The sequence below is a fragment of the Diaminobutyricimonas aerilata genome, from assembly GCF_002797715.1.
In the GTDB taxonomy this organism is placed as follows: Bacteria; Actinomycetota; Actinomycetes; order Actinomycetales; family Microbacteriaceae; genus Diaminobutyricimonas; species Diaminobutyricimonas aerilata.
Genome location: NZ_PGFF01000001.1, coordinates 2034996 through 2146555 on the forward strand (window position 1 = coordinate 2034996; position 111560 = coordinate 2146555).

General features: G+C 70.8%; 116 protein-coding genes and 1 tRNA gene (2 of these 117 cut by a window edge). 40 read left to right on the forward strand and 77 right to left on the reverse strand.

Translation table 11 applies throughout. From position 1 onward, the window contains the following. The 3 genes from CLV46_RS09800 to CLV46_RS09810 form a co-directional block, all read right to left on the reverse strand. On the reverse strand, positions 1-1180 hold the 5' portion of the coding sequence (locus CLV46_RS09800) for a class II 3-deoxy-7-phosphoheptulonate synthase (protein ID WP_100364595.1). Its footprint begins 191 nt before the window's first position; the window shows 1180 of its 1371 coding nt (coding positions 1-1180); its start codon is at positions 1178-1180; the stop codon falls past the left edge of the window. 118 nt (positions 1181-1298) lie between these two features. Further along, positions 1299-1988: a lysophospholipid acyltransferase family protein gene (locus CLV46_RS09805; RefSeq protein WP_100364596.1), complete on the reverse strand. Its 690-nt coding sequence runs from the start codon at positions 1986-1988 to the stop codon at positions 1299-1301. Positions 1989-2017: 29 nt separating this feature from the next. Then, a complete protein-coding gene (locus CLV46_RS09810; protein ID WP_100364597.1) occupies positions 2018-2965 on the reverse strand; it encodes an ROK family glucokinase in 948 nt (315 codons plus the stop codon). Positions 2966-3051: 86 nt separating this feature from the next. Here CLV46_RS09810 and CLV46_RS09815 point away from each other — a divergent pair, with 86 nt between their 5' ends. Next, a complete protein-coding gene (locus CLV46_RS09815) occupies positions 3052-4878 on the forward strand; it encodes an AMP-dependent synthetase/ligase (RefSeq protein WP_100364598.1) in 1827 nt (608 codons plus the stop codon). 188 nt (positions 4879-5066) lie between these two features. Here CLV46_RS09815 and CLV46_RS09820 read toward each other — a convergent pair whose 3' ends face one another. The 3 genes from CLV46_RS09820 to CLV46_RS09830 all read right to left on the reverse strand — a co-directional run bounded on the left by CLV46_RS09820 (position 5067) and on the right by CLV46_RS09830 (position 10351). After that, complete coding sequence (locus CLV46_RS09820) at positions 5067-5564, reverse strand: peptide deformylase (protein ID WP_100364599.1); 498 nt, start codon at positions 5562-5564, stop codon at positions 5067-5069. Continuing rightward, on the reverse strand, positions 5565-6887 hold the full coding sequence (locus tag CLV46_RS09825) for a MinD/ParA family ATP-binding protein (RefSeq protein ID WP_170028560.1): 1323 nt from the start codon (positions 6885-6887) through the stop codon (positions 5565-5567). Positions 6888-6952: 65 nt separating this feature from the next. Beyond that, the gene (locus CLV46_RS09830; protein ID WP_100364600.1) at positions 6953-10351 is read right to left on the reverse strand and encodes a pyruvate carboxylase; all 3399 of its coding nucleotides are present in this window, start codon (positions 10349-10351) and stop codon (positions 6953-6955) included. A 111-nt stretch (positions 10352-10462) separates the two neighbouring features. Between CLV46_RS09830 and CLV46_RS09835 the strand changes: the two genes are divergently transcribed. The 3 genes from CLV46_RS09835 (at position 10463) to CLV46_RS09845 (ending at position 13152) form a co-directional block, all read left to right on the forward strand. Then, positions 10463-11284 (forward strand): ParA family protein, encoded by an 822-nt coding sequence (locus tag CLV46_RS09835; protein WP_100364601.1) that lies wholly within the window; start codon positions 10463-10465, stop codon positions 11282-11284. 132 nt (positions 11285-11416) lie between these two features. After that, on the forward strand, positions 11417-12538 hold the full coding sequence (locus CLV46_RS09840) for a fatty acid desaturase family protein (protein ID WP_425430424.1): 1122 nt from the start codon (positions 11417-11419) through the stop codon (positions 12536-12538). A 410-nt stretch (positions 12539-12948) separates the two neighbouring features. Next, entirely contained in the window at positions 12949-13152 is a 204-nt protein-coding gene (locus tag CLV46_RS09845) for a cold-shock protein (protein ID WP_100365998.1), read from the forward strand. 62 nt (positions 13153-13214) lie between these two features. Here the strand turns inward: CLV46_RS09845 and CLV46_RS09850 are convergent, their stop codons facing one another. The 4 genes from CLV46_RS09850 to CLV46_RS09865 form a co-directional block, all read right to left on the reverse strand. Further along, a complete protein-coding gene (locus CLV46_RS09850; RefSeq protein ID WP_100364603.1) occupies positions 13215-13763 on the reverse strand; it encodes a MerR family transcriptional regulator in 549 nt (182 codons plus the stop codon). Between the two features lie 136 nt (positions 13764-13899). Continuing rightward, complete coding sequence (ftsR, locus tag CLV46_RS09855) at positions 13900-14601, reverse strand: transcriptional regulator FtsR (protein ID WP_100364604.1); 702 nt, start codon at positions 14599-14601, stop codon at positions 13900-13902. After that, complete coding sequence (locus tag CLV46_RS09860) at positions 14601-15080, reverse strand: FHA domain-containing protein (RefSeq protein ID WP_100364605.1); 480 nt, start codon at positions 15078-15080, stop codon at positions 14601-14603. Before CLV46_RS09860 ends, ftsR begins: the two co-directional genes overlap by 1 nt. 11 nt (positions 15081-15091) lie before the next feature. Further along, entirely contained in the window at positions 15092-15709 is a 618-nt protein-coding gene (locus CLV46_RS09865) for a CDP-alcohol phosphatidyltransferase family protein (protein ID WP_245866710.1), read from the reverse strand. Positions 15710-15821: 112 nt separating this feature from the next. Here CLV46_RS09865 and CLV46_RS09870 point away from each other — a divergent pair, with 112 nt between their 5' ends. Further along, positions 15822-16277, forward strand: a complete 456-nt coding sequence (locus CLV46_RS09870) for a hypothetical protein (RefSeq protein WP_100364606.1) — start codon at positions 15822-15824, stop codon at positions 16275-16277. A 74-nt stretch (positions 16278-16351) separates the two neighbouring features. Then, entirely contained in the window at positions 16352-17398 is a 1047-nt protein-coding gene (locus CLV46_RS09875; RefSeq protein WP_100364607.1) for a M4 family metallopeptidase, read from the forward strand. Between the two features lie 4 nt (positions 17399-17402). Here the strand turns inward: CLV46_RS09875 and CLV46_RS09880 are convergent, their stop codons facing one another. Next, complete coding sequence (locus CLV46_RS09880; RefSeq protein WP_100364608.1) at positions 17403-17912, reverse strand: NUDIX domain-containing protein; 510 nt, start codon at positions 17910-17912, stop codon at positions 17403-17405. Between the two features lie 69 nt (positions 17913-17981). On the opposite strand from CLV46_RS09880, the gene CLV46_RS09885 reads away from it, so the two are divergent. The 3 genes from CLV46_RS09885 to CLV46_RS09895 all read left to right on the forward strand — a co-directional run bounded on the left by CLV46_RS09885 (position 17982) and on the right by CLV46_RS09895 (position 20342). Continuing rightward, the gene (locus CLV46_RS09885; RefSeq protein ID WP_100364609.1) at positions 17982-18281 is read left to right on the forward strand and encodes a protealysin inhibitor emfourin; all 300 of its coding nucleotides are present in this window, start codon (positions 17982-17984) and stop codon (positions 18279-18281) included. Positions 18282-18290: 9 nt separating this feature from the next. After that, a complete protein-coding gene (locus tag CLV46_RS09890) occupies positions 18291-18656 on the forward strand; it encodes an RNA-binding S4 domain-containing protein (RefSeq protein ID WP_100364610.1) in 366 nt (121 codons plus the stop codon). 192 nt (positions 18657-18848) lie between these two features. After that, positions 18849-20342, forward strand: a complete 1494-nt coding sequence (locus CLV46_RS09895) for an MDR family MFS transporter (protein ID WP_425430408.1) — start codon at positions 18849-18851, stop codon at positions 20340-20342. Between the two features lie 63 nt (positions 20343-20405). Here the strand turns inward: CLV46_RS09895 and CLV46_RS09900 are convergent, their stop codons facing one another. Beyond that, a complete protein-coding gene (locus tag CLV46_RS09900; protein ID WP_100364612.1) occupies positions 20406-21248 on the reverse strand; it encodes an alpha/beta fold hydrolase in 843 nt (280 codons plus the stop codon). A 95-nt stretch (positions 21249-21343) separates the two neighbouring features. Between CLV46_RS09900 and CLV46_RS09905 the strand changes: the two genes are divergently transcribed. After that, entirely contained in the window at positions 21344-21919 is a 576-nt protein-coding gene (locus CLV46_RS09905) for a TetR/AcrR family transcriptional regulator (protein ID WP_100364613.1), read from the forward strand. 11 nt (positions 21920-21930) lie between these two features. Here CLV46_RS09905 and CLV46_RS09910 read toward each other — a convergent pair whose 3' ends face one another. Further along, on the reverse strand, positions 21931-22215 hold the full coding sequence (locus tag CLV46_RS09910) for a DUF2277 domain-containing protein (RefSeq protein WP_100364614.1): 285 nt from the start codon (positions 22213-22215) through the stop codon (positions 21931-21933). Between the two features lie 62 nt (positions 22216-22277). Then, complete coding sequence (locus CLV46_RS09915; RefSeq protein WP_245866714.1) at positions 22278-23855, reverse strand: bifunctional phosphatase PAP2/diacylglycerol kinase family protein; 1578 nt, start codon at positions 23853-23855, stop codon at positions 22278-22280. 387 nt (positions 23856-24242) lie between these two features. On the opposite strand from CLV46_RS09915, the gene CLV46_RS09920 reads away from it, so the two are divergent. After that, on the forward strand, positions 24243-24758 hold the full coding sequence (locus CLV46_RS09920; RefSeq protein ID WP_157802289.1) for an alpha/beta hydrolase: 516 nt from the start codon (positions 24243-24245) through the stop codon (positions 24756-24758). 57 nt (positions 24759-24815) lie between these two features. Here CLV46_RS09920 and CLV46_RS09925 read toward each other — a convergent pair whose 3' ends face one another. Continuing rightward, complete coding sequence (locus CLV46_RS09925) at positions 24816-25589, reverse strand: hypothetical protein (RefSeq protein WP_100366001.1); 774 nt, start codon at positions 25587-25589, stop codon at positions 24816-24818. A 286-nt stretch (positions 25590-25875) separates the two neighbouring features. On the opposite strand from CLV46_RS09925, the gene CLV46_RS09930 reads away from it, so the two are divergent. Continuing rightward, on the forward strand, positions 25876-27882 hold the full coding sequence (locus CLV46_RS09930; protein ID WP_100364616.1) for a DUF262 domain-containing protein: 2007 nt from the start codon (positions 25876-25878) through the stop codon (positions 27880-27882). 10 nt (positions 27883-27892) lie between these two features. Here CLV46_RS09930 and CLV46_RS09935 read toward each other — a convergent pair whose 3' ends face one another. Beyond that, the gene (locus CLV46_RS09935) at positions 27893-28882 is read right to left on the reverse strand and encodes a LacI family DNA-binding transcriptional regulator (RefSeq protein WP_100366002.1); all 990 of its coding nucleotides are present in this window, start codon (positions 28880-28882) and stop codon (positions 27893-27895) included. A 195-nt stretch (positions 28883-29077) separates the two neighbouring features. On the opposite strand from CLV46_RS09935, the gene CLV46_RS09940 reads away from it, so the two are divergent. The 5 genes from CLV46_RS09940 (at position 29078) to CLV46_RS09960 (ending at position 34720) form a co-directional block, all read left to right on the forward strand. Continuing rightward, positions 29078-30319, forward strand: coding sequence for an ABC transporter substrate-binding protein (locus CLV46_RS09940; protein ID WP_157802290.1), 1242 nt, complete (start codon positions 29078-29080; stop codon positions 30317-30319). 62 nt (positions 30320-30381) lie between these two features. Further along, positions 30382-31329 carry a carbohydrate ABC transporter permease gene (locus CLV46_RS09945; protein ID WP_100364618.1) on the forward strand — a complete coding sequence of 316 codons (948 nt, stop codon included), beginning with the start codon at positions 30382-30384 and terminating at the stop codon, positions 31327-31329. Further along, entirely contained in the window at positions 31326-32150 is an 825-nt protein-coding gene (locus tag CLV46_RS09950; protein WP_100364619.1) for a carbohydrate ABC transporter permease, read from the forward strand. Before CLV46_RS09945 ends, CLV46_RS09950 begins: the two co-directional genes overlap by 4 nt. Before the next feature lie 32 nt (positions 32151-32182). Beyond that, positions 32183-33703: an alpha-N-arabinofuranosidase gene (locus tag CLV46_RS09955; RefSeq protein WP_100364620.1), complete on the forward strand. Its 1521-nt coding sequence runs from the start codon at positions 32183-32185 to the stop codon at positions 33701-33703. 84 nt (positions 33704-33787) lie between these two features. Beyond that, positions 33788-34720 (forward strand): aldo/keto reductase, encoded by a 933-nt coding sequence (locus CLV46_RS09960; protein WP_100364621.1) that lies wholly within the window; start codon positions 33788-33790, stop codon positions 34718-34720. A 16-nt stretch (positions 34721-34736) separates the two neighbouring features. Here the strand turns inward: CLV46_RS09960 and CLV46_RS09965 are convergent, their stop codons facing one another. Further along, a complete protein-coding gene (locus CLV46_RS09965) occupies positions 34737-35603 on the reverse strand; it encodes a helix-turn-helix transcriptional regulator (RefSeq protein WP_100364622.1) in 867 nt (288 codons plus the stop codon). Between the two features lie 216 nt (positions 35604-35819). Here CLV46_RS09965 and CLV46_RS09970 point away from each other — a divergent pair, with 216 nt between their 5' ends. Next, positions 35820-36677, forward strand: coding sequence for an SDR family NAD(P)-dependent oxidoreductase (locus CLV46_RS09970; protein ID WP_100364623.1), 858 nt, complete (start codon positions 35820-35822; stop codon positions 36675-36677). Positions 36678-36792: 115 nt separating this feature from the next. Here CLV46_RS09970 and CLV46_RS09975 read toward each other — a convergent pair. Continuing rightward, a tRNA-Pro gene (locus CLV46_RS09975) sits at positions 36793-36866 on the reverse strand. 623 nt (positions 36867-37489) lie between these two features. Between CLV46_RS09975 and CLV46_RS09980 the strand changes: the two genes are divergently transcribed. The 7 genes from CLV46_RS09980 to CLV46_RS10010 all read left to right on the forward strand — a co-directional run bounded on the left by CLV46_RS09980 (position 37490) and on the right by CLV46_RS10010 (position 46668). After that, positions 37490-39025: a sugar transferase gene (locus CLV46_RS09980; RefSeq protein WP_100364624.1), complete on the forward strand. Its 1536-nt coding sequence runs from the start codon at positions 37490-37492 to the stop codon at positions 39023-39025. Beyond that, entirely contained in the window at positions 39025-39486 is a 462-nt protein-coding gene (locus CLV46_RS09985; RefSeq protein ID WP_100364625.1) for an FAD synthase family protein, read from the forward strand. Before CLV46_RS09980 ends, CLV46_RS09985 begins: the two co-directional genes overlap by 1 nt. Continuing rightward, the gene (locus CLV46_RS17060) at positions 39479-40111 is read left to right on the forward strand and encodes a hypothetical protein (protein ID WP_100364626.1); all 633 of its coding nucleotides are present in this window, start codon (positions 39479-39481) and stop codon (positions 40109-40111) included. Before CLV46_RS09985 ends, CLV46_RS17060 begins: the two co-directional genes overlap by 8 nt. Positions 40112-40125: 14 nt before the next feature. Next, positions 40126-43011, forward strand: a complete 2886-nt coding sequence (locus CLV46_RS09995; RefSeq protein ID WP_100364627.1) for a fibrinogen-like YCDxxxxGGGW domain-containing protein — start codon at positions 40126-40128, stop codon at positions 43009-43011. A gap of 134 nt (positions 43012-43145) precedes the next feature. Continuing rightward, positions 43146-43787: a CDP-alcohol phosphatidyltransferase family protein gene (locus tag CLV46_RS10000; protein ID WP_245866717.1), complete on the forward strand. Its 642-nt coding sequence runs from the start codon at positions 43146-43148 to the stop codon at positions 43785-43787. Beyond that, positions 43784-45109: an O-antigen ligase family protein gene (locus CLV46_RS10005; RefSeq protein WP_100364629.1), complete on the forward strand. Its 1326-nt coding sequence runs from the start codon at positions 43784-43786 to the stop codon at positions 45107-45109. Before CLV46_RS10000 ends, CLV46_RS10005 begins: the two co-directional genes overlap by 4 nt. Then, positions 45106-46668, forward strand: a complete 1563-nt coding sequence (locus tag CLV46_RS10010; protein ID WP_100364630.1) for a lipopolysaccharide biosynthesis protein — start codon at positions 45106-45108, stop codon at positions 46666-46668. Before CLV46_RS10005 ends, CLV46_RS10010 begins: the two co-directional genes overlap by 4 nt. Here CLV46_RS10010 and CLV46_RS10015 read toward each other — a convergent pair. The 4 genes from CLV46_RS10015 to CLV46_RS10030 form a co-directional block, all read right to left on the reverse strand. Next, positions 46603-47175 carry a glycosyltransferase gene (locus CLV46_RS10015; protein WP_157802291.1) on the reverse strand — a complete coding sequence of 191 codons (573 nt, stop codon included), beginning with the start codon at positions 47173-47175 and terminating at the stop codon, positions 46603-46605. The two genes, CLV46_RS10010 and CLV46_RS10015, sit on opposite strands and share 66 nt — an antisense overlap. Further along, the gene (locus tag CLV46_RS10020) at positions 47172-47621 is read right to left on the reverse strand and encodes a glycosyltransferase family protein (protein WP_100364632.1); all 450 of its coding nucleotides are present in this window, start codon (positions 47619-47621) and stop codon (positions 47172-47174) included. Before CLV46_RS10020 ends, CLV46_RS10015 begins: the two co-directional genes overlap by 4 nt. A gap of 1 nt (position 47622) precedes the next feature. Then, positions 47623-48534, reverse strand: coding sequence for a glycosyltransferase family 2 protein (locus CLV46_RS10025; protein WP_157802292.1), 912 nt, complete (start codon positions 48532-48534; stop codon positions 47623-47625). 81 nt (positions 48535-48615) lie between these two features. Continuing rightward, positions 48616-49953 carry a phenylacetate--CoA ligase family protein gene (locus CLV46_RS10030; protein ID WP_157802293.1) on the reverse strand — a complete coding sequence of 446 codons (1338 nt, stop codon included), beginning with the start codon at positions 49951-49953 and terminating at the stop codon, positions 48616-48618. 108 nt (positions 49954-50061) lie between these two features. On the opposite strand from CLV46_RS10030, the gene CLV46_RS10035 reads away from it, so the two are divergent. Together CLV46_RS10035 and CLV46_RS10040 are read left to right on the forward strand one after the other, a co-directional pair. After that, positions 50062-51171 carry a Gfo/Idh/MocA family protein gene (locus CLV46_RS10035; protein ID WP_100364635.1) on the forward strand — a complete coding sequence of 370 codons (1110 nt, stop codon included), beginning with the start codon at positions 50062-50064 and terminating at the stop codon, positions 51169-51171. 8 nt (positions 51172-51179) lie between these two features. After that, positions 51180-52055: a hypothetical protein gene (locus CLV46_RS10040; protein WP_100364636.1), complete on the forward strand. Its 876-nt coding sequence runs from the start codon at positions 51180-51182 to the stop codon at positions 52053-52055. Positions 52056-52065: 10 nt separating this feature from the next. Here CLV46_RS10040 and CLV46_RS10045 read toward each other — a convergent pair whose 3' ends face one another. The 12 genes from CLV46_RS10045 to CLV46_RS10100 form a co-directional block, all read right to left on the reverse strand. Continuing rightward, complete coding sequence (locus CLV46_RS10045) at positions 52066-53088, reverse strand: Wzz/FepE/Etk N-terminal domain-containing protein (RefSeq protein WP_100364637.1); 1023 nt, start codon at positions 53086-53088, stop codon at positions 52066-52068. A gap of 91 nt (positions 53089-53179) precedes the next feature. Next, positions 53180-53572 (reverse strand): ChaB family protein, encoded by a 393-nt coding sequence (locus CLV46_RS10050; protein ID WP_100364638.1) that lies wholly within the window; start codon positions 53570-53572, stop codon positions 53180-53182. A gap of 18 nt (positions 53573-53590) precedes the next feature. Further along, positions 53591-53938: a PGPGW domain-containing protein gene (locus CLV46_RS10055; protein WP_100364639.1), complete on the reverse strand. Its 348-nt coding sequence runs from the start codon at positions 53936-53938 to the stop codon at positions 53591-53593. A 34-nt stretch (positions 53939-53972) separates the two neighbouring features. Beyond that, positions 53973-55478 carry a ribosome biogenesis GTPase Der gene (gene der, locus CLV46_RS10060; RefSeq protein WP_100364640.1) on the reverse strand — a complete coding sequence of 502 codons (1506 nt, stop codon included), beginning with the start codon at positions 55476-55478 and terminating at the stop codon, positions 53973-53975. Beyond that, the gene (gene cmk / locus CLV46_RS10065; protein WP_245866720.1) at positions 55475-56137 is read right to left on the reverse strand and encodes a (d)CMP kinase; all 663 of its coding nucleotides are present in this window, start codon (positions 56135-56137) and stop codon (positions 55475-55477) included. Before cmk ends, der begins: the two co-directional genes overlap by 4 nt. Further along, a complete protein-coding gene (locus CLV46_RS10070; RefSeq protein ID WP_100364641.1) occupies positions 56134-57225 on the reverse strand; it encodes a prephenate dehydrogenase in 1092 nt (363 codons plus the stop codon). Before CLV46_RS10070 ends, cmk begins: the two co-directional genes overlap by 4 nt. Beyond that, positions 57222-58025 (reverse strand): pseudouridine synthase, encoded by an 804-nt coding sequence (locus CLV46_RS10075; protein WP_245866722.1) that lies wholly within the window; start codon positions 58023-58025, stop codon positions 57222-57224. The genes CLV46_RS10070 and CLV46_RS10075 overlap by 4 nt, the downstream gene beginning before the upstream one ends. Continuing rightward, the gene (scpB, locus tag CLV46_RS10080) at positions 58015-58599 is read right to left on the reverse strand and encodes an SMC-Scp complex subunit ScpB (RefSeq protein WP_100364642.1); all 585 of its coding nucleotides are present in this window, start codon (positions 58597-58599) and stop codon (positions 58015-58017) included. The genes CLV46_RS10075 and scpB overlap by 11 nt, the downstream gene beginning before the upstream one ends. Continuing rightward, positions 58589-59404: a segregation and condensation protein A gene (locus CLV46_RS10085; RefSeq protein ID WP_100364643.1), complete on the reverse strand. Its 816-nt coding sequence runs from the start codon at positions 59402-59404 to the stop codon at positions 58589-58591. The genes scpB and CLV46_RS10085 overlap by 11 nt, the downstream gene beginning before the upstream one ends. Further along, positions 59388-60275, reverse strand: a complete 888-nt coding sequence (locus CLV46_RS10090; protein WP_100364644.1) for a ParA family protein — start codon at positions 60273-60275, stop codon at positions 59388-59390. The genes CLV46_RS10085 and CLV46_RS10090 overlap by 17 nt, the downstream gene beginning before the upstream one ends. A gap of 91 nt (positions 60276-60366) precedes the next feature. Then, the gene (locus CLV46_RS10095) at positions 60367-61023 is read right to left on the reverse strand and encodes a response regulator transcription factor (RefSeq protein ID WP_100364645.1); all 657 of its coding nucleotides are present in this window, start codon (positions 61021-61023) and stop codon (positions 60367-60369) included. Then, complete coding sequence (locus CLV46_RS10100; RefSeq protein WP_157802294.1) at positions 61020-62249, reverse strand: sensor histidine kinase; 1230 nt, start codon at positions 62247-62249, stop codon at positions 61020-61022. Before CLV46_RS10100 ends, CLV46_RS10095 begins: the two co-directional genes overlap by 4 nt. A 123-nt stretch (positions 62250-62372) precedes the next feature. Between CLV46_RS10100 and CLV46_RS10105 the strand changes: the two genes are divergently transcribed. Then, on the forward strand, positions 62373-63143 hold the full coding sequence (locus CLV46_RS10105; protein ID WP_100364647.1) for an ABC transporter ATP-binding protein: 771 nt from the start codon (positions 62373-62375) through the stop codon (positions 63141-63143). Then, on the forward strand, positions 63128-64813 hold the full coding sequence (locus CLV46_RS10110) for a hypothetical protein (RefSeq protein WP_100364648.1): 1686 nt from the start codon (positions 63128-63130) through the stop codon (positions 64811-64813). Before CLV46_RS10105 ends, CLV46_RS10110 begins: the two co-directional genes overlap by 16 nt. On the opposite strand, the gene CLV46_RS10115 is transcribed toward CLV46_RS10110, so the two are convergent. Beyond that, positions 64814-65269 (reverse strand): VOC family protein, encoded by a 456-nt coding sequence (locus CLV46_RS10115; RefSeq protein ID WP_100364649.1) that lies wholly within the window; start codon positions 65267-65269, stop codon positions 64814-64816. Positions 65270-65369: 100 nt separating this feature from the next. On the opposite strand from CLV46_RS10115, the gene CLV46_RS10120 reads away from it, so the two are divergent. After that, positions 65370-66311, forward strand: a complete 942-nt coding sequence (locus CLV46_RS10120) for a helix-turn-helix transcriptional regulator (protein WP_100364650.1) — start codon at positions 65370-65372, stop codon at positions 66309-66311. A gap of 7 nt (positions 66312-66318) precedes the next feature. On the opposite strand, the gene xerD is transcribed toward CLV46_RS10120, so the two are convergent. The 4 genes from xerD to tyrS form a co-directional block, all read right to left on the reverse strand. After that, positions 66319-67236, reverse strand: coding sequence for a site-specific tyrosine recombinase XerD (gene xerD, locus CLV46_RS10125; RefSeq protein WP_100364651.1), 918 nt, complete (start codon positions 67234-67236; stop codon positions 66319-66321). Further along, the gene (locus tag CLV46_RS10130; RefSeq protein WP_100364652.1) at positions 67220-67786 is read right to left on the reverse strand and encodes an NUDIX domain-containing protein; all 567 of its coding nucleotides are present in this window, start codon (positions 67784-67786) and stop codon (positions 67220-67222) included. The genes xerD and CLV46_RS10130 overlap by 17 nt, the downstream gene beginning before the upstream one ends. Then, positions 67779-69482 (reverse strand): CTP synthase, encoded by a 1704-nt coding sequence (locus CLV46_RS10135; protein ID WP_100364653.1) that lies wholly within the window; start codon positions 69480-69482, stop codon positions 67779-67781. Before CLV46_RS10135 ends, CLV46_RS10130 begins: the two co-directional genes overlap by 8 nt. Before the next feature lie 68 nt (positions 69483-69550). After that, the gene (tyrS, locus tag CLV46_RS10140; RefSeq protein WP_100364654.1) at positions 69551-70843 is read right to left on the reverse strand and encodes a tyrosine--tRNA ligase; all 1293 of its coding nucleotides are present in this window, start codon (positions 70841-70843) and stop codon (positions 69551-69553) included. A 113-nt stretch (positions 70844-70956) separates the two neighbouring features. Between tyrS and CLV46_RS10145 the strand changes: the two genes are divergently transcribed. Both CLV46_RS10145 and CLV46_RS10150 read left to right on the forward strand, forming a co-directional pair. Then, the gene (locus tag CLV46_RS10145) at positions 70957-71565 is read left to right on the forward strand and encodes a DNA-binding protein (RefSeq protein WP_100364655.1); all 609 of its coding nucleotides are present in this window, start codon (positions 70957-70959) and stop codon (positions 71563-71565) included. Next, entirely contained in the window at positions 71562-72140 is a 579-nt protein-coding gene (locus CLV46_RS10150; RefSeq protein ID WP_100364656.1) for a hypothetical protein, read from the forward strand. The genes CLV46_RS10145 and CLV46_RS10150 overlap by 4 nt, the downstream gene beginning before the upstream one ends. Here the strand turns inward: CLV46_RS10150 and CLV46_RS10155 are convergent. From CLV46_RS10155 to argH, 4 genes are read right to left on the reverse strand one after another with little or no spacing between them, the layout of a single operon-like run. Further along, complete coding sequence (locus CLV46_RS10155; RefSeq protein ID WP_100364657.1) at positions 72124-73008, reverse strand: DUF817 domain-containing protein; 885 nt, start codon at positions 73006-73008, stop codon at positions 72124-72126. The genes CLV46_RS10150 and CLV46_RS10155 overlap by 17 nt on opposite strands. After that, complete coding sequence (locus tag CLV46_RS10160) at positions 73005-73607, reverse strand: DNA-3-methyladenine glycosylase (protein ID WP_100364658.1); 603 nt, start codon at positions 73605-73607, stop codon at positions 73005-73007. Before CLV46_RS10160 ends, CLV46_RS10155 begins: the two co-directional genes overlap by 4 nt. 1 nt (position 73608) lies before the next feature. After that, positions 73609-73752 carry a hypothetical protein gene (locus CLV46_RS16695; protein WP_157802295.1) on the reverse strand — a complete coding sequence of 48 codons (144 nt, stop codon included), beginning with the start codon at positions 73750-73752 and terminating at the stop codon, positions 73609-73611. Further along, the gene (gene argH, locus CLV46_RS10165) at positions 73749-75170 is read right to left on the reverse strand and encodes an argininosuccinate lyase (RefSeq protein ID WP_100364659.1); all 1422 of its coding nucleotides are present in this window, start codon (positions 75168-75170) and stop codon (positions 73749-73751) included. The genes CLV46_RS16695 and argH overlap by 4 nt, the downstream gene beginning before the upstream one ends. A gap of 79 nt (positions 75171-75249) precedes the next feature. Between argH and CLV46_RS10170 the strand changes: the two genes are divergently transcribed. After that, a complete protein-coding gene (locus CLV46_RS10170; RefSeq protein WP_100364660.1) occupies positions 75250-75744 on the forward strand; it encodes a DUF6264 family protein in 495 nt (164 codons plus the stop codon). A 35-nt stretch (positions 75745-75779) separates the two neighbouring features. On the opposite strand, the gene argF is transcribed toward CLV46_RS10170, so the two are convergent. From argF to infC, 15 genes are all read right to left on the reverse strand, one after another. Further along, a complete protein-coding gene (argF, locus tag CLV46_RS10175; RefSeq protein ID WP_100364661.1) occupies positions 75780-76706 on the reverse strand; it encodes an ornithine carbamoyltransferase in 927 nt (308 codons plus the stop codon). After that, positions 76703-77902 carry an acetylornithine transaminase gene (locus CLV46_RS10180; RefSeq protein WP_281253568.1) on the reverse strand — a complete coding sequence of 400 codons (1200 nt, stop codon included), beginning with the start codon at positions 77900-77902 and terminating at the stop codon, positions 76703-76705. The genes argF and CLV46_RS10180 overlap by 4 nt, the downstream gene beginning before the upstream one ends. After that, on the reverse strand, positions 77899-78789 hold the full coding sequence (gene argB, locus CLV46_RS10185; protein ID WP_100364662.1) for an acetylglutamate kinase: 891 nt from the start codon (positions 78787-78789) through the stop codon (positions 77899-77901). The genes CLV46_RS10180 and argB overlap by 4 nt, the downstream gene beginning before the upstream one ends. Further along, entirely contained in the window at positions 78786-79937 is a 1152-nt protein-coding gene (gene argJ / locus CLV46_RS10190) for a bifunctional glutamate N-acetyltransferase/amino-acid acetyltransferase ArgJ (protein WP_100364663.1), read from the reverse strand. The genes argB and argJ overlap by 4 nt, the downstream gene beginning before the upstream one ends. Further along, positions 79934-80980 carry an N-acetyl-gamma-glutamyl-phosphate reductase gene (argC, locus tag CLV46_RS10195; protein ID WP_100364664.1) on the reverse strand — a complete coding sequence of 349 codons (1047 nt, stop codon included), beginning with the start codon at positions 80978-80980 and terminating at the stop codon, positions 79934-79936. Before argC ends, argJ begins: the two co-directional genes overlap by 4 nt. Positions 80981-81365: 385 nt before the next feature. Next, a complete protein-coding gene (pheT, locus tag CLV46_RS10200; protein WP_100364665.1) occupies positions 81366-83843 on the reverse strand; it encodes a phenylalanine--tRNA ligase subunit beta in 2478 nt (825 codons plus the stop codon). Beyond that, entirely contained in the window at positions 83843-84883 is a 1041-nt protein-coding gene (gene pheS, locus CLV46_RS10205; RefSeq protein WP_100364666.1) for a phenylalanine--tRNA ligase subunit alpha, read from the reverse strand. Before pheS ends, pheT begins: the two co-directional genes overlap by 1 nt. 21 nt (positions 84884-84904) lie before the next feature. Next, complete coding sequence (locus CLV46_RS10210) at positions 84905-85903, reverse strand: ABC transporter permease subunit (RefSeq protein WP_100364667.1); 999 nt, start codon at positions 85901-85903, stop codon at positions 84905-84907. Beyond that, positions 85900-86547 carry an amino acid ABC transporter permease gene (locus CLV46_RS10215; protein ID WP_100364668.1) on the reverse strand — a complete coding sequence of 216 codons (648 nt, stop codon included), beginning with the start codon at positions 86545-86547 and terminating at the stop codon, positions 85900-85902. Before CLV46_RS10215 ends, CLV46_RS10210 begins: the two co-directional genes overlap by 4 nt. A gap of 78 nt (positions 86548-86625) precedes the next feature. After that, positions 86626-87501 (reverse strand): glutamate ABC transporter substrate-binding protein, encoded by an 876-nt coding sequence (locus tag CLV46_RS10220; RefSeq protein ID WP_100364669.1) that lies wholly within the window; start codon positions 87499-87501, stop codon positions 86626-86628. A gap of 39 nt (positions 87502-87540) precedes the next feature. Next, positions 87541-88269, reverse strand: coding sequence for an amino acid ABC transporter ATP-binding protein (locus CLV46_RS10225; protein ID WP_211282255.1), 729 nt, complete (start codon positions 88267-88269; stop codon positions 87541-87543). A gap of 106 nt (positions 88270-88375) precedes the next feature. Further along, positions 88376-89176, reverse strand: a complete 801-nt coding sequence (locus CLV46_RS10230; protein ID WP_100364671.1) for a TrmH family RNA methyltransferase — start codon at positions 89174-89176, stop codon at positions 88376-88378. Between the two features lie 105 nt (positions 89177-89281). After that, the gene (gene rplT / locus CLV46_RS10235; RefSeq protein WP_100364672.1) at positions 89282-89671 is read right to left on the reverse strand and encodes a 50S ribosomal protein L20; all 390 of its coding nucleotides are present in this window, start codon (positions 89669-89671) and stop codon (positions 89282-89284) included. A 27-nt stretch (positions 89672-89698) separates the two neighbouring features. Further along, positions 89699-89893 (reverse strand): 50S ribosomal protein L35, encoded by a 195-nt coding sequence (rpmI, locus tag CLV46_RS10240; RefSeq protein ID WP_100364673.1) that lies wholly within the window; start codon positions 89891-89893, stop codon positions 89699-89701. Further along, on the reverse strand, positions 89886-90473 hold the full coding sequence (gene infC, locus CLV46_RS10245; protein ID WP_100364674.1) for a translation initiation factor IF-3: 588 nt from the start codon (positions 90471-90473) through the stop codon (positions 89886-89888). The genes rpmI and infC overlap by 8 nt, the downstream gene beginning before the upstream one ends. 294 nt (positions 90474-90767) lie before the next feature. Between infC and CLV46_RS10250 the strand changes: the two genes are divergently transcribed. Then, a complete protein-coding gene (locus CLV46_RS10250) occupies positions 90768-91103 on the forward strand; it encodes a DUF1844 domain-containing protein (protein ID WP_100364675.1) in 336 nt (111 codons plus the stop codon). 141 nt (positions 91104-91244) lie between these two features. On the opposite strand, the gene CLV46_RS10255 is transcribed toward CLV46_RS10250, so the two are convergent. The 8 genes from CLV46_RS10255 to CLV46_RS10290 form a co-directional block, all read right to left on the reverse strand. Further along, positions 91245-91451, reverse strand: a complete 207-nt coding sequence (locus tag CLV46_RS10255; RefSeq protein WP_100364676.1) for a hypothetical protein — start codon at positions 91449-91451, stop codon at positions 91245-91247. A gap of 102 nt (positions 91452-91553) precedes the next feature. Beyond that, positions 91554-92507 (reverse strand): CE1 family esterase, encoded by a 954-nt coding sequence (locus CLV46_RS10260; protein WP_100364677.1) that lies wholly within the window; start codon positions 92505-92507, stop codon positions 91554-91556. Beyond that, the gene (locus CLV46_RS10265; protein WP_100364678.1) at positions 92507-93259 is read right to left on the reverse strand and encodes an SseB family protein; all 753 of its coding nucleotides are present in this window, start codon (positions 93257-93259) and stop codon (positions 92507-92509) included. Before CLV46_RS10265 ends, CLV46_RS10260 begins: the two co-directional genes overlap by 1 nt. After that, the gene (gene priA / locus CLV46_RS10270) at positions 93260-94006 is read right to left on the reverse strand and encodes a bifunctional 1-(5-phosphoribosyl)-5-((5-phosphoribosylamino)methylideneamino)imidazole-4-carboxamide isomerase/phosphoribosylanthranilate isomerase PriA (protein WP_100364679.1); all 747 of its coding nucleotides are present in this window, start codon (positions 94004-94006) and stop codon (positions 93260-93262) included. A 70-nt stretch (positions 94007-94076) separates the two neighbouring features. Beyond that, positions 94077-94709, reverse strand: coding sequence for an imidazole glycerol phosphate synthase subunit HisH (hisH, locus tag CLV46_RS10275; RefSeq protein WP_100364680.1), 633 nt, complete (start codon positions 94707-94709; stop codon positions 94077-94079). 2 nt (positions 94710-94711) lie between these two features. After that, a complete protein-coding gene (gene hisB, locus CLV46_RS10280; protein WP_100364681.1) occupies positions 94712-95317 on the reverse strand; it encodes an imidazoleglycerol-phosphate dehydratase HisB in 606 nt (201 codons plus the stop codon). Then, entirely contained in the window at positions 95314-96399 is a 1086-nt protein-coding gene (locus CLV46_RS10285) for a histidinol-phosphate transaminase (protein ID WP_100364682.1), read from the reverse strand. Before CLV46_RS10285 ends, hisB begins: the two co-directional genes overlap by 4 nt. Before the next feature lie 35 nt (positions 96400-96434). Further along, a complete protein-coding gene (locus CLV46_RS10290) occupies positions 96435-96794 on the reverse strand; it encodes a LysM peptidoglycan-binding domain-containing protein (protein WP_100364683.1) in 360 nt (119 codons plus the stop codon). A 231-nt stretch (positions 96795-97025) separates the two neighbouring features. On the opposite strand from CLV46_RS10290, the gene lexA reads away from it, so the two are divergent. From lexA to CLV46_RS10315, 5 genes are all read left to right on the forward strand, one after another. Continuing rightward, complete coding sequence (gene lexA / locus CLV46_RS10295; RefSeq protein ID WP_100364684.1) at positions 97026-97700, forward strand: transcriptional repressor LexA; 675 nt, start codon at positions 97026-97028, stop codon at positions 97698-97700. Between the two features lie 150 nt (positions 97701-97850). After that, entirely contained in the window at positions 97851-98762 is a 912-nt protein-coding gene (locus CLV46_RS10300; RefSeq protein ID WP_100364685.1) for an ABC transporter ATP-binding protein, read from the forward strand. Further along, positions 98759-99553 carry an ABC transporter permease gene (locus CLV46_RS10305; protein ID WP_100364686.1) on the forward strand — a complete coding sequence of 265 codons (795 nt, stop codon included), beginning with the start codon at positions 98759-98761 and terminating at the stop codon, positions 99551-99553. Before CLV46_RS10300 ends, CLV46_RS10305 begins: the two co-directional genes overlap by 4 nt. Positions 99554-99624: 71 nt before the next feature. Then, positions 99625-100785: a sensor histidine kinase gene (locus CLV46_RS10310; protein WP_100364687.1), complete on the forward strand. Its 1161-nt coding sequence runs from the start codon at positions 99625-99627 to the stop codon at positions 100783-100785. Beyond that, positions 100782-101438 (forward strand): response regulator, encoded by a 657-nt coding sequence (locus CLV46_RS10315; protein WP_100364688.1) that lies wholly within the window; start codon positions 100782-100784, stop codon positions 101436-101438. The genes CLV46_RS10310 and CLV46_RS10315 overlap by 4 nt, the downstream gene beginning before the upstream one ends. A gap of 67 nt (positions 101439-101505) precedes the next feature. Here the strand turns inward: CLV46_RS10315 and hflX are convergent, their stop codons facing one another. Continuing rightward, positions 101506-103035, reverse strand: coding sequence for a GTPase HflX (gene hflX / locus CLV46_RS10320; protein ID WP_100364689.1), 1530 nt, complete (start codon positions 103033-103035; stop codon positions 101506-101508). A 40-nt stretch (positions 103036-103075) separates the two neighbouring features. Between hflX and CLV46_RS10325 the strand changes: the two genes are divergently transcribed. Further along, entirely contained in the window at positions 103076-103687 is a 612-nt protein-coding gene (locus tag CLV46_RS10325) for a class I SAM-dependent methyltransferase (RefSeq protein WP_100364690.1), read from the forward strand. A 1-nt stretch (position 103688) separates the two neighbouring features. Here the strand turns inward: CLV46_RS10325 and dapF are convergent, their stop codons facing one another. The 10 genes from dapF to CLV46_RS10375 form a co-directional block, all read right to left on the reverse strand. Continuing rightward, entirely contained in the window at positions 103689-104564 is an 876-nt protein-coding gene (gene dapF, locus CLV46_RS10330) for a diaminopimelate epimerase (protein ID WP_100364691.1), read from the reverse strand. A 45-nt stretch (positions 104565-104609) separates the two neighbouring features. Then, positions 104610-105530 carry a tRNA (adenosine(37)-N6)-dimethylallyltransferase MiaA gene (gene miaA, locus CLV46_RS10335; protein ID WP_100364692.1) on the reverse strand — a complete coding sequence of 307 codons (921 nt, stop codon included), beginning with the start codon at positions 105528-105530 and terminating at the stop codon, positions 104610-104612. A gap of 59 nt (positions 105531-105589) precedes the next feature. Next, on the reverse strand, positions 105590-107173 hold the full coding sequence (gene miaB / locus CLV46_RS10340) for a tRNA (N6-isopentenyl adenosine(37)-C2)-methylthiotransferase MiaB (RefSeq protein ID WP_100366006.1): 1584 nt from the start codon (positions 107171-107173) through the stop codon (positions 105590-105592). A 75-nt stretch (positions 107174-107248) separates the two neighbouring features. Then, complete coding sequence (locus CLV46_RS10345; RefSeq protein ID WP_100364693.1) at positions 107249-107998, reverse strand: regulatory protein RecX; 750 nt, start codon at positions 107996-107998, stop codon at positions 107249-107251. After that, a complete protein-coding gene (gene recA, locus CLV46_RS10350) occupies positions 107998-109065 on the reverse strand; it encodes a recombinase RecA (RefSeq protein WP_100364694.1) in 1068 nt (355 codons plus the stop codon). The genes CLV46_RS10345 and recA overlap by 1 nt, the downstream gene beginning before the upstream one ends. A gap of 252 nt (positions 109066-109317) precedes the next feature. Then, on the reverse strand, positions 109318-109539 hold the full coding sequence (locus CLV46_RS10355; RefSeq protein ID WP_100364695.1) for a DUF3046 domain-containing protein: 222 nt from the start codon (positions 109537-109539) through the stop codon (positions 109318-109320). A gap of 117 nt (positions 109540-109656) precedes the next feature. Continuing rightward, entirely contained in the window at positions 109657-109971 is a 315-nt protein-coding gene (locus CLV46_RS10360) for a helix-turn-helix domain-containing protein (protein ID WP_100364696.1), read from the reverse strand. A gap of 241 nt (positions 109972-110212) precedes the next feature. After that, positions 110213-110713, reverse strand: coding sequence for a CinA family protein (locus tag CLV46_RS10365; RefSeq protein WP_211282177.1), 501 nt, complete (start codon positions 110711-110713; stop codon positions 110213-110215). Continuing rightward, a complete protein-coding gene (pgsA, locus tag CLV46_RS10370) occupies positions 110710-111333 on the reverse strand; it encodes a CDP-diacylglycerol--glycerol-3-phosphate 3-phosphatidyltransferase (RefSeq protein WP_100364697.1) in 624 nt (207 codons plus the stop codon). Before pgsA ends, CLV46_RS10365 begins: the two co-directional genes overlap by 4 nt. A 2-nt stretch (positions 111334-111335) precedes the next feature. Then, positions 111336-111560 carry the final stretch of an FtsK/SpoIIIE family DNA translocase gene (locus CLV46_RS10375; RefSeq protein WP_100364698.1) on the reverse strand. It continues 2496 nt past the right edge of the window, so the window shows 225 of its 2721 coding nt (coding positions 2497-2721); its start codon lies off the right edge, out of view; its stop codon occupies positions 111336-111338.

Genomic DNA, 111560 nt, shown 5'->3' on the forward strand with positions numbered 1-111560 from the left:
CGGCGCGGTGCGCCTCGAAGAAGCCCTTGACCTCGTCGACGATGTCGTCGAACCGCCGCGTCTTGTACCCGGTGGGCGTCGTGACGCCGTTGCCGTGCATCGGGTCGGTGACCCACAGCGGGTTGGCGTCCATGCCCTTGATCGCCTCGAGCAGGGGCGGGAGCGCATCGCGGATGCGGCCGGCGCCCATGCGCGTGATGAAGGTCAGGCGACCGGGTTCGCGCTCGGGGTCGAGCTTGTCGATGAGCTGCTTCATCGTCTCGGGCGTCGTCGACGGGCCGAGCTTCACACCGATCGGGTTGCGCACCCGCGAGAAGAAGTCGACGTGGGCGCCGTCGAGCTCGCGCGTGCGCTCACCGATCCAGATGAAGTGCGCCGACGTGTCGTACGGCGTGCCGGTGCGCGAGTCGATGCGCGTCATCGGCCGCTCGTAGTCCATCAGCAGACCCTCGTGGCTCGAGTAGAACTCGACGCGCTTGAGTTCGTCGAAGTCGGCTCCCGCCGCCTCCATGAACCGGATCGCCTTGTCGATCTCACGCGCGAGACCCTCGTAGCGCTGGTTCGCCGGGTTGGCGGCGAAGCCGCGGTTCCAGCTGTGCACCTGACGCAGATCGGCGAAACCACCCTGCGTGAACGCGCGGATGAGGTTCAGGGTCGCCGCGGACGTGTGGTATCCCTGCACCAGCCGACGGGGATCCGGCTGACGGGACTCCGGCGTGAAGTCGTAGCCGTTGACGATGTCGCCCCGGTAGGCGGGCAGGGTCACCTCGCCGCGGGTCTCCGTGTCGCTCGAGCGCGGCTTCGCGAACTGGCCCGCCATGCGGCCGACCTTCACGATCGGCATCGACGCGCCGTAGGTGAGCACGACCGCCATCTGCAGGATCGTCTTCACCCGGTTGCGGATCTGATCGGCGGTCGCCCCGGCGAAGGTCTCGGCGCAGTCGCCGCCTTGCAGCAGGAACGCCTGACCGCTCGCGGCGCGCGCGAGCCGGTCGCGCAGGATGTCGACCTCGCCCGCGAACACGAGCGGCGGCATCGTGGCGATCTCCGCGGACGCGGCGCCCACGGCATCCGGATCCGGCCACTCCGGCTGCTGCTTCACCGGCAGGGTCCGCCAATAGTCGAGCCCGGCGATCACGGAGGGATCGGCGAGAACGACGGGCTCTGACGGGTCTACCACGGGCGGTTCCTTGCTGGACGGTGACGGATGACGGGCATGCCCGTCGACGGCTGCCGGCGAGCAGGGACCCAAGGAGCGAGCCTAGCGAACGCCGGGAGCGTCGACGGCGACGCGGGGGTCAGCGGCTGGAGCTGCCGACCTTGTCCTTGACCGAAGAGGCGTAGACGTCCAGATATTCCTGGCCGCTCAGACGGTTGAGCTCGTACATGATCTCGTCCGTGATGGAACGGAGGATGAACCGGTCACCCTCGAGGCCTTCGAAACGCGAGAAGTCGAGCGGCTCGCCGAACACGATGCCGATGCGGCGGACCTTCGGGATGCGCCGGCCGATCGGCATGACCTTCTCGGTGTCGATCATCGCCACGGGGATCACGGGGACGTGCGCCTCGAGGATCATGCGCGCGACGCCGGTGCGGCCGCGGTACATGCGACCGTCGGGGCTACGGGTGCCCTCGGGGTAGATGCCGAGCTGCTCACCCTGGGCGAGCACACGCAGCGCCGTGTTGAGCGACGCCTCCGAGGCCTTGCCCCCGGAGCGGTCGATCGGGATCTGGCCCGTGCCCTGGAAGAAGAGGCGGGTGAGCCATCCCTTGATGCCGCGGCCGGTGAAGTAGTCGCTCTTGGCCAGGAACGAGATCCGCCGGTCGAGCACGAGCGGCAGGAACACCGAGTCGATGAACGACAGGTGGTTGCTCGCGAAGATGACGGCGCCCGTCTTCGGCACGTTCTCCCGACCGACCACCCACGGGCGGAACGCCGTGAGCAGGATCGGGCCCGCGACGAGGTTCTTCATGAACCAGTAGAACATCCGAGCCTCCCGGTGGCCGACGGGAAATCCTAGCGCGCGGTGGCGTGCACCCGGGCCAGGTCGGCCGCGCCGACGACACCCGCGTCGTTGACGAGCTGAGCGATCACGAAGTCCGGCTCGGGGTGATAGCCCCGTGCCGGGAGGTGGGTGAGATACGCCTCGCGGATGGGGGCGAGCAGCAGCTCCCCCGCTTCGGCGACCCCGCCGCCGAAGACGAAGATCTGCGGGTCGAGCACGGCCGAGAGCGAGGCGCACGCCTGGCCCAGCCAGAAGCCGAGCTGCCGCAACGCGCTGAGGGCACCCGGGTCGTGCTCGGCGATGAGTCGGCCGACGGTGTGTCCCGTGAGCTTGCCGTCGCGAGTACGGGCGGCCGCGAGGGCGAGGCCGATCCCGCCCACATCCGCGATCTCGTTCGCCATGCGCAGCAGGGCGCGACCCGACCCGTACTGCTCGATGCAGCCGTGCGCGCCGCAGCCGCACGGCAGCCCGTCGGGCACGACCCGCAGGTGCCCGAGTTCCGCTCCGGCGCCGAAGCCTCCGCGGAAGAGTCGGCCCTGGCTGACGATCGCGCCGCCGACGCCGGTGCCGATGGTGAGCACCGTCATGTCGCTCACGTCGCGGCCGGCGCCGAATCGGAACTCGGCCCATCCGGCGGCGTTCGCATCGTTGTCGATCGTGATGGCGAGATCGAGCCGCTCGGTGAGGTGCCGGCGCAGCGGTTCGTTGCGCCAGCTGATGTTCGGCGTGTAGTAGACGAGCGACTGCTGCGCGTCGATGAATCCGGGTGCGGCGACTCCGGCCGCCACGACGTCGTGACCCGCACGCAGCCGCTCGATCATCGCGACGACCTCATCGACGATGCCCTGCGGATCGCTCGCATCGGTCGGCACGCGCTCCTCGGCGAGGATCACGCCGTTCTCATCGACGACGCCTCCCGCGATCTTCGTTCCGCCGATGTCGATCCCGATCGCCTGCACGAGCGACGAGTCTACTGTTCGAAGGGATCCGTGATGGTCCGTCGGTACACTGAGGCCACCATCCACTCGGTACCGAAGGAGTTGCCGTGAACGAGACGTTTACCCCGCTCGTGGTCGAACCCGATCCCGACGCCAATATCACCGACCTCCTCGTGGATCGGGCCACCGCGTCGCCGCAACTCGCCCTGTTCTCGTTGCCGACCGCCAGCGGGGGCTGGGAGGACGTCACCGCGCTCGAATTCCACACCCGGGTGGTGGCGCTCGCCAAGGGCTTCGTCGCCGCCGGTGTGCATCCGGGCGAGAAGATCGCGTTCATGTGCAAGACGCGGTTCGAATGGACCCTCGTCGACTTCGCGCTCGCGTTCGCCGGGGCCGTGCTCGTGCCGATCTACGAGACGTCGTCACCGAGCCAGGTGCAGTACATCCTCGAGGACTCCGGCGCGACCGGCCTCATCGTCGAGACGCCGGACCACTTCGCCCGCTTCGACGAGATCGCGGGCGACGTACCCCAGGTCGCGCGCGTGTGGCAGGTCGACCTCGGCGACCTCGACAAGCTCACCGCTTCGGGCGCGGGCGTCTCCGACGACGAGGTCGAGCGGCGTCGGACGCTCGCGAAGGCGTCCGACCTCGCGACGCTCATCTACACGTCGGGATCCACCGGCAAGCCCAAGGGCGTCGTGCTCACGCACGCGAACTTCGTGGAACTCTCCCGCAACGCCGCGGTCGTCATGGCCGACGTCGTCGCGCCCGGAGCGTCGACCCTGCTGTTCATCACCACCGCGCACGTGTTCGCGCGGTTCATCTCGATCCTGTGCGTGCACGCCGGGGTGCGCGTCGGGCACCAGGCCGACACGAAGCAGCTGCTGCCGTCGCTCGGGTCGTTCAAGCCGACGTTCCTGCTCGCGGTGCCTCGGGTGTTCGAGAAGGTCTACAACTCGGCCGAGCAGAAGGCGGAGGCCGGGGGCAAGGGCAAGATCTTCCGCCGGGCCGCCGACGTGGCGATCGAACACTCGAAGGCGCTCGATGCCGGTCACGTGCCGCTCGGTCTGAAGCTGCAGTTCGCGCTCTTCGACCGGCTCGTCTACTCCAAGCTCAAGTCCGCGATGGGCGGGAACGTGCAGTACGCGGTCTCCGGCTCCGCCCCGCTCGGTCTGCACCTCGCGCACTTCTTCCGCAGCCTCGGCATCCGCATCCTCGAGGGCTACGGACTCACCGAGACCACCGCGCCGGCGACCGTGAACCTCGTGAACAAGTTCAAGATCGGCACGACCGGACCGGCGCTGCCGGGCGTCGGCCTGAAGATCGCCGAGGACGGCGAGATCCTCGTCAAGGGCATCAACGTGTTCGGCGGCTACTGGAACAACGCCGAGGCCACCGCCGAGGCCATGGTCGGCGAGTGGTTCCACACCGGTGACGTCGGCGCGATCGACGCCGACGGCTACCTCACCATCACCGGACGGAAGAAGGAGATCATCGTCACGGCCGGCGGCAAGAACGTCGCCCCCGCCGCGCTCGAGGACCCCATCCGCGCGAACCCGCTCGTCGGCCAGGTGGTCGTCGTCGGCGACAAGAAGCCGTTCATCTCGGCGCTCATCACCCTCGATCCGGAGATGCTGCCGGTGTGGCTCAACAACAACGGCGAGGCCGCGGACCTGAGCCTCGCCGCGGCGGCCGTGCACCCGAAGGTGCTCGCCGAGGTGCAACGCGCGGTCGACGAGGCGAACGCGCGCGTGTCGCGGGCGGAGTCGATCCGCAAGTTCCGCGTGCTGCCGATCGAACTCACCGAGGCGAGCGGCCACCTCACCCCGAAGATGAGCATCAAGCGCGCCGTCATCCTGAAGGACTTCGCCGCCGAGATCGAGGGGATGTACTCCCCCGCCCCGGACACGCAGGGCGTCTCGATCTCCTCCTAGTTGCGGATCGGATGCACGGAGGCCCTCGCCGTTCGGCGGGGGCCTCCGTCGCGTGGTGCTCATGCGGGCCGGGCGCATGCGGGTCGGGGCTCAGGCCCGGACGACGTGCAGCGGCAGCGGCAGCGGTAGCGGCTGCGGCAGCGGAACCGGCCGTCGACGACCGCGGCGGAGGAGACCAACGCCTCGGCCTAGTTGCGGAACCAGTCCGCCTGACGCACCTGGCGCATCGCGTCGCGCTTCACCTCGGGCTCGAGCCCTTCGAGGTACAGCCTGCCGTCGAGGTGGTCCGTCTCGTGTTGAAGGGCCTGCGCGAGCTGGCCGGTGCCGCTGATCTCGACCGGGTTCCCGTCGAGGTCGACACCGCGCACCCGGGCGAAGGGGTACCGCGACCGCGGGAAGTAGAACCCGGGCACCGAGAGGCAGCCCTCGTCCATGAGCTCCGGCTCGCCGGAGACCTCGACGAGCTCGGGGTTGATGACGTACCCGATCCGTCCGTCGACGTTGTAGCTGAAGGCACGCAGCCCGACGCCGATCTGGTTCGCGGCGAGACCTGCCCGTCCGGGCAGCTGCACGTTCTCGAGCAGATCGGCCACGAGACCCGCGGCGCGCGGATCGCCGGGGCGGATCGGGTCGCACGCCGAGCGCAGCACGGGGTCGCCGAAATAGCGGATGGGACGTTCTGCCACTTACGAGCTCCGTCTCGTCGGGAGGCCGTCGACCACGAGCGCCGCGAGCTCGCGCGCGGCGTCCCGGGTGAACGGCTTCAGTTCCTTGTACTTCACGACCGACCCGGCAGCCAGCTGCGGGTCGTAGGGGATGCGCACGATCTCGCGCACGCGCGAGCGGAAGTGCGCCTCGATCTCGTCGAGCTTCACGAGCTGGGTGCCCTGAGTCGCCGTGTTGAGCGCCACGATCGCGTTGCGCACGAGCTCGCCATAGCCGTTGGCCTCGAGCCAGGTGAGGGTCTCGGATGCCAGACGCGCCTCGTCGACGCTGCCTCCCGAGACGATGACGACCGAGTCCGCCCGCTGCAGGGTGGCGCGCATCACGGAGTGCACGATGCCCGTGCCGCAATCGGTGAGCACGATCGAGTAGTAGCGCGCGCACAGGTCGGCGACGACGTTGTAGTCGTTCTCGTCGAACGCCTCGGACAGCATCGGATCGGTGTCGGAGGCGAGGATGTCTAGCCGCGTGTCGTCGCGGGAGACGAGCGAACTGAAGTCCGTGAACCCCTGGATCGAGGGCGCCCGCGTGACGACGTCGCGCACGGTCGCCCGGGTCTGCTTCGGCACCCGCTCCGAGAGGGTGCCGCGGTCGGGATTGGCGTCGATCGCGACGATGCGATCCTCGCGGACGTCGGCGAGGGCCATGCCGAGCAGCGTCGTGATCGTCGTCTTGCCGACCCCGCCCTTGCGGGTCAGGATGGGCACGAACCGCGCGCCGCCCTCGAACGCCTTGTCGATGCGTGCGTCGAGCGCCTTGCGCGCCCGCACCTTCGCCGAGTCGCCGATGTTCACGCGGTGCAGCGTGGCGCCGTACACGAGGCGCGGCCAGCGCCCCTCGGGCACGTTGCGGCCGGACTTGCGGTCGTCGAGCAGCCGGTCGGCGGTGAGCATCGCGGCGGACTCCGGTGCGCCCGGCGCGTCGCCGCGCAACCGGTCGCGTCGCGCGTGGTCGTCGGCGCGAGGCGGGACGATCTCGACCGAACGGGTCGACGGGGACGCCGATTCGACCCGGCCGGGATCGACCGCGACCTCCGGGATGGCGAGCGCCGCCTCGTCGTCGGGTGCCTCGTGAACGGGAGCGGGGAGGTCGATCGCGATCGTCAGGCTGTGCGGGAGTTCGCCGGCGAGACGGTCGCCCGAGGGCTCCGCGAGGTCGAATGCGCCGTGCGGAACGGAGTCCGTACGCTGCCCCTCGGCGTCGGTGCCATCGCGGTCGATGCCATCGCGGTCGGTGTCATCGCGGTAGGTGCCATCGCGGTCGGTGTCATCGCGCTTGTCCGCCACTGTGGGTCCTTCCGCTGAGGGAGACTCGCCAGTCTAGCGCCGAGCCTCCCGCACGCCTCGGGCGGTCAGCCCACCACGACGAGCAGATCGCCCGCGTCGACCTGCTGGGTCTTCGGGATCGCGACCCGCTTGACGACACCGGCCACGGGCGAGGTGATCGCCGCCTCCATCTTCATCGCCTCGATCGACGCGACGGCCTGCCCCGCCTGAACGGTGTCGCCCTCGGCGACCTGCAGCGTCACGACGCCCGAGAACGGGGCCGCCACCTGACCGGGGATCGACGTGTCCGCCTTCTCCGCCGACTTCGACTCCACCGCGATGCTGCGATCACGCACGAAGACCGGTCGCAGCTGCCCGTTGAGCGTCGACATCACCGTGCGCATGCCGCGCTCGTCCGCCGTGCCGATCGCCTCGAGCCCGACGAAGAGCCGCACGCCCTTGCTGATCTCGACGACGTGCTCGCCGCCCTGGCGCAAGCCGTAGAGGTAGTCGACCGTGTCGACGACGGACAGGTCGCCGTACTGCTCGCGCACCTGCTCGAACTGCTTCGTGGGGCCGGCGAACAGCAGGCGGTTGAGCACCGCGCGCCGTTCCGCGCCGGGCGTCTGCAGCGCCTCGCGGTCCTCCGCGGCCACATCCGCGATCCCGATCTTGACCGTGCGCCCCTCGAGCACCTTGCTGCGGAACGGTTCGGGCCAGCCCCCGGGCAGGTCGCCGAGCTCACCGGCCATGAAGCCGATCACCGAGTCCGGGATGTCGTACTTGTCGGGGTTGCGCTCGAAGTCGTCGGGGTCGGCGTTGGCGGCGGCGAGCTGCAGGGCGAGGTCGCCGACGACCTTCGACGAGGGGGTCACCTTCGGCGGACGGCCGAGGATGCGGTTGGCCGCGGCGTACCAGTCCTCGACCTTCTCGAACTGGTCGCCCAGCCCGAGCGCGATCGCCTGCTGGCGCAAGTTGGAGAGCTGCCCGCCGGGGATCTCGTGCTTGTAGACGCGACCGGTGGGACCCGGCAGTCCGGACTCGAACGGCTTGTACGCGATGCGCACCGCCTCCCAGTAGGGCTCGAGGTCGCTCACGGCCTGCAGCGGGATGCCCGTGTCACGCTCGGTGTGGGCGAGCGCGGCGACGAGCGCCGAGGCGCTCGGCTGGCTCGTCGTGCCGGCCATCGGGGCGCTCGCGACGTCGACCGCGTCCGCACCGGCGCGGCTCGCGGCGAGCAGCGTCGCGAGCTGACCGCCGGCGGTGTCGTGGGTGTGCACGTGCACCGGCAGGTCGAAGCGTTCCCGCAGTGCGGTGACGAGCTTCTCGGCGGCGCTCGCACGCAGCAGTCCGGCCATGTCCTTGATGGCGAGGATGTGCGCTCCCGCGTCGACGATCTGCTCCGCGAGGCGCAGGTAGTAGTCGAGGGTGTAGAGGTCCTCTGCCGGATCGAGCAGGTCGCCGGTGTAGCAGACCGCCACCTCGGCGACCGTGCTGCCGGTCGCGAGCACCGCCTCGATCGCCGGACGCATCTGATTCACGTCGTTGAGGGCGTCGAAGATGCGGAAGATGTCGACACCGGTCGCGGCGGCCTCCTGCACGAAGGCGTCGGTGACCTCCGTCGGATAGGGCGTGTAGCCGACCGTGTTCCGACCCCGCAGCAGCATCTGGATGGCGACGTTCGGCAGCGCCTCCCGCATCGCCGCGAGGCGCTCCCACGGGTCCTCCCCGAGGAACCGCAGGGCCACGTCGTACGTCGCACCGCCCCACGCCTCGACCGACAGCAGCTGCGGGGTGAGGCGGGCCACGTGCGGCATGACCGCGACGAGATCCTTCGTGCGCACGCGGGTGGCGAGCAGCGACTGGTGCGCGTCGCGGAAGGTCGTGTCGGTGACGGCGAGGGCCGTCTGCTGCCGCAGCGCCGCTGCGAACCCGACGGGACCGAGCTCGAGCAGTCGCTGGCGGGAGCCGTCCGGCGCGGGCGCCTGCAGATCGACCGCGGGGAGCTTGATCGCCGGGTCGATCGCCGCGCCGGCCTCGCCGTTGGGCTTGTTCACGGTGACGTCGGCGAGCCAGTTGAGGATCTTGGTGCCGCGGTCCTTCGACTGGTGGCCCAGCACGAGCTCCGGGCGCTCCTCGATGAACGACGTGCTCAGGTCGCCCGCGACGAACGACGGGTCCTCGAGCACCGCCTGCAGGAACGGGATGTTGGTGGAGACGCCTCGGATGCGGAACTCGGCGAGACCGCGCCGGGCGCGGGCGACGGCGGCCGGGAAGTCGCGGCCGCGGCAGGTCATCTTCGCGAGCATCGAGTCGAAGTGCGGGCTGATCTGCGCACCGGGGTTGATCGTGCCGCCGTCCAGGCGCACGCCGGCACCACCGGGCGAGCGGTAGGTCGTGATCTTGCCGGTGTCGGGACGGAACCCGGATGCCGGGTCCTCGGTGGTGATGCGGCACTGGAGCGCGGCGCCGCGCAGCTGCAGACGATCCTGCGTGAGCCCGAGCTCGGCGAGCGACTGACCGTACGCGATGCGCATCTGCGACTGCACGAGGTCGACGTCGGTCACCTCTTCGGTGACGGTGTGCTCGACCTGGATGCGCGGGTTCATCTCGATGAACACGTGCTGGCCGGCACGCTCCCCCACCGTGTCGAGCAGGAACTCGACGGTTCCGGCGTTGACGTACCCGATCGACCGGGCGAACGCCACGGCGTCGCGGTAGAGCGCCTGGCGGATGTCGTCGTCGAGGTTCGGGGCCGGTGCGATCTCGATGACCTTCTGGTTGCGGCGCTGCACCGAGCAATCACGCTCGAAGAGGTGCACCGTCTCGCCGTCCGCGTCCGCGAGGATCTGCACCTCGATGTGCCGGGGGCGCAGCACGGCCTGTTCGAGGAACATCGTCGGGTCGCCGAAGGCGCTGTCGGCCTCGCGCATCGCCTCTTCGAGCGCGGGGCGCAGTTCCTCCCGCGTGTTCACCCGGCGCATTCCGCGTCCGCCGCCACCGGCGACGGCCTTCGCGAACACGGGGAACCCGACTTCCTCGGCGCCGCGCAGCAACTCCTCGATGTCACGGCTCGCCGGGGTCGACTTGAGCACGGGCACACCCGCCGCGATGGCGTGCTCCTTCGCGGTGACCTTGTTGCCGGCCATCTCGAGCACGTGACGGGGCGGTCCGATGAAGGTGATGCCGGCGTCTGCCGCGGCTTGCGCGAGGTCGGGGTTCTCGGAGAGGAACCCGTATCCCGGGTAGATGGCGTCGGCGCCACTCTCCTTGGCGACCCGGATGATCTCGGCGACATCGAGGTACGCCCGCACCGGGTGCCCCACCTCGCCGATCTGGTAGGCCTCGTCGGCCTTCAGACGATGCATGGAGTTGCGGTCCTCGTAGGGGAACACCGCGACGGTGCGCGCCCCGAGTTCGTATGCCGCACGGAACGCGCGGATGGCGATCTCGCCTCGGTTCGCTACGAGGATCTTCTTGAACATGCGTTCCTTCCGGGTCGACTGAACCGCAGGCGGAAGACGCCGGGGCGCGGCCGTGCGCACCGGGTCGTGTGATTGCGTCCTTTCAGATTAGTGAAGGTAAGGTCTTGAATCATGCACGTACTGAGCGTCAGCTCCCTCAAGGGGGGCGTGGGCAAGACCACGGTGACGCTCGGTCTCACCTCGGCGGCCTTCGCGAAGGGGCTGCGCACGCTCGTCGTCGATCTCGATCCGCAGTCGGACGTGTCGACCGGTATGGACATCACCGTCGCCGGTCACCTCAACGTCGCCGACGTGCTGGCCTCCCCCAAGGAGAAGATCGTGCGCGCGGCCATCGCCCCGTCCGGTTGGACCAAGGGCCGCCCGGGGAAGATCGACGTCATGGTGGGATCCCCGTCCGCGATCAACTTCGACGGGCCGCATCCGAGCATCCGGGAGATCTGGAAACTCGAGGAGGCGCTGGCCAACGTCGAGTCGGACTACGACCTCGTGCTCATCGACTGCGCCCCGTCCCTCAACGCGCTCACGCGCACCGCGTGGGCGGCGAGCGATCGGGTGACCGTCGTGACCGAGCCCGGGTTGTTCTCCGTCGCGGCGGCGGATCGCGCGCTGCGCGCGATCGAGGAGATCCGTCGCGGTCTCTCGCCCCGTCTCCAGCCGCTCGGCATCATCGTCAACCGCGCCCGGGTGCAGTCGCTCGAGCACCAGTTCCGCATCAAGGAACTGCGCGACATGTTCGGCCCGCTCGTGCTCTCCCCGCAGCTGCCGGAGCGCACCTCCCTGCAGCAGGCCCAGGGCGCGGCGAAGCCGCTGCACGTGTGGCCCGGGGAGAGTGCGCAGGAGATGGCCCGCAACTTCGATCAACTGCTCGAACGGGTCATGCGCACGGCGAAGATCCCCGACCCGGCATCCGCCGCACCGCAGATCGTTCGCTGACCATCGCCCGGGAACACGCCGGGCAAGTGTCGGCGCGGCGGGGATTCCGGCCGTGGACCGGTAGCGTGAAGTAAGTCGTCGGCGGTTTGCCTTTGGCCTTTTGATTTGCAGCCAAGGTTGCCTTACGGACGGATATTCCTCATCTCTTCCGCCTATTCCCTTCCCGCCGGACGCCTCGGTGCGGTCCGATCGCCGAAGCCCCGCACCCCCGGTGCGGTTCCCGTCACCCAGTCCTACACCGCGGTCTCCCGCGTCGTGAAGGAGTCGGGCCTGCTGAACCGCACGCGGTGGTTCTACGGTGTGCTCGGACTGGGGCTCGTCCTCGCCCTCGGCGGCGCCATCACCGGCTTCATCCTGCTCGGCGACAGCTGGTTCCAGCTGCTCATCGCCGGCGCGCTCGGACTGATCTTCACCCAGTTCGCCTTCCTCGCCCACGAGGCCTCCCACCGCCAGATCCTGCAGTCGGGCCCGGCCAACGACCGCATCGGCCGCTTCATCGCCGCCTTCGTCGTCGGCATCAGCTACGCGTGGTGGATGACGAAGCACACGCGACACCATGCCAACCCGAACCGGGTCGGTAAGGACCCGGACATCGAGATCGACACGATCTCGTTCATCGAGCAGGACGCGGCGAAGCAGAAGGGCCTGTCGGCTCTCATCACCCGCAAGCAGGGCTACCTGTTCTTCCCGCTCCTCACCTTCGAGGGCGCCAATCTGCACGTGCGATCGATCGCCACGCTCTTCTCCAAGGAGCCTGTCAAGGGTCGTTGGATCGAGCTGGGACTGCTCGCGACGCGCTTCGCGCTCTACTTCACCGTCATCTTCATGATGCTCCCGCTGGGTATGGCGTTCGCCTTCGTCGGTGTGCAGCTGGCCGTCTTCGGCGTGTACATGGGTGCCTCGTTCGCCCCCAACCACAAGGGCATGCCGATCGTCGGTCGCGACGAGAAGCTGGACTTCTTCACCAAGCAGGTGCGCACCTCGCGCAACATCTCCGGCGGCTGGTGGGCGTCCGCGCTCATGGGCGGTCTGAACTACCAGGTCGAGCACCACCTGTTCCCCAACATGCCCCGACCGCACCTCGCCAAGGCGCGCGAGATCGTGCGGGAGCACTGCCGCACGCTCGATGTGCCCTACACTGAGACGACGCTGGTCCGTTCGTACGCGATCGTCATCGCCTATCTCAACCGAGTCGGACTCTCTGCACGGGATCCCTTCGATTGCCCGATGGTCAATCAGTTCCGCCGCGTCTAGCAGAACCAGGCACACCGCCGCACCATCTTCGACACCGACCATGACGGTCGCGTGGCCCGCACGAATCGACCCGCCTCATCCGTTTCTCCGTCACAACCGACATCTCGACCGCCCCGCTCACGTGGATCAACGCCGACGACGACCTCTGGGTCGCGACGCGTTCCGGTGAGTATGCGGGAATCGTGACCCGCGAGGACGCCGTCTACACGGCGACCGACCGGTTCAACGGCCCGCTCGGCTCGTATCCCGATCTCGACTCCGCCCGCCGCGCGGTGGACGACGCCGACGGCGTCGCCCCCGCTCCGGGCGCCGTGCCCCCGCAGGGGCGGCACTCCCCCACACGTCCGCGTCGTCGACGCGGTCCCGCACGTCGCATCCGCGGCTCGCATCACCGAAAGAAAGACAGCAACATGGCTACCGGCACCGTCAAGTGGTTCAACTCCGAAAAGGGCTTCGGCTTCATCGCGCCGAGCGACGGCTCCCCCGACGTGTTCGCGCACTACAGCGCGATCGCGGCCGACGGGTACCGCAACCTCGAGGAGAACCAGCGCGTCGAGTTCGACACCGCCCAGGGCCCCCGCGGCCTGCAGGCGTCGAACATCCGACCCGCCTGATCCGTACCCCGGAACACCGAACCGCCCGCGTCCTCTGGACGCGGGCGGTTCGTCGTACGGGGTCAGGAGGCGCGGGTGGCCCGACGGGCGGCGAGTTCATCCATGGGGTCGGCCCCGGGCGTGGAGTCGAGCTCCACGAGGCTCGTCTCGACCTCGCGCAGCACCTTGCCGACGGCGATGCCGAACACGCCCTGCCCGCGGCTGACGAGGTCGATGACCTCGTCGTTCGAGGTGCAGAGGTAGACGCTCGCGCCGTCGCTCATGAGGGTCGTCTGGGCGAGGTCGCTGATGCCGGCCTCGCGGAGCTGGTTGACGGCAATGCGGATCTGCTGCAGCGAGATGCCGGTGTCGAGCAGGCGCTTGACGAGCTTGAGCACGAGGATGTCGCGGAAGCCGTAGAGCCGCTGCGAGCCCGAGCCGGCCGCACCGCGGATGGTGGGCTCGACGAGCTGCGTGCGGGCCCAGTAATCCAGCTGGCGGTAGCTGATGCCGGCGGCGCGTGCGGCGACCGCCCCGCGGTACCCGGAGGCGTCGTCGAGCTCGGGCATGCCGTCGGTGAAGAGCAGCCCCAGGTCGTAGCGGGATTCGCCGTTCTGGCTGAGTTCGCTCATCCGCTCGTCCTAACCTTCATGTTCAACTTGACCTTGAGGTCCGCTGTGACCACGCTACCGACGAGCAGGACCCCGACCAAACACATCCGGTTCGAACCGCTCGGCGTGTCGGCCCTGACGGGTCCGGCGCTGCCTGTCACGAGTTCAAACGGGAGAGGGCCGATCGGATCAGGCTACTCCGTACCACCTCGAGCTGTCCCGCTATTTCTCGGGCGAGTTCCGCCGCGCGGGCCCGGCTCGACGCGTCCTTGCGACGCGACACCGGCATGAGGGCGTTCTCGATGAGTCCCAGTTCGCGCTCCGCCGCCGCCCGGAATCCCCGCAGGTGGCGCGGCTCGATGCCCGTGCGCTGCAGCTCGGCCAGGGCGCGCAGCACCGACACGGCGTCGTCGCCGTAGTGGTCCGACGGCGTGATGAGCGAAGCGGACACCGCGTCCGCCAGCAGGTTCGCCGTCGCCCCGGCCTCGCGGATGAGCTCGTCGCGCGACAACCGCCGCTCGCTCGACAGCATCGACGGTGACGGCGCGGGAGCGCCCCCGGGCAGGGTGGGCTCACGACCCGCGTCGAGATCGTCGAGATAGCCGCGGATGACCTTGAGCGGCAGGTAGTGGTCGCGCTGGATCGAGAGGATGAACCGCAGACGCTCGACGTCGGCGTTCGAGAACTTGCGGTACCCCGACGCCGTGCGCGCCGGCGAGATCAGCTGCCGCTCCTCGAGGAAGCGCAGCTTCGACGGGGTGAGATCGGGGAACTCCGGGTTCAGGCGCGCGAGCACCTGTCCGATGCTCAACAGGGAGGCGCCCCCGGATGCAGTGGAGGACGCGGCGGGGCGCGCCACTACTGAGCCGCCGGAGCCGCGAGGTCGGCCCGGGAGGCGTAGAAGGTGAGGCGGAACTTGCCGACCTGCACCTCGGCGCCGTCGTGCAGTTGCGCGCTCTCGATGCGGACACCGTCGTAGTACGTGCCGTTGAGCGAACCGAGATCGCGCACCTGGAACGTGCCCTCAGATCGCGTGAACTCCGCGTGACGGCGCGACACGGTCACGTCGTCGAGGAAGATGTCGGCGTCGGGGTGACGGCCGGCGATCGAGGAATCGGTGTCGAGCAGGAAGCGGGCGCCGGCGTTCGGTCCACGTCGCACGACGAGCAGCGCTGAGCCCGAGGGCAGCGCGGTGATCGCGTCGTGCTCCTCGGTCGAGGCGCCGGCCTGCATGGCGGCGAGCTGCGCGCTGAAGTCGTCCTGGTAGTGGACCGTCGTGTCGGCGGCCGACCGGCGCTGCGCGGGGACGTCATTGTCGTCGTGGCGGGGATCGACCATCGAGAACCTCCTTAGCCGTTCAGCGTATCTGATGCCGGGACCGCCTGCGGCCGCGGTGAGCGGATGACGCGGGCCGTCTCCATCGTGTAGACGATGCCCGCCCACCAGTACAGGAACGCCCCCCACAGGGCGAAGGCCCACCCGATGGGCACCGCGATCGCGGCCGTCTCGGGCACCGCCTGGCCGAGCATGAGCACGGGGAAGGCGTAGAACAGGGCGAACGTCGCGAACTTGCCGAGGTGGTGCACCGGCAGCGGACCGAACCCGTGGTTCGCGAGCACGATGCCCAGCACGACGAGCAGCAGGTCGCGCGAGATCAGCAGGATCATCAGCCACCAGGGCACGACATCGCGCACGGCGAGGCCGATGACGGCCGCGAAGATGAACAAGCGGTCGGCGGCGGGATCGAGCAGCTGCCCGAGCCGGGTGATCTGCCCGAAGCGACGGGCGATGACGCCGTCGAAGAAGTCGGTGACGGTCGAGATCACGAGCACGATGAGGGCCCACATGTCCTCGCCGCGCACAATCAGCACGAGGAACACGGGCACGAGCAGCAGCCGCACGAAACTGAGCGCGTTCGGCACCGTGAGCACCCTGTCGCTCACGATCCGCTCCGGCACCGATCCCACATCCCGAGTCTAGGGCGGGCCCCCGTCCGCGGGGGCGCTCCTCCCCAGTCGTTCGGTGACGACACGCGAGGCATCGGGGGGTCGGGAACGGACACCGGGCTAGCCTGAACGCATGTCGTGCATCCGGTTCAACACGCCAGCCCAGCGGGCGCAGATGCAGCGCATGGCCCCGCGCATGCTGACCGCCGAGGAGGCGGCCGCGCTGCACCCCGCCCCGCCGGTCACGGAGAGCAAGATCCGCCGGCTGCGGCTGCTCGCCGGGCACGAGAACCCGAAGATCCGCGAGTCGGTCGCGAGCAGCTACAACGCGCCGGCCGATCTCTTCGAGGCGCTCGCCCGCGACGGCGACGAGGGCGTGCGGGCGTGCGTCGCCCGGAACGAGCAGACCCCGTGCGACGTGCTGCGCGGCCTCGCCGGCGACGAGTCGGAGCGGGTGCGCGGATGGGTCGCGGTCAACTACTTCGTGCCCGACGACGTCATGCGCCGCCTCGCCGACGATCCGAGCGAGACGGTGCGCAGCCTCGTGCGGTGGAAGGCGTCGCTCGCGACCGAGCCCGCCGCCGGGTGACCGCCAGCTGAACAGGCGCTCAACGGCCACGGACGCGGCGCGCCGCGTCGGCGGCCCTCCGTAGGCTCGGACCCATGCCGCACTCGATCGTCCCGCCCTACCTGCTGCTGCGCCTCGCCGACACCGACCGGGCGGGCTTCGAGCGTGCCGCCCGGGCGGCACGCAACACGCTCATGGCCCGCGGGTTCCGCGACTCCGCGCGGCTCTCGCTCTCCGTCGACGCCGACGACAACCTCGTCGTCGAGTTGGAGCGGCGGACGCCGGTGCGCACCATCGGCGACGCGGAGGGCACCGAGGAGCTGCCCGGCCGGATCGTGCGGCGGGAGGGCGACGACCCCACCGGCGACGTCGCGGTCGACGAGGCTTACGACGGCCTGGGCGCGACCCACGCGCTCTTCCGCGACGCGTTCGGACGGGACTCGATCGACGATGCGGGTCTGCCGCTCGAGGCGACGGTGCACTTCGGGGAGCTCTACGACAACGCGTTCTGGGACGGGGAGCGCATGGTCTTCGGCGATGGCGACGGGGAGGTGTTCGGGCGGTTCACCGCCTCACTCTCGGTCATCGGGCACGAACTCGCGCACGGCGTCACGCAGTACGCGGCGGCGCTCGAGTACCGGGGCCAGTCGGGGGCCCTCAACGAGTCGGTCTCCGACGTGTTCGGCGCGCTCGTCGAGCAGTATGCGCGCCGGCAGGGCGCCGAGGAGGCGAGTTGGCTCATCGGCGAGGGCCTGTTCACCGACGCCGTCTCCGGTCGCGCCCTGCGCTCGATGGCCGAGCCGGGCTCGGCGTACGACGACGACGTGCTCGGCAAGGACCCGCAACCGGGCCACATGCGCGACTACATCGAGACGGCAGAGGACAACGGCGGTGTGCACCTCAACTCGGGCATCCCGAATCGCGCCTTCCACCTCGTCGCGACGACCCTCGGGGGCAACGCGTGGGAGCGTGCGGGCGTCATCTGGTACGACACCCTCGTCGGTGGTCTGGCCGCGGACACCGACTTCGCGCGGTTCGCCCGGGCGACGCTCGACGCGGCCGACTCGCGCTTCGGTGAGGGCTCCCCCGAGTCGGCGGCGGTCCGGAACGCGTGGGCAGCCGTCGGCGTGCCGATCGGCTGAGCGCTCAGACGAGTGACTCGATGCGGGGGCGCAGCATCGGCCACGACGCCGCGAATCCGGGATGCAGCGGCAGCGCGTCGACCTCGGCGAACGGCACCCATCTCAGGTCGTCGCTCTCTGCGTCGGCGATCACCGGCACGAAGGGCTCCTCCACGACTCCGAGCACGGTCGTGTACGACCAGTAGCCGTAGTCGAGAACCGACTCCCCCACGACGCGCACGAGACCGGCGGGCACTCCGGCCTCCTCGCCCGCCTCGCGGAGCGCGGCGGCCGCGGCGTCCTCGTGCTCCTTGCGCGCGCCGCCCGGGAGACCCCACGTTCCGCCGAAGTGACTCCAGCCGACACGCAGCTGCAAGAGCACTCCAGCGGCGCGGTGGGCCACGAGCAGACCGGCGGCGCCGAAGCCGCCCCAGAACCGGCCCCGCGGCCCGTCGACCCACTCGTCGCCGCTGCCGAGCGGGCGACGCTGCGGATCGGGGACCCGGCGCGGGGAGGGAGCGGGTGCGGCATCCATGCGGCCAGCCTGTCACGCCGGGCCTCCACGTTGCTATCGTGGCGCGCACGGGGGCCGACGAGGAGGACCATGCGCAGCAACGGGCGGCCCGTCGCCGTGATCTCGGTCGTGCGCACGGGCGGTTTCGCGGGACTGCGTCGCGAGTGGGCCGTCGAGATCGACGACGGCGAGTGGCCCGACTGGCAGCCCCTCGTGGACGCGTGCCCGTGGGACGCGGTGCCCGACGATCCCGCTCCCGACCGCTTCGTGTACCTCATCTCGGCGCCGCCGCACAGCGCCCGCGTGCCCGAACGCGGGCTCAACGGGCCGTGGCGCGAGCTCACCGATCGCGTGCGGGACGCCCACGCGCGACGCAGCGGGGCGGATTAGGGTCGTCGGATGGCATCCGATTCCGCGCGTGTGGACGCCTGGTTGTGGGCTGTGCGCGTGTTCACGACCCGCTCCGCGGCGACCGCCGCATGCCGTGCCGGGCACGTGCGCGTCAACGGCGAGCGGGCGAAGGCGGCGCAGCGCGTCGCCCCTGGAGACGCGGTCGTCGTGCGTGGCGCGCGGGCACGCGACCTCGTGGTCAAGGTGCCCCTCGAGAAGCGGGTCGGCGCGGCGGTCGCGGCGGAGGCGATGCTCGACCTCACCCCGCCTCCCCCGCCGAAGGAGGAGGCGGCGGCGCCGATCGCGCGCGACCGCGGATCGGGCCGCCCGACCAAGCGCGACCGGCGGGACCTGGAGCGGTTGCGCGGGCGGTGATCCGCCGCTGCGGGCGAATGAATCCCGCGATCCGGGAATGATCGGGTCCGGATGTCGGTTGTCCGCGCAAGGATGAATTCCGTTCGCGCTGCCCTCTCGGCGTGGACAGCGTCCACATCGGTCGCGTATCGTGACCTCGCTCCCCTCCACATCCGGCCCGTTCCCGCCACCGCTCTGAGCCCCAGGAGAACCTTGACCGACCGCACCCTGACCGAACCTGCGACGGGAAGCGTCGCCGTGCCTCCCGGCACCGACGCGCCCGACCACTCCGCCCGCAACCGCCTCGTCATCTCGATCCTGCTCGTCTCGGCGTTCGTCGTGATCCTCAACGAGACGATCATGGGTGTCGCACTGCCCGAGCTCATGGTCGACCTCCAGATCACGCCGTCCGTCGGCCAGTGGCTCACGACCGCGTTCATGCTCACCATGGCGGTCGTGATCCCGATCACAGGGTTCCTGCTGCAGCGCTTCGACACCCGTCCGATCTTCTTCGCGGCGATGGGGCTCTTCAGCCTCGGGACGCTGCTCTCGGCGGTCGCGCCCGGCTTCGGAGTGCTCGTCATCGGTCGTATCGTGCAGGCGAGCGGCACCGCGATCATGATGCCGCTGCTCATGACGACCGTCATGACGCTCGTTCCGCCGGCCGCACGCGGCAAGACGATGGGCAACATCTCGATCGTCATGTCGGTCGCGCCCGCCATCGGACCGACGATCTCCGGCGTCATCCTCAGCTTCCTGGACTGGCGGTGGATGTTCATCATCGTGCTTCCGATCGCCATCGCGGCCCTGCTGCTCGGCGCCGCGCGCATCCAGAACGTGACGGAGCCGAAGAAGGTGCCGATCGACGTGACCTCGGTCGTCCTGTCGGCCTTCGCGTTCTCGGGACTCATCTACGGCCTCAGCAGCATCGCCGAGGCCTCTCAAGGGCATGAGATCGTGCCGGTCTGGGTGCCGCTCGTATTCGGCGCGCTCGCGCTGGCAGGGTTCATCTGGCGCCAGTTCGTGCTGCAGCGCGGCGATCGCGCGCTGCTCGACCTCCGCGTCTTCGGCACCGGCAACTTCACCGTGACGATCCTCATGATGGCGGTCGCCATGGCGGCCATGTTCGGCACCCTCATCGTGCTGCCGATCTACCTGCAGACGGTGCTCGGTCTCGAGCCGCTCGCGACCGGCCTCCTGCTGCTGCCCGGCAGCCTGCTGATGGGTCTCATGGGACCGATCGTCGGCCGCATCTACGACAAGCGCGGCCCCGCCGTGCTCCTCGTGCCGGGAACCGCGATCGTCAGCGCCGTGCTGTGGGTCATGACCCTCCTCGGCAGCGCGACCCCGGTGCCGGTCGTGCTGCTCGTGCACATCGGCCTCTCGTTCGGGCTCGCGCTCATGTTCACCCCGTTGTTCACGGCGGGCCTCGGATCGTTGCAGCCGCGGTTCTACTCGCACGGCTCGGCGGTCATCGGCACCGCACAGCAGCTCGCCGGTGCGGCGGGGACCGCGCTGTTCATCACCGTGCTGTCCACGGTGACCGCGGGCACCATCGCGTCGGGCGGCACCGATGCGCAAGCGGTCGAGGCGGGCGTACGCGCCGCGTTCCTCTCGGGCGCGGTGGTCTCGCTCCTCGCGATCGTCGCCGCGTTCTTCGTCCGCCGGCCGGCCGACTCCCCCGCCGGAGCGCCTGCGGCCCACTGAGTCCCGCACAACGCAGAAAGGCGCGGATGCCCGCTCGGGCATCCGCGCCTTTCGCGCACGGAGCTACTTGCCGACGAAGCCGAGCAGGGCCTCGTTGACCTGGGCGGCGTGCGTCCAGAGCAACCCGTGGGGCGCGCCCTCGATCTCGACGTAGTCCGCCGCGGGCACCGCGTCATGGAAACGGCGACCGGTCGCATCGATCGGCAGGATGTTGTCCTCGGTTCCGTGCAGGATGAGCGTCGGCTTACCGGCCTCGCGCACGGCGACGACGTCGTCACGGAAGTCCGTCAGCCACGCAGCCACCACCGCGTACGCGGCGACGGGCGCGCTGCCCACCGCGGTGTTCCAGCTCGCCGTGACGACCTCCTGGCTGATCCGCTCGCCCAGGTTCTCGTCGAGGTTGTAGAAGTTCTTGTAGAACTCGGTGTACCAGGCGTAACGGTCGGCGTACGCGGCGTCGTAGATGCCGTCGAAGACCGACTGCGGCACCCCGGCCTCGTTGTCGTCGGTCTGCAGCAGGAACGGCTCGAGCGAGGCGAGGAACGCGAGCTTGGCGACCCGCTCGTGTCCGTAGGTCTTGACGTAGCGGGCGAGTTCGCCCGTCCCCATCGAGAAGCCCACGAGGATGACGTCGGAGAGGTCGAGGGTCTCGAGCACCGTGTTGAGGTCGCCGGCGAAGGTGTCGTAGTCGTAGCCGACGCCGACCTTGCTCGACTTGCCGAAGCCGCGACGGTCGTACGTGATGACCCGGTATCCGGCGGCGAGCAGTTCGCGGGACTGCAGCTCCCAGCTGTTGCCGTCGAGCGGATAGCCATGGATGAGCACGACCGGCTGACCGGCACCGTGGTCTTCGTAGTAGATCTCGATGTCGGTGCTGTTCTCCTGGCCGACGGTGATGTAACCCATGATTCACTCCTTGAGTCGAGGACGAGAACGTGCGTTCTCTTCCGTTGAGCACTACACTAGAGAACGTTGGTTCTCGGCGCAAGGGGCAGATCGTGATGGATGAGCAGACGGCACGTGAACACGTGGTTGCCGCGGCGGATCGCTTGTTCTACACCCGCGGCATCCAGGCCGTGGGGATGGATGCGGTGCGCAGCGCGGCCGGGGTCTCGCTCAAACGGATGTACGCCCTCTTCCCTTCCAAGGACGACCTCGTGATCGCGGTGCTGCACCGTCGCACCGCACAGTGGAACGCCGGCATCGCGGCGACGGCCGCCGGCGCGTCGACCCCGCGGGAGAAGCTCCTGGCGATCTTCGACTTCCTCAGCGACTGGTTCCGCGAGGACGACTTCCGCGGTTGCGCGTTCATCAACTCCTACGGGGAGCTCGGCGCGACCTCGACCGCTGTGGCGGAGACCGCGCGAGCCCAGAAGGCCGCGTTCCAGCGTTACGTCGCCGAGCTCGTCCGCGACGCGGGTGCGCCCGAGCACCTGGCGCCCCAACTCGCATTGCTCGCCGAAGGCGCGCAGACCACCGCGGCCATCTCGGGCGACGCCGCCGCGGCCGGGCACGCGCGCGCCGCAGCCGAAACGCTCATCACCGTCGCGCTGGGCCGCGAGACGGTCGGCGTCTGACCCCTCGAGGCTCAGGCCGAGGCGACGGCGCGCGCCATCCGCTTCTCGAACCGCTCGCGACCCTTCTCGGCCTCGACCTCGCGGTTCTTCGGCGGTGCCGTGCTCACGAGGTCGTCGAGCAGGTGCTGGGTGACGTGGGCGATCTCGGCGACGGCGCGCTCGAACGCCTCGGCATTGGCCTTCGACGGCTTCGTCGACCCGCTGATCTTGCGCACGTACTGCAGGGCGGCGGCCTGCACCTCATCGCTCGTGGCGACGGGTTCGAAGTTGTGGAGGACGTGGATGTTGCGGCACATGCGACGAGGGTAGGCCTCGACTCACCGCGGCACCAGAGGCTCGACGCCCGACTGCGCCGGTCTCAGTACCGCGGGCTGTACACCTCGAGTCCGAGCGGCACGAGGCGGATACGCGACACGTATCCGCGGCGCCGCCCACGGGGCGTCTCCGCCGCCTCGAGCTCCACCTCCCCGTCGTGGGCGAGTCCCGGGGGCTGGCCCTCGCGAGGTCGCACCTCGATGACCAGCTCGTCCGTCTCGAACGCGTCGACCGCCGACGGGCCGGGGGCGACGCCGATGCCGCGCAGCACGGTTGCGGCGCGACGGGCGAACACGAGCGACGCGACCGCACGGATGCGGGCACCGGCGTGGAGGATGCGCACGTCGAGCACACCGTCGTCGAGCCGGGCGCGCTGCAACGGCGTCACCGGCGCGGGGTGGTTGCGATTGACCCCGACGAAGACCGACCAGGCCCGAGCCCGCCGACCGCCGATCACGATCTCGACCGGCTCCGCCGTGCGCAGGGCCGCCACCGCGGCGATGAGCGACGCGATCCACTTGCCCCAGGTGCCCTGATACCGCTCGCGGAGGGCGACGAAGTCGGGGTAGATGCCGACCGAGGCCGCGTTCAGGACGGTCACGTCCGCCTCGTCGTCGATCCGGAGTTCGGCCACGTCGACGCGCAGGCCGTGCCCGGCCTGGAGCGCGTCGATGCCCGCGTCGATCGTCTCGACACCGGCCGACCGCACGAAGTGGTTGAAGGTGCCGCCGGGCAGCGCCAGCAGCGGCACCCCCATCTCGCGGGCGACGTGCGCTCCGACGTCGATCGATCCGTCGCCGCCGCACACCCCGAGCACCGTCGGCCGGGGTTCCGCAGCGAACAGATCGCGCGCGACCTGCTCGAGGGACTGCCCCTCTCCCACCGTGACGATCCGCGCTCGGGGAAGGCGCCGTTCGAGCACCGGCACGGGGTCAGGACGCCGGACGCTCGTCCCCGAGGAGGGGTTGACGACGATGGCGACTTCCGCACCGTCGGGCGATGCGGGGAGGGTGACGGGCAGTCCGCCCTCCGGCTTCGCGGGCCGTCGCGGGGCGGGGACGAGTGCTTTCCCGGCTGCGGCGACGCCGACCCCGAGCGCTGACCCGCCGACGACATCCGAGAACCAGTGGGCGCCGACGTGGAGGCGCGAATAGATGACGCCGAGCGCGAGCGGTGCGACGACCGCGCCGGCCTTCGGCCACTCCACGGCGACACCGGTCGCGAAGGCGGCGGCGCTCGCCGAGTGCCCGGACGGGAACGACGCCGACGTGGGCTGCTGACGCAGCCGCCGCCCGAGCGGCACGTCTTTGAGGATCGGGCGATCGCCGCCGAAGAGCCGCTTGCCGATCAGGTTCGCGATGATGCTCGCCAGGGTCAGCGACGCGACGCCCCGCACCGCGGCGCGGGGACGACCGAGCACGACGAGCGCGCCCGCGAGCGCGAACCACAACCGACCGTGGTTCGCCGCTTCCGAGAGCCGCCGATAGCCGGTGTCGACGGCGCCGGGAGTGCGGCGTCGGTTGATGCGGCGGGCCACGGCCCCGTCGACGCGGCGGACCCACCTCGGCAGCACGCGCAGCCGTCGGAGGGCGATGATCGGGTTCAGCGGTGGTCGGGGCACGAGGCCGACGCTATACCGCGCGCAGCGCCGGTGCAGCCGGTTCGCGGGTGGCTGTCACCGACGACGACCTCCGTGAACGGGGCGCGGCGCCGGGAGGGGCTCCCGTCGCGCTCCCAGCCTCGGCCGCGACCCTCGAAGGGAGAGGACGGCTGCGCGCTCGGCAGTCGTCGGCCGAGGGAGCACACGGACGGGAGGAACGTCTTGGACGGTTCGACCTGGGGGGACGCGCCGTCCGACGGGGCGCGGGGGCGGGTGGTCCTGCCCGATTCCAGCCCTCGCGGCGAGCCTCCCGGGCCGGGCGTCCTCGAGCTGCCCGCCTCGCACGGGCGTCGTCACCTCGTGTTCGTCCCTGCGCGGGCGACGCCCGGAACGGCTCTCCCTCTCGTCGTGCTGTTGCACGGATCGGGATCGGACCCGCAGTCGGTGCTCCGGCTCCTGCACGACGAGGCGGAGCGGCGCGGGATGCTCGTGCTGGCACCGAAGTCCATGGCCTACACCTGGGATGCGATCCTGGGCGGCGTCGGTCCGGACATCCGATCGATCCAGGAGGCTCTGGACTGGATGGCCGAGCGGTTCCGGCTCGATCGTGCGCGGATCATGCTCAGCGGCTTCTCCGATGGCGCGTCCTACGCCCTGACCGTCGGCCTCGTCAACGGTGACGTGTTCTCGCGGATCGGCGCCTTCTCCCCCGGGTTCCTGCTGCCCGGACCGCGAACGGGTCGCCCGTCGATCTTCGTGTCGCACGGCCTCGCCGATCCGGTGCTGCCGATCGACCGCTGCAGCCGGGTGCTCGTACCCGGGCTGATCGCCGACGGGTACGAGGTCGACTTCCGCGAGTTCGCCGACGGTCATACCGTGCCGCGGGAGATGGTCGCCGCGGCGCTCGATCCGCTCGCCGGCTGAGGCGGACGCACGAAGGCCCCGGTCGTCGACCGGGGCCTTCTCGGCTGCAGTGGAGGGTCAGGCCTCGCTCATGGCCGTCTGGTCGGCCTGGCCGCGGGCCGCGAGGGCGGCGGCGCGGGCGGCGATGCGGCGGGACTGCTCGGCCTGGCCGGCGTCGAGCACGTCCTGCGGCACCTCGACGTTCGGCACCTGGCTGGTGCCGTGGTACTTCTCGATGTAGGCGTCGAGCTCGGGGCCCGAGGTCCACGAGGTGATGAGGCAGTAGCGGGGCTCGCTGCCGTAGTGCGCGGCGGCGTGCCACAGACGCTGGGTGTCCACGATGAGCTGCGCACCGGCCGGGAGGGCGATGCGGTACTCGACGCTCGGGTCGGTGCGGTTCTCGCGCAGGACGAAGTAGCTGTCCTTGTCGTCGGTGAGGTTGAAGAACCCGCGCACGACCCAGCCGGTGCCGTCGGGGTTGAGGCGGTTGTTGTCGTCCTGGTGCAGGTTGTACAGCGCGTCCGCGTAGGTGTTCGGCTGCAGCTCGATCACGCGGCAGCGGCCGATGTTCGCACCCGGCTCCTGGGCGCGACGGGTCAGGTTCGGCGCCTTCTCGACCTGCGACGGGATGAACACGCCGTCCTTGTCGGTGCGCGGCGGCTTGTGGTTCCAGAACCCGTTGCACTCGATCTCGCCGAAAGCGCTCGCGAGCGGGGCGAAACGGGTGTCGCCGGAGGACTTCCAGTCGACGTATTCGATGTCGAGCCACTCCTTGGGGTCCGCCTCCTGGTCGTACTGATCCAGGACGACGAAGCCGGTCTCACGGAGAGCGTCGGACTTGATGTAACCCATGATGTGAATCATGCCTTTCGTGGGGAGGGCCAGCGCGTTTTTACAGGCCCAGGTTAGGTAAGCCTATCCCGGGCCCTCCGCGGCTTCCCGGTGAAGCGCGCGAAGATCGTCCGGGAGGACGACCCCGAGGGTGAGCCGACGCCGGCTGCATAGACTGGATGCGCGGCAGCGGGCCGCCCGGGCAGGCGATGACGACGGCGGTGGGGGTTCCACTGCGCGCCCGGTGGACCGCGGGCGATCGGCTCGCGCGGTACCGAGAAACGACGTTCCGAGGACTGGACGAGTCATGAGCACTGCCACGAACATCGACGCGACCGCGGTCAACACGATCGCCTGGCTCTCGGCCCCCGACACCAACATCGTGGTGCCCGTCTACCAGCGCCAGTACCGCTGGGACATCGGCGGATGCGAACAGCTGCTCGCCGACATCCGTGCGGTGGGCGACACGGATGACCGGCACATGCACTTCATCGGTTCGATCCTGTCGTCGGTGAGCAGCGACGGGGCGGACACCGAGCTCGTGCTCATCGACGGACAGCAGCGCACCACGACGCTCATGCTGCTCATCGCCGCACTGCACCACACCGTCCGGGCCGACGACCCGGAGCTCGCCGCCCAGCTCGAGCGGGTGCTCGTACGCGCCTCCGACCCGACCCGCACGAAGCTGCGACCGCACCGCGCGTGGGCCGACGTGTTCGAGAGCGTCGTGCTCGACCGCCGCCCCGCCGACGGCACCCTGCGCGACTCCCGGTTCGACGACAACTACGCCTTCTTCCGCAGTCAGATCAGCGCCGAGGAGGCTCCCCGCATCTGGCGCGGTCTGCAGAAGCTCGAGCACGTGGCGATCACGCTCGGCGCGGGGGCGAACGCCCAGCAGATCTTCGAGAGTCTCAACTCGACGGGCGAGCCCCTGCGCGATCACGAACTCATCCACAACTACGTGCTCATGGGTCTCTCGCACGCCGAGCAGAGCGAGATCGAGGACGACTTCTGGCTGCCCATCGAGCGGAACACCGGCGAGTCGATCGCCGCCTTCTGGCGGCACTACCTGGTCATGACGACGGGCCGGGAGGTCGAGGTCGCCGGCGAGCGCGGCGTCTACGCCGCCTTCCGCCAGCGGTTCCCCCGGCTCGACCTCGACACGTTGCGCGCGCATGCGGCGGAATGGCGGGAGTATTCGGAGATCTACCGCACCCTGCTCGACCCGTCACGCGAATCCGACGCCGACGTCGCCCGCCAGCTCGGCTACCTCACGACCTTCGGCCGGGCGATGTACCCGCTCGTGATGCGGGCCTATCACGACCACGCCCACGGCGAGCTGGAGAAGGACGTGCTCATCCGCACCCTCGAGTACGTGCAGTCGCTGCTGTTGCGTCGCACCGTCGTGGGGCTCGGCAACGAACGCCTCGTCGCCCGGTTGTGCCGGGCGCGCGAACAGGGTCAGGGCGCGCTCGAGGCGGCGATCGGCCGCATCGCCCCGTCGGACGAGCGCGTGCGGGTCGCCCTCAAGTACAGCGACCTGCCGCACGCGGCCTACGTGCTCGGGCGGCTCTCCGGGGTGGACGACACCGCCGAACTCGACATCGAGCACGTCTTTCCGCCCGCACCCGGCGACAACTGGAGCGGCGACGGCGAGCGGGAATGGGCGGACTACACGGAGGACGAGCAGAACTCCCACCGGGCGCTCGCTCAGACCCTCGGCAACCTCGCGCTGCTCGAGCAGCCGCTCGCCGAGCGGGTGCTCGACAAGTCGTTCCCCGACAAGCGGGCGGCGTACGACCGCAGCTCGATTCCGACGACCCGCGACCTCGCGCAGGAGCAGGCATGGGGCACGGCCGCCATCTCGGAGCGTTCCGCCCGGTTGAGCGCGGACTTCCTGCGCATCTGGACGCGCCCCGCCGTGACCGGGATCGACGACGACGGACTCACCCCCATCCTCGATGCCACCCGGCGCCGGGGCTGGCCGCGCGGCTGGCAGCGCGAGTTCGAGTACGTCGAGTACCGCGGCGAGCACTGGGAGGTCTACGACGTCAAGTACCTCTTCAACCGCATCTTCAAGCGCCTCTGGGCGGACGGCCGCGAGCACGTCGTCGCCTTCAGCGCCCGTCGCGGAGGTCCGATCTTCGATGCGCAAGCGTGGAACGGCCACTGGGACACGCTCGACGAGTCGACCTACATCTACATGGGCTGGGACTCGAACTACATGCTCTCCGCGGTGCAGGGGCTGCTCGAGGAAGCCGGCCTCGCCTCCGAGGTGTTCGTGAAGTACTCGTACACCGCCGCGCACATGTGATTCGCGCCCCTCACCTCGTCGAGCCGCGGATCACGAGTGGTGCGGGGCTCACGAGGTGCTGGGGCGGGAACTCCTCCCCCGCGATCCGCCGTTCGAGCAGATCCATCGCGTGTTCGACGACCCAGTCGTGGGTGGGATCGATGGTGGTCAGCGCGGGGGCGAGCTGCTCGCCGAGTGCGAGGTTGTCGAAACCGACGACCTGCACGTCCTGCGGCACGCGCAGACCCGCGTCGCGGACTCCTGCCATGACGCCGAACGCCACCTGGTCGGTGATCGCGAAGATGCCGTCGACCGAGGGGTCGACCTCCAGTCGCGCGCGCACGGCCTCCCGCGCGACCGCCGCCTCGTAGGCGGCGAGCTCGATCACGCCGTCCGGTCGTGGCTCGAGTCCGGCCTCCAGTTGGGCTCGACGCCAACCGGCGGTGCGCGCCGTCGTCATCGAGGGGAACCCTTCGTCGCCTCCGGCCGCGATCAGCAGGTTGCGCGCCCCCCGTTCCAGCAGATGGGCCGTCGCCCGATGAGCGCCCCCCTCATTGTCGAGCTGGATGTGGTCGTAGCGCGGAGGCATGTCCTGCTCGCCGAGCAGGACAACGGGCACGGCGCTGCGCAGGCGGTCGACATCGTCGTAGTGGAGCCCGACGACGCTCAACAGCACGGCGTCGTAGGTGGCGAGCCGGGCATGGGAGAGGGCGGCGAGTTCGCCCTCTGCGCTCGCGTTCGATTGCTCGACGGCCAGGTGACGACCGACCGCGGTGAGGGCGACGGCCAGCTTGGCGGCCAGCTCGCCGAAGTAGGGGTGGTCGAAGCGGGGCACGATGAGACCGATGGCCCCCGTGCGCCCCGAGCGGAGCCGTTTCGCCGTCAGGTTCACTTCGTAGCCGAGGCGCTCGACGGCCTCGAGCACGCGCACCCGCGTCTCGGGACCGACCTTCGGGCGGCCGTTGAGCACGTTCGACACGGTCATCACCGAGACGCCGGCCGCGGCCGCCACGTCGCTCATCGTGGTCACCCGGCCTCCTTCCGCTCACACTCAGCCTGGCAGAGCGGGTGCGTGACCCGATCGTGACCACGCCGCCCGAACGAGCTCTTGACGACCCCCGCACGGCGCGTGCTACCGTTCCTCGCAATCCAGGTATAACGATATACCTGGCCGGTGGATCGGCATCCACCCCTCATGCGAACAAGGGAGTTCACCGTGATCTCACGCGCCACCCGCTGGGCAGCGGCCGTCGCCGCCGCCTCGCTCTCCGTCGGACTCGCCGCCTGCAGCAGCGGCGGGGACGCGGAGGGCACGACGACCATCTCGTTCCTCTCCTGGACGGGGCAGGAGCAGATGGAACCCGTGCTCGAGGCCTTCCAGGAGGCTCACCCCGAGGTGAAGGTGGAGGCCTCGTACGCCCCTCCCGTCGCCGAATACATCCAGACCCTGCAGACCCGCGTGCTCTCCGGCACCGCACCGGACGTGTTCCTCATCGCCGCGGAGAACAAGACCAACCTCATCGATGCCGGTGCCGTGCTCGATCTCTCGGACGAGCCGTTCACCGAGGGAGTCCAGCCGTTCAACCTCGACACCTACGGGCGCGACGGCGCACAGTACGGGCTCTCCCTGTCGAGCTGGGCAGCGGGCTACGCGTACAACGTCGACATGCTCGCCGAGGTCGGCTACGACGCGCTCCCCGAGACCTGGGACGAGTTCCTCGAGTTGCTCCAGAAGCTGAAGGACGCGGGGCACACCCCGTTCCTCGAGAGCGTCGATCAGATGCCGACCACTGTCTCGGCCATGCTCGGCGCGAAGTCGAGCGAGATGGATCCGAGCCTCGACGAGCGGATCTTCTCCGGCGAGAGCACCTTCGAAGAGGAGTGGAGCGACATCCTCGAGCAGTACAACCGCCTCTACACCGAGGGTCTCGTGAGCAGCGACGTGGTCGCCCTCGACGGCGACCAGGTCCGTGACGAGTTCGCAAACGAGCGGGTCGCGATCATCAACGCCGGCCCCTGGATCATCAACGCGGTGCAGGAGGCGAACCCCGACATGAACTGGTCGTTCGGCCAGGTGCCCGGACTCGAGGACGGCAAGCCGTATCAGGCCGGCGCCGCGAGCCCCGGCTACGCCATCAACGCGAAGTCGGACGAGGGAAAGCAGGAGGCGGCGAAGACCTTCCTCACCTGGCTGGCCTCGGCGGAGGGCGTCGAGCAGTTCCAGAAGGCCACGAACGACGTCACGGTCACCGACGACTACACGCCCGAGATCAACCCGGTGTTCGAGCCGATGGTCGGCCCGATCCGCGAGGGCGAGCTCTACCTGCCCATGATCGCCTGGCAGCGCGACGAAGACGTGCTCAACGTCGAAGCGGTCGCGCAGATGCAGCGCATGATCCAGGGCGAGATCGAGCCGAGCGAGGTCGCAGCCGCCCTCGACACGAAACTGTCCGACTGATCCGAAGCGCCGATGCGGATGCGGCGGTCACGACGACCGCCGCATCCGATCGAGGAGAGCACATGACCTCATCACTCGCCGGGCGCCGTGTCGCGACCGCGCCCGCCACCCGCCGCCGATCGGTGGAAGGCGGATGGAAGCAGATCACGATCAACCGGGCGTTCCTGCTTCCGGCCGTCGTCGTCTTCGTCTTCCTCTTCGTCATCCCGCTCGCCCAGGGCTTCTACTGGAGCCTGACCGACTTCACCGGTTACAGCGACGAGGCGGAGTTCGTCGGGCTCGCCAACTACGCGGAGATCCTGCGGGATCCCTCGATGCTCTCGGGCCTCAGCTTCACGGTGGTCTTCGCCGTCGGGTCGACTCTCGTGACGACCCTGCTGGCGATCCCGCTCGCCGTGCAGCTCAACAAGGCGTTCGCCGGACGCAACTTCGTGCGCTCGCTCTGGTTCTTCCCCGCCGTGCCGAGCATGGCGATCCTGGGGCTCGTGTGGGGGTACATCCTCTCGCCCCTGCCCTCGGGGGTGCTCAACACGCTCTTGAACGACTGGTTCGGCATCGAGGCCATCTCCTGGCTCAGCGACAACACCCTCGCTCAGGGCTCGGTGATCATGGTCAGCGTATGGGCGCAGGTCGGCTGGCATGCGGTGCTGTATGTCGCCTATCTCCAGTCGATCCCGTCGGAGTACTACGAAGTGGCCAAGATCGACGGCGCGAGCGCCCGGCAGCAGTTCTTCGGGATCACGCTGCCGCTGCTCACCCCCGCGATCGTCATCAGCACATTCCTGCTTCTCACGGCCGGGCTCAAGGTCTACGAACTGCCGTTCACCCTCACCGGCGGCGGCCCCGGCTTCACGACCTACACGATCACGCAGTCGATCGTCACCGCCGGCGTGGGCCAGGGTCGGTACGGCCTCGCCTCCGCGCTCGCCGTGCTGTTCACCGTCGCCGTGGCCGTCATCGGCTTCACCCAGCTCAAGGTCGCCAGCGCGATCGGGAAGCGGTTCTCATGACCACACCGGTCTGGCGCCGAGTCGCCCTGAGCGTCGTGATGCTCGCCCTCGCCCTCGTCATCGGGGTGCCGCTGTACTACGTGCTGGTGAACAGCTTCAAGACGCAAGCCGAGATGGTGACCTCGCCGCTCGCCCTGCCGCACCAGTGGACGTTCGACAACTGGGGTGACGCACTCGGCGACACCGCGATCTACCAGGCCTTCGGCAACACCCTCTACGTCACCGTGCTCGGCGTGCTGCTGCAACTGTTCGTGGGGGCGATGGCGGCCTACGCGATGCTCATCACGCACAGCCGACTGGCCCGCTTCGCTGCCGCCGCGCTGCTGCTCGGCTTCATGATCCCCGGACAGTCGACCCTCATCCCGCTCTACCGCACGCTCGTCGGGCTCAGCCTCGTCGACGACCTCAACGGCCTCGTGCTCATGTACCTCGGAGGCTCGATCTTCTGCTTCTTCCTGATCCAGGGCTACATGCGCACGATCCCGTACGAGGTGATCGAGGCGGCCCGTGTCGACGGTGCGGGCACATTCCAGGTCTTCTGGCGGATCGTGCTGCCGCTCATCCGCCCGATCCTCGTGACGGTGGGCGTCTTCCAGACGATGTGGGTGTGGAACGACTTCCTGCTGCCCACCGTGTTCCTCTCCTCGCCGCAGAAGCAGACCATCGTGCTGCAGGTCTACAACGCGGTCTCGGAGTTCACGACCGACTGGCCCGCCTTCATGACCATCACCGTCATCGCGCTCATCCCCATGGTCGTCTTCTTCGTCTTCACGCAGCGCCACATCGTGAGCGGGCTCCTGGCCGGGAGCGTGAAGGGATGACCGCCGCCGACACCCCGAACAGAACGGAACCCATGTCCCCGCTCACCGCCGTCATCGACCTCGATCTGCCCGGGCCACGCATCTCCCGGCACGTCTACGGACACTTCGCCGAACATCTCGGGCGTTGCATCTACGGCGGCTTCTTCGTGGGCGACAGCGACGACATCCCGAACGAGGGCGGCATCCGCCTGGATGTCGTCGACGCGTTGCGAGCACTGCAGATCCCGAATCTGCGGTGGCCCGGCGGATGCTTCGCCGACGACTACCACTGGCGCGACGGCGTCGGCCCGCGGGAGTCGCGGCCGCGCATGGTCAACTCGCACTGGGGCGACGTCGTCGAGGACAACAGCTTCGGCACGCACGAGTTCCTGCAGTTGTGCGAACTCCTCGGTGCGGCTCCCTACATCAACGGCAACGTCGGCTCGGGCACGGTGCGCGAGACGAGCGAGTGGGTCGAGTACCTCACGCGCGGCGACGACTCCCCCATGGCCGCACTGAGGCGCGAGCACGGGCGCGACGAACCGTGGAGCGTGCCGTTCTTCGGCATCGGCAACGAGCCGTGGGGCTGCGGAGGCAACATGACCGCGGCGCAGTACACGCACCTCGCCCGTCAGTACGCGACCTACATCCGCGACCACGGCGAGACGGCGGTCACGAGGATCGCCGCGGGCGCGAACGTCGACGACTACCTCTGGACCGAGACCCTCATGCAGGCCCTCAGCGGACTCGGCGGCACCGACCGGCGCGATCTGTTCCAGGCGCTCTCGCTGCACTACTACACGTACAACGGGTCGTGGAGCGACAAGGGCGACGCGACCGAGTTCGGCACCGACGACCACTACGTGACGATGAAGCGGGCCCTGCGGATGCGGGAGCTGCTCTCCGGTCATGCGGCCGTGATGGACGCCTACGATCCCGAGCGCACGGTCGGGCTCGTGGTGGACGAGTGGGGCACGTGGTGGAACGTCGAGCAGGGCACCAACCCGGGATTCCTGTACCAGCAGAACGCGATGCGCGACGCACTCGTCGCGAGCGTGCACTTCGACATCTTCCACGGATTCGCGGAGCGGATCACGATGGCGAACATCGCCCAGACGGTGAACGTGCTGCAGGCGGTGATCCTGACCGACCCGGACTCCGGGGCGCTCGTGCTCACGCCGACCTATCACGTGTTCGCGATGAACGTGGGCCATCACGATGCGGACCGGCTCCCGTTGACCTTCAAGGGAACGGTGCCCACACTCTCCGTCGAGGGCACCGACGTGCCCCTCGTCTCGGCATCCGCGTCGACGAAGGGCGACACCGCCCTCGTGTCGCTCTCGAACCTCGACGCGGACGAGAACCGCACGATCGTGCTCGACCTGCGTGGCCGCGACGTCGTGGGCCACAGCGCGACCCTGCTGAACGCTCCGACGCTGCAGAGCCACAACACCCCCGAGCACCCAGACGCGGTCGCCCCGGTGGAGCACACCGGCGTGCGGTCGCATCCGGGCGGCCTCGCGGTGGACCTTCCCGCGCACTCGTACGTGACCGTCTCGCTGCACCTCCGCTGAGCGATCGGCCGAGGTGCTCGTACACTTCCCGTACGGATTCCGGCATGCCGGGACCGGTCACCCTGCTCGACGAGGAGAGAGCCCATGAAGACCTTCCCCATGCCCGGAACCGAGCTGGTCGTGCCCGATGTGGTGCTCGGACTGATGCGCATCCAGGACAAGTCCGACGAGGAGGTGCGCACGCTCGTGCGCACGGCGCGCGACGCAGGGATCACCTTCCTCGACCACGCCGATGTCTACGGATCGGACCTGCACGGCTGCGAGCGGCGTTTCGCCGAGGCGCTCAAGCTCACCCCGTCGGAGCGGGAGGAGTACGTCATCCAGTCCAAGGCCGGCATCGTGCGCGAAGGACCCTACTTCGACTTCTCGTACGAGCACATCATCGAGTCGGTGAACGGATCCCTCGAGGCGCTCGGCACCGACTACCTCGACATCCTGCTGCTGCACCGTCCCGACGCCCTCGTCGAGCCCGAGGAGGTCGCCCGCGCGTTCGACGAGCTGTCGGCCGCGGGCAAGGTGCGCGCGTTCGGCGTCTCGAACCACACCCCGCGTCAGATCGACCTGCTGCGCAAGCACGTGACCCAGCCGATCGTCGCGAACCAGCTGCAGCTCTCGATCACCCACGCGCCGATGATCGCCCAGGGCGTCGCGGCCAACATGCAGGCACTCGACCAGTCGATCGTGCGTGACGACGGCATCGTCGACTACTGCCGTCTGCACGACATCACGATCCAGGCCTGGTCGCCGTTCCAGGCGGGCTTCTTCGACGGCCCCTTCCTGGGCTCCGACCGCTACCCCGAACTGAACGCCGTCATCGACCGACTGGGCCAGAAGTACGACGTGCCGGCCGAGGCCATCGCGGTGGCGTGGATCACCCGGCATCCCGCTCGCATGCAGGTCGTGCTCGGCACCACGACACCGGAGCGGGTCGCCGCCGCCGCTCTCGGCTCGGACGTCGAGCTCACCCGCGCCGAATGGTACGACCTGTTCCGCGCCGCCGGCTACACCGTGCCGTGATCCGCGGGGGCGGGCGCTATCGGCCGCCCGACCCCGGCGATGGAGTACCGGTGAGCGTCCAGCTCGCGAGCATGTCCAGCGCCCGGCGCGAGGGTGATCCGGGTTCGGTCGAGTAGACGAACAGCGTCGTGTCGGCGTCGCCCGGCAGGGTGAGCGTCTCGTATTCGACCGTGAGGTCGCCGACCAGCGGATGGCGCAGCCGTTTCGACCCGTGGGTGCGCTGGTACACCCGGTGCTCGTTCCACCACGCGTCGAACTCCGGGCTGTGCGCACGCAGGTCGGCGATGAGCTCGGCGGTCCCCCGATCGCCCGGATCGTTGCCCGCCTCGAGGCGCAGGTTCTCGACCGCGGCGCGGGCCTGATCCTGCCAGTCGACGAAGAGCGTCCGCGCGTCGTCGTCGAGGAACATCCACCGCGCGTAGTTCCGTTCGGATGCGGGCATCCGGTCGAAGTCGGCGAAGAGGGCCCTGCCGAGGCGGTTCTGGGCGAGCACGTCGGCCCGGCGTCCGAGCACGAGCACCGGTACCGCTTCGAGTGCGTCGAGCAGCTGGTACACCCCCGGCCGCACGCGTTGCACGGGCCGTGCGCGCCGCGGCACGTTCGTCGTCCCGATGAGGTCGGCAAGGTGGGTGCGTCCCGCCTGATCGAGGCCGAGCGCGCGCCCGATGGCGTCGATCACCGCTTTCGACGGCAGGATCCGCCTACCCTGCTCAAGCCGGGCGTAGTAGTCGGCCGAGACCCCGGCCAGGAACGCTACCTCTTCCCGACGCAGACCCGGCACGCGACGCACTCGACCGTCGGCCGGGAGTCCCGCTCGCGACGGGTCGCACTGGCTGCGCGCCCTCCGCAGGAAGTCGGCCAGCTCGGAGTTCCTGTCTGACATGTCCCCATTCTGTTCCCCGGGATCGACCGGCGGGCGGCGTCGGGTGGGTCGGTCAGTCCTACCCGCCTCAGCGGGTCCGGGTGGACCTCGGCGTCCTAGGCGGCTGGATCCGAGGCCCTGGCGGGCGTGCTGTGCGCTCCCAAGGCGGCGTTGTCGACGGGAGGCTCGACGTGCCGGCACATCAGGCCGGATCCGACACCGAAGGAGACCACTCTCATGACCTATCCCACCGGTCGCCCCGCCACCTGGTTCGTCACCGGCACCTCGCGAGGCCTCGGTCTCGAACTCGTGAAGCAGCTGCTCGAGCGCGGAGAGAACGTCACCGCGACCACCCGGTCGAGCGAGCGGCTCTTCGCCTCACTCGAGGGCACCGACACCGCGAACCTGCTCGCCCTGACCGTCGACCTCGCCGATCAGGCGCAGGTCTCCGACGCGGTCGCCGCCACCACGGAGCGCTTCGGCCACCTCGACGTGGTGGTCAACAACGCCGGATACGGCTTCCTCGCGGCGGTCGAGGAGGTGTCCGACGCCGACGCCCGCGCGATGTTCGACGTGCAGGTCTTCGGCGTCTGGAACGTGCTGCGCGCCGTGCTCCCCGGTCTCCGCGCGGCGCGCAGCGGCCACATCATCAACGTCTCGTCGATCGTCGGGCTGCTTCCCTTCCCGGGATGGGGCCTGTACGGCGCCGGCAAGGCCGCGCTCGAGTCCCTCACCGAATCACTCGCCGGGGAGGTGGCCGAGCACGGGATCGCGGTCAACCTGATCGAACCCGGATACATGCGCACGGACTTCCTGCGTCCGCAATCCCTCGGTCTGCCGCAGGAGACCAACGACGCCTACCCCGCGATCCGCGAGATGGTCGAACAGCACCTGCGGATGCCGGGCACTCAGCTCGGCGACCCCTCGAAGGCGGCGACCGCGATCATCACCGTCGCGACGTCGGGCGACGCCCCGCTGCACCAGCTGCTCGGCTCCGACTCGGTCGGGCTTGCCGAGGTCCGCGTGCAGGCGCTCACGGCCGACATCGAGGCGGCACGCGGTCTCGCCGTCACGACGGACATCCCGGCGGCCTGAGCGCGACGGTCACGCAGCGCGACCGCTCGCGCGTCCGAATACACGAAGAGGGCTGTTCCGCATACGGAGCAGCCCCCTTCGTCGCCCCGATCGATTTCCGCGGGCGACGTTCCGGTCGGGCTGACAGGATTTGAACCTGCGACCCCTTGACCCCCAGTCAAGTGCGCTACCAAGCTGCGCCACAGCCCGTGGCAGTCGCGCGCCCTCATCGAGAAGGCCCGCGGCAACTCCGTTAGCTTAGCGCCTCGCGAGTCCCGCGCGAGACATCCGGGGACGGCGAGCGATGCTCCGGTGCCGACGTGGAAAGAGCGGGTCGATTCTCAGCACGACGATCCATCACCTTTCGGATCCGTCGCCGCGCCCCCCAACGGGGGTCGGAATCGGCACTCCGGACTGCGCATTCCCGCGTATTCCGGCGCTGGGCCGCGTGCCTACCCCCCAAAGTGGGGGTATGTACCCAAGATGGGGGCTAGTACAGTCCACAACACAACACGCGAACGACTCTCAACACCGAACCGATGGGGTTGCGACCCACTTCCCCATGGTGCGAGTCGATCGCAGCAAGACACCCGCCCCCCCGATAGCGATCGGGAGTGACGTCGACACCCCCAACCGTCGACTTCCCGCACTTCCGACGCGATTCGACTGTTCCCCCTCCCGACGAACAGTCGTGCCCGAAACCCGATACGCCGGGCATGCTCGCCATGCCCGGAACCCGCCGCGCCCGCGCGTTCGCTTACCCACCCTGCTCACGCGCGCCGCAAGACGACCGGTGCTCCCCCGCGCCCGGTCGAGAATGCAGGAACGCCCGCATGACTGCGCAACCCTCGTTGCCCCTTCTCGCCCCCAAGACCCGACGGCTGAGCCGCCGTGCACCTCTCGTGCACGGTGGGAACCCGCCGGCCGTCGCCCGTGCGAGTGACCGCTCCTGGCCCCGGCGCTATCGCCGCCGGCTGCTCGCGAGCGACACACTCGTGCTGACCCTCGCCGCGCTCGGTGCCCTCTGGGCAGGTCCCGAGCACGCGGGGCCGGGCCAGCCGTGGACGACCGTCGGTACCGAAGTGCTCGTCACCTCGGTGCTCGTCGTCCTCGGCTGGCTCGGAAGTCTCTCGGTCTTCGGCACGCGGCACGCCCGCGTCGTCGGCATCGGGGTCACCGAGTACCGCCGGGTCCTGAGTGCGAGCGCCCTCTCGTTCGCTGCGCTCGCCCTGCTGCTCGCGCTCGCCGCGCAGCACGACCACCTCCCCATGTTCGTCGGCGTCTTCGCCGGCGGCACCGCCGGGCTCCTGCTCACCCGCTGGGGCTGGCGGAACTGGCTCGGACACCGTCGCGAGAACGGGGAGTACCTCTTCGACGCCCTCGTGGTCGGCACCCGTTCCGAGGTCGAATACGTCGCGGCGCGCATCAACTCGAAGTTCGGCGCCGGGTACCGCGTCGTCGGCGCGGCGCTCCCGGCGACCACGACGAACACGGCGCCCATCCCCACCGCCGACCGTGACGTTCCGCTCGTCGCCGACCTCGATCACGTCGCCTCCGCCGCACGTGCGCTCGACATCGACGCCGTCGTCGTGGCCGGACAGCCCGAGAGCGACCGGCAGTTCATCCGCGACCTCAGCTGGGCACTCGAAGGCACCGTGACCGAACTCGTGCTGGCCTCGCGCCTGACCGACGTCGCCGGCCCGCGCATCCACTTCCGCCCCGTCGAGGGGCTGCCGCTCATGCACGTCGAGCTGCCGCAGTTCAGCGGCGGCAAGCATCTCGTCAAGCGCGGCCTCGACGTCACCCTCTCCGCCATCGGTCTGCTCGTCCTGCTCCCCCTGCTCGCGGGCATCGCCCTCGCGGTCCGGCTCGACAGCGACGGCCCGGCCCTGTTCCGTCAGGAGCGGGTCGGCAAGTCGGGCCAGACCTTCCGGATGCTGAAGTTCCGGTCGATGATCACCGACGCCGAGGCGCGGCTCCCCGAGCTGCTCGGGGCGAACCAGGGCTCCGGCGTGCTCTTCAAGCTCAAGCACGACCCGCGGGTCACCCGCGTCGGCCGGGTGCTGCGCAAGTACTCGCTCGACGAGCTGCCGCAGCTGTGGAACGTGCTCGTGGGCGACATGAGCCTCGTCGGACCGCGACCGCCCCTCCAGCGGGAGGTCGACGGCTACGCGTCCCACGTGCACCGCCGCCTGTTCATCAAGCCCGGACTCACCGGCATGTGGCAGGTCAACGGCCGCTCCGACCTCAGCTGGGACGAGAGCGTGCGGCTCGACCTCTACTACGTGGAGAACTGGTCGCTCACCGGTGACCTCGTCATCCTGTGGCGCACCCTCCGCGTTCTCGTCAACGGCTCCGGGGCCTACTGATGTCGCGGGTCGTCGGCTACGCCGCGGGCGGCTTCGACCTCTTCCACGTCGGGCACCTCAACATCCTCAGGCACGCCAAGAGCCGCTGCGACCACCTCATCGCCGGGGTGGTCTCCGACGAGAGGCTGATCGCCACGAAGGGCACCACGCCGGTGGTGCCGCTCGCGGAACGGCTCGAGATCGTGCGGCACATCGACGTGGTCGATGAGGCCGTCGCCGAAGACGCGGAGAAGGTCGAGATGTGGCGGGCGCTGCGGTTCGACGTGTTCTTCAAGGGAGACGACTGGCGTGACACCGAGAAAGGGCGCCGCGTGGAAGCGGAGCTCGCCCCCTACGGCGTGCGGGTCGTGTACTTCCCCTACACGATGAGCACGTCAAGCACCCGTCTGCGTCGTGCGCTCGACGCCCTCGACTCCCGCGGCCGCGCGACGCGTGAAGCGGCGGGGGCGCAGGATGACTGATCGCCGGCGCACCACCCTCATCGTCGCCGGAGTGACGGTGCTCGCCGTCGCCGGTGCGACCGCCGGCGTGCTGCTCTCCACCGCCTCGCCGGCACCGCACCCCACGAGCCGCAGCACCGCCGCACCCGAAGCGGCTGCCGTACCGACGCCCAGTGCGACGCCGACCGCCCCGCCTCCCGCGGACGCGCCGCCGGAGGAGACCCGCGCGGTCGCGGCCGCGACCGCCGATCTCGAGGAGCTCGTGCGTCTGGCCGACAGCGTGCTGCAGAATCCGGATGCCGACGGCGTCGCGATCGACGCCGTCGCCGCCGGCTTCGTGAAGGGCGAGATCGAGGCGCTCGCCGCCGAGCGCCGCGACCTCGGCTACCGCCAGGTCGGGGAGGCCCGAGTCGTCTCGGTCACCCCCACCTCCGTCGACCTCACCGCTGCTCCTCCGAGCATGCAGCTCGCGGTGTGCATCGACGCCTCCGCCATCGACGTACTCGACGCCGACGGCACCTCCCTCAAGGCCGAGCTCTACAACCCCGGCCATCCGGTACTGCACCTCTACGGAGCGCAGCTCATCGACGGCGACTGGAAGATCGCCACGCACGACATCCCTGACGACCCGACGTCTTGTCTGTGAAAGAAGCCCGAACCATGTCCTCCCTCCCCTTCGCCGTATCCCGGCGCGCCGCGACCCGCGCGGCCGCGCTGGGTGCCGCTCTCGCCGTCGCGGCGAGCCTGCTCCTGCCGGCGACCTCGCCCGCCCGTGCGGCCGTCACCGCCGACGGCGCCTCCCCCGGCACCGCCGCCGCCTCCTGCTGGGAGGTCAAGCAGAACAACCCGGCCGCCGAGAGCGGTATCTACTGGATCCTCACACCTGCGCTCGTCGCACCCGAGCAGTTCTACTGCGACCAGCAGACCGACGGCGGAGGATGGGTGCTCGTCGCCCGCGGCCGCCAGGGCTGGAAGGGGCAGTACAACGGGCTCCGCAGCGCGGAGACGCTGCGCGAGACCATCACCGGCACCGCCGCATTCCCCGTCGCCCAGCTCCCCGCGACCACGGTGGACGGGCTCCTCAACAAGGGCCGCGTCGACGCGCTCGCCGACGGTGTGCGACTGCGTCGCGCGATGAACACGGCCGGCACCACCTGGCAGGAGGTGCGGTTCAAGTTCGCCAACCGCGACCGCTGGGTGTGGACGTTCGGCGCCGAGCATCGCGTCGGCGCCTACAGCTTCAACGGCGTGACCGGATCCGGCGGACAGACCGCCTCCTTCGGCCGCGACTCCGCCTACCAGCGCGTCGACTCGACCGCGCCCACCGCCCAGAACTTCCTCGGCGGCCTCGCCTACGGGTCGCAGGTCACCGGCACCACGTCGAGCTCGTCGTACCTCTGGTCCGCCGTCGACGGGCGCGGGAGCGCGCGCCCCTTCACGCAGATGTTCCTGCGTCCGAAGCTCCTGACCGCCGACCTCGACTTCGGCACCATCCCCGACACCGGTGCCCCCGCGTCGGCGCAGAGCGCGCTGCCGGAGAGCGACGCGCTCCGCACCGTGTGGGGCGTCTCGGGACTCGGCGCGGGCGGGACGAGCGAACTCGCGACCGAGGTCTCGGCCTTCGCGCAGATCGGCGACACGGTCTACGTGGGCGGCAACTTCCTCTACGTGCAACGCACGGAGAACGCGACGGGGGCCGACCGCATCGCACAGCCCTACCTCGCCGCCTTCAACGTCGACACCGGCGAATGGATCAGCTCCTTCCGCCCCGTGCTCAACAATCAGGTGAAGGCGCTCATCGGGCTTCCCGACGGCCGACTCGCGGTCGGCGGCCGCTTCACGACCGCCAACGGCGAGACCCGCAACAATCTCGTCGTCGTGGATGCCGCGACCGGCGCCACCGCCCCCGGATGGCAACTGCAGGTCGAGAACCGCACCTCGGGTGGCGTCCCGCAGGTGCGCGGGTTCGCCGCGTCGTCCACACACCTCTACGTCTCGGGTGCGTTCACCCACCTCGTGCGCCCGAACGGCGTCGCCACGAGCACGTGGAACGGCGCGCGGGTGAATCTCTCCACCGGCGCCCCGGACGGCAACTGGAACCCGCGGCTCAACGGCACATCCATCGGCGTCGAGGCCGCGAGCGCCGGCGACCGCACCTACTACTCCGGATACTTCCGGATGAGCGGCACCGTGGAGACGTTGAGCGGCACCGCGCTGCAGACCACCGCGGGCGCCGCGGTCGTGCAGCCGCTCTGGGTTCCGCAGTTCAGCAAGCCCGGCACCAACAACACCGGCAACATCTGGCAGCTCGGTGTGGCCGAAGCGGGAGGCAAGGTGTGGCTGGGTGGATCGGAGCACAGCCTCTTCGCGTACGACCGGAGCACGTTCGAGCGCAAGGCCGGCTTCATCACGAAGAACGGCGGCGACTTCCAGGCGGTCGAAGGATCTGGACCGCTCGTCTTCGGCGGCTGCCACTGCGGCGACTTCGTGTATTCGAACGCGTACAGCTGGTCGGACATCGGCAGCGGGTGGACTCAGGGCGACAAGATGAACCTCATCGGCGCCTGGGATGCCGCGAGCGGCGCCTACCAGCAGCAGTTCAGCCCGATCGTGCAGTCCCGCCGTGGATTCGGCGCGTGGGCGCTCTTCCAGGATTCGCGCGGCACCCTGTGGGCCGGCGGCGACTTCTCGGACTCCGTGCGGGCCGGCGAGGCGAACCAGTGGTCGGGCGGGTTCATCCGCTTCCGCGCACGCGACACCGCCGCGCCGACGACGCCCGGCAGCGCCGCGATCACACCGCTGAGTCCGTCGAGCGCCCGTCTGTCCTGGACGGGTTCGAGCGACGACCGCGGGGTCGCGCGCTACGAGGTGCTGCGCGACGCCCGGGTCATCGCGACGACGAACGCGACGACGTTCGACGTGCCGATCGGTGACGCTCCGCAGCGGTACTTCGTGCGTGCGGTGGACGCCGCGGGCAACCGGTCCGCGACGACGGCGGCGCTCGTCGCCGCTCCCCCGTCGGAATCGGAGCTCACGCTCGTCGCCCTGGCGTCCACGTGGAGCTGGCGTTACGACAGCACAGCCTGGCCCACCGATTGGCGTACGCCGGCGTTCGACGCGAGCGCGTGGAACACCGGCCCGGCCCCGCTGGGCTTCGGGTCGGCGTCCCTCGGCACCGACATCGCCGCCGGCCTCGCGACGCCGAAGCCGCTCAGCGCACAGTTCCGCCACTCGTTCGAGCTCGACGACCCCGCGACGGTGACCAACGCCGTCATCCGGGTGCGGGCCGACGATGGAGTGGTCGTGTACGTCAACGGGCAGGAGGTCGGGCGCACGAATCTCCCGACGGGCACGTTGACGCAGAACACCTACGCGACCGCCGCCCCGCGCACGACCACGGCGGCGGCGAACGCGCAGGTGTTCGCCGTGCCGAGCAATCTGCTCGTCGACGGCACCAACGTCATCGCCGTCTCCACCCATTTGAACTACCGGTCCACGCCGGACGTGAGCTTCGATCTCGGGTTCACGGCCACGAGGAACGGGTGAAAGGTGTCGGAATGATCGTCCCCTCCCCTCGGACGCTGAATCCCGACACGGTACCGACGGGGCTTCGGGCGTGGCGCCCCCGGTACCGGCTGGGTCGCTCCCGGCTGCGCGATGCGCAGAAATCAGGGGCCGGAGTGCCCGCCTACCTGCGCTGGGTCAATCGGGGACTCGGCAGGCAGGCCGCCGCGGTCGCGTACACGCTCGGGCTCACGCCCGGCGCCGTGACCGCGGCGAGCGCCCTCGTGTCGCTCGCGGCGATCGTCGTGCTCGTCACGGCGCCGCTGCCCGGCACCTGGGCGGTTCTCGCCTCGGTGCTCCTGCTCGTCGGCTATGCGCTCGATTCCGCCGACGGCCAGCTGGCCCGACTCACCGGCACCGCTTCACGCGCGGGCGAATGGCTGGATCACGTCGTCGATGCGGTGCGGCTGCCGCTGCTGCACGCCGCACTCGCGTGGGCGTTGATCCGCATCGACGCCCCCGCGTGGAGCGTCGCCGTGGCCCTCGCGTTCGCGGTGCTCGCCTCGTCGTGGTTCTTCTCCCAGACGTTGGCCGAGAAGCTCGCCCCGCCGGAGCGGTCCGCATCGGATGCGCCGGCCTGGGTGTCGTTCGTGAAGCTGCCGTATGACACCGGCACGCTCTACCTGCTCGTCATCGCGCTGATCTGGCTGCCCGCGTTCCTCGTGCTGTACACGGCGCTCTTCGCGGGCACCCTCGTCGTCGCCGCAGGCTCCCTGCGCCGCAAGTACCGGATGCTCGCCGAGCAGCCGGCGCCGTGACCGCCCTCGCCGTTCCGACCACCGCCGACGGGCCGGTCGGCGAAGCGACTCGCGACCTGCCGGCATGGCCGGTGCTCGCGCTGCTCTGGGGGATGCCGGCCTGGTGGGCGCTCGGGATGCTGCCGTTCGCGACCGTCATCATGGCGGTGCCCATGGTGGCCCTGCTGATGCTGCACCGCCGCGTCGTGATCGTCCCGGGCATCCTCCCCTGGTGGGCCTTCGTCGCCTGGATGATCCCGTGCGCACTCATGCTCGATTCGCTCGGCCGGCTGCTCGGCTTCGGAGTGCGTTTCGCCCAGTTCGCCTCGATCGCGATCCTGCTCTTCTATATCTGCAACGCCACGCGCTCGCTCACGGCCCGACGCCTGCTCGCGGGGCTCACCTTCGTGTGGCTCTTCGTGATCGTGGGCGGCTACCTGGGGATGCTCTGGCCCGACGTGACGCTCACGGCGACGATCGGGCGGCTGCTCCCGGGTGCCCTGCGTGAGAACGAGTACATCGCCGATCTCGTCTTCCCTCCCCTCGCCGAGATCCAGACCCCGTGGGGTGCCGAGGAGCCCTTCGTCCGCCCGTCCGCACCGTTCGCCTACACGAACGGTTGGGGCGCGGCCATCGCCATCCTCACGCCCATCGCGGTCGCGAACGCGCTCCTGCGTCGCAGCCGGGGCGGGATGCTCGTGCTCGTCGGCGGTCTGCTCGCGAGCATCGCACCGGCCGTCGCGACCTCGAACCGGGGGCTGTTCATCGGTCTCGCAATCGCCATCGTCTACGTGGTGCTCCGGCTCGCCGGTCGCGGGCAGTGGCTGCCCGTCCTGGGCGTGGCCGCCCTGTCGACGGCACTCCTGGTGCTGCTCACGCTCTCCGGCTTCCTCGACGCGATCACCGCGCGGCAGGACACCGTCGACACGACGGAGGGACGCGGCGACCTCTACGAGGAGACCTTCGTCCGCACCCTCGATTCGCCGATCCTCGGCTACGGCGCGCCGCGCCCGTCGTTCACGAGCGAGATCACGGTGGGCACGCAGGGCATGGTGTGGAACGCGCTGTTCTGCTTCGGGTTCGTCGGTCTGGCCCTCTTCGCCGTGTTCCTCGTCGGCGGCCTCCTGCGCACGTGGGCCGCCCCCACCCCGGCCGCCCTCTGGATGCACGCGAGCGTCGTCGCCGCGATCGCGATGAGCATCTTCTACGGACTCGACCGGCACATGCTGACCATCGGCATCGTGCTCGCCCTGCTGCTGCGCGAGAAGTACCTCGGTGTCGGCGATGTCGCGCCGGAGACGACGGCGGGCGGGCGGTCCGCTCCGGCCCCGGTGGTGTCGTGATCGGCACGGCGGACCGCGGCGGACTCGCCCGCAGCGGTGTCATCAGTCTCGCGGGGTCGGCCTTCGCGGCGATCGCCGCGCTCGCTCTCACCCTGCTCATCGGCAACGGACTCGGCGCGTCCGGCACCGGTGTCTTCTTCCAAGCCGTCGGCATCTTCACCGTGCTCACCCAGATGCTCAAGCTCGGCACGAACAGCGGCATCATCCGTGAACTCGCCCGACAGCGCGCGCACGATGAGCGGGGCGGCGCGTGGCGCACCGTGCTCATCGCCCTCGTCCCGGTGGTCGTCGTCTCGGTCGTGGTCGCCGTCGCCGTCGCCGTCTACGCCGACGTGATCGCCGGGTGGCTCGGACCCGCGCGGCAGCGGGACGAGCTCACCGTGCTGCTTGGCGACCTCGCGCCCTACCTCGTCGTCGCCTCCGCCATGAGCGTGCTGCAGACCGCGTCGCGGATGGTCCGCGGGGTCGGCACGTTCACGCTGCTGCAGAACGTGCTGCTGCCGGCGAGCCGTCTCATCGCCGCAGGGGCGGTGCTCGTGCTCGGGTGGGGCGCGTTGAGCGCGTTCCGCGGTTGGCTGCTGCCCCTCCCCGTCTGGCTCGCCGCAACGATCGTCGTGGTCGCGGTGCCGCTCGTGCGGGACGTGCGGGACCGCTCACCCGGAGACGCCGGCTGGCGCCGATCGAGCGCCGCGTTCTGGCGTTTCAGCGCCGCCCGCGGTGTCGGGGCGGCACTCGAGACCGTGTTCGAATGGGCGGACGTGCTGCTCGTCGCCGCGCTCGCGTCGCCCGCCGACGCGGGCGTCTACGCCGTCGTCACACGAACCGTGCGGGCCGGACAGGTGGTCGACCGCGCGATGCGGATCGCGGCGGCGCCGACGATCTCCGGGTTGCTGGCCCGCGGCGACGTGGACGCGGCCCGGACCCTGCACACCCGCGTCGCGCGCACGATGATCCTGGCGACGTGGCCGTTCTACCTCGTGCTCGCGCTGTCGGGCGCGGCGGTGCTGCAGCTGTTCGGGCCCGAGTTCGTCCGAGGCGCCGGCGTGCTCGCGGTGCTCGCCGCGGTCACGATGATCACGACGGCCGCCGGCATGCTGCAGAGCATCCTCTTGCAGGGCGGGCGCAGCTCGTGGCAGGTCGGCAACAAGGCCGTCGCCGTCGTGCTCATCATCGGGCTCAACGTGCTGCTGCTGCCGTCTCTCGGCCTGCTCGGCGCCGCGATCGCCTGGTCGGCAGCCGTCGCCGCGGACACCGTGCTCGCCGCCTGGCAGGTGCACCGGCGCATGGGCGTGCGCCTGGAACCCGCTCGGCTGCTCTCCGCGGCCGTCCCCGCCCTCGTCGTGTTCGGCGCGGGCGGCCTCGTCGTGCGCGCCCTCAGCGGCGACGCCCCGATCCCTGCGGCCCTCGGGTCGGTCGCGCTCGGCCTGGTCTATCTCGCGTGGCTGTGGCTCGACCGCCACCGGCTCGGCCTCGACCCGGTCTGGGCGCTCGTGCTACCTCGACGCGGTCGACCGCGCCAGCTCCCGCCCGGAACGCCAGAGGCGCCGCCAGCGCTCTGACGCGGGAAGCGGCGGCACCGTGCCGGCGAGCACGCGGGCGAACCGTTCGACCCCGGGCGACTCCACGTCGGCGCTCAGCCGCGTGTCGAGGTCACCGGCGAGCGCCGCGTCGAGCAGTTCCTCGAGCGTCTGGGCGGTGAGCACGGGGTGGATGAGCTCGAGCTCGGCCACACGGCGGGTGAACCGCAACTGGTGGTCGTCGACGACCTCGCCGTCCCCCGGCACCCGCGGCACGACGAGCGGCTTCCGGCCGAGGGCACGCAGATCCATCACCCCGCCGGCGCCGCCCTGCAGCACGACGGCGTCCGCCCGCGCGCACAGGTCGAGCAGGTCGGGGTAGGGCAGGATCACGTGGTTCTCGGCGCCCGCCGCCGGCCGCGTCGGGCCGTGCTGCACGACCGTCCGCACCTCGGGGTGGCGCGCGATCCACGGCTCGATCCATTCGATCAGCCGCGTGAAGGGCAGGTGGTACGTGCCGGCGCTGACCACCACGAGCGGCGCGGTCACAGGATCATCCCGATGTCGACGGATCCCGGGTAGCGGCGCGCGAGGCTGTCCCACTGCACGAGGAACAGGTCGGAGAACGGGTAGGTGAGCCGACCGCTCAGCGACGGGGCGGCGATGCGGTCGACCGGCTCGATGTAGACGGTCCGCGCGCCCACCCGTCGTGCCTGGGTGAAGAACGGCAGCGCGATCGCGGCACCCGTGCTGAGCACGAGGTCCGGCCGGAATTCCCGCAGCACGCGGCGGGCGAGCCCGAAGTTGCGCACGAGGTTGGGCGCGTTCCGCACGGTCGGGTAGTGGGCCTCGGTGACCCGCTCCCCCTGCAGACGCGACCGGGCGTCCTCGGTCGGCAGGGTCACCCAGTGCCGTTCGTGCTCGCCCCACCAGGAACGGAGGGCGAGGGCCTGGGTGAGGTGTCCTCCCGATGAGCACACGATGAGCACGCGCATCTCAGATGCCCTTGCCGAAGCGGCGCACGATCCGCAGCACGCGCTCCGTGGAGATCAGGCGGAACGAGATCGCGATCGCGAGCGCCGCCTTGATCTGGCGCGGGGCGTGCCGCAGCGCGCGCCACCCCCACCGCCGGGCCTCCTTCGCGTCGCCGACCGCGGCGAGGGCGAAGGCGATCTGCGCCTCGATGCGCCCGAGGGCGGCGCGGTTGCCGGCGAATCCGGGGTGCTTGGCGAGCAGGTACTGCAGCGCTTGCGCGTAGAGCGCCCACCGCCCGAAGAAATAGGACTGCCCCGCCCAGCGCACGCTCACGAGCGGTTCGTCGACGACCCGGATCTGCGAGCTCGACGCGGTGCGCAGCAGCAGGTCGTAGTCCTCGCCGTAGCTCGCCGGAAGGTCCTCGTCGACGAGGCCGATCGTGTCGAGGAGCGCGGACCGGCGGAAGACGAAACTGCTCGAGTGCAGGCCGGGCAGGCGGTCGGCGATGAGGTCCGCATGCCCGACGAGGGTCGATCCGACCCGGCGCTCGTGCGTGCGCACCCCGTCGTCCACGACCATCGCGGTTCCGACGAGGGCCGCCTCGGGGTGTTCGGCGAACTCGGCCATCTGCCGCTCGAGTTTGGTGGGCAGCCACTCGTCGTCGTCGTCGAGGAAGGCGACGAACTCGTGCTGGGCCGCGAGGATGCCGGTGTTGCGTCCCCCGGCGAGGCCGCGGGTGCGGGAGTTGGGCAGCCCGCGCAGGGAGCGCCCCGGACCCACTTCGAGCGCCGGCAGCACCGGGTCGCACGCGTCGAAGACGACGATCACCTCGAGTTCGCCCTCGTAGGTCTGGGCGAGCACACTCGCGACGGCGCGGGCCATCAGCTCGGGTCGATCGTGCGTGGGCACGACGACGGTCACGGGAGCAGGCACACTGCTCCTTCCTCCGGTTTCGGGTTCCGGGATCGGGGTGTGCTGATTATAGTGAGCGTCCACCACTTCCGACAGGGCTCGTCAGGCTCCCGAGACCGGCAGGTCGGAGAGCACGACGCGCACCTTGCCGCGGTCGTGCCGGATCTCGTCCACGAGTTCCAGGCGCACCGGCGCCTCGCCGTCGACGAGTCCGCGCAGACGCTCGAGGGCCTCGTCGAGCCGCGGGTCCGCCGCCCCGCGCACGCCCGGCACGCAGCGCAGCGTGATCGAGTGGTCGGCGTGCTGGTGGATCTGGAACTGCCGCACCGCGTCCGGGGCGGTGTTGAACAGTCCCGTCAGGCCTCCGGTCACCATGCGGCCGCTCGCGAAGCGCAGCACGTCCGACGTGCGTCCCTGCACCGCGTCGATCCGAGGCAGCGTGAGACCGCACGGGCACGCGCCGTCGAGGTGCTGCGTGCGGTCGCCCATCCGGTACCGGATGAGGGGGAAGCGCCGGTTGCGCAGGTCGGTCACGAGCACGTCGCCGATCCCGGTCGCGCGTCGGGCGCTCGCGTCGACGACCTCGAGCACCCGCAGGTCGGCGAGCACGTGCAGGCCGGCGTGCGCACGGCACTCCCCGGCCATCCAGGGCACCTCTGCGCTGCGGTACTGGTCATAGACGGGTGCGGAGAAGGCCCGCTCGATGTCGGCGCGCTGTGAGGGCGTGAGGGGCGCGGCGGTGACCCCCACGGCGAGCAGCGGCGGGGGCGGGGAACCGCGTCCGGCGACGAACCGGGCGAGCTCGTGCACCCCGCCGACGTACCCGGTGAGCAGGGGCGGACGCACGCGCTCCATGCGGTCGACGAACGCGCGCATCCCGTCGGCGGTCATGGTGCGGGCGTCGAGGGTGAGCCGCTCGGTGGGCCACCACTGCGCCCGCTCGAGCGCCTGCTGACGCGGAGTGCGGCGCTCGCGCTGGATCATCGCCAGATGGTCGCCCGGGTGCACCCCCCACCAGCGGTGGATGCGCCACCACATGGCGGCGACCGGGGACTCCCGATCGTGCAGCACGGTGAGCGGCTCACCCGTCGATCCACCGGTCGAAGACGGCAGGGTGTCCCGGGCGGTCGTGCCGGAGACGAGGAACCCGTCCCGGTGCTCGCGCAAGTGCTCCTTGGTCACCGGCGGCAGCGATTCGAACGCCTCAGGGTCGTCGAGATCCTGCCGCCGGATGCCCGCGGCGGCGTAGTGCGCGCGGTAGAAGTCCGTGCGGTCCCAGGCGAGCCGCGCGAGACTCATCGCCTCGGCGCGCTGCCGTCGCTCGCGCACGGCGGGCTCCTCGACGTCGGCATCGAGCATGCGCCGGAACTCCCGACGGATACGGCCCTGCAACAGCGCCGACTTCGCCGTGAACGCGGCGCGGACCAAGCCTCTCGGCACCCTGACCTCCTGGTTGTGGAGAGTGGAAACGAAGACTACCCACTTTCGGGGGTGAGGGAGTAGAGTTCGCAGAACCCATCCCCTGGTACCCGAAACAATGGAGTTGGTGTGATCTCGATCGCCGTTGCCGGCATCGGCAAGATGGGCCTGTCCCATCTCGCCATGGTGCGGGCCCATCCCGACGTGGACGTCGTCGGTGTCTGCGACTCCGCAGGCTACCTCCGCGATGTCCTCGGCAAGTACACCGGTCTGCCGACCTTCGCGGACTACACGACCATGCTCGACACCGCGAAGCCCGACGCGGTGCTCATCGCGACGCCCACCGGCGCCCACGTCGACATGGTGCGCGCCGCCCTCGACCGGGGGATCCACGTCTTCTGCGAGAAGCCGCTGTCGCTCTCGGCGGCGGACTCGCTCGACCTCGTCGCCCGCGCGGAAGCCGCGGGCGTCGTGACCGCGGTGGGCTACCACAACCGCTTCGTCGGCGCGTTCCGCGAGGTCAAGCGCGTGCTCGACTCCGGCGCGATCGGCGACATCAACCATGCGCTCGCCGAGTCGTACGGACCCGTGGTGCTGCGTCCCAAGGGCGCCACCTGGCGCAGCCGGCGCACCGCCGGCGGCGGCTGCCTGTACGACTACGCCGCGCACCCGCTCGACCTGCTCGCCTGGTACCTCGGCGAACCCGCGAAGGTGAGCGGCACGGCGCTCGGCAGCATCTTCTCGGCGGAGACCGACGACGAGGTGTACAGCCTGCTGCACTACCCCGCCGGACCGACCGCGCACCTCTCGGTGAACTGGTCCGACGAGTCCCAGCGCAAGATGACGACCCGGATCACCCTGTGGGGTTCGAAGGGCAAGATCGTCGCCGACCGCCAGGAGATCCAGGTCTATCTGCGCGACACCGCGACGCCTCCCGAGGGCTACCACCACGGCTGGAACGTGCACTACACGACCGAACTCACCGACCCGGTGTGGTTCTACCTGCGGGGCGAGGAGTACAGCGCCCAGCTCGACCACTTCGTGCGGCAGATCCAGGCGTCCGGCGCCGGCGAGGCCGTCGACCCGCTCAACGACTTCGCGAGCGCGCTCGTGACCGACGAGGTCATCGAGAAGCTGCTCGCCGACGCGGCCGGCATCCCGGCCACGGCGGCCGAGCCGGCCGCCGCGCACCGGCCGGCGCGTCGCCCGTTCTGGTCGCGTCGCCACGCGACGGTCTGAGGGAGACCATGGATCGTCTGCTCTTCGGAGACAACCAGTTCTTCGGCATCAACCACATGTCGGAGGAGAAGGCGCGCGCCCAGGCGGTGCGCTTCCAGGACACCTCGGCCGTCATCGACGTGCTCGACTCGGCGCTCGACAACGGCATCCGCAGCTTCATGTGCACGACCCACGACCGGATCGCCGAGGTCGCCGACCACATGCGCGCGGACCCCGCCCGCTACGGGGACTACCAGTTCCTGCCGTGCATGCCGTACGCGCACAAGTACGCGAATGCGGTGACCGAGGACGGCATGCTCGGGGCGATCAAGCGCTTCACGCCGGAGCAGGGCATGCTGAGCGCCGCGCTCGCCGGCGGCAAGTCGCTCGCGACGAAGGACATCGAAGGCATGGTGACGCTGCTCATCGACGCCGAGATGAAGATGTTCCAGGGGCTCAAGACCCCCGTGGTGTTCCTGCAGAACGTCGTCGTCGACCTGCTGGTCGGTCTGCGCTTCGACGACGCCTTCCGCATCTTCGCCCAGCACATCCGCGACCGCTACGACGCGGAACCGGCGTTCATCACGATGAACCTCGAGGCGACGCTCGACACGCTCGAGCGCGTCGGCATCGAGAACCCCATCGTGTGCGCGAACATGAACAAGATCGGCTTCCGGATGTCGGGGGGCATCGAGCGCTACGAGCAGCTGCTCGAGGAGCGCGACTTCCAGGCGATCGCCATGTCGGTGTTCGCCTCCGGGGCGATCCCCGCCCGTGAGGCGCTCGAATGGGTGCGGGACCACCCCAGCATCCGATCGGTCGTGTTCGGGGCGTCGTCCGCCGCGAACATCCGTTCCACGGCGGCGCTCGCCTCGGAGCTCTGGCCCGACCCGGTCGCCGCCTGAGGCGCTGCCCTCAGCTGCGCGCGCCGTCGGAGGACGCGCGCCGGTTCGGCGTGCGCGAACCCGGACGGGTGTGCGCCGCCGCCGGGCGCGGAGCGCGCGGCGACTCGGGACGCGGAGCCGCGTCGTCGGCGGCGGGCTCGGACGCCCGCTCCACGGTGCCCGCCTCGTCCGCTCGCTCTCGGGAGACGGCCGTCGAGGTCTCGCGCAGCGGCGCGGGCCTGCCGTTGGTCGCCGTGACCGTGGCCGGCGTGGTGACGGGGGCGGTGGTGACGGCGGTCTGCGGGGTCGCTGTCCGAGGCGACGACTCACGAAGTCGTGCGCGGACGAGGGCGACGAACAGCCCGAGCAGCACGCCGAGACCCGCGCCGGCCGCGAGGAAGACCGCGAGCGACGGTGTCGTGGAGTCCCGCGGGGTGGCGGCGGGGCTCACGATGCTGCCCGAGTAGAAGGTGCTCGACACGAGCGTCGCGAGCCGCTCCTGCAGCGTCACGATCTGCACGTCGATCGCACGGGCCGCCGAACTGCCGGCCGGCACGCCGTCGAGCTGCGTCTGGAGTTCGCCGATGCGCGCCGAGAGGCTGTCCGTCGCCGACTGCACCACCTTCTCCGCGTTCTGCACGCGCTGCTCGCTGTAGGCCGTGGCGATCGCGTTCGCCGCGTCCGCGGCCCGCTGCGGGTCGGGGTCGGTGTAGCTGATCTCGAGCACTTGCGAGCCCTTGGGCACGCTCACCGTCACCCCGGTCGCGAGGGCGCGCGGCGCGATCCATCCGAGTTGCTCGGCCGCCGGCGTGAGCACCTCCGTGGAGGTCGCGACGACCCGTTCGGTCTCCATGTTGACCTCATCGGTGCCGGGCTGCAGGGCTCCGATCGGCTCGACCGTGAGCACGGCCTTCGCCTCGTAGCGTTCCGGCCACACGAAGCCCGCTCCGGCGGCGAGGCCGATGCCGATCACACCGAACACCGTGATCAGCACCCAACTCGACGCGATGCGTCGCACCAGGTCCTCGATCGACCACGTGTTGGTCTCCGTCATGACTCCGCCTCACCGATTCGGTACCCGGACAGCATAAGCGGGCCCCCCGGGCACCGGCGAACCCTCGAACGGGGCGTCCGTCAGGCGCGGGTCACTCCCGCGCCTTCCGCGTCTCGCGCGCGTTGGCCTTTTGGATCGCGTCGACGAGCTCGTCCTTCGTCATCGTCGACCGCCCGCGGATCTCCAGCCGCGACGCGACCTCACGCAAGTGCGCCTTCGACGCATTGGCGTCGACCCCGCCCTTCGTGGGCTTCGCGTTCCGCCCGCCGGCGGCCGCGTCGTCGGACGGCCCCTTCTCGTCCTTCGGCTCCCAGTGGTCGCCGACCTTCTCGTACGAGTGCTTGACCGCCGAGAACGCGGTGCGGTGCGCCCGCTCGCCCTCGCCGTAGCTCTCGACCGCCGAGTCGTGCGCCTTGATCCAGGTCTCCTGCGCGTGCTTCTCCGAGCGTTCCAGGGTGCTGGGCAGTTCCTTCTTGCCGGGCATGCCGTTCCTCCTCCGACCTCACTCCGTCGCGGCCCGCGCCCGTCGCGCGCGCCACCAGGCCCAGAACCGGGCGAGCATCCGCCGGAGGACGGCGCTCACGCGTCGCGCGGCGGCGAACTCGGTGCCCAATACGGCGAGACCCAGGAAGACCACGAGCCACCCCGGTCCCGGCAGCGGCACCAGCAGCAGCCCAAGCGCGGTCAGCGCTCCCCCGAGCACCCCGACGACGAGTCGGTACGCCCAGCGGATGCGCGGACGACGCTCCATCCACGCGCGGATGCGTCGCAGCATCCGGCGTACCGGATGACGCGCGTCGGTCGCGGCCCGGATGTCGCGGTCGAGCTCGCCCTGGAGTCCCTGCGCCATGGGCTCACGCTACGACCGCCGCCTGGGAGAGCGGTCAGCGCTTGCGGCGTTCCCGCACGCGCATGTTGACGGTGATGGGCGTGCCCTCGAAGCCGTACACCTCGCGCAGACGGCGCGTGATGAACCGACGGTAGCCCGGGTCGAGGAAGCCCGTCGTGAACAGCACGAAGGTTGGCGGCCGGGTCGAGGCCTGCGTGCCGAACAGGATGCGCGGCTGCTTTCCGCCGCGTACCGGGTGCGGGTGCTCGGCGACGAGTTCCGCGATCAGCGCGTTGAACTTGCCGGTCGGGATGCGGGTGTCCCACGACTGGAGCGCGAGTTCGAGGGCCGGCACGAGCTTCTCGAGGTGACGACCGGTGCGCGCCGAGATGTTCACCCGGGGAGCCCATGAGACGTGCGCGAGGTCCTGCTCGATCTCGCGTTCGAGGTAGCGCCGGCGCTCGTCGTCGAGCAGGTCCCACTTGTTGAAGGCGAGCACGAGCGCGCGACCCGATTCGAGCACGAGGTCGATGATGCGCACGTCCTGCTCGCTGATGGGCTGCGAGACGTCGATGAGCACGACGGCGACTTCGGCCCGCTCGAGGGCCGCGCTCGTGCGCAGGGAGGCGTAGAAGTCGGCGCCGTGCTGCAGGTGCACCCGGCGACGGATGCCGGCGGTGTCGACGAAGCGCCACACCTTGCCGGAGATCTCGACCTGCTCGTCGACGGGGTCCCGGGTCGTGCCGGCGAGCTCGTTGACGACCACGCGCTCCTCGCCGGCCGCCTTGTTCAGCAGGCTCGACTTGCCGACGTTCGGTCGGCCCAGGATGGCGACGCGGCGCGGACCGCCGACCTCCTCGCGGGCGACGGCCGACACCTCGGGGAGGATGGCCAGGGCGGCGTCGAGCAGATCGGCCACACCGCGACCGTGCAGAGCCGACACGGGCATGGGCTCGCCGAGTCCGAGGCTCCACAGCGTCGCGGCCTCGTAGTCGTGGCGGGCGTCGTCGGCCTTGTTGGCGACGAGCAGCACCGGCTTGCCGGAGCTGCGCAGCATGCGCACGACGTGCTCGTCCGTGGCGGTCGCCCCGACGTTGACGTCGACGACGAAGAGCACGGCGTCGGCGAGGTCGACGGCGACCTCGGCCTGCGCGGCGACGGACGCGTTGATGCCCTTCGCGTCCGGTTCCCATCCGCCGGTGTCGACGAGGGTGAAGCGGCGGTTCATCCACTCGGCCTTGTACGAGACGCGGTCGCGGGTGACTCCGGGCACGTCCTCGACGACGGCCTCGCGGCGCCCGAGGATGCGGTTCACGAGCGCGGACTTGCCGACGTTCGGCCGCCCGACGATCGCGAGCACCGGGAGCGCGGGCAGGTAGGTGATCGCGTCCGGGTCGTCCGAGGCGCCCTCGAGCAGGCCGAGGTCCTCCTCGTCGAGCTCGTACTCCTGGAGACCGGCGCGCAGGGCGGTCGCCCGCTGCGCGGCCTCCGCCTCGTCCATCGCCTCGAGCCGTTCGGCGAGGGCCGGGTCGAATTCGGGGAAGTTCTCGGTGTCGCTCATGCTGTTGCTCCTCGCACCAGGTCCACGACGGCCCGCACGGTCTGTTCGAAATCGAGTGCGGTCGAGTCGAGGGTGGTGACCCCGTCTGCGGCCGACATGAAGTCGACCATTCTCGCATCCCGCCGGTCGCGGTCGACCAGCTGCTGTGCCGTGTGCTTGTCGGCGTCGGTCAGTTCTCCGGCCCGGCGGGCGATCCGCACCGCCTCGTCGGCGGTGAGCAGGATGCGCACTGCCGCGTCCGGCGCCACGACGGTCGTGATGTCGCGGCCCTCCACGACGATACCCGGCCGCGGGTCCTCGGCGATCACGCGACGGAACAGCTCCACGAGCAGCGCCCGCACCTCGCGGTTGCCGGCGACCGCGCTCACCGCCGCACTGATGCGGGGCTCACGGATCTCGGCGGTGACCTCGCGCACGCCGACGCGCACGTAGTAGTCGTCGGGATCGGTGCCGATCCCGTACTCGAAGCCGTCGAACGCCGCGGTCACGGCGGAGGCGTCGGCGAGGTCGACGCCGTGCTCGAGGCAGTACCACGCGAACGCCCGGTACGCGGCACCGGTGTCCTGGTAGCCGTATCCGAGTTCACGCGCGGCGGCGCGGCTGACGCTCGACTTGCCGCTTCCCGCGGGCCCGTCGATGGCCACCACGACCCCGGTCACGCGAACGCCCCAGCGATCGTCCAGCCGCGCTCCTCGAGCTCGGCGACGAGCCGCTGCTCCGCCTCGGGCACGACGCTGATCTCGGCGAGACCGATCTGCGCTCCGGGTGAGTGTTCCAACCGCAGGTCCTCCATGTTGACGCCGGCTTCTCCGATCTCGGTGAGCAGTCGGGCGAGCTCGCCCGGGGTGTCGTCCACCATGACGACGATCTGACTGAAGCGGCGGTCCTGCCCGTGCTTGCCCGGGATGCGGGCGACCCCCGTGTTGCCTGCCGCGAGCGCGTCGGCGATCGCGCGCCGCGAGCCGGGCGCTTCGGGCGCGTCGAGAGCGGCGATGACCCGCTCGAGATCGTCGCGCAGCGGCCGCAGCACATCGACGACGGCGGGCGCGTTCGCGCCGAGGATCTGCACCCACAGCGCGGGGTCGCTGCCGGCGACGCGGGTGACGTCGCGCAGTCCCTGCCCGGCGAGCTGCAGGGCCGCTCCGTCCCCCTCGCTCAGGCGTGCGGCGAGCAGGCTCGACACCACCTGCGGCACGTGGGAGACGAGCGCGACGCTGCGGTCGTGACGCTCGACGTCGAGTTCGATCGGAACCGCACCGAGGTCGAGGATCATGTCCTCGATGGCGCCCGCGCGGCGGTAGCTGATGTCGTCGTGTCCGGCCAGTACCCACGGGCGCCCGACGAAGAGGTCGGCGCGTGCGGAGATCGCTCCGCCGCGCTCACGACCGGCCATGGGGTGGGTGCCGAGGTAGCGGCCGAGATCGGCCCCCATGGCGCGCAGTTCCGCCAGCGGGGCCGCCTTCACGCTCGCGACATCGGTGACGAGCGCATCCGGGTACGCCGCGAGCTCCCGCGCGACGATCGACGCGGTGACATCCGGCGGCACGCACACGACGATGAGGCCCGGCGCATCGCCGGCGGCCGGCTCGCGTCCCGCACCGTAGTCGACGGCCAGACGCCGCGCCGAGGGCGAGACGTCGTCCATGACGACGTCGACGCCCCGAGCGGCGAGCCCCAGTCCGATGCTCGTGCCGAGCAGCCCGCTGCCGACGATGCGCACGTCCTCGGCGAGGCGCCGATCGGTCATCGTCTGGTTCCCTCGGGGTCGGATGCGGCGCCGCGCGCGACGCCCAGGAGCTGGCCGAGCTCCACCTTAGTGAGTTCGCGGCTGCGGCCCGTCGGCAGGGTGCCCAGGTGCAGCGGTCCGAACTGGCGGCGTACGAGCTCGATCACCGGATGCCCGACGGCGTCGAGCATCCGCCGCACGATCCGGTTGCGCCCGGAATGCAGGGTCACCTCGACGAGGGAGCGCCCGGCCGGGGATCCGTCGAGCAGGCGGATGCGGTCGGCCGCTATCGGCCCGTCCTCGAGTTCGATGCCCTCGCGCAGGCGGCGCAGCGTCGCCTTGGTGACCTGCCCCTCGACCTGGGCGATGTACGTCTTCTGCACACCGAAGGACGGGTGGGCGAGCACGTGGGCGAGTTCACCGTCGTTGGTGAGAAGGAGGAGCCCCGACGTGTCGGAGTCGAGCCGCCCGACGTTGAACAGCCGCTCCCCCTCCGGCGAGTACCGGCTCAGGTCGGGGCGGCCCTTCTCGTCGCGCATCGTGCTGACGACGCCGACCGGCTTGTTGAGCATCACGTAGCGACGGCTGACGTCGGTCTGCACGGGGGTGCCGTCGACGGACACCCGGTCGACACCGATGTGCACGCGCCGGCCCAGCTCGGTGACCACCTCGCCGTTGACACTCACACGGCCGGCGACGATGAGCTGCTCGCTCACCCGGCGCGAGGCGACCCCGGCCGCGGCGAGCACCTTCTGGAGCCGCTCCCCCTCCGCCGCCGCGGGGTTGCCTTCGCCCGCGGTCATCCGCTCGTCAGCGCTCATCGAAGCCCTCCGCCCCATCCGGGAGCAGCGGCGAGATCGGCGGCAGCTCGTCGATCGAGTTGATGCCGAGCTGCACGAGCAGCAGTTCGGTCGTCTCGTAGAGGATCGCGCCGGTCTCACTGTCGGTGAACGCCTCGCGGATGAGACCGCGGCCGAGCAGGGTGCGGACGACCGAGTCGACGTTGACCGCGCGGATGGCCGCGATCGAGCCGCGGCTGATGGGCTGTTTGTACGCGATCACGGCGAGGGTCTCGAGCGCCGCCTGCGACAGTTTGGTCGGGCTCTGCGTGAGCACGAAGTCGCGCACCGCGTCGTCGAGCTCGGCGCGCACGTAGATGCGCCACCCACCGCCCACCTCGCGGAGTTCGAATCCGCGCCGCACGGTGCCGTCGATGCCGTCGTAGTCGGCGACGAGGCGTTCGATGGACTGCCGCACGGCGGGTACGGGGGCGCCGAGCGCCGTGGCCAGGGCGACGAGCGAGAGGGGCTCGTCGGCGACCATGAGGATCGCCTCGAGCGTGCGCTCCAGGTCGACGGTCGCCTGCGTGGGCGCCGCGGTGGTCTCAGTTGTCATAGTCCCTCCCGAGGTTCGCCAGGTTCTCGCTCGACCAGTGCTCCGCGGTCCAGCGCAGCGTGAGCTCACCGAGCGGCTCGAGCTGCTCGAACGCGATCGCCGCGTGCCGGTAGAGCTCGAGCACGGCGAGGAACCGCGCGACGACGACGCCCTTCTGGTCGGCGCCGGCGATGAGCTGGCGGAAGCTCAACGGCTCGCCCGATCGCAGCAGGGCGACCACGTGCGCGGCCTGCTCGCGGATGCTGACGAGCGGGGCGTGCAGGTGGTCGAGCCCGACGACGGGCATCTCCTTCGGTGCGAACGCGAGTGCGGCGAGCGCGGCGAAGTCGTCGAGGCTCAGCGTCCACATGAGTTCGGGCGTCTGTCTGCGGTACTTCTCCTCGAGGCGCACGGAGCGGACGTGCCGCGACGCCTCCGCGTCGAAGTGCCGTCCGAACCAGCCGGCCGCCTCCTTGAACGCCCGGTACTGCAGCAGGCGGGCGAACAGCAGGTCCCGCGCCTCGAGCAGCGCGACGTCTTCGGCGTCGACGAGTTCGCCCTGCGGCAGCAACCCGGCGATCTTGAGGTCGAGGAGGGTCGCCGCGACGACGAGGAACTCGCTCGCCTGGTCGAGTTCCTCGGCGGAGTCGAGTCCGCGCAGGTAGGCGAGGAACTCGTCGGTGACGACGCTCAGCGCGATCTCGGTGATGTCGAGCTCGTGCTTCGTGATGAGCGACAGCAGCAGGTCGAACGGGCCGCTGAAGTTGCTCAGCGTGAGCGAGAAGCCGGATGCCGCCTGCTGGTCGAGCTCAGGCGACAGCGCCACGGACGATCAGCTCCCGCGCCAGCTGGCGATAGGCACCCGCGGCCGCGTGCTCGGGCGCGAAGGTCGTGATCGGCCGCGCCGCGACGGATGCGTCGGGGAATTTGACGGTGCGCGAGATGACGGTCTCGAGCACGCGGTCGCCGAAGGTCTCCACGACCCGCTCGAGCACCTCGCGGCTGTGCAGCGTGCGCGGATCGAACATCGTGGCGAGGATGCCATCGAGCTGGATCGCCGGGTTGAGGCGGTCGCGCACCTTGTCGATCGTCTCGATGAGCAGGGCCACGCCGCGCAGCGCGAAGAACTCGCACTCGAGCGGGATGAGCACGCCGTGCGCGGCGGTGAGCGCGTTGACGGTGAGCAGGCCCAGCGAGGGCTGGCAGTCGATGAGGATGACGTCGTAGTCGTCGCTGACCTGCCGCAGCACCCGCGCGAGGATCTGCTCGCGGGCGACCTCGTTGACGAGGTGCACCTCGGCCGCGGAGAGGTCGATGTTGGCCGGCATGACGTCGAGTCCGGGCACGTTCGTCTCGACGATGGCCGCGTGCGCGTCCTTCTCCCGACCGAGCAGCAGGTCGTAGACGGTGATCGAATCGTGCGTCTGCACGCCGAGTCCGGCCGACAGCGCGCCCTGCGGATCGAAGTCGATCGCGAGCACGCGGCGGCCGTACTCGGCGAGCGAGGCGCCGAGGTTGATGCTCGTCGTCGTCTTGCCGACGCCGCCCTTCTGATTGCAGAGGGCGATGATGCGGGCGGGGCCGTGACCGTCGAGCGGGGCGGGCACAGGGAACTCCGTGCGCGGCCGACCGGTCGGGCCCATGACGGGCGCGGTCATGCCGGGAAGCTCGGCGACGTCCTCCCGTTTGGTGCTCATGGACCACGAGTCTACGGGCGGCCGTGCCCGCGACCCGGCCGCGACAGACCCGCGTCGCCGCATCCACCTCGACCGTTGGTTGAAGGTTCCGCTACCGCGCGCGGGCGTCGTGGGCGGCGATCGCGAGCTGCACCCGGTTGTCGAGACCGAGACGGGTGAGAGCACTCGAGATGTGGGCCTTCACGCTGCCGAGGGAGAGGTGCAGCCGCTGGGCGATCTCCGCGTTGCCGAGTCCCTCGGCGACCGCGTCGGCGACCTCGCGTTCGCGGTCGGTGAGCACGTCGAGCGAGACCCCGCGACGATGCTCCGCGGCGCCTCCGGAGCCGTCCGCGACGAAGCGGATGAGCTGACCGAGCACCTCCGGCGAGACGATGGGCTCCCCCGCCGCGACCGCGCGGATCGCCTCGACGATCCGCGCCGGGTCGCTGTGCTTGAGCAAGAAGCCGTCGGCCCCGGCGCGCAGCGCGTCGAGGACGAGCTCGTCGGTGCGGAAGGTGGTGAGCACGAGCACCCCGGGAGGCGACGGGTGGGAACGACGCAACCCGCGCAGCGCGCTCACCCCGTCGACGCGGGCCATGCGGATGTCCAGCAGCACGACGGCGGGCCGGGTGCGGTCGACGAGCGCCGCGAGTTCGTCGCCGTCGGACGCGTCCCCGACGACCTCGAGGTCGGACGCGCCTCCGAGCATGAGCCGGAGCCCGGCGACGACGAGCGGATCGTCGTCGACGATCGCCACGCGCACGGTCATGCGATCACCACCGGCACTCGTGCGGCCAACCGGAACTCCCCGGCCCGGATCCCGTACTCCACGTTGCCGCCGGCGAGCCGCACGCGCTCGGCGAGGCCGACGAGTCCGGCTCCCGCCCCCGGGATCTCGCTCTCGGTCACGCCGACGGGCGCCGGATTGACGACCGTCACGACGACCGCGTCGCGGTCCGGATGCACGCAGACCTCGACGACCGACCCGGGGGCGTGCTTGCGGGCGTTCGTGAGGCCCTCCTGCACGACCCGGTACACGGTCCGCTGCGCCCCGTCGGGCACCGTCGGCGGGATCGACACGCGCGCCATGACCCGCTGACCCGCCGCGCGGGCGTCGTCGAGCAGTGCGGGCAGATCCTCCGCCGTGGGTTGCGCGGGGCTCACCCCCAGTTCGTCGACCTCTCCCCCGTCCCGCAGCACCGACAGCACCTCCCGCAGATCGTCGATGGCGCGGTGGGCGTTCTCGCGGATGACCATCGCCGCGCCGTGCACCTCGTCGGCCCGCAATGCGCGGGCGTCGGGGTCCCGGCCGGACGAGCGGTACTCGAGGGCACCGGCGTGCACGGAGAGCAGGGAGATGCGATGGGCGAGCACGTCGTGCATCTCCCGCGCGATGCGCTCCCGCTCGGCACGGCGCACGTCGCCGAGCCGCGCTTCGTACCGCGCGCGGTCGAGCGACGCCTCCCGACGGATGCCGTCGATCACGGCGGCGCGCGCTCGAGTGAGCAGGCCGAGCGTGAGCACGAGGGCGTGCACCGCGAGCATCACGATGACCCACCCGACCCAGTCGAGACCCGGGACCGGGGCGATCAGGTGGTAGCTCGCGCCGAACAGGAAGTAGACGGCGATGAGCGGTGCGGCGACACGGGGCCGGAGGGTGGCCGCGCAGCGGTACATGATCGCGAGGACGGCGAACGTGGCCGAGAGCGAGAACGCCGTGGGAAGCAAGGCCACGACGCCGACCGTCAGAGTGCGCGAACGCGCCCACCACAGCAGGAGGCACGCCACCAGCCCGAGGGCGCGATCCAGCGGCCACGCCCAGTCGGGCACGGCCGGATAACCCTCGGACCAGGCGAACCCGTAGAGCCACCAGATGAGCAGCGCGAGCGTGAACGCGATGCCGTCGCTCCACCACTGCCCGCGGGTGCGAGGCACCGCGAACGGGTTCCAGCCGGGCGCGCGGGGATTCTCGCCCGCGACGGCCGATACGTCCATGGCACCGAGGATAGGGATGCGGCGGCGCGTCGGCCAGGCATCCTCCCCGATCGTGGCCGGTCGGCCGGAGGTGATGGCCACCCGGCCGACGCACGGGCGGCGCTGACGCGGAACCATCGCCTTATGGACACCCCTGCACCCGCCCTCCGATTCGACGGTCTGAGCCGCCACTTCGGCGACAAGGTCGCCGTCGACGCCGTGGATCTGCGCATCCCGCCCGGTTCCTTCTACGGCCTGGTCGGACCGAACGGCGCAGGCAAGACCACCGTGCTGTCGATGGCGACGGGGTTGCTGCGTCCCAGCGCTGGGCGCGCCCTCGTGCGCGGCATCGACGTGTGGGAGGACCCGGTCGCCGCGAAACGCGCGCTCGGGGTACTGCCCGACGGGCTCGCGCTCCCGGAACGCCTCACCGGCGGTGAACTGCTCACCTACTGGGGCCGGTTCCGCGGCATCGACGCGGCCGTCGTCGCCGCCCGCACCACCGAGCTGTTGCGCATCCTGGAGCTCGAGGAGGCGGAGCGGCTCGGGACCCTGGTCGGCGAGTACTCGACCGGGATGCGCAAGAAGATCGGCCTCGCGACCGCCCTGTTGCACACGCCCACCGTGCTCGTGCTCGACGAGCCGTACGAGGCGGTCGACCCGGTCTCGGCGCGGGTGCTCACGAGCATCCTGCGCCGATTCGTCGCGGCGGGCGGATCCATCGTGCTCTCCAGTCATGTCATGCCGCTCGTCGAGCAGTTGTGCGACCACGTCGCGATCATGGCGGCGGGGCGCATCGTCGCGGACGGGACGCTCGACGAGGTGCGTGCGGGCGGCACCCTCGAGGACCGGTTCGTCGAACTCGTCGGCTCGACGGAGCTCGACGCGGAGGAGCTGTCGTGGATCGCCTCCTGATCTCGCTCAAGTTCACGATGCTGCGCCACACCACCGCGGGGCTGCGCGGCTGGGGGTGGATCATCGGCGGCGCGCTCGTGATCGCGACGTGGACCGCAGTCGTCCTCGCGAGCGACACGGCCCGCCACGTCGTCGTGACGCTCGCCCTCGCTGCGTGGGGGGTGGGGGCGGTCATCGGCCCGATCCTGGTGAGCGGCAACGGCGTGCTGCGCCCGTCGTACTTCGCCCTGCTGCCGCTCGACCGCCGCGCACTCGGCCGCGGTCTGCTCGTGAGCACCTTCGTGGGTGCGGCGTCGGGTCTCGTGCTGCTCACGTCGCTCGTCACCGTCGTTCCGGCCGTGGCCGGTGGCGCGGGCGCGGTGGCCGTCGCGGTGCTCGCGGCGGGGCTGAGCTGGGTGCTCGTGATCACCCTCTCCCGCCTCGTCTTCGCCCTGCTCGGCGCCGCGATGCGGTCGAAGTTCGGGGTCGAGATCGCCGCCATTCAGTACGGCCTCATGTTCGCCGCGATGTTCACCGGCTGGATGATCGTGCAGGCGGCCGCGCAGAGCGTGCCGGTGCTGCTGCGGGACGGCATCCCGGTGCCCGCCGTCACCGCCGTGCTCGACGCGCTCCCGACGTCGTGGGCGCTGCTCGCGGTCGAAGCCGCCGGCCGCGGGGACGGGGTCGGCGCGGCGGCGTTCCTGTCCGCGATCGGCGCCCTCGACGCGGCCCTCGTGCTCGTGACCGTGCGACTGCTCGTGCCGCGCGAGGACGTGGCACGGCGCCAGCGGCGGTCGAGGCCGCGCTCGACGCGTTCCGTCGCCGGGGGCGGACTGCTCCCCGCCACGCAGCCCGGCGCGGTCGTCTTCAAGGAGGTGCGGCAGTGGACCCGCGATCCGTGGCGCAGCCTCGAAGTGCGCTCGGCCGTGTGGACCGGCGTCGCGATCGGCGGGTTCGCCCTCGCGAGCGGCACCTACTCCGCGTTCGGGGCGTTCGCCGGTGCGATCGTCGCCTTCATGCTCGGTCTCTCCGCGTGCAACGTGTACGGGCAGGACGGCACGGCGGTGTGGCAGACGCTTGTCGGTCAGGACGCGACCTCGGTGCGCTCGGACGTGCGGGGGCGGCAGTGGGCCGCGATCCTCGTCTTCGCGCCGCAGGCGCTGCTCATCGCGGCGATCGCCGTGCCGCTCAGCGGTCACTGGTGGACGGTGCCGTACGTGGTCGCGGCGCTCGCCGCGTTGTTCGGCGCGGCGAGCGGCGCGGCCATCGTCGTCTCCGCGGCGGGCGTCTCCCCCGGCGTGGACCCGCGGATGCGCGTCGGCCCGAACGACGCCAACGGCAACATCGGTGTGCACGTCTGGATCGTGATGCTGCTCATCACGATCGGGGTGCTGCCGACCGGCGCCGCGGTCGTCGCCTCGATCCTCTGGCCCTCGACCGCCACGATCATCGCCATGGTCGCCGTCGGAGTCGCGAACGGATTCATGGCGGCGTGGCTGCTCGGGCGCGTGGCGATCCGCTATCTCGAGCGCCGGATGCCCGAGGTCTACAGCCGCATCCGGTACGGGAGGGTCTTCCTCGAAGCGGGCACAGGCCCGCTCGCCTGGACGGAGAGGGCGACGCTCGAGGGCGAACAGGTGGCGAGGGAGCAGAAGCGCAAGGAACGGGAGAAGCGGCTCGCCCGCTCGTGATCAGGCGGCGGGCGTCACGACGTCGAGCACCCAGGTGACCCCGAAGCGGTCCGTGAGCATGCCGAAACCGGCGCTCCACGCCGACGCGGCGAGCGGCTCGATGATCGCGGCACCCGCCGCGAGGCCGTCCCAGTACCCGGCCACCTCCTCGAGGGTCTCCCCGCTCACCGACAGGAAGAAAGGCCGGTCGGTGAAGGTCAGGCCGTCGCGGCGGGTCGTCGACCCGCCGGCGTCGGTACCGGAGGCGCCCGGCACGTCGTAGGCGAGGACGTGGAACCCGGACGGGGAGTCCAGCCGCCCGAAGACGACCCGGCCCGCATCGGGCAGGTCGGCCGGCATCCCGAGTTCCCCGTAGGTCGTGATCGCGACGTCGCCCCCGAAGACGTCGCGGTAGAACTCGAGCGCCTCCCGAGCCGTGCCGGGGAGGTTGAGGTGGGTGGTGGTCGTGACGGTCATGTCGTGTGTCCTCTTTCGTCGGATGCCGGCGGTGGCCGGTATCTCGACTCTGACAGCGGTAGAGGACAGCTACGGTCCTCTACTCCGCGAGAATGGGGTCATGACGGGAAGTTCTTCGCGGATGCTCGCCCTGCTCTCGCTGCTGCAGACGGGACGGGACTGGTCGGGCGCCGCCCTGGCCGAGCGGCTCGGGGTCACCCCGCGCACGGTGCGTCGCGATGTCGACCGGCTCCGCCTGCTCGGGTACCGGATCGCCGCCACGAAGGGCCCCGACGGCGGGTACCGGCTCGCCGCCGGCTCCGAACTCCCTCCGCTGATGTTCGACGACGCCCAAGCCGTGGCGATCGCCGTGGCGCTGCAGAACGCCCCCTCGAGCGGGGTGGAGATCGCCGAGGCCGCGGAGCGCGCGCTCGCGACCGTGCGGCAGGTGATGCCGTCGCGCCTGCGGCACCGGGTCGACGGCATCCGCTTCTCGGGCAGCGCCGGGGAGGCGCGCGTCGACCCCGCCGTGCTCGAAGCGGTCAGCGCCGCGGTCCGCGACGCGAGAACCCTGCGCTTCGACTACGCGGGGAGCTCCGCGGCTCCGCGTCGGGTGCATCCGCATGAGGTGGTCGCCCGCGACGGGCGCTGGTACCTCATCGCGTGGGAGCCGGAACGCGAGGAGTGGCGCATCTACCGGCTCGACCGGATGACGCCGCGCGTGCCGACGGGCCCCGGGTTCCCCCGCCGCTCCCTGCCGACCGGCGATCCGGGCACCTTCCTCTCCGCCCGGTTCAAGGGCTCGGACGACGAGGACCGCTGGCCGTGCGTGGGGCGGGTGGTTCTCGACCTGCCGATCGAGGACGTGGCGCCGTGGTTGCCCGCAGGAGAGATCGAGAGGCTCTCCCCCGCATCCACCCGCGTGAGCGTCGGGGCGTGGTCGTGGACGGGCGTACTCGCCTCGGTCGCACGTTTCGACGCGCCGTTCCGGATCGAGGGGCCGCCGGAGCTCGCCGACGCCGCTCGTGCGCTCGGGGCCCGTCTCGCCGAGGCCGCCGGATGATGCCGGCTCAGCGGGCGCGGGGGTGCGCCGTCGCGTAGACCTCGCGCAGCGCATCCGCGGTCACGAGCGTGTAGATCTGGGTCGTCGAGACCGAGGCGTGCCCGAGCAGCTCCTGCACGACGCGCACGTCGGCCCCGCCCTGCAGCAGGTGCGTCGCGAAGGAATGGCGGAGGGTGTGCGGCGACACGTCGACGCCGAGCTGTGCACGCTCGGCGGCGGCACGGATCACGAGCCACACGCTCTGCCGCGACAGCGGCGCCCCGCGTGACCCCAGGAACACGGCGGGGCTCGCCCGCCCGCGCGCCGAGAGCTCGGGGCGGGCGCGCACGAGGTACCGGTCGAGCGCGTCGCGGGCGAAGCTGCCGACGGGCACGAGTCGCTGCTTGCCGCCCTTGCCGAGCAGCCGCACGAACTCGGCGGTCCCGCCCTCGGCGGTCACGTCGTCGACGGTGAGCCCCACGGCCTCCGAGACCCGTGCACCCGTCGCGTACATGAGCTCGAGCAGCGCACGGTCGCGGAGGCCCTCGGCGGTGTCCCGTTCGGGTGCGTCGAGGAGCCGCTCGACCTGATCGATCGTGAGCGCCTTCGGCAGCCGGCTCGGCAGCTTCGGCGTGGGCACGTCGCTCGCCGCATCGGTGGGCGCGAGCCGCTCGTCGACGAGGAACCGGTGGAAGCCCCGGACGGACGACAGGATCCTCGCGCGGGAGGTCGCCGCCTGTCCGGCGCTCGCCGCGACGAACGCCGTCACCTCGCCCGGCGTGATCCGATCGGGTCCGGCGACTCCTCGTTCTGCGAGGAAGTCGAGGTAGCGCTGCAGGTCGCGCCGGTACGCCCCGACGGTGTTCTGCGAGAGTCCGCGTTCGATGGCGACATGCCTGAGGTAGCGCCGCAGCGCCTCCGGAAGCGGGTCAGCCGCGTCGGGCATGGGCGGCGAGCACCGCGATCGTGAGGATCGAGTTCTTCAGCCGCCCGTCGAGCACCGCACCGACGACCTCCTCGAGGTCGACCCAGCGCGTGACGATGTCGGCCTCCTCATCCGTGCGGGCGAACGCGTCCGTCTCGGTGAGGTGGCGCGCCTCGTACACGCGGATGAGCTCGTCGCTCCCGCCGGGCGAGGTGTGGAACTCGGCGAGCCGTGTCCACTCCGCCGCGGCGAGGTCGACCTCCTCCTGCAGCTCGCGCTGTGCGGCGGCGAGGGGATCCTCCCCCTCGATGTCGAGCAGTCCGGCGGGCAGTTCCCAGTCGCGCGAGCGGATCGGGTGCCGGTACTGCTGGATGAGCAGCACCCGCTCCTCGTCGTCGATCGCGAGCACCGCGACCGCGCCGGGGTGGTCGACATACTCCCGCACGATGCGGTCGTCGCCGTACTCGAACTCGTCGCGGCGCACGTCCCACACCCGGCCCTCGAAGACGGCCTCGCTCGAGACGACGCGCGGCTCGGCAACCTCGTCGGCGAGCAGTTCCGGCTCAGGCATCGGCGGGCTCCGGAACCTCGAACAGTCGGCTGGCCTGCTGGCGCTCGAGCGCGGCCTGCACGAGACCCCGGAACAACGGGTGCGCCCGGTTCGGCCGCGAACGCAGCTCGGGGTGCGCCTGGGTGCCCACGTAGAAGGGGTGCTGGTCGCGCGGCAGCTCGACGAACTCGACGAGGTCGAGCTCGGGGTTGAGTCCCGAGAAGATCATGCCGGCGTCGGCGATGCGATCACGGTAGGCGTTGTTGACCTCGTAGCGGTGACGGTGCCGTTCACTGATGCTCGTGGTGCCGTACAGGTCGGCGACGATCGAGCCGGGGGTGAGGGCCGCGTCGTAGAGACCGAGGCGCATCGTGCCGCCGAGGTCGCCGCCGGCGAGGATCTCGACCTGCTCCGCCATCGTCGCGATCACCGGGTATTCGGTGTCGGGGTCGAACTCCGAGCTCGAGGCGCCAGGCAGCTCGGCGCGGTGGCGCGCGTACTCGATCACCATGCACTGCAGACCGAGGCACAGGCCCAGCGCCGGGAGGCCGTTCTCGCGGGCGTACCGCAGCGCACCGACCTTGCCCTCGATGCCGCGGATACCGAAGCCGCCGGGCACGCACACGGCGTCCACCTCGGCGAGGGCCTTCGCCGCCGTCTCCGGCGTCTCGCACTCGTCCGAGGGGATCCAGGTTATCCGCACCTTCGTCTGCTGGGCGAAACCGCCGGCGCGCAGCGCCTCGGTGACCGACAGGTACGCGTCGGGGAGGTCGATGTACTTGCCGACGAGACCCACGGTCACCTCGTGGCGCGGCTCGTGGACGGCCTTGAGCAGATCGCTCCAGCCCTCCCAGTCCACCTCGTCGGCGACGAGTCCGAGCTGCTCGATGATGTAGGCGTCGAGGCCCTGGGAGTGCAGCATCGTCGGGATGTCGTAGATGCTCGGCACGTCGATCGCGTTGACGACGGCGCGCTCGTCGACGTCGCACATGAGCGCGATCTTGCGCTTGTTGCCCTCGGACACCGGACGGTCGCTGCGCAGCACGAGCGCATCCGGCTGGATCCCGATGGACCGCAGCGCGGCGACGGAATGCTGGGTCGGCTTGGTCTTCTGCTCGCCGGACGCGCCCATGAACGGCACGAGCGAGACGTGCACGAAGAACACGTTGCGACGGGTGAGCTCGTGGCGCACCTGGCGGGCCGCCTCGATGAACGGCTGACTCTCGATGTCGCCGACGGTGCCGCCGATCTCGGTGATGATGACATCCGGCGCCCGCTCGCCTTCCACGGCGGTCGCCTGCAGCCGCATCCGGCGCTTAATCTCGTCGGTGATGTGCGGGATGACCTGCACGGTGTCGCCGAGGTACTCGCCGCGGCGCTCCTTGGCGATGACCTGCGAATAGATCTGCCCGGTCGTGACGTTGGCGGCCTGGTCGAGGTTGATGTCGAGGAACCGCTCGTAGTGACCGATGTCGAGGTCGGTCTCCGCCCCGTCGTCGGTGACGAACACCTCGCCGTGCTGGAACGGGTTCATCGTGCCCGGATCCACGTTGAGATACGGGTCGAGCTTCTGCATGACGACGCGCAGCCCGCGTGCGGTCAGCAGGTTGCCGAGACTCGCGGCGGTGAGGCCCTTGCCGAGCGAGGAGACGACGCCCCCGGTGACGAAGATGTGCTTGGTTACGTGTTCCGGGTTGCCCGCGTCTGAATTATCCACCACGGGCTTCCATCCTATGCCACTGGAGCGCCCCTGCGGCGAGCGGGAATCGCCGGAGGGTCGCGGGGTCAGCCGACGCGGATGCCCGCGAGGGTCTTCTTGCCGCGACGGAGCACCGCGAAGCGCCCGTGCAGCAGGTCGTCGAGCGTCGCGTTCTCATCGGGCACTTTCGTGTTGTTGAGGTACACGCCGCCTTGCGCGATGGCGCGGCGCGCCTCGCTCGAGCTCGCCGTGAGGCCGGAGTCGACGAGCAGCTGCACCACGGCGGCACCCGGTTCCGCGACCGCTCCGGGCAGCTCGGCGAGGGCCGCCTCGAGGGTGCCCGCGTCGAGCTCGTGCAGCTCGCCCTGCCCGAACAGAGCCGCCGACGCGGCGATCGCGGCGTCCGTCGCCTCCGCGCCGTGGACGAGCGTGGTGACCTCGGCCGCGAGCCGCCGCTGCGCCTCCCGCTTGAACGGGGCGTCGGCGGTGGCCTGCTCGAGCGCGCCGATCTCCTCGCGCGTCAGGAAGGTGAAGATCTTCAGACGCGGGATGACGTCGGCGTCGTCGGTGTTGAGCCAGAACTGGTAGAACGCGTACGGGCTCGTCATCTCGGGGTCGAGCCAGACGGCGTTGCCCTCGCTCTTGCCGAACTTGGTGCCGTCGGAGTTGGTGATGAGCGGGGTGCCGATCGCATGCACGCTCACGCCCTCGGCCTTGTGGATCAGGTCGGTGCCGCTCGTGAGGTTGCCCCACTGGTCGCTGCCGCCGGTCTGCAGCACGCAACCGTGGTCGCGGTAGAGGTGGAGGAAGTCCATCCCCTGCAGGATCTGGTAGCTGAACTCGGTGTAGCTGATGCCCTCGCTCGAGTTGAGCCGTGCGGTGACCGCATCCTTCTTCAGCATCGTGCCGACACGGAAGTACTTGCCGACGTCGCGCAGGAAGTCGATCGCGCTCATCGGCGCGGTCCAGTCGAGGTTGTTGACCAGGCGCGCCGCGTTCTCGCCCTCGAAGGCGAGGAACCGCGAGATCTGCGCCTGCAGCCGCTCGACCCACGCCGCGACGACGTCCTTCTCGTTGAGCACACGTTCCGCCGTCGGCCGGGGGTCGCCGATGAGGCCCGTGGAGCCGCCGACGAGGCCGAGCGGACGATGGCCGGCGAGTTGCAGCCGACGCATCACGAGCAGTTGCACGAGGTTGCCGAGGTGCAGACTCGGCGCGCTCGGGTCGAAACCGCAGTAGAAGGTGATGGGCGGTCCGGCGAGGAGCGTCTTGAGCGCGGCGGTGTCGGTGGAGACGTGCACCAGGCCGCGATACACCAGCTCATCCCAGACGTCGTCGAAACTCCCGTCATTGTGCAGGTTCTGCGGTGCGGTGGTCACTCCCCAACGCTAGCAGCGGGCTCTCCACGGCATCCCGCATCCCGTGAGGGTTGATCGGGTACTGATCGAGTCTGTAGGGTTGATCATCTCGGGATCAACGTCAGGGGGTTGAGATGATCGTCATCACGGCCGACCAGGTCGGCAGCCGCGTCAGCGCCGACCTCGTGAGCGGCGTGCTCGACTGGGCGAACGGCCCGGAGGGACCGGGCCTGCTCCTGCCCGCCGACCGTACCGCCGGCGACGAGCTGCAGCTGCTTCCCGCCGACGCTCGCGCCGCCCTCCGCATCGTGCTGCACCTGACCCGGTCGGGCCGGTGGAGCGTCGGCTGCGGCATCGGCAGCGCCGATCCCCTCGGCGCCACCGTGCGGGAGACCGCGGGAGCCGCCTTCGTGTTCGCGAGGGACGCCGTCGAACGGGCGAAGAAGCGGCCCCGGCGGTTCGCGCTCGAGAACGGCACCGAGCACGGCCGGGCCGTCGACGCGCTCGTCGACCTGCTGCTCGTCGTGCGCGCCCGCCGCAGCCGTGAGGGCTGGGAGCTGCACGACCTGCTCGAGACCGGACTCAGCCAGGCGGAAGCCGCCGAGCGGCTCGGCATCACCCCGCAAGCGGCGAGCAAGCGGGCCCGGGCCGCCGACCTGCGCGCCGACACGGCGGCGTCGGCCGCCCTTGTTACGCTCATCGCCGACCTGGATGCGCCGCACGAGGGAGGGGGCCGCCGATGACCGACGTCGCCGTGCTCGTGCTGTGGATCCTCGCCGTGCTCCTCACCTGGGCGGGCGTCGTGCTCGCCGTGTTCGCCACGCGCCCGAAACGGCACTGGCTCGTCGTGCCGAGCGCCATCCCCGTCGTCGGCACGCTCGCGTTCGTCATGATCGCCGGGGGCGTTCCGGATGCGCCCGTCGGGCTGCTCGGCGCACTCCACGGCCTCGGACTGGGCCTCATCGGGGTCATCGCCGGAAGCCCGGCCGTGACCCTCATCCTGCGTTTCGCCAGTCGCGACACCGTCGTGCTCGGCGCGCATGGCGGGATCCTCGTGCGCCGGCCCAACGAGCCGGCACCCGCACCCCGCGAGATCCTGCGCGGCGGCACGACCATCGGCTACCTCGAGCGCATCGCCCTCATCGGCTCGGTCGTGGTCGGGCAGGCCGCCGCGGTCGCCGTCATCGTCGCGGTGAAGGGCCTCGGGCGCTTCTCGGAGCTCGAGAACGAGCAGGCGCGTGAACGGTTCATCATCGGCACGCTCGCGAGTCTCGTCTGGGCGGGCGTCTGCACCGCCGCCATCATGCTCGCCGCGTGAGCCCGCCGCCGGTCGCGTCGGGGCGCTGCGGCGGGTAGACCCACGTCACGAGCACGACCGAGATGATCATGAGCAGCAGCCAGGAGACGAGCTTCGTGACCGAGACCGGCTGCCAGCCGTCGAGCTGATCCGGATACAACCACGCGTTCGACCACGTCGCCAGATTCTCGGCGACCCAGATGAACGTCGCGACGAGCAGGAACGCGAGCAGCACGGGCATCCGGAACGACCGCCGGAACACCCGTACGTGCTGGACGCACGCTCCCCACAGCAGCACGACCGCCGCGAGGAGGATCCAGCGCAGATCGAACCAGAAGTGGTGGGTGAAGAAGTTCACGTAGATCGCGGCGGCGACGATCGCCGTCGCCCACCGCGGCGGGTATCGGTCGAATCGCAGATCGAACAGCCGGTGCACGCGCACGAGGTACGACCCGACGGCCGCGTACATGAAGCCGCTGAACAGCGGCACGGCGCCGATGCGCAGCACGCCGTCCGCGGCGTAGGTCCACGACCCCACGTCGGTCTTGAACAGCTCCATGACCGTTCCGACGATGTGGAACAGCACGATGACCCGCAGTTCCCGCAGGGACTCCAGGCGGAAGACCACCATGAGCACCTGGATGACGACGGCCGCGATCGTGAGGGCGTCGTTGCGGGCGATGACCGCGTCGTCCGGATACCAGAGACGGGACGCGAGCAGCACCGCGAGCATCGCGGCGCCGAAGACGCACGCCCACGCCTGCTTGAGCCCGAACGCGAGCACCTCGACGAGGACGCCGCGCACCCCGGTGGACGGCAGCCGGTCGAGCAGTCGCCGCGCGCGCCCGTCGATCCGCCGTTCGGTGGAGGTGAGCGGGCGCTCGGTCACGAGGCGATTCCGCGCTTCTTCGGCACGTGGGCCTTGTACGGCGACACCGTCGGATCACCCGGGACCCAGAACCGCCAGGGGTACTCCTCCGTGCCCCCGGCGCCCGAGACACCCGTGCGGGGTCCGGCTGCGTGGGCGGGCGGATGCTCCGCGAGCTCGAGGCGCACCTCGCCGGACTCGAGGTCGGTGCCGCCGTCGGCGAGCGTGATGCCGAGCGCGACGACGAGCCGAGCCGGACCCTTCGCGAGGTCGTCGTCGCCGCGGGTCGACGTGCGGCGTGCCCGGGCGATCTCCACCCCGTCGACCACCCGGCCGGCGCGCAGCAGCACCCCGCCCGCGATGCCCTCGGGCATGCAGACGACGTTCGCGCACGTGTGCATCCCGTAGGTGAAGTAGGTGTAGAGGTGCCCGGGCGGGCCGTACATCACCGCGTTGCGGTTGGTGCGTCCGCGGAAGGCGTGCGAGCCCGGGTCGACCTCGCCCATGTACGCCTCGACCTCGGTGATCCGCACGGCGACCTCGCCGCGCCGGATCACCGAGCCGAGCAGCAGCGGGGCGACCTCGACGGCGGGCCGCTCGAGCAGGGTTCGGTCGAACACGTCAGAAGAGGCGCTGTCCGGTGACGACCACGACGACCACGACGAAGCCGATGACGAGCACCGCGACGGCCGCGGCGACCGGCGCGATCCAGGGTCGTCGCGATTCCGGCCGCCGAGGCGGGCGGCCGTCGCGGCGCAGGGTCACGCCGCTCCCCCGAGCTCGAACTCCCGCACGCGGCGGGTGAGTTCGGCGAGCTGCTCGGCGACGCGGTCGGGAGCCGTCCCGCCGACGCCGGACCGGCTCGCGAGCGAGCCCGCGACGGTGAGCGCCTCGCGCACCTCGCCGGTGAGGTGCGGCGACACCGCGGCGTACTGCTCGTCGGTCGGTTCGTGCAGTTGCAACCCGTGCTCCTCGCAGAAGCGCACGAGCGCCCCGCTGATCTCGTGCGCCTCGCGGAACGGCACACGACGGCGCACGAGCCAGTCGGCCACATCCGTCGCGAGCGAGAACCCCTCCGGGGCGAGCGAGGCCATGCGCTCGGTGTCGAAGACGAGCGTCTCGACCATGCCGGTGAAGGCGGGCAGGAGCACCTCGAGGGTGACGACGGAGTCGAAGACCGGCTCCTTGTCCTCCTGCAGATCGCGGTTGTAGGCCAGCGGCAGCCCCTTGAGCGTCGTGAGCAGCCCGGCGAGGTTGCCGACGAGGCGACCGGACTTGCCGCGTGCGAGCTCCGCGATGTCGGGGTTCTTCTTCTGCGGCATGATCGACGATCCCGTCGAGTAGCCGTCGTGCAGGCGCACGAAACCCACCTCGCGCGTGGCCCAGAGGATGATGTCCTCGGCGAAGCGGGAGAGGTCGACCCCCAGCTGCGCCGCGATGAACGCGAACTCCGCGACGACGTCGCGGGAGGAGGTCGCGTCGATCGAGTTCTCCGTCGGCTCGCCGAGCCCGAGCTCCCGGGCGACGAGCCGCGGATCGAGTCCGAGCGCACCGCCGGCGAGCGCCCCGGCGCCGTACGGGGAGCGCGCCGCGCGGGCGCGCCAGTCGCGCAGACGCTCGAGGTCGCGCACGAGCGGCCACGCGTGGGCGAGCAGGTGGTGGGCGAGCAGCACCGGCTGCGCGTGCTGCAGATGGGTGCGACCCGGCATGGGGGCGTCGCGGTGGGCCTCCGCCTGCGCGGCGATCGCGTCGATGAGGCGCACGACGAGGTGCGAGATCGCGGCGGCGTGGTCGAGCAGGTACAGGCGGACGAGCGTCGCGATCTGGTCGTTGCGGCTGCGTCCGGCGCGGAGCCGTCCGCCGAGCTCCGGGCCGACCACGGCGATGAGTTCGCGCTCGAGGGCGAAGTGCACGTCCTCATCGGACTCGAGCGGACGGATGGTGCCCGCCTCGACTCCCCCGCGGACGACCTCGAGGCCCTCGAGCATCCGTTCGAGCTCGTCGGGGGCGAGGTAGCCCGCTTCGGCGAGCGCGAGGGCGTGCGCGCGCGAGCCGGCGATGTCGTACGCGGCGAGCGCCCAGTCGAAGTGCGTCGACCGGCTCAGCGCGACGAGCTCCGGCGAGGGACCCTCCGCGAAGCGGGCTCCCCACAGGGCGCCGCGGGATCCGTCGTGTTCTGCCATGTCTCTCCCTGGTGGAATCGCGGTCAGTCTAGGTGGTGGGCCGAGGCCGGCGGAGGCCCGCGCTCGGTACCCTCGGAGCATGAGCGATGATCGACCGCCCGTGCCCCGCTACGGCGAGTACGCCGACCCCGAGACGATGCGGGCCGCGACCGGCGCGCCCGTCCCGCCGGCGCACGCCACACCAGTCGCTCCGGTGACTCCGGCGCGCGCCCCGCGCACGACGGACGTCGTCATCACGTCGGTGCTGCTCACGCTCGGCCTGCTCGTGACGCTGTTCACCCTCGTCTCGCTGCCGGCACTGCCGCAGAGCATGCACCAGGTCGCCGAGGTGTACGGCGTCGAGGACTACGAGGCCGGTCCCGGGGTGGGCGCGGTGCAGTGGGTGGTGGGGGTCAGCCATGTCGTGCTGTTCCTCGCCGCGGTCGCGATCGCGGTGCCGCTCCTGGCTCGTCGTCGTCTCGCGTTCTGGGTACCGCTCAGCGCGGGGATCATCGCCGCGCTCATCTACTGGGGCGCGCACATGGCCCTGTTCTTCAGCGACGAGCGACTCCTCGACGCCCTCACGCGGGTCTGAACCCGAGGTGACGCCGCGGCTCTGCGCCTCCCGCGTCATCCCGCGCGTTCGAGGAGCCAGACCAGCAGGGCCTTCTGCGCGTGCAGGCGGTTCTCCGCCTCGTCCCAGATGACGCTCTGCGGACCGTCGATCACCTCCGGGGCGACCTCGTAGCCGCGGTCGGCGGGGAGGCAGTGCAGGAAGACGGCGTCGGATGCCGCGTGCGTCATCGTCTCCGTCGTCACCTGGTAGCCGCCGAAGACGCCGACGCGGTGCGCCTTCTCGTCCTCTTTGCCCATCGACACCCAGGTGTCCGTCACGACCACGTCGGCCCCCGTCACGGCCTGCACCGGGTCGGTCAGTACGGCGACGGAACCCCCGGTTCCCGAGGCGATGCGCTCGGCGTCGGTCACCACGTCGGCCGCGGGCGCGAACTCGGCGGGCGCGGCGACGCGCACGTGCATCCCTGCGGTCGCTCCGGCCAGCAGATAGCTCTGGGCCATGTTGCTCGCCCCGTCGCCGAGGAAGGTGACCGTGAGCCCGGAGAGGGTGCCCTTGTGCTCGCGGATCGTCAGCAGGTCGGCGAGCAGCTGGCAGGGGTGGAAGTCGTCGGAGAGGGCGTTCACGACCGGCACGCGGGTACCGGCGGCCATCTCCTCGAGACCTGACTGCGCGTAGGTGCGCCAGACGATCGCGGAGACCATGCGCTCGAGCACGCGCGCAGTGTCGCTCGGCGTCTCCTTGCCCCCGAGCTGGCTGTTCGCGGTCGAGATGATGAGCGGGCTGCCGCCGAGGTCGGCGATGCCGACCGCGAAGCTGACGCGGGTGCGGGTCGAGGACTTGTCGAAGATCACGGCGACGGTCTGCGGACCGGCGAGCGGGGTGCGCGACCAGCGGTCGGCCTTCAACTCTGCGGCGAGGTCGAGGATCTGGATCTGCTCAGCGGGCGTGATGTCGTCGTCGCGTAGGAAGTGGCGGGTCATGCTGCGTCCTCCAGGGCCGCGGTGAAGAGGGAGAGGAACTCGGCGATCTCGTCGTCGCCGATGATGAGGGGCGGAGCGAGCCGGATGCGGGTCTCGCTCGCCGCGTTGATGATGAGCCCGTGGCGCAGGGCCGCCGTCGCGACGCGCGGTGCGGCCGGCTCCGTGAGGCCGATGCCGAGCAGCAGTCCGCGGCCGCTGACGTCGGTGATGAGCGGCGACCCGAGCCCCAGCACCGCCTCGCGCAACTGCTCGCCGCGACGCCGGGCGTTGCCGACGAGGTCGGCCGACTCGATCTCCTCGAGCACGGCGTTGGCGGTGGCCGTCGCGAGCGGGTTCCCGCCGAACGTGCTGCCGTGGTGGCCCATCGCGAACAGGTCGCTCGCCGCATCGAAGGTGACGAGCGCCCCGATGGGGAAGCCGCTGCCGATCCCCTTCGCGATCGCGATCGCGTCGGGCCGGATGCCGTGGTGCTGGAACGCGAACCAGTCGCCGGTGCGGCCGGCGCCGGTCTGCACCTCGTCGAGGATGAGCAGCACGCCGTGGCGGTGGGTCAGCTCCCTCGCCCGTTCGAGGTAACCCTGCGGCAGGTCGACGACGCCCGCTTCACCCTTGATGGGCTCGAGCACGAGGGCACCGACATCCGGGCCGAGCGCGCGCTCGAGCGCCTCGATGGTCGAATCGATGTGGTCGATGCCCGGGATGAGCGGTTCGAACGCCTCGCGCAGGGCGGGCTTGCCGGTGAGCGACAGGGACCCCATGGTGCGCCCGTGGAAGGCGTTCTTGAGGGCGAGCACGCGGGGCCGACCGGTCAAGCGTGCGAGTTTGAGGGCGGCCTCGAGCGCCTCCGCGCCCGAGTTGCCGTAGTACACCCGCCCGGTCTCGCCCGCACCGCTCACGCGGCGCAGCCGTTCGGCGAGTTCGATCTGCGGTCGCGTGGCGAAGTAGTTCGAGACGTGCTGCAACGTCGCCACCTGCTCGCTCACGGCGCGCACCATGGCCGGGTGCGCGTATCCGAGCGAGTTGACCGCGATGCCGGCGAGGAAGTCGAGGTAGCTCTTGCCGTCCACGTCCCAGACCCGGGCGCCCTCGCCGCGCTCCATGACCGCGAGCGGGCTGGGAGCGGACTTCATCATGGCGCGCCCGAACCGGGCGGTGTAGTCCTCCGTCGCCGTGATCGTGTCGTCTGCCGTGCTCACGCGGTCACCTCCGTGCCGATGCCCTCGTGGGTGAACACCTCGAGGAGGATGGAATGCGGGATGCGGCCGTCGATGATGGCGGCCTTCGGCACTCCCCCGTCGACCGCCTCGAGGCACGCGGTCATCTTGGGGATCATGCCCGACTCGAGGCGTGGGATGAGCTCGCGCAGCTCTGTCGCGCTGATGGCCGAGACGAGGGACTCCCGGTCGGGCCAGTCGCGGTAGAGACCGGCGACGTCGGTGAGCACCACGAGCTTCGCCGCCCCGAGCGCCACCGCGAGCGCGGCGGCGGCGGAGTCGGCGTTGACGTTGAGCGACTGCTCGGGGTCGTCGATGTCGGGGGCGATCGTCGAGATGACGGGGATGCGACCGGCGTCCAGGTGGCCGATGACCGCGGCGGGATCCACCGCGACGACGTCGCCGACGAGGCCGATGTCGACGGGTTCACCGTCGACGACCACTCCGCGACGGCGTCCCTGGAACAGTCTCGCGTCCTCCCCGGCGACCGCCGATGCGAGCGGCCCGTGCGCGTTGATCGAGCTCACCAGCTCGCGACTGACCTGTCCCGTCAATACCATGCGCACCACCTCCATCGCCTCCGGGGTGGTCACGCGGTAGCCGCCGACGAATTCGCTGCGGATGCCGAGACGGTCGAGCATCGCCGAAATCTGAGGTCCGCCGCCGTGCACGACGACCGGGCGGATGCCGGCGTAGCGCAGGTAGACCATGTCCTCGGCGAACGACCGGATGAGATCGGCGTCGACCATGGCGTTCCCGCCGAACTTCACGACGATCGTCTCGCCGGAGAAGCGCTTGAGCCAGGGCAGGCTCTCGATCAGCGTCGCCGCCTTGCCGGCGGCGACCTCGGTGCTCGTGCGTGCGTTCACGAGCTGTACGCGCTGTTCTCGTGCACGTAGTCGTGCGTGAGGTCGTTCGTGAGGATGGTCGCCTCCGCGGATCCGGTCTTCAGGTCGATGAGCAGGTCGAGCGCGCGTGGGGTGAGGTCCACCTCGTCGCGCGGTCGGTCCGGGGCGCCGTCGGAGCAGACCCGCACGCCGTTCATGCTGACGTCCACCCGGTACGGGTCGAACGCGGCCGAGGTCGTGCCGATGGCGGCGAGCACCCGGCCCCAGTTGGGGTCGTTGCCGAACACCGCCGTCTTGAACAGGTTGTTGCGCGCGACGGAACGCCCGACCTCGACGGCGTCGTCCTCGCTCGCCGCCCCGACGACGCGGATGGTGATCTCGTGGGAAGCGCCCTCCGCATCCGCCATCAGCTGGCGGGCGAGGTCCTGACACAGGTCGGCGAGGGCGCTGGTGAACTCGTCCAGATCGGGCCGGATGCCGGAGGCGCCCGAGGCGAGCAGAGTCACCTGGTCGTTCGTCGAGGTGCAGCCGTCGGAGTCGAGGCGGTCGAAGCTCACCCGGGTGGCCCGCCGCAGGGTCGCATCGAGTTCCGCGGGCTCGAGGTCCGCGTCGGTCGTGAGCACGACGAGCATCGTCGCGAGGGCGGGGGCGAGCATGCCGGCGCCCTTCGCCATGCCGCCGATGCTCCAGCCGTCGCGGCGTACCACGGCCGTCTTGGGGACGGTATCGGTCGTCATGATCGCGCGTGCCGCATCCGGCCCACCGTCCGCGGCGAGCGCCGCGGCGGCCGCCTCGACGCCGCTCATCAGGCGGTCGCGATCGAGCTGCTCACCGATCAGACCGGTCGAGCAGACGAGCACGTCACCGGCGGAGACCCCGAGCGCTTCCGCCACCGCCTCGGCGGTCGCGTGCGTGGTCTGGAATCCCTGCGCGCCGGTGAAGCAGTTCGCCCCGCCGGAGTTCAGCACGACGGCGGTGACCTGTCCGTCGACGACCGCGCGTTCCGACCAGAGGATCGGGTTCGCCTTGGCCCGGTTGCTCGTGAACACGGCGGCCCCGTGTCGGCGCGGTCCCGTGCTGACGACGAGGGCCAGGTCGAGGGCGCCGCTGGTCTTGAGCCCGGCGCTCACGCCGCTCGCGGTGAACCCCTTCGGGTCGGTGACGCTCACGGGGCGACCCCCTCGATCGGCAGGCCGGCGGTCTCGTCGAGTCCGAGGGCGAGGTTGGCGGACTGGATGGCGGCGCCGGCGGTGCCCTTCACGAGGTTGTCGAGCGCCGTCACGGTCACCAGGCGCCGCGCGTCGAGGTCGATGGCCAGCCCGATGAGGGCCGTGTTCGCCCCGACGGTGTCGGCCGTGCGGGGGAACGCGCCCGCCGGGAGCACGTGCACGAACGGTTCGCCGTCGTACGCGCGACCGTACGCCTCGCGCAGCTCCTCCTCGGTGACGCCGTCGCGCACGCGGGCGGTCGACGTGGCGAGGATGCCGCGGGACATCGGCACGAGCACCGGCGTGAACGAGATGTGCACGTCGTCCCCGCCCGCGGCGGCGAGGTTCTGCTGGATCTCGGGCGTGTGCCGGTGGACGCCGCCGACCCCGTAGGCGGAGGCGGATCCCATGATCTCGCTCGCGAGCAGGTGGGGCTTGAGCGCCTTGCCCGCACCGGAGGTGCCGACGGCGAGCACGGCGACGAGGTCGTCCGCGGCGACGAGTCCGGCCCCCACCGCCGGCGCGAGGCCGAGGGTGATGGCGGTCACGTTGCAGCCGGGAACGGCGATGCGACGGGCGTCACGCAGCCGTTCGCGCTGGGCTCCTCCGCCGGCGAGTGGAAGTTCCGGCAGACCGTAGGGCCAGGCGCCGTAGAAGTCGCCGCCGTAGAAGCGTGCCCACGCGTCCTCGTCGACGAGCCGGTGGTCGGCTCCGCAGTCGACGACGAGGGCGTCGTCGCCGAGCTCCGCGGTGATCGCGCCGGACGCGCCGTGCGGCAGGGCGAGGAAGACGACGTCGTGACCGCGGAGGTTCTCCGCCGTCGTCTCGACGAGATCGAGATGGGCGAGCGAACGCAGGTGGGGCTGCACATCGATGAGACGCTGGCCGGCGTTCGAGTGCGCGGTGACGGTCGTCACGCGCAGGTGGGGGTGGGAGGCGAGCAGACGCAGCAGCTCTCCCCCGGCGTAGCCACTGGCGCCGGCGACGGCGACCGTGAGGGACATGGCTCCTCGTTTCGTGAGAGTCGGGCAGAGACCATCGACGGCGACGCAGCGCGGCCTGAGGCCGGGTTGCCGCGTCGCCTAGCGTCGCTCGCCGCGGGTGCGACGGCGCAGACGACGGCCCAGGGCCGTCGGGATGCCGCGCGTGTCGCTCACCCCACCACCGTATCGGTCCGTCCCACGTGCCGCCAATCGCGGGCCGGTGCGGCGCCCCCGGTCCGGGAGTGCAGCGGATGCGGGTGGTCGGCGCCTCGCGGTCGTGCAGGGAGAGCGGAACCCACAATCGCGCGTCGGCGCGGCGCAACCGATCCACGGCGCGCCGCGCCGGATATCCGCTCTCGCTGCCGCGCGAAACCGCCCGGCAGCTCCGCTCTCGCTGCCGCGGGAGCTACTCGCGGAGGGTCGCCCCGGTCAGGTCCGTCGCGCGCGCGACCCCGGCGAGCTTCGCCTCGGTCGCCTCGGCCGCCGTGAGCGTGCGGTCCGCAGCCCGGAAGCGCAAGGCGAACGTGAGCGACTTGGTGCCCGGCTCGAGGCCGGTGCCGCGGTAGTCGTCGACGAGGTGCACGTGCTCGAGCAGGGGGCCGGCGCCCGCGCGGACGGCTTCGAGCACCTCGGCGGCGGGCACGTCCGTCGCGACGACGAGCGACAGGTCCTGCGTCGCCGCCGGGTAGCCGGAGATCGGCGAGGGTACGACGTCGACCGGCGCGGCGGCGATGACCGCGTCGAGGTCGAGCTCGACGATCGCGACGACGCGCGGAAGGTCGGCGTCCGCGGCGAGCGCGGGCAGGAGCTCCCCGGCGACGCCGACCTCGACGTCCCCGCACAGCACCCGTGCGGTGCGTCCCGGATGGAGGGCCGGGTGCGACCCGGTCTCGACGCGCAGGGCGGCCCCCACGGCGGCACCGAGCTGCTGCACGGCCGCGAGCGCGTCGGCCAATCCGGCCGACTCGGCCGCACGACCGGGACCGCGCGGCACGGCGTTCCCTACGAAGAGGGCGCCGACGTGCCACGGCTGGGCGGGAAGGGAGTCGTGGAGCTCGCGCAGCACCTCGGCCTCCGGGAGTGCCGCCCCTCGGGGCAGGGTGTCCGACCCGTAGCGGCGTCCACTCTCGGGCAGGAAGACCGTGCCGATCTCGAACAGCGCGAGGTCGGTCAAGCCGCGGGAGAGATTGCGGCGCGCGATGTCGATGAGTCCCGGCAGCAGTGAGCGGCGCAGCAGCGCGGCCTCGGAGTCGAGCGCGTTGGCGAGCCTGATCGACGGCGCGTCGCCGGAGAACAACCGCTGACGCGCCTCGCTCACGAACGGATAGGCGAGCACCTCCGTGCCGCCGCCGGCGGCGAGCTGCGTCGCGACCGCACGACGCAGTCGCTGCGCTCGGCTCAGTCCGCGTCCCGGGGGCGCGACGGGCAGCAGCGACGGGATCGCGTCGTAGCCGCGGATGCGGGCGACCTCCTCGACGAGGCTCGGCACGTCGACGAGGTCGGGACGCCAGCTCGGCGGGGTGACCCGCATCGGCTCCCCCGCCTCGACGGTCGCGCCGATCTGCCGAAGGGTCGCGGCGACCTCGTCGGCGGTGTACGGCACGCCGACGAGGCGCGTGGCGGCGTCGGCGGGCAGCTCGATGACCGCCGCCGGCGTCGTGACGTCGTACTCGGAGCCGAGCGCGTCGATGACGCCACCACCGAGCTCGACGAGCAGCCGCGCGACGCGCTCCGCGGCGACGCGCGCGACCGCGGGGTCCACGCCGCGTTCGAAGCGCTTGGACGCTTCGCTGGGCAGCTTGTGCCGGCGCGCGGTGCGGGCGATCGACACCGGGTCGAAGTTCGCCGCCTCGATGAGTACGTCGGTCGTCGTCGCGCCGATCTCGGTGCTCGCGCCGCCCATCACGCCGGCGAGCCCGACCGGACCCGAGTGGTCGGTGATGAGCAGGTCTTCGGGGTGCAGGGTGCGCGTGACGTCGTCGAGCGTGGTGAGGGTCTCCCCGTCGCGCGCGCGGCGCACGGTGATCCCGCCGGTGAGCTTCGCGAGGTCGTAGCCGTGGATGGGCTGTCCGAGCTCCCACATGACGTAGTTGGTGACGTCGACGGCGAGCGAGATCGACCGGATGCCGGCGAGCTTGAGGCGGGCGATCATCCACGCCGGCGTCGGCCGGGTGGCGTCGATGCCGCGCACCACGCGCGTGACGAACACGTCGCAGCCGGCACGGCCGCGGATCGGGGCGTCCTCGTCGATCGACACCGGGAAGCCGGCGGCGCCGCCGACCTCGAGGGCGTCCGCGGGATCGCGGAAGGCGGCGCCGGTGGAGTGCGAGTACTCGCGGGCGATCCCGCGCACCGAGAACGCGTAGCCGCGATCGGGGGTGACGTTGACCTCGACGGCGAAGTCGTCCAGACCGAGCAGGGCACGGGCATCCGTCCCCGGCTCCGCCTCGATGCCGAGGGTCGAGAGCACGAGGATGCCGGCGTGGTCCTCACCGAGGCCGAGTTCCTTGACGGAGGCGATCATGCCGTCGGAGACATGCCCGTACGTCTTGCGCGCCGCGATGGGGAACGGCCCGGGCAGCACGGCGCCCGGCAGCGTCACGACGACGGAGTCGCCGACGGCGAAGTTGTGGGCGCCGCAGACGATTCCGCGGGGGGCGTCCTCCCCCACGTCGACCTGGCACCAGCGGATCGTCTTGCCGTTCGACTGCGGTTCGTCGACGAAGTCGAGCACGCGGCCGACGACGACCGGTCCTTCGACCCCGAAGCCGTGTACGTCCTCCTCTTCGAGGCCGACCTTCACGAGCGCGGCGTGCAGGTGCTCCGCCGTGACGGTGTCGGGCAGGTCGACCCATTCGCCGAGCCAGCTCACCGGTACACGCATCAGACCACCATCCCGAACTGCTGCGAGAAGCGGATGTCGCCCTCGACCATGTCACGCATGTCGTTCATGTCGTTGCGGAACTGCAGGGTGCGCTCGATGCCCATGCCGAACGCGAAGCCCTGGAACTCGTCCGGGTCGATGCCGGCCGCGCGCAGCACGTTCGGGTTGACCATGCCGCATCCGCCCCATTCGACCCAGCGCGCGCCACCCTTCGCGTTCGGCTGCCAGACGTCCATCTCGGCGCTCGGCTCGGTGAACGGGAAGTAGTTGGGACGCAGCCGGATCTGCGCCTCCGGGCCGAACATCGACCGGGCGAGGTGCTCGAGCGTGCCGCGCAGGTGCGCCATGGTGAGCCCGCGGTCGATCGCGATGCCCTCGATCTGGTGGAAGACGGGGGTGTGGGTGGCGTCGAGCTCGTCGGTGCGATACACCCGGCCGGGTGCGACGACGTACAGCGGCAGGGGGCGTCCGAGCAGGGAGCGCACCTGCACCGGGGACGTGTGCGTGCGCAGCACGAGGTGACGCTCCACGGGATCGATGAAGAACGTGTCCTGCATCGCGCGGGCAGGGTGGTCCTCGTCGAAGTTCAGCGCGTCGAAGTTGAACCACTCGTTCTCGAGCTCGGGACCTTCCGCGACCTCCCATCCCATGCCGACGAAGACGTCGCTCATCTGCTCCATGAGCAGCGTCAGCGGATGCCGTGCGCCGGGCGTCCACCGCGGCGGCACCGCGGTCACGTCTACCGTCTCGGCCTCGAGCCGCGCCGCCTCCTCCGCCTCGACGAGCTCGGCCTCCCGCGCGGCGATCGCGCCGTTGACCCGGCCGCGGGCCTGGCCGACGAGCTTGCCGAACTCGGCCTTCCGGTCGGCGGGCACGTCGCGCAGTTGCGCGTTGAAGCGCGCGAGCGGCGAGGACTCCCCCGCGTGGGCGGAACGGGCGGACTTCAGCTCGTCGGAGCTCGTCGCTGCGGCGATCGCCGCGAGCGCGGCCTCGACCGCCTCGGCGACACCGGACTCGCTGATCGAGGGGGCATCTGACACGAGGGTCGAGTCTACCGAGCGCTAGGGGTTGCCGCCGCCGTCGCCCGAGCCGCCGGACGCACCGGAATCGGATCCACTGCCGGACGGGAACGCCCCGCCGCTGCGGTCGTCGAAGGTCACCGGCAGTTGCGTGCCGGCCATCCCCGCGCCGCCGAGCTGCTGCACGACCCGTGCCGCCTGCTTGGTGCGACGGCCGCCTCGGCCGGAGGCCGTGCGCCGCGCGAGCAACCGGGCCAGCCACGACAAGAGGAGGTTCACCGCGAGGTAGACCGCAAGCACGACGAAGAACAACGTGAAGAGGTAGCGGCTGCCGAACGTCGTCGTGGCCTGCCGCAGGCCGATGTTGAGCAGCTCCTGGTAGCCGATGATCGAGGCGAGCGAGGTGTCCTTCAGCAGCACGACGAGCTGCGCGATGATGATCGGCAGCATCTGCCGGAACGCCTGCGGGAACTCGATCGAGAAGCGCGTCTGCAGCGGGGTGAGGCCGATCGCGAGGCCCGATTCGCGCTGTCCGCGCGGCAGTGAGTTGATGCCCGCCCGCAGCGCCTCGCCGATGATCGCACCGTTGTAGAGCACGAGGCCGATGACGCCCGCCCAGTACGCGCCGGTCGAGAAGACCAGGAGCGTGAAGAGCATGAGCAGCAGCACCGGCATGCCGCGCAGGAACTCGATGACGATGATCGCCGGGATGCGGATGAACGCGGTGCGAGCGGTGCGGGCCATCGAGAGCAGCACGCCGAGCACGAGCGCCCCGACGGCGGCCACAGCAGCCATCTGGAGGGTTGCGAGCAGACCGCGCTGCAGGATGGTGCGCCAGAGGGCGCGGTCGGCGAGGATGTCCCACCGGCTGGGGTCGAACATCCCGGGCGTCTCGACGCCGCCGGCGTTGACGCGCGGCGCGGCGAGCATGACCACGATCGCGGCGAGTCCGGCGAGGATCACGAGACCGCCGAGGATCGAGATGAGCAGGGAGCGTCGACGGGCCTTCGGCCCGGGCACGTCGTAGAGCACGCTGGTCATCGCAGCACCGCCACCTTCCGCTCGAGGGCGCCGGCGAACTGGCCGAGCGGCACCGTGATGACGAGGTAGAGCACGGCTATGCCGAGCATGATCGGGATGACCTCGTCGCCCCGCAACTGCACGATCTGCCGCGAGGTCGCGAACAGCTCGACGACGGCGAAGCCGCCCGCGACCGAGGTGTTCTTGGTGAGCGCGATGAGCACGTTGATGAGCGGCGGGATCACCATGCGGATCGCCTGCGGCAGCACCACCGCGCCGAGCGTCTGCCGGAAGTCCAGCCCGATCGCCCGAGCCGCCTCGGCCTGACCGACGGGCACGCCGTTGACGCCCGATCGCACGGCCTCGGCGACGAAGGGCGAGGTGTAGAAGGTGAGGCCGATGAGCGCGAACGTCACGTAGTCGAAGTCGACGTCGAGGATCGGCAGCACGAAGGCGCAGAAGAACAGGATGAGCGTGAGCGGGGTGTTGCGCAGCAGCTCGGTGTACACCGTCGCGAAGCCGCGGAACGCCGCGACGGGAGAGATGCGCATCGCGGCGACGATCGTGCCGAGCACGAGCGCGCCGGCGCCGGAGATCACGAGCAGCCGCAGCGTCATCAGGAACCCGTCGACGAACCTCGGCAGGTTCTCGATGATGGCGTCCATGTCACCTCTCGGGTCGAAGGAAGGGCGGGGAACGGCCCGCCCGGACGCGCGTCCGGGCGGGCCGTCGTCAGGTTCGACTCAGTAGCGGTCGACCGTCGGGGGCTCCGGCAGTTCGAGCACGGTGCCCGCGGTGGCCTCCCACGCGTCCGCCCAGCGGCCGTCGTCGAACGCCGCCTCGAGCGTGTCGTTGATGAACGTGCGGAACGCGTCGTCGCCCTTCTCGAGGCCGATGCCGTAGGGCTCCTCGGTGAAGGGGTTGCCGACGACCTCGAACTCGCCCGCGTTCTGGTCGGCGAGACCGGCGAGGATCACGTTGTCGGTGGTCAGCGCGACGACCGAGCCCTGACGCAGCGGCTCGAGGCACTCGGCGTAGCCGCCGAGCGCGACGACGTTGTCGGTGTACTCGCGGATGTTCGCCTCGGAGGTCGACCCGGTGACGGTGCAGACCGCCTTGCCGGCGACATCCTCGGGGCCTTCGATGCCCTCGGGGTTGCCCTCGAGCACGAGGAAGTCCTGACCGGCGTTGTAGTACGGGCCGGCGAAGTCGATGACCTCTTTGCGCTTGTCGTTGATCGTGTAGGTCGCGATGACGATGTCCACCTCACCCGACTGGATGAAGGGCTCGCGGTTCGCGGACTGCGCTTCCTTCCATTCGATGCCGTCCTCGGGGATGCCGAGCTCGGCCGCGATGATCTTGCCGATCTCGACGTCGAAGCCCTGCGGGTTGCCGTCGGCGTCAACCTGACCGAACAGCGGCTGGTCGAACTTGGTGCCGATGGTGATCTTGCCCGCCTCGTTGAGCTCGGCCATCGTGGTGCCCGCCTCGAATTCGACGTCCTCCTGCACCTCCTGCTCCGGCGCACTGCCGGTGTCTGCGGAGTCGGTACAGGCGCTGAGGCCGAGGATGCCGGCCGCGGCGATGGCCGTGACGGCCAGCCCCTTGCGTAGTCTCATCAGTTGTCTCCTGATCGCTGTGTGTTCCCCACCCACCGGTCAGTGGGTGAGCACCTTCGAGAGGAAGTCCTTCGCTCTCGAGCTCGTGGGTGCCGAGAAGAACGCCTCCGGCGTGGCCTCCTCGACGATCTGACCGTCCGCCATGAAGAGCACGCGGTCGGCGGCACGACGAGCGAAGCCCATCTCGTGGGTGACGACGACCATCGTCATGCCGTCTTCGGCGAGCCCGGCCATGACGTCGAGCACCTCGTTGATCATCTCCGGGTCGAGCGCCGAGGTCGGCTCGTCGAAGAGCATGACCTTCGGGTCCATCGCGAGGGCGCGGGCGATGGCCACGCGCTGCTGCTGACCGCCGGAGAGCTGGGCCGGCATCTTGCCGGCCTGGTTGGCGACGCCGACCCGGTCGAGCAGTTCCATGCCGCGCTTCTCGGCTTCGGCCTTCGAGCGCTTGCGCACCTTCATCTGGCCGAGCGTGACGTTCTGCAGCACGGTCTTGTGCGAGAAGAGATTGAACGACTGGAAGACCATGCCGACGTCGGCGCGCAGTCGCGCGAGCCCGGCGCCCTCGGCGGGCAGCTCCTTGCCGTCGATCGTGATGCGGCCCGAGTCGATCGTCTCGAGCCGGTTGATCGCCCGGCACAGGGTCGACTTGCCCGACCCGCTCGGCCCGATGACGACGACGACCTCGCCCTTGCCGACGGTCGTCGTGATGTCCTTGAGCACGTGCAATTCGCCGTAATGCTTGTTGACACCTTCGACGACGACCAGGGGCTGCATCCGATCACTCAATCACAGCGCCGGAATGGGGGTCAAACCACGGCGGAAAGCGTAACCGAGGCGTAACAGCGGGGCGGCCGGGCCACCCGACGCGCGGTCACGGGCGCTGGGCGAACGCGCTCTCGTAGAGGCACACCGAGGCGGCCGTGGCGAGGTTCATCGACTCGGCCCGCCCGTAGATCGGCACGGCGATCGACCGGTCGGCGAGAGCGACGTGCTCGTCGCTGAGACCGCGGGCCTCGTTGCCGAACAGCCATGCGGTCGGCCGCTCGAGCAGCCCCTCCCGGCGGGCGGTCAGCAGGTCGTCGCCGTCGATGTCGGCGGCGAGCACTTGCACGCCGGCCTCGGCCGCGCGTTCGAGCACGTTCTCGAGGATCGCGCCGGTCGCGACGGGCAGGTGGAACAGCGAGCCCGTCGTCGAGCGCACGACCTTCGGGTGGTACAGGTCGACGCTGCGCCCGGTGAGGATGACGGCATCGGCCCCCGCCGCGTCGGCGGCGCGGATGATCGTTCCCGCATTGCCCGGGTCGCGCACCTCCTCGAGGATGGCGACGAGCCGCGGCGCGGCGCGGAAGATGTCGCGCACCGACGTGGGCAGTTGCCGCGCGACGGCGACGATCCCCTGCGGGGTCACCGTGTCGGCCATGGCGTCGAGCACCTGCTCGGTCACGTACTCCGGCTCGACGCCGGCGTCGGCGGCTGCGCGGGCGAGGTCGCTGTGCTTGTCGAGCGCGCTCGGCGTGCCGAAGAGGTCGATGACGGAGTCCGGCGCGTAGGCGAAGGCCTCGGCGACGGCCTGCGGCCCCTCGAGCAGGAACAGTCCGGTGTCGGTGCGCGCCTCGCGCTTGGCGAGCTTCGCGACCGCCCGCACCCGCGGGGAGCGGGGGTTGTCGATCATGCGCTCAGTGTAGGCAGCGGGGGCCGCACTCCCGGTGAGGCGGGCCGGGGAACGACGAAAGGCCCGACCGTGCGGTCGGGCCTTCCGTTCGTCAGTGGTCGCGGATCAGGCCGCGGCCTCCTTCGGAGCGCTCGTGTCGGCGGGCAGGGCTGCCTTGGCCGTCTCGACGAGGGCGGTGAAGGTCGCCGGCTCGTTGACCGCGAGGTCGGCGAGGATGCGACGGTCGACCTCGACGCCGGCCAGGTTGAGGCCCTGGATGAGGCGGTTGTAGGTGAGGCCGTTCGCACGCGATGCGGCGTTGATGCGCTGGATCCAGAGGCGACGGAACTCGCCCTTCTTGGCGCGACGGTCGCGGTACGCGTAGACGAGGGAGTGGGTGACCTGCTCCTTGGCCTTGCGGTAGAGGCGCGACCGCTGACCGCGGTAGCCCTCCGCGCGCTCGAGGATGACGCGACGCTTCTTGTGGGCGTTGACGGCCCGCTTGACTCTAGCCATTTCGTTACTTCCTTAGGACCGCGCGGCTTACTTGCCGAGGAGCTTCTTGATGACCTTGGCGTCCTGAGGAGCGAGGACCTGCTCCTGGTTCAGACGACGGGTCAGGGTGGAGGGCTTGCGCTCGAGGTTGTGGCGCATCCCGGCGGACTGCTTCATGACCTTGCCGGAGCCGGTCACCTTGAAGCGCTTCTTGGCACCGGAGTGCGTCTTCTGCTTAGGCATTCTCTTCCTCTGTCACTTTCGGTGCCTTGTTCTGGGCACGCTTGGCGTTGGCCTCGGCCTTCGCGTCCGCCTTGTTCTTGTGCGGACCGATGACCATGACCATGTTGCGACCGTCGATGGTGGGAGTCGATTCGACCGAACCGAACTCCGCGACATCCTCGGCGAACTTCTGGAGCAGGCGCACGCCCTGCTCGGGACGCGACTGCTCACGACCGCGGAAGAGGATCATGGCCTTGACCTTGTCCCCCGCCTGCAAGAACCCCTCGGCGCGCTTGCGCTTGGTCTCGTAGTCGTGCTTGTCGATCTTCAGGCGGAACCGCACCTCCTTGAGGATCGTGTTCGCCTGGTTGCGTCGGGCTTCCTTGGCCTTCTGCGCGGTCTCGTACTTGAACTTGCCGTAGTCCATGATCTTGACCACGGGCGGGCGCGAGTTCGGGGCCACCTCGACCAGGTCGAGGTCCGCCTCCTGCGCCAGGCGCAGGGCGACCTCGATCTTCACGACGCCGACCTGCTCGCCTCCCGGTCCGACCAGACGGACCTCGGGAACGCGGATGCGGTCGTTGGTTCTGGGATCGCTGATGCGTGTCTCCTCATGTCTTCTCTGCGCTCACCGGGCGGCGGTCGCCGCTCGGGACGGAAGAGGAGAATGAGTCCATCAGCCGATGCGCGCGCACGTGCATCGGCTCAGCACCCTGAACTACCGGCCGGAGCCGGCGGAGTGCAACAACCCGGTAACCTGGTGAAGCGGTCGCGCGGGTGGGATTATCTCCACTTTCGTACCGGGGTTGACGCCCCGGAGCCCGCATAAGAATACCCCATGAGCCGAATCGCCGTCTACCGTGCGTGCCGGCCCCGATCCTGCGGGAGTTGAGCCGTGAGCGGAACGTCGAGCGACGAGGCCAGGGACATCGCCGAAGTGCCGGCCGTCGAGGTCATCAACACGGTCGCGGTGCACCTTCTGAGCGCGGCCGCGGTGAAGTGCGGTCTCGCCGACGACCCGGAGTCGCAACTCGATCTCGACGAAGCGCGCAAGCTCATCAACGCCCTCGCCGGACTCGTCACGGCGAGTGCCCCCGAACTCGGCGACCACCACGCCCGCGCGCTCCGGGACGGTCTGCGCACGGTGCAGCTGGCCTTCCGCGAGGCGTCGCACTTCCCGGACGAGCCGGGCAAGGGTCCCGGCGAGAAGTGGACCGGTCCCGTCAACTGACGCGGCACCTGAGGGCCGGGTAGGCGGTTCCTCGTCGTTCACGGCGCGACGCGCGCACCGAGCAGACCGTCCACGGCCGCTTCCCCGCGGGTCTGCTCCGATACGGGCGCCGGGGCGCCCTACTCGGCCCGCGGGCTCGGGTCAGACGCCGCCTCCCCCGATGCGGGTCCATGCCGTAGCCCCTTCCGCGCGGCGGGTCGCCCGGCGCGAGTCGAGGTGCGACTCGGCACCTGCTCGGGTCGTGTCGTCGCGCACGGACTCGCCGCGACGCTGCGCGGACCGGCGGACGACGATGACGATCGCGACCGCCGCGAGAACGGCGACGGCACCGATGAGCACGAGTTCCATGACGCGATGGTGGCACCGCTCGGCACGCGCCGCCACATCCGGCGGATGAACTCTCCGCGCCGCTGCTCGAGGGTTCTGCACCGATACGGGCGCCAGGGCGCCCTACTCGACTCGCGGGTCGGTTCCGCTCCGCGGGTCCGCCGGGTCCAGCTCGAAGAAGTCGAGGATGCGGGCCGTCGCCGACGGCGTGCCGGCCGGTTCGCGCCCCGCTTCGCGGGAACCGGGCGCCCCGAACCAGGTGTGCTCTCCCCCGCGCACGGTGTCGAGCACGATGCGGCAGCCGGGCCACACCTGCCGGGTGACGGGCCCGTCAACGGTCGCGGCCGGCGCACCGGCGCAGAGGTCGCGCTCCGCCCAGAAGCCGAGCGACTCCGCGACCGACCGGTTCTCCCACAGGGGCGCTCCTGGGTAGGGCGGTCGCACCGGCTCTCCCCCGTCGTACGGCACCGTCGGGTCGGCCGTGCCGTGCATGGCGTACACCGCCATGGCGCTGGGCGCGGGGCACTCGTCGACGACCTGGGATCCCGCGACGACGGCGATGGCGGCGATCCGCTCACCGCGCTCGCACGCGGCGCGGTAGGCGAGCATCCCGCCGTTGGAGAATCCCGCGAGGTAGACGCGCTCCGAGTCGATGGGATGGTCGCGCGCGACGCGCGCGACGAGGTCCTCGAGGAACGCGATGTCGTCGACGTCGCCCTCCGCCGCCTGGCAGCACGCTCCGGCGTTCCAGCCGAGCGTGAGTCCGTTCGCCCCGGTGCCGGACGGGGTGACGAGCACGAACCGGCGTTCGGCGACGGCATCCGGGAACCGCGTCAGTTCGTCGAAACGCGCCGCGTTCTGCCCGGCGCCGTGCAGGGCGATGACGACCGGGAGCCGGTCCGCGTCGTCGGCGGCCGGGGAGGTCACGCGCGCGGATCGTTCGATCCCGTCGACGGTGAGGTGGACGGTCTCGGTGCGGGCGGCCCCCGGTGGCGTGCAGCCCACGAGCAGAAGCGCCGCGGTCGTGATCGCCGCGGAGAGGGCGGCGGCGCGCCGACGCGCCCCCGGGCGCCGCATCAGGCCGTCACGACCTGCAGTCGCATGCTGTCGACCCGCTCCGCGATGACCGCCGAGGCGCGGATGCGGTCTTGCAGGCGGGCGGTCAACGCGCGGACCTCGTCGCGTTCGAGTCCGTCGGCGACGGCGAGCCGCACGACGAGTTCCGGTCCGGCGAGCCGCGCCGCGGGATCCCCGGGAGCGAGCCGGACGGTCACGACCGCCGGTTCCGGCTCGACCGCCCTCATGAACTCGGCGAGCACCATCTCGTCGGAATGGCTCGGCGACCAGGCCTCCCCGCGGGCGATCGCCCATACGGCGGGACGACGGACGACGAACTCGGTGTCGGATCCGGGATCGAGCACGACGAGTTCCGTCTGCTCGCTCGCCGCCGCGAGGGCGACGCGCACGGCCTCGGCGGGCACGGGACGTGCGGTCGGGTTCCACCGGCCCATCGTCTCGACGGAGGTGAATGCGGGCAGCACGGTGCGTCCGTCGGGGCCCGCCACGGTGACGATGGAGAGTTCCTGGCTCTTGTCCACGAGGTGTCCGTGCTCTCCCACGGCGCTCTCGCCGAGCGCAGCGAGGAGCGGGATGAGCAGCCGGGCACCACGCAGCGCGTCGACGACCTCGGTCTCCCCGACCTCGTGGGCTATGAACCGGCGCAACGCTTCGAGCAGCGCCGGATCGGCCCGCCCGTCGTCGGCGGCGTGCTCGTTCGGCGTGAAGCTGCGGCCCGCCCAGGGCTGACCGGCCGAATCGGCGCCGGTCACTCAGTCCCCGGCGACGTCGAGCGCTTCGGCGAGCGTGAAGGCGCGCGTGTACAGCGCCTTGCCGACGATCGCGCCCTCGAGGCCGAGGGGCACGAGGTCACGGAGTTCGGCGATGTCGTCGAGGCTCGACACCCCGCCGGAGGCGATGACCGGCCGGTGCGTGCGCTCCATCACCTGGCGGAGCAGCTCGGTGTTCGGGCCGCGCAGCGTGCCGTCCTTCGTCACGTCGGTGACGACGTAGCGGGCGCAGCCGGCCTCCTCGAGGCGGTCCATGACCTGCCAGAGGTCGCCGCCCTCCTTGGTCCAACCGCGGGCGGCGAGGGTCGTGCCGCGCACGTCGAGCCCGACGGCGATCGCCTCGCCGTATTCGGCGATGACGTGTGCCGCCCACTCGGGGTTCTCGAGGGCCGCGGTGCCGAGGTTGATGCGCTTGGCGCCCGTCTCGAGGGCCGCCTCGAGCGACGCGTCGTCGCGGATGCCGCCCGAGAGCTCGACGTTGACGCCGCGGCAGTTCTTGACGACCTTCTTGATGACGCCGCGGTTGCTGCCCCGGCCGAAGGCCGCGTCGAGGTCCACGAGGTGGATCCACTCGGCGCCCTGCTCGATCCACTCGAGGGCCGCATCGATCGGGTCGCCGTAGTTGGTCTCGGTGCCCGCTTCGCCCTGGGTGAGGCGCACGGCCTTGCCGCCGGCCACATCCACCGCCGGCAGCAGGACCAGTGCCGGGGTGGTGCTGAACTCGCTCATCGCTTCGCCTTCCGCGGCCGGATCGCCGCAACAGGAACCAGATACTAGCCCACCTGCGGCGGGCACGCCGTCAGAGGCTGCGCAGCCAGTTGCCGAGCAGGCGGATGCCCGCGCTGCCGGATTTCTCGGGGTGGAATTGGGTGGCCGAGAGCGGCCCGTTCTCGACGGCGGCGAGGAACCGCGTGCCGTGTTGCGCCCACGTCACCTTCGGGCTCGCGAAGGGACCCATCGGCTCGAGCGTCCACTCCTGCGCCGCGAAGGAGTGCACGAAGTAGAACCGCTCGTCGTGGAGTCCGTCGAACAGCACCGAATCGCCGGGCGCCTCGACGGTGTTCCAGCCCATGTGGGGCACGACGGGCGCATCGAGCTCGTCGACGGTGCCGGGCCATTCGCCCAGTCCCGGCGTCTCGACGCCCCGCTCGACGCCGCGGTCGAACATGACCTGCATGCCGACGCAGATGCCGAGCACCGGCCGGCCGCCCGCGAGCCGGCGTTCGATGAGCTCGCCGCCGCGCACGCGGGTGAGCGCGTCCATGACGGCGGCGAAGGCGCCGACGCCCGGCACGAGCAGCCCGTCGGCCGCCATGACGCGGGCACGGTCGGAGGTGAGGTCGACGCGTGCCCCGGCGGCCTCGAGCGCCTTGACGGCGGAGTGCACGTTGCCCGAGCCGTAGTCGAGCACGGCGACGGTGGGGGTGGCCACGGTCAGAGCGCCCCCTTGGTGGAGGGGATGCCCGTCACGCGCGCGTCGGGTGCGACAGCCTGCCGGAACGCCCGCGCGAACGCCTTGAACTCCGCTTCGGCGATGTGGTGCGGGTCGCGCCCGGCGAGCACCGTGAGGTGCACGGTCAACCCGGCGTGGAAGGTGATGGCCTCGAACACGTGGCGCACCATCGAGCCGGTGAAGTGCCCGCCGATGAGGTGGAACTCGAAGCCGGCGGGCTCGCCGCCGTGCACGAGGTAGGGGCGGCCGGAGACGTCGACCACGGCCTGCGCGAGCGCGTCGTCGAGCGGCACGAGGGCGTCGCCGAAGCGGGCGATGCCCGCCTTGTCGCCGAGCGCGCGGGCGATCGCGGTGCCGAGTACGATGCCGGTGTCCTCGACGGTGTGGTGCACGTCGATGTCGACGTCGCCGCGGGCCTCGACCTCGAGGTCGACGAGCGAGTGCTTCGCGAATGCGGTGAGCATGTGGTCGAAGAACGGCACGCCCGTGCTGATCTGCGAGCGACCGGACCCGTCGAGGTCGATGCTCAAGCGGATGCTGGACTCGCTGGTCTCCCTGCGGAGCTCCGCGACCCGTTCTGCCGTCATGCTCTGATCCTACCGAGCGCCTCGAGGAACGCCGTGGTCTCCTCCTCGGTGCCGGCCGTCACGCGCAGGTGGTGCGGGATGCCGACGTCGCGGATGAGGATGTCCTCGGCGAGGAGCGCCTCGAAGGTGCGGTGCGGGTCCTCGACCCCGCCGAACAGCACGAAGTTCGACCAGGAGGGCAGCGGGGTGAAGCCGAGGGCGGGGAGGTCCCGGATGAGGCGGTCGCGCTGACCGCGGATCTCGTCGACCATCGCGAGCATCTGCGGGGCGCACTGCAGCGCCGCGATCGCGGCCGCCTGGGTGAGCGCGGACAGGTGGTACGGCAGCCGCACGAGGCGCAGCGCGTCGGCGATCACCGGGTCCGCGGCGAGGTAGCCGAGCCGCGCCCCCGCGAACGCGAACGCCTTGCTCATGGTGCGGCTGACGATGAGGCGCGGGCGACCGGGCAGCAGGGTCAGCGCGCTCGGGGCGTCGTCGGGCATGAACTCGGCGTACGCCTCATCCACGACCACGATCCCGTCGGTGGCGTCGTACACGGCCTCGATGACGTCGATGGTGAGCGGGGTGCCGGTGGGGTTGTTCGGGGCGCACAGGAAGACGAGGTCCGGGCGGTGCGCCTCGACCGCCGCGACGGCGGTGGGCACGGAGATCTCGTAGGCGGCGTCGCGCTCGGCGGCGATCCAGCGCGTGCCCGTGCCGGCGGCGAGGATCGAGTGCATCGAGTAGGTGGGCGGGAACCCGAGTACGGAGCGGCCCGGGCCGCCGAACGCCTGCAGGATCTGCTGCAGGATCTCGTTGGAGCCGTTCGCCGCCCACACCTGCTCGGGGTGGATGGTGCCCTCCGGTCCGCTGAGGTAGCGGGCGAGGTGTTCGCGCAGCTCGGTGAACTCGCGGTCGGGGTACCTGTTCATGCCCCGCACCGCAGACCCGAGGGCGGCGAGGACGTGGTCGACGACCTCCTCGGGGATGCCGTGCGTGTTCTCGTTGACGTTCAGCGCGATCCGCACGTGCTTCTGCGGGGCGCCGTACGGCGATAGACCGCGCAGGTCGTCACGGATGGGCAGCTCGTCGAGGGTGGTCACCCCGGAAGTGTAATGAGCGGACGCGGAGCGGCCGGTCAGTCGGCCGCGTAGGCGACCGGCACGGCGATGCGCTGACCGGGCTGCACGGCCGCGCCGTCGAGCCCGTTGAGTCCGATGATGTCGTCGACGACGTCGCGGGGGTCGACCTCGGGCGCCACCTGCTCGGCGATGCCCCACAGCGACTCACCCGCCTCGACCGTGACGTACGAGAAGTCGACCGCGCGCTGATCCGCCGTCGCGACGGCGTCGCCGCCGTTCAGCGCGGAGAAGACGGCGCCCGCCGCGAACGGCAGCGCCGCCGCGAGGGTGATGACGACGCGACCGCGACGGGTCAGTCGGAGTCGCGGGGTGCGCGTCGGTCGGGTGATGCCGGTAGGTGCGTAAGCGGTGCTCATCGGTCCTCCTCTGCGGACTCAGTCCGCATCGGGCGCTCGGCCGGGAGCGCCCGATGCGAAACTGTGTACCGAACATATCTTCGATCGAACAGAGTTTCAAGCGCAGAGCGCGTTTCGCCCGTTCTTCAGGCGACACGCTCGAACGGATGTTTCCCTGTGCGCCCGAAGGCGGATACAGTTTCGATTGTTCGAGAGACAGTCGAACAGGAGCCACCGACATTGGAGCGCGCGATGGACGAGACGACACCCGCCGGCGATCGTGCGACCCGGCGCCGCAAGAGCCTCAGCGACAAGCAGATGGCGATCCTCGAGGCGATCCAGCGGTCCGTCGCGAGCCGGGGCTATCCGCCGAGCATGCGCGAGATCGGCGACGCCGTCGGGCTGTCGTCGCTCTCGAGCGTCACCCACCAGCTCAACCAGCTCGAACTGAGCGGCTACCTGCGACGCGACCCGAACCGTCCGCGGGCCCTCGAGGTGCTCATCGACGTGCCCTCGACCTCCGACGCGGAGCCCGCCACCTCGACCATCGGAGACGCCGCCCTGGTGCCGCTTGTCGGCCGCATCGCGGCGGGCATCCCGATCACCGCGGAGCAGCAGGTGGACGAGGTGTTCCCGCTCCCCCGCCAGCTCGTGGGCAAGGGCGAGCTGTTCATGCTCAAGGTCGTCGGCGAGTCGATGATCGACGCCGCGATCTGCGACGGCGACTGGGTCGTCGTGCGCCAGCAGAACACCGCCGAGAACGGCGAGATCGTCGCCGCGATGCTCGACGACGAGGCCACCGTCAAGGTGTTCCGTCAGCGCGACGGCCACACCTGGCTGCTGCCGCGCAACAGCGCGTTCGAACCGATCCTCGGCGACTACGCGCAAGTGCTCGGCAAGGTCGTCGCCGTGCTGCGTTCGGTCTGAGACCCTCGTCGGGTCGGCGCCCGGCGCGGCGTCGTACCGCGGTGCCATCCGGGCCCGCAGAGATCCGTCCGTCCTCCGACGAGCGCACCGCGCCCGATCCGTAGCGTTCACCGTGCCCGCATCCCGCGGAGCAGACAGACGGAGGACGACATGATCGAGGCACACGGCCTCACCAAGCGGTACGGGCCGAAGACCGCGGTCGACGGCATCGACTTCACCATCCCGCCGGGGCGGGTCACCGGCTTCCTCGGGCCGAACGGCGCCGGCAAGTCCACCACCATGCGGATGATCGTCGGCCTGGATCGTCCGGACGCCGGCAGCGTGCTCGTGTCGGGCAGTCCCTACGCCCGGCTGCGTGCCCCGCTGCACGAGGTGGGCGTGCTGCTCGACGCGAAGGCCGTGCATCCGGGCCGCACTGCCGAGAAGCACCTGCTGGCTCTCGCCGCGACCCACCGCATCCCCCGCCGCCGGGTGCGCGAGGTCATCGAACTCACCGGCCTCGAGACAGTCGCCCGCAAACGCGTGGGCGGGTTCTCGCTCGGTATGGGGCAGCGCCTCGGCATCGCCGCGGCGATGCTCGGCGATCCGCGCGTACTCATCCTCGACGAACCGGTCAACGGCCTCGACCCCGAAGGCGTGCGCTGGGTGCGGATGCTGCTGCGGCACCTCGCGAGCGAGGGACGCACGGTGCTGCTCTCCTCGCACCTGATGAGCGAGATGGCTCAGACGGCCGACCACCTCATCGTGATCGGCCGGGGTCGCGTGCTCGCTGACGCTCCCGTCGATCAGGTCGTCGGTGCCGGAACGACGCTCGTGCGCGTGCGCACACCCCGTCCCGATGCCTTGACCGCCGCCCTCCCGGGCGTGCAGATCGCGGTCGCGGAGGACGGCGCCCTCGAGGCGACCGGCGCGACCCCCGAGCAGATCGGCGACGCCGCGGCGCGCGCGGGGATCCCGCTGCACGAACTCACCACGGTCGCGGGCTCCCTCGAGGACGCCTATCTCGACCTCACCCGGGACGCCGTCGAATACGGCTCGGCAGCGATCGGGGCGACCCGATGAGCGCCGCGATCGTGGACCGTCGCGGGGTGAGCTCCGCCGGGGTGGTCGCCGGGGAGTGGATCAAGCTCTCGTCGCTGCGTTCGACCGTGTGGCTCCTCGCCGTGACCGTCGTGGTCTCGATCGGGTTCGGGCTGCTGCTGGCCTCGACCGCCCCGTTCCCGCCCGGACCCGTTCCGGTCGAGGAGCGTGCGGCGTTCGTCGCCCCCGTGTTCGGTGCCGGCGTGCTGTTCACGCAACTGATCGCCGCGGTACTCGGCGTGCTCACCATGAGCGGCGAGTACTCCTCCGGCATGGTGCGGTCGAGCATGACGGCCGTTCCGCGGCGCATCCCGGTGCTCGCGGCGAAGGCCGTCGTGCTCGGGGTGACCGTGTGGGTCGTCGCGGCGTTGAGCGGCTTCGGCGGCTACCTCGCCACCTTGCCGGCCCTCGCCGAACGCGGCCTCGACGTGCCGCTCACCGACCCCACGCTGCTCGGCCAGCTGCTGGGCGGACCGACCTACCTCGCCCTCGTGGCGCTCTTCGCCCTCGGAGTCGGCACGCTGCTGCGGTCGAGCGCCGGAGGGATCATCGTGGTCATCGCGGTCATTCTCGTCCTGCCCGTGCTCGTCGTGCTGCTGCCGGCCGAGATCGCGGAGGCCGTGACGCCCGCGCTGCTGCCGACCGCCGGCGAACAGATCGTGGGCTTCGGTCGCGGGGTGCTGGAATACTGGCAGGCGATGGCGGTCGCCGTCGCGTGGGCCGCGGGCTCGCTCGTGCCGGCCGCCCTGGTGCTGAAGCGGAGGGACGTCTGAGCGACCGACCGCAGAGCGGCCCCGTCGACGCATCGTCGGCGGGGCCGCTCGAGCTGCCGCGGCCACCGGGAGTGCTGCGGCGCTTCTTCGCGGCGCACCCGAACGCGACCGACATCATCGTCGCGTCGCTCTACGCGCTCTCGACACTCGTCTGGATCGTGGGCTCGTCGACTTGGGCGGTCGCGGTGCTGCCCGCGCTCGTCTGGGTGGTCGCCGTGCTCGGACGCCGACGCTATCCCGTCGCGGCGGTCGTCGTCTCGAGCGTGACGACCTTCATCGCGTTCGCCATCACGGAGCAGGGCGACATCATCGCGCCGCTGCTCATCGTCTACGCCGGTGCGGTGTACCTGGCGCCGTGGCTCGCGTGGGCGGGATTCGGATCGCACACCGTCGCGACACTGCTCGGCATGGCCGTCGGCGTCTCGGCCGGCACCTCCACCGCCACCTCACAGGGTCCGGTCTCGCTCGTCTGGCTCGCGGTCATCCCCTACACCGCACTGCTGCTCATCGCCGTGCTCATCGGGGTCAACGTGGGCAACCGCCGCCGATACCTCATGGCGCTCGTCGACCGGGCGGAACGCCTCGCCCGGGAACGGGATCAGCAGGCGGAGCTCGCCGCCGCGGCGGAACGGGCGCGGATCGCCCGGGAGATGCACGACGTCGTCTCCCACGGACTCACGGTCGTCATCGCCCTCTCCGAGGGCGCCGCGGCGACCGTCGCCCGCGATCCGGCCGCCGCGGAGGACCTCATGCGGAGGGCGGCCAGCGGGGGTCGGGAGGCCCTCGCGGAGATGCGCCGCATGCTGGGCGTGCTCGGCAGCGACGCCGGCACCGCCCCGCAGCCGCGGCTCGACGACCTCGACGCGGTCGTCCGCACCGCACGTGAGGCCGGCCTCGCCGTCGACTACCGGGTGAAGGGCACGCCACCCTCCGATGCGGCCCTGCAGCTCGCCGTCTACCGGGTGGTGCAGGAGGCGGTGACCAACGTGTTGCGCCACGGGGTCGGCGCGGGCTCCGTCACCATCGACATCGAGGCGCGACCCGACGAGACCGAGGTCGTCGTCATCAACGACGGGCCACGCGTGGCACCCGGCTCCGACAGCGGCGGTCGCGGGCTGCTCGGGATGCGCGAGCGCGCGGCACTGTACAACGGGACCGTCGACGTCGGGCCCCGCGAGACCGGAGGATGGCGGGTGCACGTCGTACTCCACCACCCGGAGAGGAACAGATGACCATCCGCATCGCCCTCGTCGACGACCAGGACCTGCTGCGACTCGGCTTCCGCATGGTGCTGCAGGCCGAGCCCGACCTCGAGGTCGTGGGCGAGGCCGCGAGCGGCCGGACGGCGCTGACCATGGTCGCCCAGGCCCGCCCGGACGTGGTGCTCATGGACGTGCGGATGCCCGACGGCGACGGCATCGAGGCGACCCGGCGCATCGCCCAGGACCACCCGGACACGCGCGTGCTCATCCTCACCACCTTCGACCTCGACGAGTACGCCTTCGCCGGATTGCGCGCCGGAGCGAGCGGATTCCTGCTCAAGGACACCCGGCCGGCCGAACTGCTCTCGGCCATCCGCGCCGTGGCCGCCGGGGATGCGGCGGTCTCCCCGCGGGTCACCCGGCGCATGCTCGAGCTGTTCGGGGACCGACTGCAGCCCGATACCCCGGTCGTCGACGACCGTCTCGACGCCCTCACCGAGCGGGAGCGGCAGGTGCTCGTGGCGATGGCGGAGGGCCTGAGCAACGGCGAGATCGCCGAGCGCTTCTTCGTGTCCGAGTCGACGGTCAAGACGCACGTCGGCCGGGTGCTCGCGAAACTCGCGCTGCGCGACCGCGTGCACGCGGTGATCCTCGCCTACGAGACGGGACTCGTGCGGCCCTGACGTGTCCCCCGCACGCGACGACGCCCGCCCGGTCGGGAGACCGGACGGGCGTCGGGAAGCCGCTCCGTCAGCTGACGACGACGGTGCCACCCTGACGCAGCGCATCCGCGGTGCCGGGGTCGACACGCACGTGCAGGCGGGTGCCGAGCTCGTCGTAGTCCGTGGACAGCACGACACCGCGATGGTGCGCGAGGGCCACCAGGTCGCCGCGATCGAACGGCACCACGACGTCGAGTTCGACCGGAGGGGTCGGCAGGAGCTCGCCGATACGGGCGAACAGCTCGTCGACGCCCTCCCCCGTGCGCGCCGAGACGAAGATCGCCTGCGGCTCGAGACCGCGCAGCACGAGCCGCGTGTCGTCGTCGACGAGGTCGGACTTGTTGAAGACGACGATCTCGGGGATGTCGCGGGCACCTGCCTCGCCGATGACGTCGCGCACCGTCGCGATCTGGCTGCCCGGGTCGGGGTGGGATCCGTCGACGACGTGCACGAGCACGTCGGCGAGCGCGACCTCCTCGAGCGTCGAGCGGAACGCCTCGACGAGCTGGTGCGGCAGGTTGCGCACGAAGCCGACCGTGTCGGCGATCGTGAACTCGCGGCCGTCCTCGGTGCGCGAACGGCGCACCGTCGCATCGAGGGTCGCGAACAGGGCGTTCTCGACGAGCACCCCGGCGCGGGTGATGCGGTTCAGCAAGCTCGACTTGCCGGCGTTCGTGTAGCCGGCGATCGCGACGGCGGGCACGGCGAACCGTTCGCGGTTCGCCCGCTTCGCCTCGCGCGCGGGCGTGAAGCCCTTGATCTGCTTGCGCAACCGCGCCATCCGGGTGTGGATGCGGCGGCGGTCGAGCTCGATCTTCGTCTCACCGGGTCCGCGGCTGCCCATTCCGGCTCCCGCGCCACCCACCTGACCACCGGCCTGGCGGGACATCGATTCACCCCACCCGCGCAGTCGCGGCAGCAGGTACTCGAGTTGCGCGAGTTCGACCTGCGCCCGACCCTCGCGGCTCTTGGCGTGCTGGCTGAAGATGTCGAGGATGACGGCCGTGCGGTCGATCACCTTGACCTTCACGACGTCTTCGAGGGCACGCCGCTGGCTCGGCGCGAGTTCGGTGTCGGCGATGACGGTGTCGGCGCCGAGGCTCGCAACCACGTCGGCGAGTTCCTGCGCCTTGCCGCGGCCGAGGTACGTGCTGGGGTCCGGATGCGGTCGGCGCTGCAGGAGACCGTCGAGCACGACGGCTCCGGCGGTCTCGGCGAGCGCGGCGAGTTCCCGCATGGAGTTCTCGGCGTCGGCGAGCGTGCTGCCCGAGTACACGCCGATGAGCACGACGTTCTCGAGCCGCAACTGCCGGTATTCGACCTCGGTGACGTCCTGGAGCTCGGTCGAGAGCCCCTGCACGCGCCGCAGCGCCGCACGGTCCTCGCGGTCGAACTGTTCGCCGTCGCGGTCGTCGAGGTAGCCGTTGTCGTCCTGCAGAGCCTCTGCCCGTCCCGCGGAGAACAGCGTGTAGCCCGCCGGACGCTCCGCTTCGCGCGAGAGCACCCGGTCCACCGCATCCGTCGTCGTCGACTCTGCGTCCGTTCGCTGATCTGCCATTGATGCCACCCTACTTGCTCCTATTCGATAAGTTCTCTGCATGGCTGGTGACCACTACTTCTCGGCGTCGCCCGGGAGTGAGCTCCACCCTCGCCGGATCCACGTGCGCCTCGCCGGTCGCGACCTCGCCGTCACGACCGCCTCCGGGGTGTTCAGCCCCGACCGTGTGGATACGGGGACCCAGGTGCTGCTCGCATCCGTACCGGCGCCTCCCCCGGGCGGTCACCTGCTCGATCTGGGGTGCGGATGGGGGCCGATCAGTCTCACGCTCGCGCTCGACTCCCCGCACGCGACCGTGTGGGCGGTGGACGTGAACGAACGGGCACTCGACCTGGTGCGCCGCAACGCGGAGGAACTCGGCATCACCAATGTCAACGCCGTGACCCCCGCGGATGTTCCCTCCGACGTGTCGTTCATGACGGTGTGGTCGAATCCGCCGATCCGGGTGGGGAAGGACGAGCTCCACTCGATGCTGCGGACGTGGCTGCCGCGACTGCAACCGGGCACGGACGCCTGGCTCGTCGTCGCACGCAACCTCGGGTCCGATTCGTTGCACCGCTGGATGCAGACCGAGATGGCCGACGACGTCGTCGTGCATCGCGCCGCGACGAACAAGGGCTATCGCGTGCTGCGCGCCCGCCGGCGCGGCTGAATCACACCTCGAGTTCGCCCTCGAAGACGAACTCCGCCGGTCCGCTCAACGCGACGTGCTCGCCGTCCTCCGCCGGGAACATCCGTACGCCCACGCTGCCTCCGGGCACGTCCACACGCCACGAATCCGGTGCTCCCCGACCGGCCCAGTGCCGGGTCGCGAGCGCCGCCGCGGCGGCCCCGGTGCCACAGCTGAGCGTCTCGCCGCTGCCCCGCTCGTGCACCCGCATACGGATCCGGCCGACCCCGTCGGTCACGAGTGGGTCGCTCGGCACGACGAACTCGACGTTGGCACCGTGCTCCGGCTCCGGCTCGACGATCGGCACATAGGCGAGATCGGCGGACTCGAGCTCGTCTTCACCGGCGAGCGCGACGACGACATGGGGATTGCCCACGTCGATGCCGAGCCCGGGGCGGGCGACCCGCAGATTCTTGGCCCGTACGAGCGGCTCGCCGCCGTCGAGCCGCCAGCGTCCGAGGTCGACCTGGAATCCGTCGGCGCTGCGGATGACGTCACGCACGCCGCTGCGCGTGCCGATCGGCAGGGTGCCCCCGGGGTCGAGTTCGGCGAGGCCGTTGTCGAGCAGGTACCGGGCGAAGACGCGGATGCCGTTGCCGCACATCTCGGCCTTGCTCCCGTCGGCGTTGCGGTAGTCCATGAACCACTCCGCGTCGGGCTCCTCGGCGAGGATCGCCGCACCCTCGGGAATGCTCTCGGACCGCACGGCCCGCAGCACGCCGTCGGCCCCGACTCCGAAGTGCCGATCGCAGACGGCGGCGACCTGAGCCGGGGAGAGGTCGACGGCACCCTCCGCATCCGTGAACAGCACGAAGTCGTTGCCCGTGCCGTGGCCCTTGGTGAAGCGGATGGTGGTCACCGCCTCAGCCTACCGAGCGCCGCTCCGCGGCGCCCGAGCGGCGGGTCAGGCGGCCTCGGGCCCGAGGACCAGGCTCAGCGCCGTGTCGACGCGCTCGTCGTCGCGCCAGTGGATCCAGTGCAGGTCGGGGTAGCGGCGGAACCAGCCCACCTGACGGCGCGCGTACCGGCGCGTGAGCGCCGCCGCCTCGGCGATCGCCTCCGCCTCGGTCATCCGGCCGTCCAGTTGAGCGGCCGCCTGCGCGTAGCCGATCGCGCGGCTCGCGGTCGTGCTCATCCCGCGCGGCAACAGGCCGGCCACCTCGTCGACGAGGCCCTCGGCCCACATCCGCTCGACGCGCGCATCGAGGGCGGGGACGAGGTCGGCCCGCTCGGCCTCGAGCCCGAGGAACACGGTCCGGCGCCAGGGCCGCTGCGCGTCCGGCAGCCCGGCGCCGAACGGCCGCCCGGTCAGTTCGATGACCTCCAGGGCGCGCACGAGGCGCCGGCCGTTGCGCGGGCCGATCGCGGCCGCCGCATCCGGATCGAGCGCGCTCAGTCGCGCGTGCAGGGCCCCCGGTCCGCGCTCCTCGAGTTCCGCTTCGAGGCGCGCGCGGGCCTCGGGGTGCGTGCCCGGGAACTCGAAGTCGAACACGACGCTCGAGACGTAGAGGCCCGAACCCCCGACGAGGATGGGGACGGCGCCGCCGCCGGAGATCGCGTCGATCGCCGCGCGGGCATCGCGCTGGTACGCGGCGACCGTCGCGTCGTCGGTGACCTCGAGCACGTCGAGCAGATGGTGCGGCACACCGCGACGCTCGTCGACGGAGAGCTTCGCCGTGCCGATGTCCATGCCGCGGTAGAGCTGCATCGCGTCGGCATTGACGATCTCCGTCGCACGCCCGCGCTCCTGCAGCCGCTCGGCGAGGTCGAGGGCGAGCGCCGACTTCCCGGTGCCCGTCGCACCGACGATGACGACGAGGGGCACCGTGTGCGACCTCGGGTCGCTCTCCGGCGCGGCGCCGAGCGGCGTGCCCAGCGGCGTGTTCAGTGTCGCTCGCCGTCGGCCGGGTCGTAGATCGGCACGGTCGCGACGCTCGGGAGTCCGAGCGAGACGGCGGGCCGCGCGGGCTCCTTCGGACGTACCGCGAGCGGCAGGCCGAGCGACACCGCCGCCCGCTGCCCACCCGCGGGCGCGGCGGGCACGCCGCACGAGGCGGCTTGGGCGAGATCCCACGCGTCACCCGCGCGGGTGCGACGCACGCGCAGCGGAGCACCGTCGGAGTCGGCGAGCAGGTGGAACGGGGCCGCGTGCGTGATCGTCGCGGTGACGACATCGCCGGGCCGGGGTGCGGGCGAACCGGCCGGCACTTCGAAGTGCACGAGCCGGGAGTCCTCGGCGCGACCGCTCATGCGGTGCGTCTCCGCATCCTTCTTGCCCTCCCCCGTCGCGACGAGGATCTGGACCTCACGGCCCACGACGGCCTGGTTCTCTTCGAGGGAGATGCGCTCCTGCAGGGCGGTGAGGCGCTCGTAGCGTTCCTGCACGACCTCCTTCGGCACCTGCTGGTCCATCGTCGCCGCGGGGGTGCCGGGGCGGATGGAGTACTGGAAGGTGAACGCCGACGCGAATCGCGCCTGTTCGACCACCCGCAGGGTGTCGGCGAAGTCCTCTTCGGTCTCTCCCGGGAATCCGACGATGATGTCGGTCGAGATCGCCGCGTGCGGGATGCGGGCGCGCACGCGGTCGAGGATGCCGAGGAAGCGTTCCGAGCGGTAGGAGCGGCGCATCGCGCGCAGGATGCGGTCGGAGCCGGACTGCAGGGGCATGTGCAGTTGCGGCATGACGTTCGGGGTCTCGGCCATCGCGTCGATCACGTCGTCGGTGAACGCGGCGGGGTGCGGGCTCGTGAAGCGCACCCGCTCGAGGCCGTCGATCCGTCCGACGGAGCGCAGGAGCTTGCCGAACGCGAGGCGGTCGCCGAACTCGACGCCGTAGGAGTTGACGTTCTGCCCGAGCAGCGTGACCTCGATCGCGCCGTCGTCGACGAGCGACTGCACCTCGGCGAGGATCTCGCCGGGGCGACGGTCCTTCTCCTTGCCGCGCAGCGCCGGCACGATGCAGAACGTGCACGTGTTGTTGCAGCCGACCGAGATGGACACCCAGCCGCTGTAGGTGGACTCGCGTCGGGTGGGGAGGGTCGAGGGGAACGTCTCGAGGGACTCGAGGATCTCCAGTTGAGCCTCGCCGTTGTGCCGGGCGCGTTCGAGGAGCGTCGGCAGCGAGCCCATGTTGTGCGTGCCGAAGACGACGTCGACCCACGGCGCCTTCTCGAGGATGGTCGACTTGTCCTTCTGCGCGAGGCACCCGCCGACGGCGATCTGCATGCCGTCGCGTTCGCGCTTCTTGCCCGCGAGGTGGCCGAGGTTGCCGTAGAGCTTGTTGTCGGCGTTCTCGCGCACCGCGCAGGTGTTGATGACGACGACGTCGGCGTCGTCACCGTCGTCGGCGCGCACGTATCCGGCCGCCTCGAGCGAGCCGCTGAGTCGCTCACTGTCGTGCACGTTCATCTGGCACCCGTAGGTGCGCACCTGGTAGGTGCGGGCGTGGGCGGGGCGGGTGAGGCTCATGATGCGCACAAGTCTAAGCAGCGACGTGCGGCGCGCCAGACGGCGCACCGCCGCGCCCGTGGGCGCGGCTCGGGCTCACTCGAACCGCACGCTCCCGGCCCGCGGCAGCGCGGCGTCGACGGCCGCACGCAGCACGTCGCCGGAGTATCCCTTGCGCATGAGGTAGCCGGTGAGGCGGCGCACGGCGACCTCGCGGTCCAGGCCGTGGAACTGCCGCGCGCGGGTGCGGGCGAGATCGACGGCGGCCTCCCGTTCGGAGTCGTCGTCGAGTACCGCGAGGGCCGACTCGATGCTCGGGGTGGGCAGGCCGCGCCGACCGAGCTCGGCGGCGAGGGCACGCCGTCCGAGTCCCTTCCGCTCGCTCAGCGTGCGGACGAGCGTCTCGGCGAGCGCGTCGTCGTCGAGCAGTCCCACTCGGGTGAGCCGTTCGAGTTCCTCGTCGACGATCTCGGTCGGCAGGCCCTTGGCTGTGAGCGCCCGGCGCAGCTCGTGGGTGGATTGACCGCGCCGGGTGAGCGCGTGCATGCTCACATTCTCGGCGCGGCGGCGGGCCTTCTCGGGGTCGAGAACACCGTCCTCCGCGTCGGACTCGGCATCCGAGCCGGCATCGGCGCGACGGCGCGACAGACCGCGTCCGCCGGTGGGACGTTCCCTGGACTGGCTGCCGCGCCCGCGACGACCGCTCGACGCGGTCGGTTCGGCCGTCTCCGTCGGGACGTCGTCAGCGCCGCCGAGGTCTTCGAAGCGGGGCAGTCGACGACCCGTGGGAGGACGCACACCGGGCAGGTAGGTGACCGGCGCGAGTCCTCCCTCGGAGTCGGACATCACGCGCCCTTGCGGGCCGCGAGCTTCGTCTCGATCGATTCGACGTTCGGGGCGGCGGCCGCCGCACCGGCGGCTCCGATGCCGAGCTTGGTCAGGATCTTCGTCTCGATCTCCGACGCGATGTCGGGGTTCTCCAAGAGGAAGCGTCGGGCGTTCTCCTTGCCCTGACCGAGCTGGTCGCCGTCGTAGGTGTACCAGGCCCCGGACTTGCGCACGATCTCGTGCTCGACGCCGAAGTCGATCAGGCTGCCCTCACGGGAGATGCCGATGCCGTACAGGATGTCGAACTCGGCCTGCTTGAAGGGCGGAGCCATCTTGTTCTTGACCACCTTGACGCGCGTGCGGTTTCCGACCGCCTCCGCGCCGTCCTTGAGGGTCTCGATGCGGCGGATGTCGAGGCGCACCGACGCGTAGAACTTGAGCGCCTTACCACCGGCGGTCGTCTCCGGGCTGCCGAAGAACACACCGATCTTCTCGCGCAGCTGGTTGATGAAGATCATCGTGGTCTGCGTCTGGTTGAGACCACCGGTGAGCTTGCGCAGCGCCTGCGACATGAGGCGCGCCTGGAGACCCACGTGGGAGTCGCCCATCTCGCCCTCGATCTCGGCGCGGGGCACGAGCGCCGCGACCGAGTCGATCACGATGAGGTCGATCGAGCCGGAGCGGACGAGCATGTCCGCGATCTCGAGGGCCTGCTCACCCGTGTCGGGCTGCGACACGAGGAGCGAGTCGATGTCGACGCCGAGCTTCTTGGCGTACTCGGGGTCGAGCGCGTGCTCCGCGTCGATGAAGGCGGCGATGCCGCCGGCGCGCTGGGCGTTCGCGATCGCGTGCAGCGTGAGCGTCGTCTTACCGGAGGACTCCGGTCCGTAGATCTCGACGATGCGCCCCTTGGGCAGGCCTCCGATCCCGAGCGCGACGTCGAGCGCGATCGAGCCGGTCGGGATGACGGCGACGGGAGCGCGTTCGTCACTGCCGAGGCGCATGACGGTGCCCTTGCCGAATTGGCGGTCGATCTGCGCGAGTGCGGTCTCGAGGGCCTTCTCGCGGTCTGCTGGTGATGGCATTGGTGTCTCCCTGTTCGTAGGCTGCCGCCCATAGGCTGTCGATCCGCGGCGGGCCGATGGTGCCGGGCCCACAGCCTCCCGACAAAGGCTGTCGTCTCATCGTCGACGAGCCCAACGGTACGGAGAGCCGCCGACATTCGTGTCGGCGTGGTCCGGAACGTGGAGAACTCGCGTCTGAATCCACCTAGGGAGGACACTAGCTCGCACCGAACAGATGTTCGAACACCGTGCGGCGTGTCGCACGGAACGGATTCAGCGGGGGCGCCGCACGCCCACCCCGTGCCAGCGCTCACGCGGCACGTCCTTGGCGCGGCAGAGCGCCAGCCACACCTCACGCGGCGCGACCCCCGCCGCGAGCGCCTCCTGCGCCGTGCGGCCGCCGAGCTCGGAGAGCACGAGATCGGCCATCAGGACGCGACCGTACCCCTCACCGAACTCATCGGTGACGGCCTGACGGAACTCGCTCACGCGCATCCGTCAACCGTAACCGCACTCACGGGAGGGCACGTCACCCGTGCGGGAACGACGAGACGCCCCGGCCGGAGCCGGGGCGTCTCGAGTACCAGGTACACACACCTGGCCGGTGTCGGTCTAACGGGTCGTGGCGAGCGGGTTGTCGAACTCCGCCACGAGGTCTTCGGGGATGCTGTCGGGAATGGGCGACGTGATCCCCTCGATGACGGCGAGACGATCGCCGACCTCGCGCATGATGACGGAGATCGGGGTGTCGAGTGCGTCCGCAACCGAGGCGAGGATCTCGGAGCTGGCCTCTTTCTGACCACGCTCCACCTCGCTGAGGTAGCCGAGAGCAACGCTCGCCTTGCTCGCGACCTGTCGAAGGGTACGACCCTTCTGCAGGCGGAAGTCCCGAAGCACATCACCGATTTCTTGTCGAACAAGAACCATGGGAGCCTCCTCTTCTGCCCGACTACTCGGTGTCCAGTCTCTGGATGAAGCGGGCGCCGCATCCGATGTTCGAGAACTCTAACCAGGGCAGTCTGTATGACGCTTGTTAATGTCATCGGTTGTAACGAGTTCGAAACCCCGCGTATTCCGCAGCGCCCGACCTCATCGCCGATGTACCGGGTTGTTCGGAGCAGCCTTCCACTCCGGATGCCGCGCGCACCGATCGACGCGCGGATCGAACTCACACCCGTTCGTCGAGAGCGGCCACGACGGCCGTGACGGTGCGTGCCCTCACCATGTCCCGGGTGCCTTCGAGGTGCAGCTCGACCGCCTCGACGCGGTCGCCGATGGCGATCCCTACGAACACGGTGCCCTGCTCGATGCCGCCCTGCGGATCCGGCCCGGCCACGCCGGTCGTGGCCAGGCCGATGTCGGCGGGCTCCCCGTCGACCGACAGCACCCGCCGCACGCGATCGGCCATCTGGCGGGCGACCTCCGGATGCACGGGCCCGTGCTCATCGAGCAGGTCGCCGTCGACCCCGAGCACGGTGCGCTTGATCCCGGTGTCGTAGGCGATCACTCCGCCGGAGACCACCGCGGACGCCCCGGGCGGGCGGATGAACTCGGCCGTGACGAGACCACCGGTCAGGGACTCGGCGATCGCGAGCCGCAGGCCCCTCGACGACAGCCGGGTCATGAGGGCGACCACGACCGGGCTCGCCACCTCTTGCGCATCCGTCATCGGCGGCGGTTCTCCCGTCGTGCTTGGACCAGGTAGTCGATACCGGTGACGACCGTGAGCAGGAGCGCGGCGGTCATCAGGACGACGTTCACGACGTCGAACCAGCCGCCGAGCAGCGAAGGGAACGGCACGAGCGCGACCGAGATCGCGACGGCCTGCACGACGGTCTTGATCTTGCCGCCGCGCGACGCGGGGATGACCCGGTCGCGCAACACCGCGAAGCGGAAGGCGGTGATGCCGAGCTCGCGCACCATGATGACGATCGTGACCCACCACGGCAGCTCGCCGAGGATCGACAGGGCCACGAGCGCGCCGCCGGTGAGCACCTTGTCGGCGATCGGGTCGAGGATCTTGCCCAAGTCGGTCACGAGGTTCTGCCGCCGTGCGAGCAGACCGTCGACCCCGTCGGTCGCGATCGCGACGACGAACAGGGCGGCGGCGAGGTAGCGCAGCAGTCCGTCGTCACCGCCGTCGGCCAGGAGCATCCAGATGAACAGCGGGGCGAGCAGGATGCGCGCCACCGTGATGATGTTCGCGACGTTGCCGCTGCTCGCGGGCGTCTCGCCCGACCGGGCGACACGGCCGCGGAAGGAATTGGTACGCGGCTCGGGGAGCGTCATTCTCACTCCCTGCCGGTCAGTCCCCAGGCGTCCTCGTCCGAGGGGCCATCGACCTCAGGATACCCGTTCGTCATCTCCGCGACGGGATCGCCCGAGAGTCGGTCCCCGCCGCCGCCGGGACGCGGCGCCGGCGCGGCTCCCCCGGTCGGATCGGGGTCCTCGCCGCGCAGACGGGCGAGCACGCCGGGCAGCTGCTCCGGGGTGACGAGCACGTCACGCGCCTTCGA

What these genes read in the sequence shown, in the direction of transcription:
- CLV46_RS09805 (WP_100364596.1), bottom strand. Translation starts at nt 1,988, where the DNA reads ATGTTCTACTGGTTCATGAAGAACCTCGTCGCGGGCCCGATCCTGCTC.
- CLV46_RS09830 (WP_100364600.1), bottom strand. Translation starts at nt 10,351, where the DNA reads ATGTTCAAGAAGATCCTCGTAGCGAACCGAGGCGAGATCGCCATCCGC.
- CLV46_RS09835 (WP_100364601.1), top strand. Translation starts at nt 10,463, where the DNA reads ATGCACGTACTGAGCGTCAGCTCCCTCAAGGGGGGCGTGGGCAAGACC.
- CLV46_RS09845 (WP_100365998.1), top strand. Translation starts at nt 12,949, where the DNA reads ATGGCTACCGGCACCGTCAAGTGGTTCAACTCCGAAAAGGGCTTCGGC.
- CLV46_RS09850 (WP_100364603.1), bottom strand. Translation starts at nt 13,763, where the DNA reads ATGAGCGAACTCAGCCAGAACGGCGAATCCCGCTACGACCTGGGGCTG.
- CLV46_RS09860 (WP_100364605.1), bottom strand. Translation starts at nt 15,080, where the DNA reads ATGGTCGATCCCCGCCACGACGACAATGACGTCCCCGCGCAGCGCCGG.
- CLV46_RS09870 (WP_100364606.1), top strand. Translation starts at nt 15,822, where the DNA reads ATGTCGTGCATCCGGTTCAACACGCCAGCCCAGCGGGCGCAGATGCAG.
- CLV46_RS09875 (WP_100364607.1), top strand. Translation starts at nt 16,352, where the DNA reads ATGCCGCACTCGATCGTCCCGCCCTACCTGCTGCTGCGCCTCGCCGAC.
- CLV46_RS09880 (WP_100364608.1), bottom strand. Translation starts at nt 17,912, where the DNA reads ATGGATGCCGCACCCGCTCCCTCCCCGCGCCGGGTCCCCGATCCGCAG.
- CLV46_RS09885 (WP_100364609.1), top strand. Translation starts at nt 17,982, where the DNA reads ATGCGCAGCAACGGGCGGCCCGTCGCCGTGATCTCGGTCGTGCGCACG.
- CLV46_RS09890 (WP_100364610.1), top strand. Translation starts at nt 18,291, where the DNA reads ATGGCATCCGATTCCGCGCGTGTGGACGCCTGGTTGTGGGCTGTGCGC.
- CLV46_RS09900 (WP_100364612.1), bottom strand. Translation starts at nt 21,248, where the DNA reads ATGGGTTACATCACCGTCGGCCAGGAGAACAGCACCGACATCGAGATC.
- CLV46_RS09905 (WP_100364613.1), top strand. Translation starts at nt 21,344, where the DNA reads ATGGATGAGCAGACGGCACGTGAACACGTGGTTGCCGCGGCGGATCGC.
- CLV46_RS09910 (WP_100364614.1), bottom strand. Translation starts at nt 22,215, where the DNA reads ATGTGCCGCAACATCCACGTCCTCCACAACTTCGAACCCGTCGCCACG.
- CLV46_RS09925 (WP_100366001.1), bottom strand. Translation starts at nt 25,589, where the DNA reads ATGGGTTACATCAAGTCCGACGCTCTCCGTGAGACCGGCTTCGTCGTC.
- CLV46_RS09930 (WP_100364616.1), top strand. Translation starts at nt 25,876, where the DNA reads ATGAGCACTGCCACGAACATCGACGCGACCGCGGTCAACACGATCGCC.
- CLV46_RS09935 (WP_100366002.1), bottom strand. Translation starts at nt 28,882, where the DNA reads ATGAGCGACGTGGCGGCCGCGGCCGGCGTCTCGGTGATGACCGTGTCG.
- CLV46_RS09945 (WP_100364618.1), top strand. Translation starts at nt 30,382, where the DNA reads ATGACCTCATCACTCGCCGGGCGCCGTGTCGCGACCGCGCCCGCCACC.
- CLV46_RS09950 (WP_100364619.1), top strand. Translation starts at nt 31,326, where the DNA reads ATGACCACACCGGTCTGGCGCCGAGTCGCCCTGAGCGTCGTGATGCTC.
- CLV46_RS09955 (WP_100364620.1), top strand. Translation starts at nt 32,183, where the DNA reads ATGTCCCCGCTCACCGCCGTCATCGACCTCGATCTGCCCGGGCCACGC.
- CLV46_RS09960 (WP_100364621.1), top strand. Translation starts at nt 33,788, where the DNA reads ATGAAGACCTTCCCCATGCCCGGAACCGAGCTGGTCGTGCCCGATGTG.
- CLV46_RS09965 (WP_100364622.1), bottom strand. Translation starts at nt 35,603, where the DNA reads ATGTCAGACAGGAACTCCGAGCTGGCCGACTTCCTGCGGAGGGCGCGC.
- CLV46_RS09970 (WP_100364623.1), top strand. Translation starts at nt 35,820, where the DNA reads ATGACCTATCCCACCGGTCGCCCCGCCACCTGGTTCGTCACCGGCACC.
- CLV46_RS09980 (WP_100364624.1), top strand. Translation starts at nt 37,490, where the DNA reads ATGACTGCGCAACCCTCGTTGCCCCTTCTCGCCCCCAAGACCCGACGG.
- CLV46_RS09985 (WP_100364625.1), top strand. Translation starts at nt 39,025, where the DNA reads ATGTCGCGGGTCGTCGGCTACGCCGCGGGCGGCTTCGACCTCTTCCAC.
- CLV46_RS17060 (WP_100364626.1), top strand. Translation starts at nt 39,479, where the DNA reads ATGACTGATCGCCGGCGCACCACCCTCATCGTCGCCGGAGTGACGGTG.
- CLV46_RS09995 (WP_100364627.1), top strand. Translation starts at nt 40,126, where the DNA reads ATGTCCTCCCTCCCCTTCGCCGTATCCCGGCGCGCCGCGACCCGCGCG.
- CLV46_RS10020 (WP_100364632.1), bottom strand. Translation starts at nt 47,621, where the DNA reads ATGCGCGTGCTCATCGTGTGCTCATCGGGAGGACACCTCACCCAGGCC.
- CLV46_RS10040 (WP_100364636.1), top strand. Translation starts at nt 51,180, where the DNA reads ATGGATCGTCTGCTCTTCGGAGACAACCAGTTCTTCGGCATCAACCAC.
- CLV46_RS10045 (WP_100364637.1), bottom strand. Translation starts at nt 53,088, where the DNA reads ATGACGGAGACCAACACGTGGTCGATCGAGGACCTGGTGCGACGCATC.
- CLV46_RS10050 (WP_100364638.1), bottom strand. Translation starts at nt 53,572, where the DNA reads ATGCCCGGCAAGAAGGAACTGCCCAGCACCCTGGAACGCTCGGAGAAG.
- CLV46_RS10055 (WP_100364639.1), bottom strand. Translation starts at nt 53,938, where the DNA reads ATGGCGCAGGGACTCCAGGGCGAGCTCGACCGCGACATCCGGGCCGCG.
- der (WP_100364640.1), bottom strand. Translation starts at nt 55,478, where the DNA reads ATGAGCGACACCGAGAACTTCCCCGAATTCGACCCGGCCCTCGCCGAA.
- CLV46_RS10070 (WP_100364641.1), bottom strand. Translation starts at nt 57,225, where the DNA reads ATGACCGATCGGCGCCTCGCCGAGGACGTGCGCATCGTCGGCAGCGGG.
- CLV46_RS10075 (WP_245866722.1), bottom strand. Translation starts at nt 58,025, where the DNA reads ATGAGCGCTGACGAGCGGATGACCGCGGGCGAAGGCAACCCCGCGGCG.
- scpB (WP_100364642.1), bottom strand. Translation starts at nt 58,599, where the DNA reads ATGACAACTGAGACCACCGCGGCGCCCACGCAGGCGACCGTCGACCTG.
- CLV46_RS10090 (WP_100364644.1), bottom strand. Translation starts at nt 60,275, where the DNA reads ATGAGCACCAAACGGGAGGACGTCGCCGAGCTTCCCGGCATGACCGCG.
- CLV46_RS10095 (WP_100364645.1), bottom strand. Translation starts at nt 61,023, where the DNA reads ATGACCGTGCGCGTGGCGATCGTCGACGACGATCCGCTCGTCGTCGCC.
- CLV46_RS10100 (WP_157802294.1), bottom strand. Translation starts at nt 62,249, where the DNA reads ATGGACGTATCGGCCGTCGCGGGCGAGAATCCCCGCGCGCCCGGCTGG.
- CLV46_RS10105 (WP_100364647.1), top strand. Translation starts at nt 62,373, where the DNA reads ATGGACACCCCTGCACCCGCCCTCCGATTCGACGGTCTGAGCCGCCAC.
- CLV46_RS10115 (WP_100364649.1), bottom strand. Translation starts at nt 65,269, where the DNA reads ATGACCGTCACGACCACCACCCACCTCAACCTCCCCGGCACGGCTCGG.
- CLV46_RS10120 (WP_100364650.1), top strand. Translation starts at nt 65,370, where the DNA reads ATGACGGGAAGTTCTTCGCGGATGCTCGCCCTGCTCTCGCTGCTGCAG.
- xerD (WP_100364651.1), bottom strand. Translation starts at nt 67,236, where the DNA reads ATGCCCGACGCGGCTGACCCGCTTCCGGAGGCGCTGCGGCGCTACCTC.
- CLV46_RS10130 (WP_100364652.1), bottom strand. Translation starts at nt 67,786, where the DNA reads ATGCCTGAGCCGGAACTGCTCGCCGACGAGGTTGCCGAGCCGCGCGTC.
- CLV46_RS10145 (WP_100364655.1), top strand. Translation starts at nt 70,957, where the DNA reads ATGATCGTCATCACGGCCGACCAGGTCGGCAGCCGCGTCAGCGCCGAC.
- CLV46_RS10150 (WP_100364656.1), top strand. Translation starts at nt 71,562, where the DNA reads ATGACCGACGTCGCCGTGCTCGTGCTGTGGATCCTCGCCGTGCTCCTC.
- argH (WP_100364659.1), bottom strand. Translation starts at nt 75,170, where the DNA reads ATGGCAGAACACGACGGATCCCGCGGCGCCCTGTGGGGAGCCCGCTTC.
- CLV46_RS10170 (WP_100364660.1), top strand. Translation starts at nt 75,250, where the DNA reads ATGAGCGATGATCGACCGCCCGTGCCCCGCTACGGCGAGTACGCCGAC.
- argF (WP_100364661.1), bottom strand. Translation starts at nt 76,706, where the DNA reads ATGACCCGCCACTTCCTACGCGACGACGACATCACGCCCGCTGAGCAG.
- argC (WP_100364664.1), bottom strand. Translation starts at nt 80,980, where the DNA reads ATGTCCCTCACGGTCGCCGTCGCCGGCGCCAGTGGCTACGCCGGGGGA.
- pheT (WP_100364665.1), bottom strand. Translation starts at nt 83,843, where the DNA reads ATGCGTGTACCGGTGAGCTGGCTCGGCGAATGGGTCGACCTGCCCGAC.
- CLV46_RS10210 (WP_100364667.1), bottom strand. Translation starts at nt 85,903, where the DNA reads ATGACCAGCGTGCTCTACGACGTGCCCGGGCCGAAGGCCCGTCGACGC.
- CLV46_RS10215 (WP_100364668.1), bottom strand. Translation starts at nt 86,547, where the DNA reads ATGGACGCCATCATCGAGAACCTGCCGAGGTTCGTCGACGGGTTCCTG.
- CLV46_RS10220 (WP_100364669.1), bottom strand. Translation starts at nt 87,501, where the DNA reads ATGAGACTACGCAAGGGGCTGGCCGTCACGGCCATCGCCGCGGCCGGC.
- CLV46_RS10230 (WP_100364671.1), bottom strand. Translation starts at nt 89,176, where the DNA reads ATGATCGACAACCCCCGCTCCCCGCGGGTGCGGGCGGTCGCGAAGCTC.
- rplT (WP_100364672.1), bottom strand. Translation starts at nt 89,671, where the DNA reads ATGGCTAGAGTCAAGCGGGCCGTCAACGCCCACAAGAAGCGTCGCGTC.
- rpmI (WP_100364673.1), bottom strand. Translation starts at nt 89,893, where the DNA reads ATGCCTAAGCAGAAGACGCACTCCGGTGCCAAGAAGCGCTTCAAGGTG.
- CLV46_RS10255 (WP_100364676.1), bottom strand. Translation starts at nt 91,451, where the DNA reads ATGGAACTCGTGCTCATCGGTGCCGTCGCCGTTCTCGCGGCGGTCGCG.
- CLV46_RS10260 (WP_100364677.1), bottom strand. Translation starts at nt 92,507, where the DNA reads ATGCGGCGCCCGGGGGCGCGTCGGCGCGCCGCCGCCCTCTCCGCGGCG.
- priA (WP_100364679.1), bottom strand. Translation starts at nt 94,006, where the DNA reads ATGAGCGAGTTCAGCACCACCCCGGCACTGGTCCTGCTGCCGGCGGTG.
- hisB (WP_100364681.1), bottom strand. Translation starts at nt 95,317, where the DNA reads ATGACGGCAGAACGGGTCGCGGAGCTCCGCAGGGAGACCAGCGAGTCC.
- CLV46_RS10290 (WP_100364683.1), bottom strand. Translation starts at nt 96,794, where the DNA reads ATGAGCACCGCTTACGCACCTACCGGCATCACCCGACCGACGCGCACC.
- lexA (WP_100364684.1), top strand. Translation starts at nt 97,026, where the DNA reads ATGGACGAGACGACACCCGCCGGCGATCGTGCGACCCGGCGCCGCAAG.
- CLV46_RS10300 (WP_100364685.1), top strand. Translation starts at nt 97,851, where the DNA reads ATGATCGAGGCACACGGCCTCACCAAGCGGTACGGGCCGAAGACCGCG.
- CLV46_RS10305 (WP_100364686.1), top strand. Translation starts at nt 98,759, where the DNA reads ATGAGCGCCGCGATCGTGGACCGTCGCGGGGTGAGCTCCGCCGGGGTG.
- CLV46_RS10315 (WP_100364688.1), top strand. Translation starts at nt 100,782, where the DNA reads ATGACCATCCGCATCGCCCTCGTCGACGACCAGGACCTGCTGCGACTC.
- hflX (WP_100364689.1), bottom strand. Translation starts at nt 103,035, where the DNA reads ATGGCAGATCAGCGAACGGACGCAGAGTCGACGACGACGGATGCGGTG.
- CLV46_RS10325 (WP_100364690.1), top strand. Translation starts at nt 103,076, where the DNA reads ATGGCTGGTGACCACTACTTCTCGGCGTCGCCCGGGAGTGAGCTCCAC.
- miaB (WP_100366006.1), bottom strand. Translation starts at nt 107,173, where the DNA reads ATGAGCCTCACCCGCCCCGCCCACGCCCGCACCTACCAGGTGCGCACC.
- CLV46_RS10345 (WP_100364693.1), bottom strand. Translation starts at nt 107,998, where the DNA reads ATGTCCGACTCCGAGGGAGGACTCGCGCCGGTCACCTACCTGCCCGGT.
- recA (WP_100364694.1), bottom strand. Translation starts at nt 109,065, where the DNA reads ATGCCATCACCAGCAGACCGCGAGAAGGCCCTCGAGACCGCACTCGCG.
- CLV46_RS10355 (WP_100364695.1), bottom strand. Translation starts at nt 109,539, where the DNA reads ATGCGCGTGAGCGAGTTCCGTCAGGCCGTCACCGATGAGTTCGGTGAG.
- CLV46_RS10360 (WP_100364696.1), bottom strand. Translation starts at nt 109,971, where the DNA reads ATGGTTCTTGTTCGACAAGAAATCGGTGATGTGCTTCGGGACTTCCGC.
- CLV46_RS10365 (WP_211282177.1), bottom strand. Translation starts at nt 110,713, where the DNA reads ATGACGGATGCGCAAGAGGTGGCGAGCCCGGTCGTGGTCGCCCTCATG.
- pgsA (WP_100364697.1), bottom strand. Translation starts at nt 111,333, where the DNA reads ATGACGCTCCCCGAGCCGCGTACCAATTCCTTCCGCGGCCGTGTCGCC.